94 protein-coding genes and 1 pseudogene (1 of these 95 running past the window's edge) are annotated in these 115343 nt (G+C 33.5%); 48 read left to right on the top strand and 47 right to left on the bottom strand.

Features of this window, described 5'->3' with window-relative positions; translation table 11 throughout:
* Together BZARG_RS14150 and hflX are read right to left on the bottom strand one after the other, a co-directional pair.
* Positions 1-2250: the 5' portion of a transglycosylase domain-containing protein gene (locus BZARG_RS14150; RefSeq protein ID WP_050807318.1), read on the bottom strand. Its footprint begins 6 nt before the window's first position; the window shows 2250 of its 2256 coding nt (coding positions 1-2250); it begins with the start codon at positions 2248-2250; the stop codon falls past the left edge of the window.
* A 63-nt stretch (positions 2251-2313) separates the two neighbouring features.
* Positions 2314-3525: a GTPase HflX gene (gene hflX / locus BZARG_RS14145; protein WP_008639619.1), complete on the bottom strand. Its 1212-nt coding sequence runs from the start codon at positions 3523-3525 to the stop codon at positions 2314-2316.
* Positions 3526-3599: 74 nt separating this feature from the next.
* On the opposite strand from hflX, the gene BZARG_RS14140 reads away from it, so the two are divergent.
* Complete coding sequence (locus BZARG_RS14140) at positions 3600-4565, top strand: endonuclease/exonuclease/phosphatase family protein (RefSeq protein ID WP_008639521.1); 966 nt, start codon at positions 3600-3602, stop codon at positions 4563-4565.
* 10 nt (positions 4566-4575) lie between these two features.
* Here BZARG_RS14140 and BZARG_RS14135 read toward each other — a convergent pair whose 3' ends face one another.
* The 3 genes from BZARG_RS14135 to BZARG_RS14125 form a co-directional block, all read right to left on the bottom strand.
* Complete coding sequence (locus BZARG_RS14135; RefSeq protein WP_008639722.1) at positions 4576-4947, bottom strand: hypothetical protein; 372 nt, start codon at positions 4945-4947, stop codon at positions 4576-4578.
* Positions 4948-5022: 75 nt separating this feature from the next.
* Positions 5023-6468, bottom strand: coding sequence for a DUF5689 domain-containing protein (locus tag BZARG_RS14130; protein WP_008639585.1), 1446 nt, complete (start codon positions 6466-6468; stop codon positions 5023-5025).
* Positions 6469-6494: 26 nt separating this feature from the next.
* Positions 6495-9242: a TonB-dependent receptor plug domain-containing protein gene (locus BZARG_RS14125; RefSeq protein ID WP_008639504.1), complete on the bottom strand. Its 2748-nt coding sequence runs from the start codon at positions 9240-9242 to the stop codon at positions 6495-6497.
* A gap of 127 nt (positions 9243-9369) precedes the next feature.
* Here BZARG_RS14125 and BZARG_RS14120 point away from each other — a divergent pair, with 127 nt between their 5' ends.
* A complete protein-coding gene (locus tag BZARG_RS14120) occupies positions 9370-10425 on the top strand; it encodes an endonuclease/exonuclease/phosphatase family protein (protein WP_040288898.1) in 1056 nt (351 codons plus the stop codon).
* An 85-nt stretch (positions 10426-10510) separates the two neighbouring features.
* Here BZARG_RS14120 and BZARG_RS14115 read toward each other — a convergent pair whose 3' ends face one another.
* The 10 genes from BZARG_RS14115 to uvrC all read right to left on the bottom strand — a co-directional run bounded on the left by BZARG_RS14115 (position 10511) and on the right by uvrC (position 25335).
* On the bottom strand, positions 10511-10948 hold the full coding sequence (locus BZARG_RS14115; protein WP_008639587.1) for a hypothetical protein: 438 nt from the start codon (positions 10946-10948) through the stop codon (positions 10511-10513).
* Between the two features lie 103 nt (positions 10949-11051).
* Positions 11052-13655: a TonB-dependent receptor gene (locus BZARG_RS14110; protein WP_008639729.1), complete on the bottom strand. Its 2604-nt coding sequence runs from the start codon at positions 13653-13655 to the stop codon at positions 11052-11054.
* 166 nt (positions 13656-13821) lie between these two features.
* Positions 13822-15462: a glucose-6-phosphate isomerase gene (pgi, locus tag BZARG_RS14105; protein ID WP_008639719.1), complete on the bottom strand. Its 1641-nt coding sequence runs from the start codon at positions 15460-15462 to the stop codon at positions 13822-13824.
* A gap of 4 nt (positions 15463-15466) precedes the next feature.
* Positions 15467-16780, bottom strand: coding sequence for a M23 family metallopeptidase (locus tag BZARG_RS14100; protein ID WP_237702606.1), 1314 nt, complete (start codon positions 16778-16780; stop codon positions 15467-15469).
* Positions 16738-17655 (bottom strand): tryptophan 2,3-dioxygenase family protein, encoded by a 918-nt coding sequence (locus BZARG_RS14095; RefSeq protein ID WP_008639452.1) that lies wholly within the window; start codon positions 17653-17655, stop codon positions 16738-16740. The genes BZARG_RS14100 and BZARG_RS14095 overlap by 43 nt, the downstream gene beginning before the upstream one ends.
* 8 nt (positions 17656-17663) lie before the next feature.
* Positions 17664-18446, bottom strand: coding sequence for a DUF3108 domain-containing protein (locus BZARG_RS14090; RefSeq protein WP_008639679.1), 783 nt, complete (start codon positions 18444-18446; stop codon positions 17664-17666).
* A gap of 140 nt (positions 18447-18586) precedes the next feature.
* Positions 18587-19750: a 4-hydroxyphenylpyruvate dioxygenase gene (gene hppD, locus BZARG_RS14085; protein WP_008639724.1), complete on the bottom strand. Its 1164-nt coding sequence runs from the start codon at positions 19748-19750 to the stop codon at positions 18587-18589.
* A gap of 132 nt (positions 19751-19882) precedes the next feature.
* Positions 19883-21043: a homogentisate 1,2-dioxygenase gene (locus BZARG_RS14080; protein ID WP_008639535.1), complete on the bottom strand. Its 1161-nt coding sequence runs from the start codon at positions 21041-21043 to the stop codon at positions 19883-19885.
* A 270-nt stretch (positions 21044-21313) separates the two neighbouring features.
* On the bottom strand, positions 21314-23506 hold the full coding sequence (locus BZARG_RS14075; protein ID WP_008639716.1) for a patatin-like phospholipase family protein: 2193 nt from the start codon (positions 23504-23506) through the stop codon (positions 21314-21316).
* A 35-nt stretch (positions 23507-23541) separates the two neighbouring features.
* Complete coding sequence (gene uvrC / locus BZARG_RS14070; RefSeq protein WP_008639667.1) at positions 23542-25335, bottom strand: excinuclease ABC subunit UvrC; 1794 nt, start codon at positions 25333-25335, stop codon at positions 23542-23544.
* A gap of 134 nt (positions 25336-25469) precedes the next feature.
* Between uvrC and BZARG_RS14065 the strand changes: the two genes are divergently transcribed.
* Genes BZARG_RS14065 through BZARG_RS14050 form a run of 4 tightly spaced genes read left to right on the top strand, consistent with a single transcriptional unit; the run spans position 25470 to position 28318 of the window.
* Entirely contained in the window at positions 25470-25889 is a 420-nt protein-coding gene (locus BZARG_RS14065) for an ATP-dependent zinc protease family protein (RefSeq protein WP_008639721.1), read from the top strand.
* A gap of 2 nt (positions 25890-25891) precedes the next feature.
* On the top strand, positions 25892-26767 hold the full coding sequence (gene rimK / locus BZARG_RS14060; RefSeq protein ID WP_008639425.1) for a 30S ribosomal protein S6--L-glutamate ligase: 876 nt from the start codon (positions 25892-25894) through the stop codon (positions 26765-26767).
* A 2-nt stretch (positions 26768-26769) separates the two neighbouring features.
* Entirely contained in the window at positions 26770-27738 is a 969-nt protein-coding gene (locus BZARG_RS14055; protein WP_008639499.1) for a succinylglutamate desuccinylase/aspartoacylase family protein, read from the top strand.
* 16 nt (positions 27739-27754) lie between these two features.
* On the top strand, positions 27755-28318 hold the full coding sequence (locus BZARG_RS14050) for a 5-formyltetrahydrofolate cyclo-ligase (RefSeq protein ID WP_008639758.1): 564 nt from the start codon (positions 27755-27757) through the stop codon (positions 28316-28318).
* A 130-nt stretch (positions 28319-28448) separates the two neighbouring features.
* On the opposite strand, the gene BZARG_RS14045 is transcribed toward BZARG_RS14050, so the two are convergent.
* The 9 genes from BZARG_RS14045 to panC form a co-directional block, all read right to left on the bottom strand.
* On the bottom strand, positions 28449-29066 hold the full coding sequence (locus tag BZARG_RS14045; protein WP_008639765.1) for a lipoprotein signal peptidase: 618 nt from the start codon (positions 29064-29066) through the stop codon (positions 28449-28451).
* Positions 29067-29169: 103 nt separating this feature from the next.
* Positions 29170-29796, bottom strand: a complete 627-nt coding sequence (locus BZARG_RS14040; protein WP_008639548.1) for a DUF4097 family beta strand repeat-containing protein — start codon at positions 29794-29796, stop codon at positions 29170-29172.
* 62 nt (positions 29797-29858) lie between these two features.
* Positions 29859-30242 carry a TraR/DksA family transcriptional regulator gene (locus BZARG_RS14035; RefSeq protein ID WP_008639594.1) on the bottom strand — a complete coding sequence of 128 codons (384 nt, stop codon included), beginning with the start codon at positions 30240-30242 and terminating at the stop codon, positions 29859-29861.
* A 4-nt stretch (positions 30243-30246) separates the two neighbouring features.
* On the bottom strand, positions 30247-33648 hold the full coding sequence (gene ileS, locus BZARG_RS14030) for an isoleucine--tRNA ligase (protein ID WP_008639515.1): 3402 nt from the start codon (positions 33646-33648) through the stop codon (positions 30247-30249).
* A 313-nt stretch (positions 33649-33961) separates the two neighbouring features.
* Positions 33962-35323 (bottom strand): DNA repair protein RadA, encoded by a 1362-nt coding sequence (gene radA / locus BZARG_RS14025; protein WP_008639821.1) that lies wholly within the window; start codon positions 35321-35323, stop codon positions 33962-33964.
* 63 nt (positions 35324-35386) lie between these two features.
* Complete coding sequence (locus BZARG_RS14020) at positions 35387-36535, bottom strand: alpha/beta hydrolase (protein WP_040288895.1); 1149 nt, start codon at positions 36533-36535, stop codon at positions 35387-35389.
* Between the two features lie 73 nt (positions 36536-36608).
* A complete protein-coding gene (locus tag BZARG_RS14015; RefSeq protein WP_008639445.1) occupies positions 36609-37586 on the bottom strand; it encodes a lysylphosphatidylglycerol synthase transmembrane domain-containing protein in 978 nt (325 codons plus the stop codon).
* Between the two features lie 3 nt (positions 37587-37589).
* Positions 37590-37940: an aspartate 1-decarboxylase gene (gene panD / locus BZARG_RS14010; protein WP_008639790.1), complete on the bottom strand. Its 351-nt coding sequence runs from the start codon at positions 37938-37940 to the stop codon at positions 37590-37592.
* Between the two features lie 13 nt (positions 37941-37953).
* Positions 37954-38802, bottom strand: coding sequence for a pantoate--beta-alanine ligase (gene panC / locus BZARG_RS14005; protein ID WP_008639525.1), 849 nt, complete (start codon positions 38800-38802; stop codon positions 37954-37956).
* A gap of 108 nt (positions 38803-38910) precedes the next feature.
* Between panC and BZARG_RS14000 the strand changes: the two genes are divergently transcribed.
* From BZARG_RS14000 to BZARG_RS13970, 7 genes are all read left to right on the top strand, one after another.
* On the top strand, positions 38911-39720 hold the full coding sequence (locus BZARG_RS14000) for a glycogen/starch synthase (protein ID WP_008639720.1): 810 nt from the start codon (positions 38911-38913) through the stop codon (positions 39718-39720).
* Positions 39721-39743: 23 nt separating this feature from the next.
* Positions 39744-41375 (top strand): DUF4270 domain-containing protein, encoded by a 1632-nt coding sequence (locus BZARG_RS13995; RefSeq protein WP_008639641.1) that lies wholly within the window; start codon positions 39744-39746, stop codon positions 41373-41375.
* A gap of 5 nt (positions 41376-41380) precedes the next feature.
* Complete coding sequence (glmS, locus tag BZARG_RS13990; RefSeq protein ID WP_008639637.1) at positions 41381-43228, top strand: glutamine--fructose-6-phosphate transaminase (isomerizing); 1848 nt, start codon at positions 41381-41383, stop codon at positions 43226-43228.
* A 154-nt stretch (positions 43229-43382) separates the two neighbouring features.
* Positions 43383-46109, top strand: a complete 2727-nt coding sequence (locus BZARG_RS13985; protein WP_008639673.1) for a TonB-dependent receptor — start codon at positions 43383-43385, stop codon at positions 46107-46109.
* Positions 46110-46113: 4 nt separating this feature from the next.
* Positions 46114-47664: an SGNH/GDSL hydrolase family protein gene (locus tag BZARG_RS13980; protein WP_008639544.1), complete on the top strand. Its 1551-nt coding sequence runs from the start codon at positions 46114-46116 to the stop codon at positions 47662-47664.
* A 170-nt stretch (positions 47665-47834) separates the two neighbouring features.
* Positions 47835-49343, top strand: a complete 1509-nt coding sequence (gene atpD, locus BZARG_RS13975; RefSeq protein WP_008639518.1) for a F0F1 ATP synthase subunit beta — start codon at positions 47835-47837, stop codon at positions 49341-49343.
* A 78-nt stretch (positions 49344-49421) separates the two neighbouring features.
* Positions 49422-49715, top strand: coding sequence for a F0F1 ATP synthase subunit epsilon (locus tag BZARG_RS13970; protein WP_008639648.1), 294 nt, complete (start codon positions 49422-49424; stop codon positions 49713-49715).
* A 292-nt stretch (positions 49716-50007) separates the two neighbouring features.
* Here BZARG_RS13970 and BZARG_RS13965 read toward each other — a convergent pair whose 3' ends face one another.
* The 4 genes from BZARG_RS13965 to BZARG_RS13950 form a co-directional block, all read right to left on the bottom strand.
* Positions 50008-51819, bottom strand: coding sequence for a sodium:solute symporter family protein (locus tag BZARG_RS13965; RefSeq protein ID WP_008639654.1), 1812 nt, complete (start codon positions 51817-51819; stop codon positions 50008-50010).
* Between the two features lie 39 nt (positions 51820-51858).
* Positions 51859-52299, bottom strand: a complete 441-nt coding sequence (locus BZARG_RS13960; protein ID WP_008639814.1) for a LexA family protein — start codon at positions 52297-52299, stop codon at positions 51859-51861.
* A gap of 133 nt (positions 52300-52432) precedes the next feature.
* Entirely contained in the window at positions 52433-52639 is a 207-nt protein-coding gene (locus BZARG_RS13955) for a helix-turn-helix domain-containing protein (protein ID WP_008639728.1), read from the bottom strand.
* A gap of 2 nt (positions 52640-52641) precedes the next feature.
* Positions 52642-53148 carry a DUF2975 domain-containing protein gene (locus tag BZARG_RS13950; RefSeq protein ID WP_008639575.1) on the bottom strand — a complete coding sequence of 169 codons (507 nt, stop codon included), beginning with the start codon at positions 53146-53148 and terminating at the stop codon, positions 52642-52644.
* Between the two features lie 123 nt (positions 53149-53271).
* Here BZARG_RS13950 and BZARG_RS13945 point away from each other — a divergent pair, with 123 nt between their 5' ends.
* The 6 genes from BZARG_RS13945 (at position 53272) to BZARG_RS13920 (ending at position 59609) form a co-directional block, all read left to right on the top strand.
* Entirely contained in the window at positions 53272-53685 is a 414-nt protein-coding gene (locus BZARG_RS13945; RefSeq protein WP_040288891.1) for a putative signal transducing protein, read from the top strand.
* 282 nt (positions 53686-53967) lie between these two features.
* Entirely contained in the window at positions 53968-55785 is a 1818-nt protein-coding gene (locus BZARG_RS13940) for a TonB-dependent receptor plug domain-containing protein (RefSeq protein ID WP_008639733.1), read from the top strand.
* Positions 55786-55893: 108 nt separating this feature from the next.
* A complete protein-coding gene (locus BZARG_RS13935; RefSeq protein WP_008639589.1) occupies positions 55894-56490 on the top strand; it encodes a hypothetical protein in 597 nt (198 codons plus the stop codon).
* Between the two features lie 4 nt (positions 56491-56494).
* Positions 56495-57901, top strand: coding sequence for a flotillin family protein (locus BZARG_RS13930; RefSeq protein ID WP_008639520.1), 1407 nt, complete (start codon positions 56495-56497; stop codon positions 57899-57901).
* Between the two features lie 111 nt (positions 57902-58012).
* On the top strand, positions 58013-58876 hold the full coding sequence (locus BZARG_RS13925) for a cupin-like domain-containing protein (RefSeq protein WP_008639428.1): 864 nt from the start codon (positions 58013-58015) through the stop codon (positions 58874-58876).
* Positions 58877-59078: 202 nt separating this feature from the next.
* Positions 59079-59609, top strand: coding sequence for a DUF6646 family protein (locus BZARG_RS13920; RefSeq protein ID WP_008639570.1), 531 nt, complete (start codon positions 59079-59081; stop codon positions 59607-59609).
* A 47-nt stretch (positions 59610-59656) separates the two neighbouring features.
* Here BZARG_RS13920 and BZARG_RS13915 read toward each other — a convergent pair whose 3' ends face one another.
* The gene (locus tag BZARG_RS13915; RefSeq protein ID WP_008639480.1) at positions 59657-60130 is read right to left on the bottom strand and encodes a regulatory protein RecX; all 474 of its coding nucleotides are present in this window, start codon (positions 60128-60130) and stop codon (positions 59657-59659) included.
* A 115-nt stretch (positions 60131-60245) separates the two neighbouring features.
* Between BZARG_RS13915 and BZARG_RS13910 the strand changes: the two genes are divergently transcribed.
* Complete coding sequence (locus BZARG_RS13910) at positions 60246-64205, top strand: choice-of-anchor D domain-containing protein (protein ID WP_008639558.1); 3960 nt, start codon at positions 60246-60248, stop codon at positions 64203-64205.
* A 33-nt stretch (positions 64206-64238) separates the two neighbouring features.
* Here BZARG_RS13910 and recO read toward each other — a convergent pair whose 3' ends face one another.
* Positions 64239-64955, bottom strand: a complete 717-nt coding sequence (gene recO / locus BZARG_RS13905; RefSeq protein WP_008639769.1) for a DNA repair protein RecO — start codon at positions 64953-64955, stop codon at positions 64239-64241.
* A complete protein-coding gene (porZ, locus tag BZARG_RS13900) occupies positions 64955-67333 on the bottom strand; it encodes a type IX secretion system anionic LPS delivery protein PorZ (RefSeq protein WP_008639772.1) in 2379 nt (792 codons plus the stop codon). Before porZ ends, recO begins: the two co-directional genes overlap by 1 nt.
* An 87-nt stretch (positions 67334-67420) precedes the next feature.
* On the opposite strand from porZ, the gene BZARG_RS13895 reads away from it, so the two are divergent.
* From BZARG_RS13895 to BZARG_RS13885, 3 genes are all read left to right on the top strand, one after another.
* On the top strand, positions 67421-68845 hold the full coding sequence (locus BZARG_RS13895) for an MBOAT family O-acyltransferase (protein WP_008639516.1): 1425 nt from the start codon (positions 67421-67423) through the stop codon (positions 68843-68845).
* 50 nt (positions 68846-68895) lie between these two features.
* Complete coding sequence (locus tag BZARG_RS13890) at positions 68896-69936, top strand: alginate O-acetyltransferase AlgX-related protein (protein WP_157998031.1); 1041 nt, start codon at positions 68896-68898, stop codon at positions 69934-69936.
* Positions 69937-70115: 179 nt separating this feature from the next.
* Positions 70116-70916: a THC0290_0291 family protein gene (locus BZARG_RS13885; protein WP_008639690.1), complete on the top strand. Its 801-nt coding sequence runs from the start codon at positions 70116-70118 to the stop codon at positions 70914-70916.
* A gap of 72 nt (positions 70917-70988) precedes the next feature.
* On the opposite strand, the gene BZARG_RS13880 is transcribed toward BZARG_RS13885, so the two are convergent.
* Positions 70989-72128: a cystathionine gamma-synthase gene (locus BZARG_RS13880; RefSeq protein ID WP_008639822.1), complete on the bottom strand. Its 1140-nt coding sequence runs from the start codon at positions 72126-72128 to the stop codon at positions 70989-70991.
* 169 nt (positions 72129-72297) lie between these two features.
* On the opposite strand from BZARG_RS13880, the gene BZARG_RS13875 reads away from it, so the two are divergent.
* The gene (locus BZARG_RS13875) at positions 72298-73011 is read left to right on the top strand and encodes a DUF3298 and DUF4163 domain-containing protein (RefSeq protein WP_008639756.1); all 714 of its coding nucleotides are present in this window, start codon (positions 72298-72300) and stop codon (positions 73009-73011) included.
* 122 nt (positions 73012-73133) lie between these two features.
* The gene (locus BZARG_RS13870) at positions 73134-73487 is read left to right on the top strand and encodes an arsenate reductase family protein (RefSeq protein ID WP_040288885.1); all 354 of its coding nucleotides are present in this window, start codon (positions 73134-73136) and stop codon (positions 73485-73487) included.
* Between the two features lie 198 nt (positions 73488-73685).
* On the opposite strand, the gene BZARG_RS13865 is transcribed toward BZARG_RS13870, so the two are convergent.
* Complete coding sequence (locus BZARG_RS13865; protein WP_008639715.1) at positions 73686-74165, bottom strand: acyl-CoA thioesterase; 480 nt, start codon at positions 74163-74165, stop codon at positions 73686-73688.
* 115 nt (positions 74166-74280) lie between these two features.
* On the opposite strand from BZARG_RS13865, the gene BZARG_RS13860 reads away from it, so the two are divergent.
* The 3 genes from BZARG_RS13860 to nadD are packed head-to-tail and all read left to right on the top strand — an operon-like array spanning position 74281 to position 76339.
* Entirely contained in the window at positions 74281-75138 is an 858-nt protein-coding gene (locus tag BZARG_RS13860) for a YicC/YloC family endoribonuclease (RefSeq protein WP_040288883.1), read from the top strand.
* 22 nt (positions 75139-75160) lie between these two features.
* Complete coding sequence (gene gmk, locus BZARG_RS13855; protein ID WP_008639711.1) at positions 75161-75751, top strand: guanylate kinase; 591 nt, start codon at positions 75161-75163, stop codon at positions 75749-75751.
* A 9-nt stretch (positions 75752-75760) separates the two neighbouring features.
* On the top strand, positions 75761-76339 hold the full coding sequence (nadD, locus tag BZARG_RS13850) for a nicotinate (nicotinamide) nucleotide adenylyltransferase (protein WP_008639668.1): 579 nt from the start codon (positions 75761-75763) through the stop codon (positions 76337-76339).
* A gap of 14 nt (positions 76340-76353) precedes the next feature.
* Here the strand turns inward: nadD and BZARG_RS13845 are convergent, their stop codons facing one another.
* Complete coding sequence (locus BZARG_RS13845; RefSeq protein WP_008639742.1) at positions 76354-78153, bottom strand: hypothetical protein; 1800 nt, start codon at positions 78151-78153, stop codon at positions 76354-76356.
* 261 nt (positions 78154-78414) lie between these two features.
* Here BZARG_RS13845 and BZARG_RS13840 point away from each other — a divergent pair, with 261 nt between their 5' ends.
* From BZARG_RS13840 to BZARG_RS13810, 8 genes are all read left to right on the top strand, one after another.
* The gene (locus BZARG_RS13840) at positions 78415-79341 is read left to right on the top strand and encodes a WD40 repeat domain-containing protein (protein WP_008639545.1); all 927 of its coding nucleotides are present in this window, start codon (positions 78415-78417) and stop codon (positions 79339-79341) included.
* A 35-nt stretch (positions 79342-79376) separates the two neighbouring features.
* Positions 79377-79934, top strand: a complete 558-nt coding sequence (locus BZARG_RS13835; protein ID WP_040288924.1) for a GNAT family N-acetyltransferase — start codon at positions 79377-79379, stop codon at positions 79932-79934.
* 142 nt (positions 79935-80076) lie between these two features.
* Positions 80077-81027: a DUF2157 domain-containing protein gene (locus BZARG_RS13830; RefSeq protein WP_008639801.1), complete on the top strand. Its 951-nt coding sequence runs from the start codon at positions 80077-80079 to the stop codon at positions 81025-81027.
* A complete protein-coding gene (locus tag BZARG_RS13825; protein ID WP_008639487.1) occupies positions 81015-82091 on the top strand; it encodes a DUF4401 domain-containing protein in 1077 nt (358 codons plus the stop codon). Before BZARG_RS13830 ends, BZARG_RS13825 begins: the two co-directional genes overlap by 13 nt.
* Positions 82078-82566: a GDYXXLXY domain-containing protein gene (locus BZARG_RS13820; protein WP_008639665.1), complete on the top strand. Its 489-nt coding sequence runs from the start codon at positions 82078-82080 to the stop codon at positions 82564-82566. The genes BZARG_RS13825 and BZARG_RS13820 overlap by 14 nt, the downstream gene beginning before the upstream one ends.
* Before the next feature lie 17 nt (positions 82567-82583).
* The gene (locus BZARG_RS13815) at positions 82584-82934 is read left to right on the top strand and encodes a hypothetical protein (protein ID WP_040288882.1); all 351 of its coding nucleotides are present in this window, start codon (positions 82584-82586) and stop codon (positions 82932-82934) included.
* Positions 82935-82991: 57 nt separating this feature from the next.
* Entirely contained in the window at positions 82992-83165 is a 174-nt protein-coding gene (locus BZARG_RS15560; RefSeq protein ID WP_008639746.1) for an SDR family oxidoreductase, read from the top strand.
* Positions 83166-83225: 60 nt separating this feature from the next.
* Positions 83226-83450: a hypothetical protein gene (locus BZARG_RS13810; RefSeq protein WP_008639621.1), complete on the top strand. Its 225-nt coding sequence runs from the start codon at positions 83226-83228 to the stop codon at positions 83448-83450.
* 144 nt (positions 83451-83594) lie between these two features.
* On the opposite strand, the gene BZARG_RS13805 is transcribed toward BZARG_RS13810, so the two are convergent.
* The 9 genes from BZARG_RS13805 to BZARG_RS15905 form a co-directional block, all read right to left on the bottom strand.
* The gene (locus BZARG_RS13805; RefSeq protein ID WP_008639812.1) at positions 83595-84035 is read right to left on the bottom strand and encodes a DsrE family protein; all 441 of its coding nucleotides are present in this window, start codon (positions 84033-84035) and stop codon (positions 83595-83597) included.
* Positions 84036-84274: 239 nt separating this feature from the next.
* Positions 84275-85408: a type II secretion system F family protein gene (locus BZARG_RS13800; RefSeq protein ID WP_008639474.1), complete on the bottom strand. Its 1134-nt coding sequence runs from the start codon at positions 85406-85408 to the stop codon at positions 84275-84277.
* Positions 85408-85875 carry a PulJ/GspJ family protein gene (locus tag BZARG_RS13795; protein WP_040288881.1) on the bottom strand — a complete coding sequence of 156 codons (468 nt, stop codon included), beginning with the start codon at positions 85873-85875 and terminating at the stop codon, positions 85408-85410. Before BZARG_RS13795 ends, BZARG_RS13800 begins: the two co-directional genes overlap by 1 nt.
* Positions 85859-86194, bottom strand: coding sequence for a hypothetical protein (locus BZARG_RS13790; protein ID WP_008639605.1), 336 nt, complete (start codon positions 86192-86194; stop codon positions 85859-85861). The genes BZARG_RS13795 and BZARG_RS13790 overlap by 17 nt, the downstream gene beginning before the upstream one ends.
* A complete protein-coding gene (locus BZARG_RS13785) occupies positions 86182-87456 on the bottom strand; it encodes a hypothetical protein (RefSeq protein ID WP_008639656.1) in 1275 nt (424 codons plus the stop codon). Before BZARG_RS13785 ends, BZARG_RS13790 begins: the two co-directional genes overlap by 13 nt.
* Positions 87456-87890 carry a hypothetical protein gene (locus tag BZARG_RS13780; RefSeq protein ID WP_008639473.1) on the bottom strand — a complete coding sequence of 145 codons (435 nt, stop codon included), beginning with the start codon at positions 87888-87890 and terminating at the stop codon, positions 87456-87458. Before BZARG_RS13780 ends, BZARG_RS13785 begins: the two co-directional genes overlap by 1 nt.
* 22 nt (positions 87891-87912) lie before the next feature.
* A complete protein-coding gene (locus tag BZARG_RS13775; RefSeq protein WP_008639688.1) occupies positions 87913-88572 on the bottom strand; it encodes a hypothetical protein in 660 nt (219 codons plus the stop codon).
* Between the two features lie 3 nt (positions 88573-88575).
* Complete coding sequence (locus tag BZARG_RS13770) at positions 88576-89310, bottom strand: hypothetical protein (RefSeq protein ID WP_008639776.1); 735 nt, start codon at positions 89308-89310, stop codon at positions 88576-88578.
* Positions 89311-89777: 467 nt separating this feature from the next.
* Positions 89778-90293, bottom strand: coding sequence for a hypothetical protein (locus BZARG_RS15905; protein ID WP_008639579.1), 516 nt, complete (start codon positions 90291-90293; stop codon positions 89778-89780).
* 144 nt (positions 90294-90437) lie between these two features.
* Here BZARG_RS15905 and BZARG_RS13760 point away from each other — a divergent pair, with 144 nt between their 5' ends.
* The gene (locus BZARG_RS13760; RefSeq protein WP_040288878.1) at positions 90438-90767 is read left to right on the top strand and encodes a helix-turn-helix domain-containing protein; all 330 of its coding nucleotides are present in this window, start codon (positions 90438-90440) and stop codon (positions 90765-90767) included.
* Between the two features lie 200 nt (positions 90768-90967).
* Here the strand turns inward: BZARG_RS13760 and BZARG_RS13750 are convergent, their stop codons facing one another.
* From BZARG_RS13750 to BZARG_RS13740, 3 genes are read right to left on the bottom strand one after another with little or no spacing between them, the layout of a single operon-like run.
* Entirely contained in the window at positions 90968-91777 is an 810-nt protein-coding gene (locus BZARG_RS13750) for a toxin-antitoxin system YwqK family antitoxin (protein WP_123766984.1), read from the bottom strand.
* Complete coding sequence (locus BZARG_RS13745) at positions 91764-95342, bottom strand: DUF6443 domain-containing protein (RefSeq protein WP_008639450.1); 3579 nt, start codon at positions 95340-95342, stop codon at positions 91764-91766. The genes BZARG_RS13750 and BZARG_RS13745 overlap by 14 nt, the downstream gene beginning before the upstream one ends.
* 6 nt (positions 95343-95348) lie before the next feature.
* Positions 95349-98201, bottom strand: coding sequence for a hypothetical protein (locus tag BZARG_RS13740; protein WP_008639640.1), 2853 nt, complete (start codon positions 98199-98201; stop codon positions 95349-95351).
* Between the two features lie 253 nt (positions 98202-98454).
* Here BZARG_RS13740 and BZARG_RS13735 point away from each other — a divergent pair, with 253 nt between their 5' ends.
* The 10 genes from BZARG_RS13735 to BZARG_RS13690 all read left to right on the top strand — a co-directional run bounded on the left by BZARG_RS13735 (position 98455) and on the right by BZARG_RS13690 (position 114141).
* Positions 98455-99120: a response regulator gene (locus BZARG_RS13735; RefSeq protein WP_008639807.1), complete on the top strand. Its 666-nt coding sequence runs from the start codon at positions 98455-98457 to the stop codon at positions 99118-99120.
* Between the two features lie 34 nt (positions 99121-99154).
* Entirely contained in the window at positions 99155-99565 is a 411-nt protein-coding gene (locus BZARG_RS13730) for a prepilin-type N-terminal cleavage/methylation domain-containing protein (RefSeq protein ID WP_008639761.1), read from the top strand.
* Positions 99566-99605: 40 nt separating this feature from the next.
* Complete coding sequence (locus tag BZARG_RS15710) at positions 99606-100046, top strand: hypothetical protein (RefSeq protein WP_050807317.1); 441 nt, start codon at positions 99606-99608, stop codon at positions 100044-100046.
* A gap of 1 nt (position 100047) precedes the next feature.
* Positions 100048-101454, top strand: coding sequence for a GspE/PulE family protein (locus tag BZARG_RS13720; protein ID WP_123766982.1), 1407 nt, complete (start codon positions 100048-100050; stop codon positions 101452-101454).
* A 78-nt stretch (positions 101455-101532) separates the two neighbouring features.
* Complete coding sequence (locus BZARG_RS13715; protein WP_008639638.1) at positions 101533-103710, top strand: type II secretion system protein GspD; 2178 nt, start codon at positions 101533-101535, stop codon at positions 103708-103710.
* Positions 103710-104912, top strand: coding sequence for a hypothetical protein (locus BZARG_RS13710; protein ID WP_008639658.1), 1203 nt, complete (start codon positions 103710-103712; stop codon positions 104910-104912). Before BZARG_RS13715 ends, BZARG_RS13710 begins: the two co-directional genes overlap by 1 nt.
* On the top strand, positions 104909-105421 hold the full coding sequence (locus BZARG_RS13705) for a hypothetical protein (protein ID WP_040288873.1): 513 nt from the start codon (positions 104909-104911) through the stop codon (positions 105419-105421). The genes BZARG_RS13710 and BZARG_RS13705 overlap by 4 nt, the downstream gene beginning before the upstream one ends.
* A gap of 406 nt (positions 105422-105827) precedes the next feature.
* Positions 105828-109286: an RHS repeat protein gene (locus BZARG_RS13700; RefSeq protein WP_008639522.1), complete on the top strand. Its 3459-nt coding sequence runs from the start codon at positions 105828-105830 to the stop codon at positions 109284-109286.
* Positions 109287-109292: 6 nt separating this feature from the next.
* Positions 109293-113387 carry a DUF6443 domain-containing protein gene (locus BZARG_RS13695; RefSeq protein WP_008639478.1) on the top strand — a complete coding sequence of 1365 codons (4095 nt, stop codon included), beginning with the start codon at positions 109293-109295 and terminating at the stop codon, positions 113385-113387.
* Positions 113388-113415: 28 nt separating this feature from the next.
* On the top strand, positions 113416-114141 hold the full coding sequence (locus tag BZARG_RS13690) for a hypothetical protein (protein WP_008639468.1): 726 nt from the start codon (positions 113416-113418) through the stop codon (positions 114139-114141).
* Between the two features lie 44 nt (positions 114142-114185).
* Here BZARG_RS13690 and BZARG_RS13685 read toward each other — a convergent pair whose 3' ends face one another.
* Positions 114186-114500: a helix-turn-helix domain-containing protein gene (locus BZARG_RS13685; RefSeq protein ID WP_237702605.1), complete on the bottom strand. Its 315-nt coding sequence runs from the start codon at positions 114498-114500 to the stop codon at positions 114186-114188.
* A 174-nt stretch (positions 114501-114674) separates the two neighbouring features.
* Here BZARG_RS13685 and BZARG_RS13680 point away from each other — a divergent pair.
* A pseudogene (locus BZARG_RS13680) lies at positions 114675-115343 on the top strand (hypothetical protein); the annotation flags it as partial.

Here is a 115343-nt window from a genome sequence, read left to right as displayed (position 1 = left end):
ACCTTTAAATTTTTTACTCTTTTTCTTACTTTTAAAAAGTTTTTTGAAGAAGCCATCTTCTTTTTCTAGCTTGCAATCCAAATCATCCAAAACATCAGCACTCGGTTTTTCAAAATGACTTTTAGTAATTTCATTAAATGTAGAATCACTATTTAACTTCTGATAAAATCTGGCGAACATTGGTAGGGCTGAATTGGCACCTTGCCCTAAAGCCGTAGTTTTAAACCCAATACCAAAATTATCATTTCCAACCCAAGTTATGGTTACCAGGCGTGGCGTAATTCCCACAAACCAACCATCTTTATTATCTTGCGTTGTTCCTGTTTTTCCAGCTATTTCATTGCTCAAATTATAAGTACTTCGTAAACGTGAAGCTGTTCCATTATCAACTGTTGCTTTCATCATTTCCAGTAAAACTTGTCGCGTATAATCGCTATAGGCTTGTTTTTCTAATATTTCAGGTTCAAAAGAAACGATTTCTTGGCCATTTCTATCGGTTATCTTCGTAATCATATAGGGTTTTACACCATAACTATTGTTCACAAAACTCGCATAAGCACCAATTAACTCTTTTAAACTTATTTCCGCAACACCCAAAGCCAAGGATGGTTGATTTGGCAACTTTTTAGTGATGCCCATTTTCTCTGCTTGCTTTTTTACATTAGAAATCCCGACATCATTTAAAACTTTTACAGCAATGGTATTTACGGAGTTGCTTAATGCCATTTCTAAATTATAATTGATATCCGTTTTTTCGTTAGGATCCTGTCCCGCATTGGTTGGCGTCCAGTTTTTATAATTGGTATAGGTTACAGCATCAATAGAGTAATATTTACACGGTTTCATACCGTTTTCTATAGCCGCAGTATATACAAAAGGCTTAAAAGTTGAACCTACTTGGCGCTCACTTTGTGATACATGATCGTATTTAAAATAGCGATAATCAATGCCACCAATATAACTTTGAATGGCACCAGATTTTGGATCGATGGACAACATACCTGTATTTAAAAGTTTCAGATAATGCTGCAAACTATCCTTAACGGATAACAATTGCGTGCTATCGCCTTTCCAAGTAAATACATCCATATCGCGTTTAACGGATAACGAGTCTTCAATAGCAGCTTCAGGAACACCAGCTTTTTTTAAGCGTTTATATTCCGGTAAAGCCATCATAGCTTTTTTAATCAGTTTTTTATTAGAAATCCATGGGGCATTTTTTCCATGAGATGCTTCATAAGCTTCCTGAAGTTTGGTGAGATGCTCCGCCATAGCTTCTTCAGCCATTGTTTGCATTTTGGCATCTAGTGTGGTATGAACTATTAAACCATCTTTATACAAATCGTAAGTATCACCATTCGGTTTTTTATAGGCTTTTAGTATTGTTTGTAACTGATCTTTTACTTGTGCCCTGAAATATGGCGCTAAACCTAGATCGTGATTAAAGGAATAGTAGTTTAAAACGAGAGAATCTTTTTTATAAGTTTCACACTTCGTCTCATCTAAATAGTCATATTTAACCATTTGATTAAGTACGACGTTTCTACGCTTTCGACTATTACTAATTGACAATCGCGGGTTGTAATAATTATTCGCTTTTAGCGTGCCAACCAATGTAGCGGCTTCTGGAACGGTCAATTTTCTTGCCGTTTTATTAAAAAATTTTTGAGCAGCACTTTCAATTCCATAGGTATTATCTGGAAATGGAACAGTATTAAAATAAAGCGTTAAAATTTCTTGTTTGGAATAAACGTCTTCAATTCGTTTAGCAACAATAGACTCTTTAAACTTATTAATAAGCATGCCAAATGCTGCATAATTTTTTCGACCATATAAATTTTTCGCCAATTGTAACGTGATAGTGCTTCCACCACCAGCGGATTTATCACGAAGCAAAATACTTTTAAAAAATACGCGCATTAAACTTACATTATCCACACCGTCATGCTCGTAAAAACGAACATCTTCGGTTGCAACCAAAGCATCTATTAAATGTTTTGGGAGATCCTCATAATCTAAAGGTTGCCTGTCATAGATATAATATTTACCAATTAACTTTTCGTTTTTGTCTAAAACCTGTGTAGCCTCGGCTTGTTTTAAAGCACCTAATTCAGCATGTGTTGGCACGCTTCCAAACACTCCGAAATATATACCAGCATACAAAAAAACGAAAAATGAAATGATTACCGCTATCAGTATCAAGGACCATTTCACCCAAGTTTTTTTAAAAAATACACGTAATTTATCCATGGTTTATAGAAATGTAGGATTCTTCTTTTTATGTAAATTGATTAGAAAAAAACGGGTTTAGGACTATTCCTCCTCCTCGTAATCTGGATATAAGAAATTATTATAGGGAAAACGGGTGACATGAATTTCACGTACCTCATCATAAATACGTTTTTTAAACTCTTCCATATTCTGCTTGTTTAAAGCTGATATAAATAGGGCATTATCACCAACGCGATTCATCCATGTTTTTCTCCATTCTTCTAAAGAATAATGCAACTCGGTACGTTCCACTTCTAAATCCGTTTCATCATACGGTTCTGCTTTATATGCATCAATTTTATTGAAAACCATAATAGTTGGCTTATCACCACTATCAATTTCACCTAAAATTTTATTTACAGAATTAATCTGTTCTTCAAAATTATGATGAGAAATATCAACAACGTGAAGTAATAGATCGGCTTCGCGCACTTCGTCCAATGTACTTTTAAAACTATCAACCAATTGCGTTGGCAGCTTTCTAATAAATCCAACGGTATCGGTAAGTAAAAACGGTAAATTTTGAATTACCACTTTACGGACTGTAGTATCTAATGTGGCAAACAACTTATCTTCGGCAAAAACATCACTTTTGCTAATGGTATTCATCAGTGTAGATTTCCCAACGTTAGTATAACCAACTAAAGCGACACGCACCATTTTACCACGATTACCACGTTGCACGCCCATTTGCTTATCAATGACCTTAATTTTGTCTTTTAACAAGGAAATTCTATCGCGTACAATACGTCTATCTGTTTCTATTTCAGTTTCACCAGGACCACGCATTCCAATCCCACCACGTTGACGCTCTAAATGCGTCCACATTCCTTTAAGTCGCGGTAATAGGTATTCACACTGCGCCAGCTCCACTTGCGTTCTAGCATAGCTTGTTTGAGCGCGTTGGGCAAAAATATCGAGAATTAAATTCGTTCTATCCAGAACTTTACATTCCAGTATTTTACTAATATTACGTTCTTGGGCAGCAGAAAGTTCATCATCAAAAATAGCGGTTCCAATATCATTATCTTCAATAAACTGGCGGACTTCTTCCATTTTACCCGTTCCAATGAAGGTTTTCGGGTTTGGAATATCCATTTTTTGAGTGAAGCGTTTTATTACTTCCCCACCAGCGGTAAACGTTAAAAACTCTAACTCGTCTAAATATTCTTTAGATTGTTCTTCTCCTTGATTTTTGGTAACTACACCAATTAAGACGGCACGTTCGTGCGAAATATCAACTTTTTCTATCATAAGCATTAAAAGTACAAAGTTAAACAATTGAAAGCAGTTTAATTTGCATATTTTTAACGCGAATACTGAAAATAATGACTGAAGCACCCCAAAACCCAATTTCTCCGGATATTTACACCGTAGCTTTTTACAATACCGAAAATTTGTTTGATATTTACAACGATCGCTCTAAAAACGATCGGGATTATTTACCTAATTCGGATAAGCATTGGACCAAGAAACGCTACTATAATAAGCTACAAAAAATAGGATTATCTATTTCAAAAATTGGTGAAGCCGAAACCGATAATCCTCCGAGTATTATTGGCTTAGCCGAAGTTGAAAACGGAAAAGTTATTCGCGACTTACTGAATACAGCTAACTTGAAGGATATTCCTTATGACTTTGTTCACTTTAACTCTAAAGACGAACGCGGTATGGATGTGGCATTATTGTACAATAAAAAGGATTTTACAGTGACACATTCTGAAATTTTCTCGATAATTTTTGATAGACCTGAAGGTGGCGACGATTTTACACGCGATATTTTATTAGTTACCGGAACTCTTAATGGCGAGACTATTTCGATACTTGTAAACCATTGGGCGTCCAGACGTGAGGGCACGAGACTTTCCGAGGCCAAACGGATGCAGTCTTCAACAAAAGTCGGTACTATTATACAAAGCTTAAAACAAGCGCAACCAGAGGCTAAAATAATAGTTATGGGCGATTTTAACGATGACCCTAATTGCAATAGCATTACACAATTGGTGGAGAACAATAATTTGTTCAACCCTATGAATACCTTGCGGTCTTTTAACCGAGGTAGTTTGGTGCATCATTTAAAATGGCACTTATTTGATCAGATTATGATAACCACTAATTTTTTCAAACCAGATGACACGCATTTAGAGTTTGAAGAAGCTAATATTTTTGATCCTGAATTTTTAAAAGAATACAAAGGAAAATATAAAGGAACACCTTTTAGAACCTATGCTGGCGAAAAACATAAAGGAGGTTATAGCGACCATTTTCCGGTTTACATTACCTTGACGAAATAAGAAAACTGACTTAAACGGCCTGCCAGAGTATTATTGATAGTACAAAGCATGCAACTGGAAGCAAGTAAAGCATATAAGCAGGGTATTTTTGAGATTTCTTACTAAGCATTTTGGCATTTAATACCTTACGCTTTCTTCCTGCATATTGTATCCAGTTTTTAAAAAATATAAAAATGGATGCCATAGCAAATAGGATCCATACTTTGTCTTGAGACAACGTATTTAAATTCATCTGATTAAAAAATCCTGCAAAAAACATTCCCAATAACAATAAAATTAAACATTGTAAAATGGAAATATAGATTGTTGCAAACTGATTTGCTTTTTTTACTTTGAGATTTTTATAGTGTTTAAACACGATAAAAAAAAGAGAATCAAACATAGATATTTTTGGAATAAAATTAAAGAACTGTCACTACAAAATTAGCTGATTTTATGATATAATAAATAGGTAAAACTAGTTAACTAAAATTTTTAAATCATCTATCATATACGAACCAGCTAGACCTGCAAGCGTGCCGGAACCATTAGCTTTAAAAGCTATGTATAAAGTTCCGCTAATATATGCAGAAATATCGATAAGCCCAGAATCTGCAAATATATAAAAATCATCAGATTCATTTGCCAAACTTGCCGAAACCGGATTCCAAGTCGCTCTTAAAACGTCCGTGCCATCAAAATCTGTAGACACAAAAACCTCTAGAGCGTTTTCTGGAGAATCTTGAGTTAAATGGTGTTGCGCTGATTTAAAGTTTAAATAAACATTACTATATCCAGTCAAATTAATACCAGGCGATACCAACCAGCCAATATTTGATGGTTGTACGGACCCAAATGGACTAAACTCCGTATATCCATTTCCGAGCAAGAATTTTTCACGCCATACACGAGATCCTGCTTCAGGAAAATTAATCCATCCTGGAAAGGTAAGATCAGTATTGTCCGTGGCAGCATCAAAATCTTCTTTATAGATTGCAGTAAAATCAGCAATATCTAAAAGTGAACATCTAGGGTTGTTCATATCAACATCTTCAAGAGAGTTTACAGCTAACACAATTGTACCACCATCAAATGTTTTGTTTACCACGGCAGAAATTGAACCATTCTTAATGGGTAGTAATTCGTTTTTAAAATTAGAAAAAGAACTAGTTTCAAGAAGCAATTCACTATATAAAAATCCGCTACAGTCCTGTAACATTCTTTTTGTGTCAAAATCTTCCATAGGATCAAAATAGCGCTTACCTGCTAAATCATCAGCGAACTCGACATCTTCCACTTGCACATAAACACCTACTAACCTTGCTCCAATTTGAGATAGTGGAACTTTTAAAGGAATAATATCTTCTGTTACTGGCGACCTGAAAATATGTGTACTTGTGCGTGTCTCATTTAATTTTGTGATTTTCCCACCAAAACGATCGTTTTCTACGCCACCACCAATAGTGGTAACACCGCTTGCAACCCGCTCTTCCCCAATAAATAACCCTTGTAAACTTACATAAACCTCACGACCAAAGTTAAATTGGTTGTACAAATCTACTTGATTTATTGCAACTTTAATAGCTATAGTAGGGTTGGTTGGGCTATCTTGAATAAAGAATTCTTTAAAAAAATTACCTGTTTTATCAGAACTTGACACATACCCTTTTATATAAATATTTTCATCAGGGCTAAAAGGAATTGCATCAGTCGTATCACCGTCACCATTGGGATCAGAGCTATACATGTTTTTCGCTTCTGCCATAGTAATATATGTTCCGTTAGTTAACAACTTGTTTAACCGTGCGTTTTCTTCATCTCCTAAACTAATAGGAATAACATAATCGTCGTCTTGCACACATGATACCAAAACCAAACTAGCTACGCTTATTAATAATAGGCCTAAAAATTTATTTGTTTTCATAATCAAAAATATTTTAAAATAATTTTCTAGAATCTAAAGTTTAGATTCACAAAATAAGAAGCGCCACGACCGTACCAATATTTGGGTCCAAACTTACGTTTAGGTGTCCGATTATCAGATAAAAGCTCGGTGTAATTAGCATTTCTACCTTGTTCAAAACCACCTGTTTTGTATAATTCATCTAACAAGTTATTTATGCTTACAAAAACACCAATGTAGTAATTGCCTATTTTCCAAGACTTACCTCCAGTTAAATTTACCGTAAAATACGCATCAAATTCTTCTTGCTTTAACAACTCTGACGCTACCTCTTGGTCGTAATTATTAATAGGCAAGCCATCATTAGCTAGGTAAAAGTTTTCTGTTCTTAAAAGCGGGCTAACATCTACATAAGTATTTGAAAAATAGTTAACCGTTGCACCAAACCACCAATAATCTGGATCGCGGTACTCAAAGCCAAAGGAGTATGCTTGTTGTGGTCCACCTGCAACTTTATAGCCTTTTAGGTTAGCTGTATATGTTGGCGATCTATTAAAACTTGAAGATGTTAAATACAAATCTGGGTTATTATCATATGTAAATTGACCTACAGCTGCAACTCCTTTTAATTTAATAGTTGGTATTACTTGCGCTTCAATACCTAGTTCGGCACCTATTTGTTTTTTATCGACACCTTGCGAAATTTCCTGGACAAATGCGGATGTATCATTAAACTCTTCACCAATGTTTGTAATACCATCTGCGTAGTAAAATGAAATTTCATTAGCATCTGCAATTTTAGAATAATATCCTGTTAATTTAGCTTTAACATTTGAAGACCTAAAAATATAACTGACATCAATAGACGTGATTTTTTCTACTAAAATATTTTCTACAACACTATTATTATCTCTAGAGTTTGAAAACGAGTTTCTTATAGAAGGCGCTTTAGCTATATATCCGGCATTTATATCTAATATATGTTTACCAGTAATTTTGTAAGTGAATCCACCTTTACCGCCGAAACCTGTAAAGTTTAGTTTCTCGCTTTTCCCGTATGATAAATCACCAGCAAAGTAATCATGTTCCCATAGTCCCTCGCGTTGATAAGATGTACTTGCAAAACTTCCTGATAAATAAAAATTGAATTTACTATAATTGAATTGTGCTTGCGCATATCCTGAAATAATATTAGCAAACATATTATAGTTATAACGAAACTTATCACCTTCGACAATTACACGGTCTGGGTTTTGAGAATCATATTGAAACCCGTCAAACGAATCCACATTTAAAACGCCGGTACCACCTAATAAATCAATTATATTACCAAAATTTTCTGATTTTAAAGACCTATAATTAATAGCGGCATTCAAAATAATACGCTCATTGATCTCCGTACTAAAAATAGCGTTTGCCGTTAATTGCTTATCATCTGCACGATCTTCATATAGTACATATGCATTTGTTTGATCTTGAGATGATCTTGTTATGTTTGCATCTAAAATACGTTTCCAATTCATTTGACCATCATTAATAAAATTTTGTTGCGCTAGATAAGCATCTGCATAATTTGGTCCCTTAACATCAGCTAAAAAATAACTCGGTAGGTCTTGATAATAAGCTGGACTTGGATTTCCGCCACCACCGTAATCTAAACGACTATTTCCTATTTTACCAAATTGGTAACCGATATTAGTGTTTAAGGTCGTTTTACTATTTACATCCCAATAATGGTTTAACATTAAAATCGGTTCCTCAATTTCTTTGACTCGTGAATTTTTCTTTTCACCTTCCAAATCCCCCCAATACTCGTTGTATTTAATACCTTTTAAGTCGTAAACTTCCTGTGTATTAGGCGATGATTTTCCACGACGGTTTGGGGTATAAATTGCTGTAAAATTCAAGCTATGTTTCTCATTAAGTTTGTTTTCTACTGAAGTAAAAAATGAATTAGAATCATATAATGTTGCTTCTTGATACCCTTCATCTCCCCAACGTCTTCCAGCCATTACCGCATAGGACCAGCCACCTTTTATTAAACCAGAAGCATAACTGGCCATAGCACGATTGGTATAACTTCTATTGGCTGCCGAGTAGGTGAAACGACCTCCTTTTCGATATTGAGACGCCCGTGTGTTTATATTCGTAGCACCTATAATTCCGCCAAAATTATAGGGTGAAGGTGTTAATCCTGATGTTAACTCTTGATTCCGAAGCATATCATTTAAACCACCCCAATTACTCCATTGTGGCCGACCATCATAAATTTTGTTCATTTCAATACCATTAATTAAAACCATAGCATTTTCAGAACCTAAACCTCTTACTTTAAAGAATGATGAACTGAACTCGAATGCCGCGGTACGCTGAAACACGTCTTTGGAGGCTTGCAATAATCCTGAAACATTATCCATTCCGCCAATATCATCGTCCAACTCATCATCGGTTAAGTTAATGGTAAATAAATCGGCAGTATTATCTTTCTGCAAAGTCATATCTGTAATATTTACAGTTTGCCCTTCATTGATAACAATTGGATACCTTTTAAATAGGTAGTCATTTTTAGATATTCTTAAAATCTGATTTCCTAAAGGCAAATCTGAAATAAACTCAAACAGCCCCAAATCATCCGTTAAGGTTGTCAAACTAGTTCCTTCTATAGTAACTGCTACTTTAGGAATTGGATTAAAAGAAATACCTTCTGTAACACTTCCTTTTACAATAGTTTGTTGCGCAAAAACTGTAACAGTCGATAAAAATCCTAACAATATAATAATTGAACTGTTTTTCATAATTCAAAAAAATTGAGAATTAGCGTGTAATATTTATTAAATTGCCATGTAATTTACATTATTTATAATGAAAACTTCATTTAATTATAAAATTCATAATTAAAAATAAACATAATTCTTTGACTACATGAAACATTTTAAAATTTATATAATCATGATCATTGCGTGTTTTACTATCAGCGCAAAAGCACAGGATGGCAAAAAATTTAAAATTCATACAGTGGCATTTTATAATTTAGAAAACTTATTTGACACGATTAATGACCCATCAAAAAATGACGAAGCCAGTCCCATGATGGAAATGAGCGTCAGTCATAGAGGCAATGCTTATTTAAAGAAAGTGCAGAACTTGGCGCGTGTATTGGCGGATATTGGTACGGACTTAATTCCAAACTCACCAGTTATAATCGGTGTTGCAGAAGTAGAAAATAAAGAGGTTTTAAAAGACGTAATAAATGACCCCGAACTTATAGCTAAAGATTATGGTATTGTGCATTACGAGTCGCCAGATCGTCGCGGTATTGATGTCGGGTTAATATACCAGAAGAAATTCTTTACGCCGATTAGTACTAGTAGTCATGAGTTACTAATTTTTGATAATGCTTCACATAAACGTGTTTATACTAGAGATCAGCTTTTAGTAAGCGGAAAATTAGAAGAAGACCTAATTCACATATTGGTAAATCATTGGCCATCTAGGCGCGGCGGCGAAGCTAAAAGTCGACCGAATCGTATTGCAGCCGCTAAGTTAAGCAAGAAAATTATAGACTCTTTACAAACTATAGATCCCTATGCTAAAATTATTATGATGGGCGATTTTAATGACAATCCTACTAACATCAGTTTAAAGGAGATTTTAAAAACCGAAAAAGATAAAGAAAATGTTAATCTTAAAGGTATTTATAATCCGATGGAAAACTTTCATCGCAATGGGCTAGGCTCGAATGCTTACCGAGATAGTTGGAGTTTATTTGATCAGATAATGCTAACGAAGCCATTTTTAGAAAAAGACTACTCATCCTTCCGTTTTTATCAAGCTGGAATTTTTAATAAAAGTTATTTAGTAACTAAAAAAGGACGCTACAAGGGCTACCCTTTCCGTAGTTTTGCCGACGGTGGTTTTAGTGATGGTTTTAGTGACCACTTCCCCACATATATCTACTTAATAAAAGAAGTAAAATAACAGGTAGATTATCATCATAAAAAAAACGCCTTTTAATTACGAGAGTAATTAAAAGGCGCTTTTTTTATGTGTCAGTCACTTAATATTACATCCAAACACTCCATGGAATTTTGGCTAAAATTAATATTAGTGCTATTGAATAGAAAATTGCAATCATTCTAAGTTTAGCTTTAGATGTCAATTTCTTTTTATGTTTAGAATAACCAATAGTAATTAATGCAACTGCAATAATCATAGTTAATGGATGCTCTACGATATTAGACCGTAAGGTACTATCTTTCATAATTGCGCCCATTCCCATATCGCCAATTAACGAAATATAAGGTCCTACAAAATATAGCACAATACCTAAAAGCAACTGAATATGCGATACAATTAAAGTAAATAATGAAATTCTAAAATCTTTAGCTGAATATTCCTTTCCCGCAACGGCTTTAATAATGGCATTAAAAGTAGCTAAAACCAGTATTAAGAGCACCAAATATGCCCAGTAGGAATGTAAAATGTTTACGGTATTATACATGTTTATTATATTTTATAGTTAGTGATACAAATGTAACAAATTAAGCGCATAAAAAAACCGCTTCGGTTAAGAAGCGGTTTTAAGAATATTATTCCAATATTAATTAGAAGATATATTTAACTGATGCGTTAAAAGTCATACCATTTGACTTAACAACACCAAAGTTATCTGTGAATTGAATTCTTTCTTGATCAAATAAGTTATAAACGTTTCCAACCAACGTTAAACGCTGACCACCAAACTCAAAGTTATAAGATAAACCTAAATCTGTCATAGAATAAGGACGTAGCGTACCAACATTTTCTGTTTGTACATCATTTCCGTCATTCATAAAAATACGTTCGTAATAGTTTATATTACCATAAAGTGACAAACCATCCGTTACTTTAGCTCTTGCACCAAAACCAGCAGTAAATTGTGGAGCATTAGTGATTTTAATACCATCTCTGTTTGTTCCTGAAGTTTCAGAAATCAAGTTACCTGTACGATCATCATAAACTGATACATCAGATGTTCCATCATACTCCCAAGAACCACCAGAAAGATATCCAGTTAAGCTAAGAATATTAGAAAGGCGGTACTCCATATCTAACTCAACACCTCTATGGATTTGACGTACTCCTCTATCAAAAATATTAATTTCAATATCATCTGTATCATCATTAGGTGTACCATTATCAAGTCTATCAAAACCAAGAATTACACGGTTATCCCAATCAGTATAGTAGAAGTTAAAGTCAGCTCTGAAATTTTCAACTTTAAATTTATATCCTAGTTCAATACTTGTAATTTCTTCGTTATCCACTTCTGGACTTAAAATTTGGTTTGAACCTCTAATATCTTTAAAGATATTATCTAAAAATGGTTGTCTTGAATAGAAACCCGCATTTAAATAAATACGACTTGTTGCCGGATCAATAGCATAAGAAACACCACCTTTTAGGTTATAACCCATTTTATTTAACTTTTCAGATTTACCTAAACCTTCGCCACCGCCATTGTCAAAACGACCATCTCTTTGGTAAGATTGGTTTGAAACAGCTCCTTGGAAAAATACAGAGAAATTATCATTAGCATATTCAATTTGGCCAAAAGCACCTTGATAGTTAATGTTTTCTGAATAGTCATAAGCCATTCTTTGATCTTTATCAGCATAGTTAAATAAAGACGCCCATGGTTTTGCATCAAACGTTTCCGTTATAATACCACCATCTGGACGGTCATTAGCCCAACCTGAAAGACCATAAAAATCTGTTGCTTGACGGAAGTGATCACCTCTATATAAACGAATATCAGCACCCACGTTAAAACTTAAGTTATCCGTTAAATCATGACTAAAGTTTGTAACTAAACCATACCATGAGTGATTGTTAACTGATGAACGACGGATGTAACTTGAGTTACTCTCACCGCTTTCATTACCAATACCATTGTTATCAGCTAATGCTTGTTGTTCTATTGCAAAATAGTCCATTTGACCATCTGCTGTTCTTAATCTACCACGACCACGATCACCAGTTCCGCCACCGCGTCCCCATGATGCATAAGCAACTGTTGACAATTCTGATTTTTCAGAAAGTTCCCAGTCCCAGTTTAAGTTAAATACTGGCTTATGGTAATAGTTTGTTCTTTCAGACTGAATTTTCTCTGAATATTGATTTCCATTTAAACCTTCAGTATAACCCCAGTGTTGGTTAAATTTAGGAGTCTCTTTCAAAGTTTCTTCACTTTGAGACCATCTCTGACCGTGCTGTTGTGGCGCACCGGTAAGTAAAACATTAAATGTGTGATTTTCATTTGGCTTATATCCAGCAGACAAAAAGTATGTTTGACCTGAACCAAATGTACCTTGAGCCCATTTTCTATGTGCTTGCCAGTGGTCCAATAATACTGAAAAAGACCACCCGTTTTCATTTAAACCTGTATCATAAGAAACAGTTCCTTTAAAGTAACTATCATTACCACCCATAAAACGAGCAAAACCACCTTTAGTTCTATCCGTAGATTTCATGATTAAGTTCATAGTACCACCTACTGAAGAAATAGCTAACTTAGATGAACCTAAACCTCGTTGCACTTGCACGCCGTTAGCAACATCTGCAATACCAGCCCAGTTAGACCAATATACTTTACCATCTTCCATACCATTTACTGGCTGACCATTTAACAACACAGCAATGTTTGTTTGATCGAAACCACGTAGGAATAATTGTGAATCACCAAAACCTGATTGTCCTGAAACATAAACAGATGGTGTGTTTTTAATAATTTCAGAAACCTCTACGTTACCGACGGCACGTTCTTGAATTTCTGATCTTTTAATTGTAGAAACGGCAATTGGTGTAGCTCTATCTTCAGCTAAATCAATAACTCCGGATCCTACAATAACCACTTCTTCTAATGTGTTATCGCTATTCAAAGCGATTTGACCTAAATCTCTAGTACCCGTAATCGTGTAGGTTTTAGCTTCGTATCCAACATAAGAAACTACTAATATAGTATTTACACTTCTTGTTGTAATAGTAAATTTACCATCAAAGTCTGAAGATACACCGTTAGTAGTACCTTTTTCAATGATGTTTGCACCTGGCAACGGCGCGTTCATTTCGGCATCCATTATAGTACCCGTTACAGTACTTTGGGCCATTGTAATTCCAGTAAACAAAAACGCTACTGCTAAAAATAATAATCTTGTAATTTTTTTCATTGCATTAAAAAGATTGGTTTCTAAGTTTCAGACAAAATTAAGTTATTAAAGCAAATTAACATTAACTAAAGGTTAACATTTTCTCTCTCCCTAAAGATATAGAATATTTTAAACTATCATAATGATTAAAAATAAAACTATTAACAGTCTTTTCAACAATTTTAATTTACTTTTTCAAATAAAACTTCAAAATATTGGCAGTTGAAGGGTCATAATTACTAAAAGTGTTATTTTTTATATCTTGAAGAATATTTTGCGACAACTCTTTACCAAGCTCGACTCCAAATTGATCGTAACTAAAAATATTCCAAATAACACCTTGGATAAAAATTTTATGCTCATAAAGTGCAATTAGCTTTCCTAGACTTTCTGGTGTAAGCTTTTTAATGAAGATGGTGTTTGTTGGTTTATTTCCTTCAAACACTTTAAATGGTAACACCGTTTTAATTTCCTCTACAGTTTTGCCCTTTAGCTTGAGCTCTTCGATGACCTCTTTCTTGCTTTTTCCGTTAAGTAAAGCCTCAGTCTGTGCTATAAAGTTAGAAATTAAGTTGTCCTGATGATCCTGGTTTCCGTGCAATGACTCGCCAAACCCAATAAAATCAGCTGGTATTAATTTAGTACCTTGATGAAGTAATTGAAAAAAAGCGTGTTGCGCATTTGTACCAGGTCTACCCCAAATTATGCTTCCTGTTTGGTAGTTTACGGGCTCTCCATTTCTATCTGTAGATTTTCCATTACTTTCCATGACAGCCTGCTGTAAGTAGGTTGTAAATCTATCAAAGTATTGTGTGTAAGGAATAACAGCTTCACTTTCCGCTTCGAAAAAATTATTATACCAAACACTTATTAACGCTAAAATAACAGGTATGTTTTTATCGAAATCCGCTGTTTTAAAATGAATATCCATTTTATGAGCACCCTTTAAGAGCTTTTCAAAATTATCATAACCAATGGATAAGCTTATTGATAATCCAACAGCGCTCCATAAAGAAAATCTGCCACCAACCCAATCCCACATAGGAAATACTCGATCTGGCAAAATTCCGAATTTTTCCGCGATTTTCCCATGTGCAGAAACTGCAACAAAATGTTTAGAAACAGCTTCTTCTGAAGCATGGCTTAAAAACCATTTCTTTATGGTATAAGCATTGGAAAGTGTTTCTTGGGTTGTAAATGTTTTAGAAACGATTATAAAAAGTGTCGTTTCCGGGTTTATTTTTTTAATAACTTCATGAATATGATCCCCGTCCACATTACTAACAAAGTGTGTGTTTATATGGTTTTTATAGTACTTTAAGGATTCTACTACCATGTTTGGCCCTAAATCCGAACCGCCAATACCAATATTAACCACATCCGTAAAGGCCTTGCCCGTAAACCCCATAAGCTTTCCGGTTAAGACTTGGTTTGTAAAGGTTTTGATGTTTCTTTTAACTTGAGCTATTTCGGGAATAATGTTTTCACCATTTACCAAAATAGTTTCCGTTTCGGGTGCCCGTAACGCAGCGTGTAATACAGCCCTGTTTTCAGTTTCATTGATAATATTACCGGAAAACTGGCTGGCAATTGCTTCTTTTAGATTGACTTGTTCTGCTAATTTTAACAGTAAGGCTAATGTTTCTTCTGTAATTCTGTTTTTTGAAAAATCGATATAAAAATCTTCCCACTCAATTAAAAACATGTTAGCTCGATTTGCATCTTTAGCAAACAAATCGGTCATTTTTACATTTTGTATTCTTGAAAAATGCTCAAGAAGATCTTGCCATGCTTTTGTGGTTGTCGGATTAATTTTAGGTAATGACATGATTTTAGTCTAATTGCGTAATTAAATCTTCTGGCGAACCTTCTAAAATTATCGCCTCCTGAACATTAATTGAATCTAATTTTGATTTCAACGGCTTGATAAATTCTAAAAACTCCGTTCTTAAACTATCTGAAATAGGTTCCGCTTCTGGTAGTTTTTGTTTGAAAGGGTCTACTTGTACACCATTTTTCCAAAAACGATAACATACATGAGGCCCAGATGTATTCCCGGTCATACCAACCCAACCAATAACATCGCCTTGCTTAACGAATTGCCCTGCCTTAACATTCTGACTTTTCATGTGTAAGTATTGGGTTTCGTACGCAGAGTTATGTCTTATTTTTACATAATTCCCATTACCACGTGTATAAGCGGACTTGGTAACTGTTCCGTTTGCAGTTGCACGGATAGGTGTGCCAATATTAGCGGCAAAATCCGTTCCTTTATGTGGTCTAATTTTATTACCGTAAAGCGCAATACGCCTTCTTAGATTATAACGAGATGAAATACGCTTATATTCTACAGGAGCTTTTAAAAAGGCGCGACGTAGATTTTTAGCTTCGTCATTAAAATAATCACTTAACCTTTTAATGGAATCCGTTTCAAATTCGAATGCATAGAACGGCTCACTTTTATGCTCAAAATAAGCGGCTTTAATTTTATCAATTCCAGCATAAATGGTATCGTCAATATATTTATCTGTGTAAACAACTTTAAAGTGATCGCCCTTTTGAAGTCTAGTAAAATCAATCGTCCACGCATAAATATCTGACATTTTGTAAGCTAAAAGCAAACTCTTCCCACCATCTGCCAACGTTTGTGAAATATTACTTGTAATAACGCCTAAAAATTCCTTTTCAACGTACGTAATTGGCTTTCTGCTGGTAAACGCATGAATAGAATCTTGAAAATTCAGAACGACATATTCTTCACGATTGGGCTGATAAATAAATGAAAGTGCTTGTTGTAAAGAGTCCTTAGAACATAAAACAGTATATGGTTTTCCTATCTGAAGTTTTCGGATATCATAACTTTCCTTGGTTTGTTCCGCAATATGAAAAATTTTAGGATAGCCAACATTATAACGTTCCATAATAAGGCCAAAACTATCTCCATTGCGGATTGTATCGCGTTTTACAACGTAATCATTTAGGTTAAAACCAAATTCCTTAAGCTCTTCTGGCTCAATAACCGCAGCAAATTCGTCTTCTTCAAAAACTTCTTCTGGCTCCTTATCCTTGCAACTTACTAATGTTATTAATAAGGCAAAAGCCATTATATATTCTCTCCCCAATCTGCTAATTCTTGTTTGCTCCATAACTCTGGAAAAAATATTCGTCTTTGATATTTTGGATGCATATACTTTACCCATTCACTTCCTCCTGTTGCTTCTTTTGTTTTACCGCCAATATTTAAATAGTGATTAGCCGTATTATAATGTGCCATAACCCATTTAATATTAACTGTATAGTCATAATGACGCATGGCATTTACTAAATCTTCATTTTCCCTAACAGCTTCCGGCAATTCTTTAAACTTGGTCCAAAGGTTACTTGTGTTGTAGAATTTCGCAAATCTAATGAATTCCTCTTTGTATCTTTCTTCAAAAACTGTTAATAAATAGGTTTTCTTACCAGTTTTATAGTCTTTTCCAGCTGCCTGCCAATATAAATGTTCGAAAGCATGTTCGAAAGGTGTATCTCTATCAATAGTTTCTCGGAAGCGATTATCTATTAAATTGATCAGTTCGGTTGATGAAATTTCAATTTTGCGATATTGCGCACTTTGAAAACCACTTGCGGGTGTTAAAGTAAGTCGGAATTTATTGTACTGCTCCACATCCATGCCACCTCGCATAATTTCGAATGAAGATGTTAGCATATCAAAATAACGACTAATACGCATTAGCTTGGTTGAAAAGAAATCGGCCGTCAATTTTTCAGCTGTAGCCACTTGATCAATTTCCCACAGTATCATTTTAAACAATAGCTCGTTTATTTGATGATACATAATAAACACCATTTCGTCGGGTAAAACCGTGCGTTGCGTTTGCAAATCTAAAAGGGCATCCGTTTGAACGTAATCCCAATAATTAATTGGTTTACTATATAATAATCCTTTTAAGTGTACGTCTAAATCTTGACCAATATTATCAAATTTTTCTTTGAGTTGCTTGGTTATTTCGTCATTCATACTATTAATTAATTTTGTATAACAATTTGAAATGGGTGTTTTAAGCCTTTAAAAGCATCTAAATCTGCTCGTAAAGATCCTACTGCTAAATTGGCTTGTATACGTAAAGGTATTCTATTTTTATCATTCGAAACCCATAACGTTAGGCTTTCCTCTTCTTTAAATACACGCCCAGCCATAACATAAGGTCTGAATTTTAAGGTATGAACCTTACCAAAACTGGTAGTTAAAACCTCGGTGCCCAGATACTTTAATTTAAAGCCGTAGTTTTCTTCGTCGAAAAACATATCAACTTTAACTTCATCATTTACTTTTAGATTATCAATATCCAAATTATTACGCAAATAATAAAATGTTGAAACCATATCCTGAATATTTGGCTTCGTGTCAAAGGACTTTTTACTGTCGTGTTTTATGTTGTGAACATAGGCTTTGTTTTTATCTTGATCAAATTCTATTTCAATATTTTTGGTATGACCGCCTTCATTAATATTTCTAATGAATTTATAGGGTACATTTAAATTTTTATCAAAATAGCTCTCATACTGATCTTCCACTTTAAAAAACCAACTTACTGCACCTGTTGTCCATCCTTTTCCAACTACATGATATACGGGCTTACCTTTATAATAAGAGTCATTAACAGATAATGTTGCTTCACCAGCTTTCATCCATCCACTGTAACTCATTTTAAAGCGAAACCACTCTCCCGTCCCATATGCAGTTTCAATTTGTGAAAATGCTTGATTTATAGAAATAAAGGCTACTATGATTAATATTATTTTTTTCATAAGCTTGATTCTAATTTTATATTACAACTTAACGCTGTCCTGTGCATTAGATTACAATTTCCATTCCAAAAATAGAAAACAAAAAACTCTATCGGTTATTTAAGATAGAGTTTTTATGCTTTTTATAAGATATTTTACGATTACAAAGTTCCTCTTAGGGCTTGTTCACGCTCAATAGACTGAAAAAGTGCTTTAAAGTTTCCAGCTCCGAAACCTTTAGCTCCCATACGTTGAATAATTTCAAAGAACAAGGTTGGTCTGTCTTCCACTGGTTTGGTGAAAATTTGTAATAAATAACCTTCTTCATCGGCGTCAATCATGATTCCTAAAGCCATTAACTTTTCAATATCTTCCTGTAATTCGTGACTAAATTCTTCTAATCTGCCAGGAACTGCCCTATAATACTCTTCTGGAGGTGTAGATAAGAATTCAATTCCACGAGCACGCATATCTGATACGGTTGAAATAATATCATCGGTTGCTACGGCAATATGTTGCACGCCTGGACTTTCATAAAAATCTAAATACTCTTCAATTTGCGATTTTTTTGCGCCTTCTGCAGGTTCGTTAATTGGGAATTTAATACGGCCATTTCCGTTACTCATCACCTTACTCATTAAAGCGGAATACTCGGTGTGGATTTGCTTATCGTCAAAAGACAAGAAGTTAACGAAGCCCATAACATCTTCATACCATTTTACCCAAGTGTTCATTTCGTTCCAACCCACGTTTCCAACCATGTGATCGATAAATTTTAAACCTGTTGGCTCTGGATTATAATCCGATTTCCACGCCACAAAACCTGGCATAAACGTCCCTTTGTAGTTTTTACGCTCTACAAACATGTGTACAGTTTCACCGTAAGTATAAATTCCAGCACGTACAATTTCGCCATGCTCGTCTTTATCAACAGTTGGCTCCATATATGATTTGGCGCCTCGTTTAGTTGTTTCTTCGTAAGCACTTCTGGCGTCATCCACCCAAAGAGCAATTACTTTTACACCATCACCATGCTTTACAATATGATCGTTAATTGGGGACTTACTGTTTAAAGGCGTTGTTAAAACTAAACGAATTTTATCTTGCTTTAATACATAGCTTACTTGATCTCTCGAACCGGTTTCTAATCCTCGATAAGCATAGGATTGAAATCCAAAAGCTGTTTTATAATAATGGGCTGCTTGCTTGGCGTTTCCTACGTAAAACTCAACATAGTCTGTACCTAATAAAGGCAAAAAGTCCTGTGCGCCTTCAAATATTTTCTCTAATCCGTATTCTACTGATTTAATCTCTTTTTTACTCATAATGTTTTTAATTGTTGATTCATTAAGTGGTTAAATTAATAACGACTGTATTTTATTTTAGCCCTGACTGAAACGGCATCTATTTTTGAGGTACGAAAAAAGATACAGCGGAAGGCAGGTAGCTTCTTATTATTAGTGTTCCAACCATGATTTATAATAATCTTCGTCGGCTATTTTCATAGCTTCTTCGGTTACTTTTAATGGTTTAAATGTATCTACCATGACTGCTAATTCTTCTGTTTTTGTCTTTCCAATACTCCTTTCGGTAGCTCCTGGGTGTGGCCCGTGTGGAATTCCAGCGGGATGCAAGGAAATATGTCCAGCATCAATATCGTTTCTACTCATAAAATCGCCATCCACGTAATACAACACCTCATCACTATCTATATTACTGTGATTATAAGGCGCTGGAATAGAATCTGGATGATAATCGTATAAACGTGGCACGAAGCTACAAACTACAAAAGCTGCCGTTTCAAACGTTTGATGAACTGGAGGTGGCTGATGAATACGCCCTGTAATAGGCTCAAAATCGTGAATTGAAAAAGCATACGGGTAATTAAAACCGTCGTAACCAACCACATCAAAAGGATGTGAAGCATAAACCATTTCAAAAATATCGTCTTGCTTTTTAACCTTTATTAAAAAATTTCCTGTTTCGTTATGGGTTTCTAATTCTTGTGGTTGCCTTAAGTCGCGCTCACAAAATGGCGAATGCTCCAATAGTTGTCCAAACCAGTTTCTATAACGTTTTGGTGTGTAAATTGGATGCTTGGATTCCACGATAAACAAACGATTATCCTCTGTGTCGAAATCTATTTTATAAATAATACCACGAGGAACGACTAAATAATCGCCGTATTTAAAATCCAAATTACCAAGCATGGTGCGGAGTTTTCCAGTTCCTTTATGAATAAAAATCAACTCATCTGCATCGGTGTTTTTATAAAAATAATCACTTGTTGATTGTTTAGGAGCAGCTAAAATTATAGCGCAATCACTATTTATTAAAACGGTTTTCCGACTTTCTAAATAATCATTTTCTGGTTTTACTTGAAATCCACGAAATCTATACGATTGAATGCTATTTTCTTTAGCAATTTTTGGCGCAACGCTGTATTGGTTTCTTATTTCCTTTACTTGAGTTGGCCGTTGTTCGTGATAAGAGTTTGTAGACATTCCATCAAAACCAACAGTACCAAAAAGCTGCTCATAATATAAACTGCCATCTGATTTTCTAAATTGTGTGTGACGTTTAGGCGGAATTTTCCCTAATTTATGATAAAAAGGCATGATTCTTTATTTTTAAATTGGATGTTTTAGTCTGCCAATACCTTTAGCTGTATTTGCAATGAACACCACGTTATAAACTAGATAAATATACTGAAATTAATATGAATTCCCCGATAATCATGGGACTAGAAATTATAACATGTAAGCGTACTACTCTGGTTTTCTTTTGATAAGAAACTGAAGATGGGTTAATAAATCGATCCAGAAATGTGTCATAGTTGACAAATATGGAGAAAAAAACATGAATTTCCTATAGATATTTTATTAGTTCTAAAACCAGAAGCCTAGATTAAAATACCAAATGCTTTTTTTAACTTCGGGAGACCAGCTGTATTTGGCTTCAATAGGACCAATAAATGTTTCTATGGAATAACCAAGTGCATAGCCCGTATAATTTGGTGAGGTAAACCATTCTCCAGAATCAAAAATGTTATCAGCCACATTAGCGAAATTACCAGATGCTATAATATGTTGTTTTTTAAACAATTCATAATCTAGAGTTACCGTTGTTTTAACGAAGCTATTTCCTGGAATTGACAAATAATCATAACCATAAAAAGAAGTAAAATTATTAATTAGATTATGGCCATATCCACCCAATACAAATTCTAAATAAGGTGAAGGATCTTCTCCTATTTTAAATCCACCTTGCATCGTAATATTAGTAGAAAATTTACCAAGACTTTTAGCATAACCCATTGTAGCTTTCCCAATTGAAAATTCTGAAAAATTATCATTATAGTCCGATGAATATAAATATAAATGAAAATCTCCATCAAAGAAAAATCCTTCATTTGGGAAATACTTATTATCGTAAGTATCTAATTTTAGTTTACCATAAACACTTAAATAGTCACTATTATCAAAGGTAGTTTCTTCAGTACTAGAACTCGTTAAAATAGTTTCAGAAATAGCTTTAAACCGCTTATGCTCGGCACCCAAGGCTAATGAGAAATCATTACCTAATAAAGTTTGCACGTAAAACTGATTGGTAAAATCTGAAACCTCGATATCCAATTTATTTACATTGATTGTCATTAAATCATCATCAGATAATAAGGAAGATGCTAGAACATTTTTTTTAAATTGATTATAGCGTGAGGTTAAACCCACACTCCAATAAAAACCTTTATCTATATAGTAATCAAAATTATATCGAATATTATCACCTAAAACAAAATCTAAAGAAGCCACATCATCGTTTAGCAACAAACGTTTTCGCGTTAAATTAAGCAAAACACCTGTTTTATATAAATCGTCATAATGCAAACCTACCTTGAAAAAGGTTCGTGTTTGCGTTTCTATGACGTTAACATCTAAATCGTACTCCTCTTCATTTCCTGTAGCTACCAATTGATGCATAACAGAATCAAAGTTATTAGTAGCTGCCAAATTATTAACACCTTCAATAAACGTGTTATATTCAATTTTTTTATCTGGTTTAATCTTCAATTTACCTAGAACAAAAGCGCGCGAATACTTTTCAATTCCCTTTATATTTATATTGTTTATACGAATACTATCACTTACATTTATTGGCGTAAACACTTTGGGTTTAACAATTTGCTGTCTTACAATACGCTCTAAAATTTCGGATTCTTTTTGTGCCGCCAAAACACCATTTGAAATAATTTTAGCACCTTCACCAAAAGAGACCACTGTATAGTCAGTAATATCAGGTTTTATGTAAACATCCGTTTTTTTAGACTTCCATATCATATCATTAATAGTTCGATAATTATTAATTTGAAGAATAATATCCGGCGCAGACTTCAAAGCTTCTCGCGTTGCTAAGCCATCTTGAACATCCACCCCAATAATAATATCCATGCCTTTTGCCTTCAGCTCGTCTATCGGATAATTATTTACCACACCACCATCAATTAAAATTTGATCATCAATAACAACTGGCTGAAATAGCGATGGAAATGCACCGCTAGCCAATGTAGATTGTGCCAAACTACCTTTATCTAAAATCACAGCTTTACCCGTTTCTACATCAGTGGCAACACAAAAAAATGGGATAGGTAGTTTACTGAAATCGTCCACATCACTTACGTGCAAAGTTAGTTTGGACAGCAAGCTTAACGTGTTTTGACCTCTAGATAAAGCTGAAGGTAATTTAAGTTTAAATTTATCGAAAGGTAAAATAACGGCATATCTTTCCGCATTATCACGCTCGTAAAATGTTTTGGCTGCACGTGGTAAATTGTCATTTACGATTTTATCAAAATCAACATCTCGAAAAATAGTATCAATCTGTTTTCCTGAATATCCTGCCGCATATAACGAACCAATAATGGCGCCCATACTAGTTCCTGCCACATAATCTATACGAATACCCAAACTGTCAATAACTTTGAGCACACCAATATGTGCCAAACCTTTAGCGCCACCACCACTTAAAACCAAACCGACTTTCACATCCATTTCAGAATCTTGGGTTTGTGAAAACCCAGTCATGAAGACAAAAAAACAAAAAACTAATATACGGTACTTCATAACTTGTGATAATAATTAAAAACTTTACTTGCTCGAGAAACCCCAACTACAGCTTCTAATTCTTGTTTGGTTGCTTCGGAAATACGTTTTGTACTTTTAAAATGCTTTAGTAAATCTACAATTGTTTTTTCGCCTATGCCTGGAATAGTTTCCAACTCCGTATTTAACGCCGTTTTACTACGTTTATTTCGGTGGTGTTCCAATCCAAAACGATGGGCTTCATTTCGTAATTGTTGAATTATTTTAAGTGTTTCACTTTTTTTATCTAAATATAAGGGAATTGGATCGTCTGGATAGAATAATTCCTCTAAACGTTTTGCAATTCCGATGATTGCAATTTTTCCTCGCAAATTTAAAGCGTCCAAACTTTTTAGTGATGATGATAATTGCCCTTTTCCTCCATCAATAATTACAAGCTGCGGCAAAGGCTGATCTTCATCCAATAAACGCTTGTAACGTCTGTAAACCACCTCTTCCATAGAAGCAAAATCATCGGGACCTACTACTGATTTTATATTGAAATGTCTATAATCTTTCTTACTAGGTTTTCCATTTTTAAAGACCACACAAGCTGCCACTGGATGCGTTCCTTGAATATTAGAGTTATCAAAACACTCAATGTGCCGCGGCTCTTTTGGCAGACGTAAATCAGTTTTCATTTGTGCCATGATCCTATTTACATGTCGGTCTGGATCTGTAATTTTCGCTTGCTTAAAGCGTTCCATTCTATAATATTTCGCATTGCGCAAAGACAGATCTAATATATGCTTTTTATCCCCCAATTGCGGAATGGTGATTTTTAAATCTTCTCCCAAATCGACTTCAAACGGAACATAGAGTTCTTTAGAATTAGAATTAAAACGTTGGCGAATTTCTGTAATGGCTAATTCCAACAATTCTTTATCGGGTTCATCCAATTTCTTTTTAATTTCTAATGTGTGCGAACGGATAATAGAGCCATAAGAAATTTGCAGAAAATTAATATAACCATATTCCTCATCGCTCATAATTGTAAACACATCTACATTGCTAATTTTCGGATTAACAATGGTGGATTTTGCTTGGTAATTTTCAAGCACATCAATTTTTTCTTTAATTTTTTGAGCTTCTTCAAACTGCATATTTGCAGCGAGCGCTTTCATTTGAGCTTTAAATTGAATCAAGGACGTTTTAAAATTACCTTTAAGAATTTCTTTAATTGCCATAATATTCTCCTGATATGCCACTTCACTCTCGAGACCTTCACAAGGCCCCTTGCAATTACCTAAATGATACTCTAAACAAACTTTATATTTACCGGTGTCTATTTTCTCTTCTGATAAGTCGTAATTACAAGTTCGTAATAGAAAAAGTCCACGAATTAGATCCAGTAACGTGGATACCGTTTTCATGCTTGTGTAGGGTCCAAAATACTCCGAGCCATCTTTTATAACGCGCCTAGTAGAAAATACGCGAGGAAATCGTTCTTTTTTAATACAAATCCAAGGGTAGGTTTTATCATCCTTTAATAACACATTATAACGTGGCCTATACTTTTTAATTAGATTGTTTTCAAGTAATAAAGCATCGGTTTCCGTGTTTACAACAATGTGTTTTATACTCACTATTTTTTTAACAAGTACGCGTGTCTTGCCACTATCATGAGTTTTTGTGAAATAGGAGCTAACTCGTTTTTTTAAATTTTTTGCTTTACCTACATATAAAATCTTACCTTCGCTATCATAATATTGATAAACACCAGGCTCATTTGGCAAGGTTTTTAATTGTATTTCTAAAGCAGTTTCTGGCATATCATCAAAGATACTTATTTCTAAAATTTTAAGTATATATTTAGTTGAACAAAAACCTGTTAATTTTTATAGTTAAATTGTTTCAAAAAAATAACTGATTAACTAACTTGCGCCACTTTTTTAAAAACTAGAACATGAAAAAACAACTCATAGGTAGGGTTGATAAAATAGACTTCCCTAAACTTAATTTATTTGAAATTGACGCTAAGATAGACTCGGGTGCATATACTTCTGCGATTCATTGTTCAGAAATAACGGAAGAAAACAGTACTTTACGCTGCAAGTTTTACAGCAAAGGACACCCTAATTTTAGTGGCAAGGAGGTTGTATTTTCGGAATACTCTCGAACGAATGTTAAAAGCAGTAATGGCTTTAAGGAAAACCGATTTAAAATAAAGTCTGAAGTCATATTCTTTGGCAAAACATATAAGATTAATCTAACTTTAAGCACACGTGATGATATGCGATTTCCCGTATTGATTGGCAGACAATTTTTAGCTAAAAAATTTCTAGTCGATGTGGACGTGCAAAACCTATCATTTAATAAAAAATAATTATGAACATAGTAATTCTATCCAGAAACCCCCATTTATATTCAACCAAACGTTTAGTTGAAGAAGCAGAAAAACGCAATCATAAAGTTGAAGTTATCGATCCGTTAAAATGCGACATCATCATAGAAAAAGAAAAACCTACCATTTATTATAAAGACCGTTATTTGGATTATGTAGATGCTGTTATTCCAAGAATTGGCGCATCTATTACTTTTTACGGCTGTGCGGTTGTAAGACAGTTTGAAATGATGGGTGCATTCTCAATCGTTTCTTCTGGCTCTATTTTACGATCTCGCGACAAACTAAAAAGCTTACAACTTTTAAGTAAAGCTGGAGTTGGTATGCCCAAAACAGTTTTCACCAATTATTCACGTGACGCAAAAGAAGTTCTTGCCCATGTTGGAGGTGCACCGGTAATTATTAAATTACTAGAAGGCACACAAGGTTTGGGTGTAGTTTTAGCAGAAACTAAAAACGCTGCCGAATCAGTTTTAGAAGCTTTTAATGGTTTAGAGGCGCGCGTAATTGTTCAAGAGTTTATTAAAGAAGCTAAAGGGGCCGATTTAAGGGCTTTAGTAGTGGACGGACAAGTGGTTGGTGCCATGAAACGCCAAGGTAAAGAAGGCGAATTTCGTTCTAATTTACATAGAGGAGGAACGGCAAACATTATCAAATTAAGCGAGGATGAACTTCGTTTAGCTATGGAATCTGCACGGGCTTTAAAATTACCTGTTTGCGGTGTAGACATGCTGCAATCATCTAGGGGTCCTTTATTATTAGAAGTAAATTCTACGCCAGGTCTTGAAGGTATTGAAGACGCTACAGGAAAAAATATTGCGAAATCTATTATTTCTTTTATTGAGCGAAATAGAAAATAAATATGTCGCAAAAAATCATCACTATTCTAGGAGAAAATATTGAGCCAGGCAAAAGCTATGAGCTTGATTTTGATGTTGCCAAATTACACACGGCCTCATCTATTGACGTTCCTATTATTATAGAACGCTCTAAAAAACCTGGACCAACTGTATTATTTACAGCGGGTATCCATGGCGATGAAGTGAATGGTGTTGAAATAGTCCGACAACTCATTGCCAAAGGTATCAATAAGCCTAAAAGCGGAACTGTAATCTGCATTCCTGTTATTAATATTTTTGGTTTTATAAACTTAAGTCGCGAGTTTCCGGATGGTCGCGATTTAAACCGGGTCTTTCCAGGCCTAAAAAACGGATCGCTTGCCAGTCGCGTTGCTTATAAATTGGTGAATGATGTACTTACTGAAGTAGATTTTGTCATAGATTTTCACACCGGTGGCTCCGGTCGATTTAATGCACCGCAAGTACGTATTGCTAAAAACAGTTCCAAGCTAGATGCTTTAGCAAAAACTTTTGGTGCACCATTTGTACTGTATGCCTCAAACCTAAAGAAATCCTTTAGAAGCACAGCTTATAAGGCGCATATTCCTATGTTGCTGTATGAAGGTGGAAAGTCCAATCATATTGATGATAATGTTACTAATACTGGTGTTAATGGAGCCAAACGTGTGTTGCATGGATTGGGTATGTTAAACTCTAAATTTAAGGTGAGTAAACCTAAAAAAGAATCTGTTTTTATTACAGCTAGTAAATGGCAACGCGCTAATTTTTCCGGTATGTTCAAAGCTTCGGTTGCCATAAGCACCAAAGTTGAAAATGATGATATTATTGGCAATATCACCGATCCTTACGGAAAGTTCAACCACTTTGTACGCGCCAATAGTTCGGGATATATTATTAATGTGAATGAATCGCCAATTGTTTATCAAGGTGATGCCTTGTTTCATATTACCTCGAAATTAAAAAACCAATAGTTATTTAGATTGTTGTATGACCAAGCAAGAATTACGGAAAATTTACAAGCAAAATCGACAGGAGCTTTCCAACGAGACGCTAGACGAATTAAGCCTGCAAATTGCTAATAAACTTTTAGAATTACCTATTTGGGATTCTTTATACTACCATATATTTCTCTCAATAACTGAACATAAAGAAATTAATACGGATTACATTTTAAGTATTCTCTCTGGGAAAGATAAGCACATCATTGTTTCCAAAACTGATTTTGAAACGAGAAGCATGGCTAATTTTTTGTTAACAGACGCCACAGTTATCAAGAAAAACGCCTATAATATTCCAGAACCAGTTGATGGCATTCCCATAGACAATAGTTTAATAGATGTGGTATTTATTCCCTTATTAGCTTTTGATAAGCTAGGGCATCGTGTTGGATACGGTAAAGGATTTTACGATACGTTTTTAAGTAAATGCAAACCTGAAACTATAAAAATAGGGTTGTCCTTTTTTGAAGCTGAAAACGAAATAAAAGGTATTTTTGATACAGATATCCCTTTAAATTATTGCGTTACTCCTAATAAAACGTATACATTTTAATTATCTAAACGTTTACATTTCTCTTTTTCAATAATAAATTAAATAGGATTAGTCTCGTTTTTTTACAAGAATCAGATTCCTAATTCACTATAATATTTTTGCTTTAAAATTTCACCAAAAACAATAAGAGTTAATCTGCAAACGCTCTTTTATTAAATACTATAAGTAAACCAAAACCTGTACTGATAGCCATATCGGCAATATTAAAAACAGGATCGAAAAAAGTGAAGTATGTCCCGCCATAAAATGGTAACCATTCTGGTAAATAGCCTTTCCATAATGGAAAATAGAGCATATCTACCACTTTTCCATGTAACAAACCATCATAACCTCCAGAAGCTGGCATAAAACTCGCTACCTGACCGAAGCTGTCATCAAATAGAACGCCATAAAAAACCGAATCGATGATATTCCCTAAAGCACCAGCAAAAATAAGTGCAACTGCCCATATTAGTATTTGCGAATTTTGCTTTCTAGTAGCATCATATAACCAATAACCAATCCCAAAAATTGCTACAATTCTAAAAACAGTGAGTGCTATTTTTGCCGTTCTGTCGGAAATAAAACTAACAAAATCGCTAATCTTGGTTCCCCAGGCCATGCCATCATTTTCTATAAAGTAAATTTTAAACCAATTAAAAACGGTAACATCTTCGCCTAGAATAAAATGGGTTTTTATATATATTTTACTCACCTGATCAACCAGTAAAATAAGTATTATAAAAAGAATGGATTTTTTTAAAGACATAGTGTTTCGATAAAATAGGACTGTTTTTTAGTAATTCAAATGTATTATTTCTATAAAATTAAAATACATTTTACATTAAAAATAAAAAGCAAAAGTAAGCATATTATCGGGTTCTTTTTACGCTAATATTTCCGTTTATAGAATTGAGCGTTATTTGGTTTCTACCTAATGGTATATTTGCTTTTTCTATCGTGCCGTTTTTAGTGTGAACATCTAATAAGCCCGCTAGTGTTTCTAATGATATATTACCATGCAAGGTATCTACCTGCAGATTTCCTTGGAATTTTTTTGCTAAAAAATGACCATTTAATAATTCGGCAGTTAGAAATTTATAGCTGCCATTTGCAAAAACTGATGCAATATCACTACTTATCAAGACATTTAAGTTCTCTGGAATTTCCAGAGTCAATTCGATCGATATTTTTTTATGAGCAGCTAATTTATCATCAGGTTTTATAAACATAGGTTGATAGGCGCTTCCTATAAATAGCGTATCATTGGAAATGTTTGTTTGTAAAACAATTTGTTCATTATTTTCGCCTTCAACCCGTAAATCCATAGAAATTGTTTGAATACGTTTTGTAGTAATTTTAATTTTAAACATCGTATTACCAGCAACATCAATCGTTGATATGCTTGAAACATCTAAAATTCGTTGCATACTTTTTTGAGCATAAATAGATGCCGAAAGTAGAAATAATAATAATAATAGTGTTACTGACGTTTTCATAAAAACAAAAACGCTCCAATGTAAAATTGAAGCGTTAATTTATTATTTAAAAATCTAAAATTTTATTGTTGCATATTTTTAGCTTCAATACTTAAAGTAGCATGAGGAACAAGCTTTAAACGCTCTTTAGCAATCAATTTACCTGTAACACGGCAAACGCCATAGGTTTTGCTTTCTATACGGATTAACGCATTTTTCAAATCGCGAATAAATTTTTCTTGACGAATTGCCAATTGCGAATTCGCTTCCTTGCTCATGGTTTCGCTTCCTTCTTCAAATGCTTTAAACGTTGGCGATGTATCATCGGTTCCGTTGTTTGAATTGTTCATATAAGCACTTTTAATAAGCTCTAAATCATGCTTTGCTTTTTCTATTTTTTCTTGAATAAGCACTTTAAATTCAGCTAAATCTTTATCTGAGTACCTAACATTGATATCTTCTCCCATGTTTCTAATATTTTTTAATGGACAGTTTAGTAATAATTGCATCAAACGCAATCTCTATACCATCTTCTATTTCATCTTTTATCTCCAACGCTTCGGTAAGCGTTTCGGCTTTAATATACGCTAGATTTTCATCTATAGCTTCCATAATTTCGGGATGCTTTTGAAGTGTGACACTTATTCTATCCGTGACTTCAAAACCAGAATCTTTACGTAGGTTTTGAATACGATTTACGAGCTCGCGAGCAATACCTTCATTACGTAATGCTTCAGAAATCGTAACATCTAAAGCAACAGTTAGCAAACCTTCATTTGCTACCAGCCAACCTTCAATATCTTGCGATGTGATTTCTACATCCGCGCGATCTAAAGTAATCTTTTTCCCGTTAATCTCAACATCAATTTCACCATTTTGCTCGATTTCTTTAATATGTGAAGCATCAAATCCTTGAATAGTATTTGCAATTAGCTTCATATCCTTTCCAAAACGTGGCCCAAGCGTTTTAAAGTTTGGTTTTATTTGCTTCACTAATATTTCAGAAGCATCTTCTAAAACCTCAATTTCTTTAATATTTACTTCATATTTAATAAGATCGGCAACGGCTAAAATCTCCTCTTTCTGCTGATTACTATCTACAGGAATCATAATTTTCTGTAATGGCTGACGTACTTTAATTTTTTCTTTAGCACGTAAGGATAAAACAAGTGATGAAATTGTTTGAGCCGCTTCCATTTTTCGCTCTAAAGATTTATCAACAAAACTGGCATCGAACACAGGAAAATTTGCTAAATGCACACTTTCAAAAGCTTCCTTTTTAGTTACTGCATTTAAATCCATATACAATCTATCCATAAAGAAAGGTGCAATGGGTGCTGCCAACTTGGAAATAGTAATCATACAGGTATAAAGCGTTTGGTAAGCCGAAATTTTATCGGTTTGATAATCCCCTTTCCAAAAACGTCTTCTACTTAAGCGGACATACCAGTTACTAACAAAATCTTGTGTGAAATCGGAAATAGCACGAGCTGCTCTTGTCGGTTCATACTCTTCGTAAAACGTATCTACTTTTTGAATCAACGTATGCAATTCCGAAAGAATCCAACGGTCTAATTCCGGTCGGTTTTCTAAAGGAACTTCAGCTTCTTCGTAAGTAAAATTATCTAAATTGGTATATAGACTAAAAAATGAATACGTATTGTAAAGTGTTCCGAAGAATTTACGCTTCACCTCTTCTATGCCTTCTAAATCGAACTTTAAGTTATCCCATGGATTTGCATTGGCAATCATGTACCAACGTGTCGCATCAGCGCCATAAGTTGATAAAGTTTCAAACGGATCGGCAGCATTGCCTAAACGTTTGGACATTTTCTGACCGTTTTTGTCTAGAACAAGTCCGTTGGATACAACGTTTTTATAAGCCACATCATCAAAAATCATGGTGGCAATAGCATGAAGTGTATAAAACCAACCTCTTGTTTGGTCGACACCTTCCGCAATAAAGTCAGCTTTTCTCCAAACAGTGTCTACTTTTTCCTTGTTTTCAAATGGATAGTGCCATTGTGCATAAGGCATAGAACCAGAATCGAACCAAACATCTATTAAATCAGCTTCGCGATTCATTGGTTTTCCTGATGGTGAAACCAGAACGATTTCATCCACTATATTTTTATGTAAATCGATTTTCGCATAGTTTTCATCGGAGTTATTACCGATTTCGAACTCTTCAAAAATATCTTTTTCAAGCACACCAGCTTCAACAGCTTTCGCCATTTCGCCTTTTAATTCTTCAACAGAACCGATACAGATTTCTTCCATCCCATCTTCCGTACGCCAGATTGGTAATGGAATCCCCCAATAACGAGAGCGTGATAAGTTCCAATCATTTGCATTGGCTAACCAGTTTCCAAAACGACCTGTTCCTGTCGATTTTGGCTTCCAATTGATCGTTTCATTCAGCTCATACATTCTGTCCTTAACATCGGTAACTTTAATAAACCAAGAATCTAATGGATAATATAGAATTGGTTTATCCGTACGCCAACAGTTTGGATAGCTGTGTTTATATTTTTCAACCTTAAAGGCTTTGTTTTCTTCCTTTAATTTAATGGCTAATTCCACGTCAATAGAACGCTCTGGTGCTTCACCATCTGGATAATATTCGTTTTTAACGTATTTACCAGCAAATTCTCCCATTTCTGGGCGAAATTTTCCTTGTAAATTAACCAAAGGTACTAAATTACCATTTTCGTCTTTTACCAACATTGGTGGAATTGGCGGCGTGGCCTGTTTAGCAACCAGCGCATCATCAGCTCCAAAAGTTGGTGCTGTATGAACAATTCCGGTACCATCTTCTGTGGTTACGAAATCGCCAGAAATAATTCTAAACGCGTTTTCAGGATTATCATTTGGCAATGCATAGGGCAATAATTGCTCATACGTAATGCCTACTAAATCCGTTCCTTTAAATTCTTTAACAACGAAATATGGAATTTTTTTATCTCCAGATTTGTAGTCTAATAATTCTGGTTTGGTGTCAACACGTTTGAATTTACCATCAAATTGATTATTGACTAATAGTTTTGCCAACACTACATTTATAGGCTCAAATGTGTATTGGTTATAAGTTTCTACTAATACATAGTCAATTTTTGGACCAACCGTTAAGGCTGTATTGCTTGGTAAGGTCCAAGGCGTCGTAGTCCAAGCAAGAAAGTATATATCACCTTCATTTTGTAAGAAATCTGGAAGTGATTTTTCATTTGCTTTAAACTGTGCAACCGCCGTGGTATCCGTAACATCTTGATACGTTCCTGGTTGGTTTAACTCATGGGAACTTAAACCTGTACCCGCTTTTGGCGAATATGGCTGAATAGTGTAACCTTTATAAATTAAGCTTTTATTGTAAATTTCCTTTAGTAACCACCAAACGGATTCCATGTATTTCGGATCGTAAGTAACATACGGATTATCCATATCCACCCAGTAGCCCATTTTTTCGGTAAGATCATTCCAAACGTCTGTATAACGCATAACTGCTTTACGGCAAGCTGCGTTGTAGTCCTCCACTGAAATGGTTTTACCAATATCTTCTTTGGTAATACCTAATTCCTTTTCAACACCCAATTCTATAGGTAAACCGTGTGTATCCCATCCAGCTTTACGCTTTACTTGATAGCCTTTCATGGTTTTATAACGTGGAAAAATATCTTTAATAGCACGTGCTAAAACGTGGTGTACACCTGGCAAACCGTTTGCGGACGGCGGGCCCTCAAAAAACACGAAAGGTTTTGCGCCTTCTCGCGAGGTGATACTTTTTTCAAATACGTTATTTTGTTTCCAATAATCAAGGATGTCACTTGCTACTTGTGGCAAGTCAAGTCCTTTGTATACAGTGAATTTATTACTCATAATATCATTCATTCGTTTCGACCCGCGAAATTAATGATTTTTAGATAAATACCTGTTGAATTTAAAGCGAAATAGAGAAGAAAATGATTAAAGTGCGATTATTGGAAAGATGAGTGCTCTAACGACAAACAACTTTAGACAATAAAACGGATGATTGAAGGCGGAATTGAAATAATAATATTTTGGAGAAAGAATTAAGACCGCTGCGCTTTTAGAACCAAGACTAAAAACCTGTAATATTGAAAACACAGATTTTAAAACAAACATACATTACATGAGGTCGCGAATTGCGACATCAAAGACTCATTGTAGATTAAACAATAAAATCAACCAAATCCTCAATTTTAGAAATCAGCTGAATTTTTATTTTCGTGTTTTTTAAAGAAATCTTATTGTATTTCGAAACAAAGATAGTTGAGAACCCGAGTTTTTCAGCTTCCACAATTCGTTGTTCTACGCGTTGAACAGGGCGAATTTCACCAGACAAACCAACTTCGGCTGCAAAGCAGTAATCTTTAGGCAAGGCTTCATCTTCATTAGATGATAAAATAGCGGCAACGACTGCCAAGTCCATAGCGGGATCGTCTACTGTTATGCCACCTGTAATATTTAAAAACACATCTTTAGCACCCAGACGAAAACCAGCACGTTTTTCTAAAACGGCTAATAACATGTTTAAGCGCTTGGCGTTAAAACCAGTGGCACTACGTTGTGGTGTTCCATAAACGGCGGTACTTACCAAAGCTTGAACTTCTATTAAAAGTGGACGCATACCTTCCAAAGTTGCAGCGATAGCATTACCTGATAATTCTTCGTCCTTTTGAGTAATCAATATTTCCGAAGGATTGGAAACTTCACGCAATCCAGAACCTTGCATTTCGTAAATCCCTAGTTCGTTGGTAGAACCAAACCGGTTTTTGTTGGCGCGCAAAATTCTGAAAACGTGATTCCGATCGCCTTCAAATTGCAAAACCGTATCCACCATATGTTCTAAAATTTTTGGTCCAGCAATATTACCATCTTTAGTAATGTGTCCGATTAAAATAACAGGCGTCGCTGTTTCTTTGGCGAATTTAATAAGTTCTGTTGTACATTCTTTTATTTGAGAAATACTTCCCGAAGAAGATTCGATATAATCGCTATGCAGAGTTTGAATAGAATCGACTACCACAATATCCGGCTCCAACTCTTCAATTTGCTTAAAAATATTTTGGGTTTTGGTTTCAGTTAAAATGTAGCAATTATTACTGCTTGGATTAATCCGTTCAGCACGCATTTTTATTTGTTTCTGGCTTTCTTCACCTGAAATATATAATGTTTTATATGGTAATTTCAACGCAATTTGTAGTAATAGCGTACTTTTCCCTATTCCTGGTTCTCCTCCCAAAAGCGTTAAAGATCCTGGAACGATTCCGCCACCCAAAACACGATTAAATTCCGCATCCTCGGTTTGCATACGAGCTTCTTGTGATACATCAATTTCATTAATCAACAATGGTCTGGATACACGTTTCGTGCTGGTAGAAGAAGGTGTTTTCCAATCGCTTTTTTCGGGTTTCTGAAGCACTTCTTCCGAAATAGTATTCCATTCTTTACATGATGTACATTGTCCTTGCCACTTGCTGTATTGCGAGCCACAATTCTGACAAAAAAAAGTTGTTTTTAATTTAGCCATGTTCTTCTCCTAACCTCTCCAAAGGAGATAAAATAATTATTTTTATTTAATTTACTTCTGTAATTAATAACCGAAATCGGCTTTTATAGCATCGGCACGACGTAACACCTCTTCTTTAGTAATTCCGCCAAATTCCTCCAAAACAAAAGCATTTTGATACGCTTTCATTGCTTTTTTAGGCGAACCTGTTTCTTCATAAAAACGAGCTATATAATAGTTCCCTAAAAGTGTATCTGGATATTGCTTACGCGCAATTTTTCCTAATTCTTCCAAATATTCAAATTTTTCAGATTTATTAATTGCGGCTTCAATTGCATTAAAATCGTTTATCAAAATGGGTTTATCAATATCAAACAAGGTTTTAATTGTTTCATATTTTTCCGATAAATATATTACTGGCGAACCTTCTAATTTTAAAATCGTATCCGTATATTCAGTTTTACTAATGGCTTGAAAAACAAAGAAAATATCTTCTAACGCATTTGGAATAGCATGTGCTGGTAGAGCGTAATGAGATGCTTTATCAAACATATCAAATTTGAATAATAAATTGTTGCTCTCTATCCCTGAAATCTTGGCATTTAAAGAAACGGCTTCTGATTTTAATCTATCAATATCATTTTCTGAAGTTGCTAAATAATAAAATATATAACTTTCTAATTTTGGTAATTTATCAACTAAATATCTTTGCATGTCTGGCGCTAAATCTGGACTAACAGCCACATAAGCTTGAAATAACGGCTTTTCTTTCAAAAGAAAATAATTAATAAAATTTGCAGTTCGATCATGACCTACGATAGCGCGAAAGTTAACCGTTCTATATGTTTTATTAATGTAGGGCAACAATTCCATACTTAAAAACTCATAAAAAGTAGCACCCGTATCCATTGGCAAGGAGTTTTGCTCCGAATAATACACATCTGCTGAACGACTTCCTACCTGGTTTATGCCAACCACAATACTTTCTGGCATATCTTCCCAATATGAATAGTAATCGACATTTCCGGCAACAACTTCAAACATATAATCGCCATCCAAGACAACAATTACAGGGTAAGACTTATCAGTATTCGTATCATAACCACGTGGCAATTGTATCTTTATTTCACGCGTTTCGCCTAATTTAGCCGATTCTAACGGGTGATAAATTACTTGTGAATATAGGATAGAAGCACTAAAAAACAGAACAAATAATAGGGCGGTTTTTTTCATTTTAATACTATAAATTATTTCTGGCAAGTTATGAAATTAAGCCTAAAGTTTAATAATAAAATGCAACAATGCTTTACTTAGAAATGATTTGTGAAGATTGCTTATTTCTATTAAATATAGGTAAGTAAACTAATGATAATCCACCAACAACAATAACAAGCAATGTTTGAGAAGTCCAAATAATCCAACCAAATCCAATACTTGGCGCTTCGGCAATAGCGAAGATAGAAAAGGCGGCATAAATAGCTACAGGATACGATCCAATACCTCCATTAGTGGCCGCAATACTAAAAGTTGCAGATATAAACCCAATTAAAACGGCGCCAAACGGAATACCATTTAAAGCATCTACAGCGAAAGTTGTTGTATAAAACATAAGCACATACATGGCCCAAATAAAAACAGTGTGGAATAAGAACGCCCATTTCTTCTTCATTTTAAAAATGGAAAAGGCACCTTCCGCTAATCCTCTTAAAAAATTTTTAATTTTTAATGCGAAACCATTAGTGCTTTTTCGAATATAAAAAATAATTACCGCTAAAAGCGATAAAGCTATTCCTAGATAAATTAAAAGATTTATAGGATTAAAGCGCTCCAGGAAAAAGGAGGAAATAAAATCGAACTGCAACACCAATGTAATAGCTATAATACTCATAAGCATTATAAAATCGGCAAAGCGCTCCGCAACAATGGAGCCAAAACCTTTTTCGAAAGGGACGCCCTCATAAGTTGTTAAAATGGATGCTCGCGCCACTTCACCAGCTCGTGGAATGGTATAATTAATAAGATATGCCGAAAAAACGGCCATCAGACTATTTCCTAATCTTACTTTATAACCCATTGGTTCCAATTGAAACAACCAACGGTAGGCGCGCGATACATGACTTAAAAATCCGAAAAACGTTCCTAGAATTACATAGAAATAATTAGCGTTTTTAAAATAGTCCAACAACTCTGCTAATGGCACTTTAGATAAAGAATAGCCTATTAAAAAAACTCCCAACAGAATTGGGAGTATAATTTTAAGATATTTCTTTACTGTTTTGTTCACTATTTATTGCAAAAGGTTATTGTCCTCGTTAGGAAAGACCAAAGATGGCTTAAAAACTTTCGCTTCTTCAAAATCCATAGTTGCATAAGTGATTAATATTAAAATATCGCCAGGCGATACTTTTCTTGCAGCCGCACCATTTAAGGTGATTTCGCCACTATTTCGTGGCCCAGGAATACAATAGGTTTCTAAACGTTCGCCATTATTGTTATTCACGATTTGTACTTTTTCACCTTGAATAATATTGGCAGCCTCCATCAAATCTTCATCAATAGTAATACTACCAATGTAGTGAAGTTCTGCACCCGTGCATTTTACGCGGTGAATTTTCGATTTAACAACTTGAATTTGCATATGGTAAAGATAATTAATTTAACGCGATATTATCTATTAGTCTAATATCATCTGCATAGACCGCTATAAAAGCTCTATACGTTTTGGTTTCTGATTTGCGGTTTACGGTTTTCAAAGTGTCTTCATCAGCGATGATAAAATATTCTAATTTTAATAAGTCGTGATTTCTAAACTCTTTTTCAACCCATTCTGTTACTGTTTTAGCACTTTTTGTGCCAAACTGTTTTTTGGCATCTTTTAGTGTTTTATAAATAAATGGCGCAGCTTCTTTATAATCCGATTTTAACCGTTCATTTCGGGAACTTAAGGCTAAACCATTTTCTTCTCTATGAATTGGACAGCCGTGAACAGTTAGCGGAAGTTTATGTTTTTCCACTAGTTTTTTAATAATAGCTAATTGCTGAAAATCCTTTTGTCCAAAATAAGCATGATCGGGCAATACGATTTCAAATAAACGCTTAACAATGGTTCCTACGCCATCAAAATGTCCTTGACGAAAACGTCCTTCCATTTCAAATTCCAAACCGTCAAAATTAAACTGTTCAGATTTGGCATTATCGCCGTATAAATCTGACACTTCCGGTGCGTAAATCACCAAATTACCAGAAAGCGTCTCTAAAAGTTCAGTATCTCGCTCTAAAGTTCGTGGATAATTTTTTAAATCGGTAGCATTATCAAACTGAGTTGGATTGACAAAAATACTCACTACAACATAATCATTATGCTGAAGCGCTTCCTTCACCAAAGACAGATGTCCTTGGTGTAACGCACCCATTGTTGGTACAAAACCAATGCTAAACCGCTTGTTTTTTAAGGGCTTCAGATAGTTTTGAATTTGCTTCTTTTCTGTAAAAATGTTCACCTATTGTTCTTTTAACGCGTGCAAACTTAATATTTTACAAGCAATCTGCATAAAATTTTGTACTTTTGCGTGTTTTTTATTTCGAATTTTCAAAACCTATTTAACATTATGAAAGATAAGAGGATATTATATGTCTCATCTGAAGTTGTTCCGTATTTACCAGAAACAGAAATTTCATCCATGTCATTTGAAACACCTAGAATGGTGAATCAATTGGGTGGACAAATTCGAATTTTCATGCCACGATACGGCAACATTAATGAGCGCAGACACCAATTGCACGAGGTTATTAGGCTATCTGGAATCAATTTAGTTATTAATGATTTGGATATGCCACTCATTATTAAAGTTGCTTCTATACCAAAAGAACGCATTCAAGTTTATTTTATAGACAATGACGAATACTTTAAACGTAAAGCTACACTAACAGACGAGGATGGAAATTTATTCCCAGATAATGACGAACGCGCTATTTTCTTTGCAAAAGGTGTGATTGAAACTGTTAAAAAATTAAACTGGGCGCCAGATATTATCCATGTCCACGGGTGGCTAGCAGCTCTATTACCGCTTTATTTGAAAGAATTTTATAAAGATGAGCCATTATTCAACGAAAGTAAAATAGTTACCTCTGTATACAATCAAAGCTTTGAAGGCACGTTAAATGAAGACATGTTAAACAAAATAAAATTTGATAACATTGACGAAGACGCGATTAAAATATTGGAAAAACCAACATATAACAACATGATGAAGGTTGCCATCAATTATTCGGATGCCTTAATTATTGGTTCAGAAGATCTTCCAGAAGATTTAACAAAACATTTAAAAGATTCTAAAAAACCTGTTTTAGATTACAAGGCCAAAGATGAGTTTAGTGAAGCGTACGCAGATTTTTACAATAATCAGGTATTGAGCTAAATTTTTGGAGTTAAATAATAACTATGAAAAAAACAATGAAACTTTATAATTCCTTAGCATTAGTAGGCTGTTTACTATTAACAGTTGTTGCCTGCGAAAAAGATTTCTCATCGATAGAAAGTGAAATAGAAGGGATAAAAAACTTTACAACAGACGGTAAAGTTTTCTCTGCTGTTATGTACGACCAAAAGCTGGAGCCAGTTCAAACCAATGCTTTATCATCCAATTTACTCGGAATTTACAATGATAAAATTTATGGGAAAACTACAGCAAGTGTTGTTATACAAGCTATACCTACTATTTTCGACTTCAATTTTGGTGACGACCCACGTGTGGAATCCGTTTACCTAACTATTCCTTATTACTCGAAAGTGGATGCCACGGATACCGACGGGAACAAAACATATAAACTAGATTCTACCTACGGTTCTAATCAAAACATTAAACTTAGTATTTACCAAAACACCTATTTTTTACGTGATTTTGATCCCGGTAGTAATAATGTTGATTCACAGAAATTCTATTCGAATTCTAATCAGACTATAAATTTCGATAATTATCTTGGAGAATTACTTTTTGATGAACCTGCATTCAAGCCAAGCAATTTAGGCATACCTGTAGAAGAAATTAATGAAGAAACCGGCCTTTTAGAAGAAGTGAGAAGAATGACACCTAGTCTTCATGTCGAATTAGAAAATAATAATGAATTTTGGGATAATTTATTTTTCTTTGGAACCGCCAATCCAGGATCCCAGCCGCAGTTAAGTAACGTTAATAATTTTAAAAATTATTTTAGAGGTTTATATTTTAAGGCTGCAGATGCTAGTACAGAAGGAAACATGACCATGTTAGACTTCTCTAAAGGAACCATCCTTATCAATTACAGTTCGAAAACTGGTACCGAAGATGATGGCAATGGAAACCCTGTTGATATACGTGATGATAGAAAAATTACTTTAGCCCTTTCTGGAAATCGGGTTAATATCTTTGAAAACTCTAATGATGTTGAAACATTAATTAATAATGCTACGTCCAATACCGATTTGGTAGACGGTGATAATAAAGTATTTTTAAAAGGAGGTGAAGGTAGTTTTGCAATAATTGATTTATTTACAGGAAACATGCAAGATGATACCGGTAATACTATTTCAACTATAGACTATATTAAAAGTAAAAAAGGAAAATGGCTTATTAATGAAGCCAGTTTAACTGTTTTTGTAGATCAAAGTGAAGTCAATAATTCAGGTCAAGAACCAGAACGCGTGGTACTTTATGATTTAAAAAATAACACACCAATCATAGATTACTTTTTAGATCCTATAGCAAATACTACAAATCCATTATTGTCCAAAACCAATTACGCCAACAGATTAAAGCGTGATGATAATGATAAAGGACTATATTATAAATTCCGATTAACGGAACATATAAACAATATTATATTACGTGACTCTACTAACTTACAATTAGGTATTTACGTAACTACCAATATTAATGTAACTGCTAATGCAGGTTTGCTTAATGTATTAGATAAAAAAGTACCAAATGGTGCTGTTTTATCACCAAGAGGAACCGTTTTACACGGTAGTAATCCTAGTGTACCAAACACTAAAAAGATGAAATTTGAAATTTTTTATACAGAACCTAATAATTAAAAAGTATGTGTGGTATAGTAGGATATATAGGCCATCGTGAAGCCTACCCAATTGTAATACAAGGTCTTCAACGTTTAGAATACCGAGGTTATGACAGTGCTGGAGTTGCTATTTATGATGGTGTTGATTTAAAAGTATGCAAGACTAAAGGGAAAGTAGCCGATTTAGAAGCACGTGTTGCACAGGATATTACCACTAATGGTAATATTGCTATTGGACATACACGTTGGGCTACACACGGTGTACCTAATGATATTAATGCACATCCGCACCTCTCCAATTCTGGTGATTTAGTAATAATTCATAACGGAATTATTGAAAACTACGACTCCCTTCGCAAAGAATTAACCACTAGAGGCTACACCTTTGAATCAGATACGGATACAGAAGTTTTAATTAACCTAATCGAAGACGTTAAATTAAATGAAAACGTTAAGCTAGGAAAAGCAGTTCAAATTGCTTTAAACCAAGTTATTGGTGCTTATGCTATTGCCGTTTTTGATAAAAACAAGCCAGACGAAATTGTAATTGCACGTTTAGGAAGTCCGCTTGCAGTTGGTATTGGTGATAATGAATTTTTTATAGCAAGTGATGCATCTCCATTTATTGAGTACACCAAAAATGCGGTGTATTTAGAAGATGAAGAAATGGCTGTAATCCGATTAGGGAAACCTATGAAAGTTAGAAAAATAAAAGATGATTCATTAGTAGTGCCTTATGTTCAGGAATTACAAATGAATTTAGAGCAGATTGAAAAAGGTGGTTACCCACATTTCATGCTCAAAGAGATATTTGAACAACCAAGTGCAATTAAAGATACCTACAGAGGTCGATTATTAGCCAAGGAAGGTATTATTCGCATGGCTGGAATTGATGATAATATTGAACGATTTCTTAATGCCAAACGCATTATTATTGTGGCTTGTGGAACTTCATGGCATGCTGGTTTAGTAGCCGAATATATTTTCGAAGATTTAGCTCGTATCCCTGTAGAAGTGGAGTATGCTTCGGAATTCAGATACCGAAACCCAATTATTTCCGATAAAGATGTCGTTATAGCTATTTCGCAATCTGGTGAAACTGCAGATACTTTAGCTGCTATTAAGTTAGCCAAATCTCGAGGTGCCTTTGTTTTTGGAGTTTGTAATGTTGTAGGCTCGTCCATTGCACGCGAAACTCATGCAGGTGCTTATACCCATGCTGGCCCAGAGATTGGGGTTGCTTCAACCAAAGCATTTACGACTCAAATTACAGTTCTTACGTTGATTGCCTTGAAATTGGCTAAAAACAATGGATCTATGTCCAATTCAGATTTTCACCATCATCTTCAAGAATTAGAATTAATTCCAGAAAAAGTAGAAAAAGCTTTACAGTCCGATCCGCATATTCAAGCTGTTGCTGAAATATATAAAAATGCTAAAAACTGTTTATATTTAGGAAGAGGTTACAACTTCCCAGTAGCTTTAGAAGGTGCTTTAAAACTTAAAGAAATTTCTTATATCCACGCAGAAGGTTATCCGGCCGCCGAAATGAAACACGGTCCTATTGCTTTAATTGATGAACAAATGCCTGTAATTGTTATTGCTACTAAAAAAGGCCATTACGAAAAGGTAGTGAGTAATATAGAAGAGATTAAAGCTAGAAAAGGAAAAATTATTGGTATAGTCACCGAAGGCGACACCAACGTGAAACAATTAGCGGATCACGTAATTGAAGTTCCTGAAACACTAGAATCACTTTCTCCTTTGCTAACAACTATTCCTTTACAGTTGTTATCTTATCATATAGCTGTTATGCTGGGAAGAAATGTGGATCAACCGCGCAATTTAGCGAAGTCCGTTACCGTAGAATAGGATTACATTAATCAACTATATTTTTATAGAGAATTCCATAGTGCATGTTGCGCTATGGAATTTTTTATTATGCACGCATAATTTTTTGAAATTTTTTATTAAGTTTTGTTATATTTCTCTATATTGCTGATATAATAACTAACTCTAACAAAAAATGAAATCAATTCTTTCAATTTTATTGTTGTTTTTCGGTGCAATAACCTTTGCTCAAACAACAATTTCAGGAACAGTTGTGGATGGAAATGAACAACCTATTCCGGGCGCAAACGTCATTGTAATAGGCACATCAGTAGGATCAATCACTGATTTTGATGGTGCATTTTCACTTACAATTCCCCGAAATCCACCGTTTACAATTCAAGCTAGTAGTATTGGTTTTGAATCGGCTTCACTTGAAGTAACTTCCAGCAATAAAACTATTAAACTAGTCCTTTCGGAAGGAACAGCATTAGACGAAGTAATTATTTCTGCATCTAGAACACCTGAACGTATTTTTGAATCGCCAGTAACGGTTGAACGTTTCGGTTTAAAAGAAATAAAAAACACGGCCTCTGCAGATTTTTACGATGGTCTTGAAAACTTAAAAGGTGTAGATGTTAATACCAACAGTTTAACATTCAAATCTATAAACACAAGAGGATTCGCTTCCTTCTCTAACACGCGATTTATGCAGTTAGTAGATGGTATGGACAATTCGACGCCTGCATTAAACTTCCCAATCGGGAATTTAGTAGGAATGACAGAAACGGATGTATTAAGCGTTGAATTATTACCTGGAGCTGCATCAGCATTGTATGGTGCAAATGCTTTTAACGGTATTTTATTTATGCGTAGTAAAAGTCCTTTTGATCATGAGGGAATTAGTGGTTATGTAAAACAAGGGATCACCTCTCAAGATGCAGGTGGCGATAACAGTTATACAGATGTAGGTATCCGTATGGCTCATAAGTTTTCAGATAAATTTGCAGCAAAAGTAAACTTTGGCTGGTTAAAAGGTACGGATTGGGTTGCTAGCAACTATAATGGGAAGCCTGGAGGAGGAGCTACAAGAGCTTCAGTAGATTACGATGGATATAACGTTTATGGAGATGAAGTTTCCACAAACATTAGAGCCGCTTCTGGTGGTTTAGGAATTATTCCAAATGTTGATGTGAGTAGAACTGGATATTTAGAACGTGAATTAACAGATTATAATGCAGAAAGCGTTAAAGCTGACTGGGGATTATATTTCCGTCCATGGGCAAACGATTTTGAAATTGCTTATGTAGGTAAAGTTGGTACAGGAACAACTATTTATCAAGGATCTAACCGATATAACATTGACAACTTTACCCAACAACAACACAAAATAGAATTGAAAAATGATAATTTCTTTTTAAGAGGTTATGTCGTTGCTGATAAAGCTGGTGATTCTTATGATATGGTTTTCACAGGTATCAACATTAATAGATCTTGGAAAAGTGACAAGGATTGGTTTGGAGATTATATCGGTACATTTGCTGGTGCAACTTTAGGTGGTGCATCAGAAGCTGACGCACATACTGCTGCAAGAGCTGTTGCCGATACGGGCCGTTTATTACCGGGATCAGAAGGCTTCAAAAATGCTTATGATAAAGTAATTGCGAATCCTGATCTAACCCAAGGATCTCAATTCAAAGATGCTTCACAGTATTATCATGCGGATGCGAACTACAATTTTAGTCATGTAATTGACTTTGCAGAAATTCAAGTAGGTGCTTCATACAGACAATACGACTTAAATTCTTTTGGAACTATCTATACGGATTATGATGGGCATATCAAATACTCTGAATTCGGTATCTATACACAAATCCAAAAGCAATTAGAATTAAACGAAGCTGTACAGTTAAAGTTAACAGGTTCGCTTAGATATGACAAATCAGAATTATTTGATGGTTTCTTATCTCCAAGAATTTCTGCCGGTTTTACTGTTAATGAAAACCACAACATTAGAGGATCTTTTCAAACAGGATTTAGAAACCCAACTACCCAAGATTTATATATTGGTTTAGATGCTGGTCGTGCTGTTTTAGTAGGTTCAGCTGAATCTAATTTAGATCGTGATATTAGAACATATGAAGTTAGTGCTAGTGGTCAATTACTAGGCCAAGGTTCCACATCTGTAATTTCTGGACGTGCTGCTTATGAAAACTCATTTACACTTAACTCCGTTGAAAATGGCGCACCAGTTGCTTCAGATGTAGATATCGTTAAGCCAGAGCAAGTAACTTCCATGGAAATTGGATACCGTGGAAAATTAAATCGTTTAATTGTAGACGCCAGTGTTTATTATAATTCCTATTCAGATTTCATTTCAAACGAAACCGTAGTTGTTCCATTATATGGCCAAGTTGGTGATAACGCTTTATCATTATTAGCATTACAAAATGGTGATTTTAATGCATACCAGACTTATACAAACTCGGATGCCAAAATTGAATCATATGGTGCTGCTATTGGTTTATCTACTAAAGTATTTGGAAACTATGATTTAGGTGCAAACTATACTTTTACTAAACAAGAATTTGATCAAGCTAGTAACCCGGATTTCAGAACGAGTTTTAATACACCAGAGCATAAAGTAAAGATGTCTTTTGGTAATACGAATGTTGTAAAGAATCTTGGGTTTAATTTAGCCTGGAGATGGAGTGATTCTTACTTCTGGCAAGCAACATTTGGAGATGGCGACATCCCAGCCTACCATACTGTAGATGCACAAATTAGCTATACAATTCCAAAAATCAAATCGGTTATTAAAATAGGTGCTACCAATGTATTAGGTGACGAGTACTACTCGGCTATCGGTACAGGTTACATAGGTTCTATGTATTATGCTTCAATAGTAATTAACAACTTATAAGATTATGAAAAAGACAACAAGAAATATAAAATATATTTGCCTACTGGCTGCATCCATTTCCTTATCTGCTTGTAGTAGCGATGATGATGGTTCATCAAATGTAGAAACACCAAAACCTGCGTTAGTAGCTGGCGATGCTGATTTTACAAAATACATTGCAGTAGGTGCTTCCTTTTCTGCAGGTTTTACAGATAATGCGCTGTTTATAGCTGGGCAAAATAATTCATTCCCAAATATGCTATCGCAAAAATTTGCTTTAGTAGGTGGTGGTTCTTTTACACAACCATTAATGAATGACAACTATGGCGGAATGCTTTTAGGTGGAACTCGTATTTTAGAACCACGACTAGTTACAACTGGTGGAGCTCCACAACCATTAGAATCTGTTATCGGACCTGTAACGGTTACCACTAATTTAATGGTGAACAATCCAGCAGGACCTTTTAATAATTTTGGTATACCTGGCTTAAAAAGTTTTCACTTGGGGGCTCCGGGCTATGGAAATGTGTCTAATTTACCCAATGCCAACCCATATTTTGCCCGAATGACGGGTGCTACTCCTAATGCGTCTGTAATGCAGTTAGCTGCTGGACAAGCGCCAACATTTTTCACACTTTCAGAAATCGGCGGAAATGATGTATTAAGTTTTGCTATTGGAGGTGGATATGATGCTAAAAATAATGTAAATGCTGTTTCACAAGAAGGAAATACGTCGCCAGGAACTTATGGACCTAATGATATAACAGACTCTAATGTTTTTGCCGCTTCATTTAGCGCAACTGTAGATGCTTTAACTGCTAATGGCGCTAAAGGTGTCGTTGCAAATGTACCTTACATTACAACTTTAGCACATTTCACTACTGTCCCTTACAATCCAGTTCCTTTAGATGCTGGCACGGCAACCGCCTTAAATCAAGGTTATGCAGCTTATAATGGAGGCCTTCAACAAGCATTAGCCGCTTTAAGCGCATCTGGCCTCTTTACTGCTGAAGAAGCTACTACAAGAACAATTAACTTTTCAGAAGGGGAAGGAAATGCTTTAGTTATTATTGATGAAGATCTAACCGATTTAGGCGCAATTAATCCTGCTTTCGCTGGGATCCCTCAATACAGACAAGCAACAGCAGAAGATTTATTTGTTTTACCGTTGAGTTCTTTAATTCCTCAAGGCTATGGAACTCAAATTCCTTTAGAAGACAAATGGGTGTTAACACCAGAAGAGCAATTATTAGTTAAAACTGCTACAGATGCTTATAACGCTACTATTCTATCAATAGCTGCAAACAAAGGTTTAGCGGTTGTTGATTTTAAAGCAATTTTAGAACAAGCATCTACCACTGGTTATCCATCTGGAAATAATGTTTACACAACTGATTTAGTTACTGGTGGTTTAATAAGTTTAGATGGTATTCATTTAACGGCTAGAGGATATGCTATTATGGCAAACGAAATGATGAAAGCTATTGATGTTACCTACGGAAGTAACTTTGAAGCATCTGGCAGCCTAATAGATACGGGTTCTTTGCCCACCAATTACTCACCTTTATTACAGTAAAAATACATTAAATATCGATTTCAAAAACGCTCTCATTATGGGGGCGTTTTTTATGAAAAAAAAAGCCGCTATTTTTCATATGGTTTTTAATTTAAAACCCATATCTTTGCAGCGCGAAAACAGTAGGTGTTTTCATTGAATTCAATTGCATAATATTAAACATATAAGTAATGTCAAAAGTTACAGGTAAAGTTGCACAAATTGTAGGTCCAGTTATCGATGTTGCATTCGAAGCGGGTGCTGAACTTCCAAAGATTTACGATTCTTTAGAAATTAAGAAAGCTGATGGATCTCTATTAGTATTAGAAGTACAATCTCACATTGGAGAAGATACGGTTCGAACTATTGCGATGGACTCATCGGATGGGTTAAGTAGAGGAACAGAAGTTGTTGCAACTGGTGCACCAATTCAAATGCCTATTGGTGAAGATGTTTACGGACGTCTTTTTAACGTAATTGGCGATGCTATTGATGGTATTGGTAATATACCAAAAGCTGGCGATGCCGGCTTACCAATCCACAGACAAGCGCCTAAATTTGAAGATTTATCAACGTCGACTGAAGTTTTATTTACTGGTATTAAAGTAATCGATTTAATCGAGCCTTACGCTAAAGGTGGTAAAATTGGATTATTTGGTGGTGCTGGTGTAGGTAAAACAGTGTTAATTCAGGAGTTGATTAACAATATAGCCAAAGGTCACGGTGGTCTTTCTGTTTTTGCAGGTGTTGGTGAAAGAACACGTGAAGGAAACGATTTACTTCGTGAAATGTTAGAATCAGGAATTATCCGTTATGGTGATGATTTCATGGAATCTATGGAAAATGGCGGATGGGATTTAACGAAAGTTGATAAATCTGCTATGAAAGAATCGAAAGCTACTTTCGTATTCGGACAAATGAATGAGCCTCCTGGAGCACGCGCGCGTGTTGCTTTATCTGGCTTAACTATTGCAGAATATTTCCGTGATGGTGCTGGTGAAGCTCAAGGAAAAGATGTTCTTTTCTTCGTAGATAACATTTTCCGTTTTACTCAAGCGGGTTCTGAAGTATCTGCATTACTTGGACGTATGCCATCGGCGGTAGGTTACCAACCGACATTAGCAACGGAAATGGGTGCGATGCAAGAACGAATTACATCAACAAAAAGAGGTTCTATTACTTCGGTTCAAGCCGTATATGTACCTGCGGATGATTTAACGGATCCTGCTCCTGCTACAACGTTTGCGCATTTAGATGCTACCACCGTTTTATCTCGTAAAATTGCAGAATTAGGTATTTATCCTGCTGTAGATCCATTGGATTCTACATCTAGAATTTTAGCTGCAGATATTTTAGGTGATGAGCATTATGATTGTGCTACTCGTGTAAAAGAGTTATTACAACGTTATAAAGAATTACAAGATATTATTGCCATTTTAGGAATGGAAGAATTATCTGAAGAAGATAAATTAGCAGTGAATAGAGCAAGACGTGTACAACGTTTCTTATCACAACCTTTCCACGTAGCTGAACAATTTACAGGTCTTAAAGGTGTTTTAGTTGATATTAAAGAAACTATTAAAGGTTTTAACATGATTATGGATGGTGAATTAGATCACATTCCAGAAGCAGCCTTTAACCTAAAAGGAACTATTGAAGAAGCAATTGAAGCTGGTGATAAAATGCTTGCTGAAGCGTAATCAAGTTTAGAGTTCAGAGTTAAGAGTTCAAAATTGCACTCTTAACTCTTTGCTCATAACTCATAACTAAAAAGAGATATGTATTTAGAAATTGTATCGCCAGAGGCAACATTATTTAGTTCGGAAGTAGATTCTGTAACTGTACCTGGGGTTCATGGTGAATTCGAAATGTTGAAAAACCACGCTCCTATTGTATCGGTTTTAAAAGAAGGCACTATTAAAATTAACACGCATTCTCAAAGTCATTTGGTTTTTGATGAGTTACACGGATCTGTTACTCCCCATAATGATGACAAAAATGTGTTAACCATTAAAATCAATTCTGGAACATTAGAAATGAAAGATAATAAAGTGATTATTTTAGCTGACTAAACGCTAATTAATTACCAACTTATACAAAAAGACCTTACTAATTAGTAAGGTCTTTTTGCATTTAAAGAATATAGATCGCACTCAAAGCTATCGGGACTTGTAAAGAGTAGAGAATAGCCCAAACCACTAAAAAACATCAAGTTTTTAACTCATTTAAGTTTTAGAATATTTATATATATGAACAATATTGAATATTGTATTCTAATTGAAACATTTAACTTAAACTTCTTTCATTGCATTACAAATTCAGTCTTTTCTTTTGATTCTAAAAGAGCGTAGCGTTCTAAATTATTTATAACACATTCACGCGAATCTTCTTCCAAAGTTTCACAAGAATAACACCAAAAATAACCGAAGCACCTGATAGCAATAAAGCGTGGAAATAATCGCCATATATAAAGTATCCCGTAGCAAACATGAGGCTGTAAATTAAGCCGCAACCCACCAACATGGCTAAAACACCAGATGGTACACTCCAACCCTCTTTGGCATCAACGAGTTCTAAATTCTCACCACGTGCCTCGTTAACAACTTTATCCCATCCTGGGCCTCCCGGTTGAATTTTCTTATAAAACTTTTGTAAAACGTCCTTACTCTCGGCTTGCGTTAAAAAAGTAACACTTACCCAAACAATCGTAGTGACTAAAACAATCATAGGAAACTTTGCCCATCCTGGCATTAACGATTCATCTCCAAATAGATACGGACCTAATTCAGTAAAATTTAAAATAACCGATACAATTCCTGAAACAAACATAGCAGATATTTCACTCCACGCATTAATACGCCACCAAAACCAACGAAGAATAAATATCAGTCCCGTTCCAGCTCCAAACATTAATATGATATCGAATAACTGTAAAGCATTCGTTAGTACCAATGCTAATAATGCGCTACAAACCATCAATACAACTGTTGCAATTCTACCAACTGCAACTAATTGTTTTTCAGAAGCATTTTTATTGATTTGTTGTTTATAATAATCATTTACAATATAGGAAGCTCCCCAGTTTAAATGCGTTGAAATAGTACTCATATAAGCCGCTACAAGCGATGCTAAAACTAATCCCAACAATCCACTTGGTAACTTCGTCAACATAGCAGAATAGGCTAAGTCGTGCCCTAGTTTATCTTCAGCAACTAACGGAAAGGCTTCTTGAATGCTCGCAATATCTGGAAACACCACCAAGGATGCTAAAGCCACGATAATCCAAGGCCAAGGACGTAAAGCGTAATGCATAATATTAAAAAAGAAAGTGGCGCCAATAGCATGATTTTCATTTTTTGCTGCTAACATACGTTGGGCAATATAACCACCACCGCCAGGTTCGGCTCCTGGATACCAAGAACTCCACCACTGAACTGCCAATGGAATAATTAATAAGGTAATAACTGCTTCGGCATTAGTGAAATCTGGTAAGATATTTAATTTATCGGCAACGTTTTCATGGGCTAACATAGCTTCCAAACCACCAACTTCTGGCAAACCCACTAAATAATAAGCGGCACCCAAAGCGCCTGCCATTGCGGTAAAGAATAAAATGAAATCTGTGTAAACAACGCCTTTAAAACCTCCCAAAGCACTAAATATAACGGTAATCGTTCCTGCGTATATCACGGTTTCCCAGGGTTGCAAACCCAACATAATGGCACCAATTTTAATGGCAGCCAAGGTAACGGCCGACATAGCCAAAATGTTGAAAATAATTCCTAAATAAATAGCCCGGAATCCTCGCAAAAAACGCGCTGGTTTACCACCATAACGCAATTCATAAAACTCAATATCGGTATTGACTTCAGATTTTCGCCATAATTTAGCATAAACAAACACAGTTAGTAACCCCGTAAGCAAAAATGCCCACCAAACCCAGTTACCGGAAACACCATTGGTTCTAACAATATCCGTTACTAAATTTGGGGTATCTGTAGAAAAAGTTGTTGCTACCATGGAAACTCCTAACAACCACCACGGCATATTTCGACCGGAAAGAAAATACTCGGAAGCACTTTTACCTGATTGCTTGGATACATAAATCCCTATAAAGAGTGTAATTAAAAAAAAGACAATGATTAATGAGACATCTAATACGGATAATTCTACCATAGATAGTTGAAGGTTTTACTTTAGAATCGTTCTAATAAATTAAACTTTTTTAATCACATTGGTAACGATGCCCCAAATAACAAATTGATTATCCTCGGTAATTTTTATCGGTTGATACATAGTGTTTTCTGGTTGTAACCAAACACCATCTTTTTCAACACGCAAGCGTTTAACCGTAAATTCTCCGTCTAAAAAACACACGGCAATACGATTGTTTACAGGCTCCAAGCTTCTATCAATAACCAATAAATCATTATCATCTAATCCGGCATCAATCATACTTTGTCCAGAAACACGTGCGTAAAATGTGGTTTTTTTGTTCTTAACCAACATAGAATCTAAAGACAAGCGCTCCTCATGAAAATCTTCAACTGGCGCCGGGAATCCTGCTGAAATACCAGTATCTAAAAATACAGCACCGGAATCACTTGTTAAATCTGGTGTAAAAAATGTTAAGTTTTTGGCGGTTTGAAGTATCATAATTATGCGATATTATACGTTTATTTATTGTATTACCCATAAATGAACGTATTCCAACGTCAAGTAATAGCTCCGCATAAAGATAACAGAAATTGTGTCTAATTAGAGTTTCTATGACAAGGAATTAAAAAAACTACTCAGGAACATATTCCAAAATATCCCCCGGCTGGCACTCTAATATTTTACAAATGGCTTCGAGCGTTGAAAACCGAATAGCACGTGCCTTTCCTGTTTTTAAAATGGATAAATTGGCTGTCGTAATTCCAATACGTTCCGCCAATTCATAACTTTTCATATTTCGCTTCTCCAACTGCACATCTAAATTTATAAGTATGCCCATAATTATATTGTTAATTCACTATCGTGTTTGGCGTGTTTGGCAATTTTGAAGGATTCACTTAATACCATAAAAAAGAAACCTAAACACATGAGTAATAAATAAGGACTAAAACCTAAATTTAAGAACATCTTACTGCTAAAAATTAATTTAACAACAAACATTAAGGCCGTACTGAATACGCTCAAAACAATTAATAGCTTACCTATTAAATTATAGGTTTTTATTACATAATCATCAAAAGGCTTCCGCTTTTGAAAAAAGCGTAATGTTTTTCGGAATAGAAATATAGCATATATAAAACCACAAGCAATGGCGTAAATCAGTAAAAATATTAACTGTTTTTGCCAGAAAGGTGATTCTGAACTGAAAATATCTGATTCAACAATTCCTAATATGGAACTATCAAAAAACATATAAATAATCCATCCAAATCCAAAAATCAGACTAGGAATACAGCTTACAATCCAAATAAAATCGATTACTGTTTTTAATACAATTAGTTTTCTCATGATTATTAAATTATCGTTTAGCGATAACAAATATATAAAAATTATCGTAAAACAATAATTTATTTAGTGATTTTAATTTTTAAACATTCATTTCAACCAATTACTTCCCTATTTTTGATTCCTATGCAAGACACATTTACAACTATAGCAGTATTTCAATATACTTCAGAAGCAGAAATTATAAAAGGGCGTTTGGAAGCGGAAGGTATTTCGGTTTTCTTATTGGATAATCATACCATTAACACCAACCCCATTGTCAGTAATGCAATTGGTGGTGTGAAATTAAAAGTATTAAGCGGGCAAGAAAAAGAAGCCAAGGAAATTTTAAATTCTATTTCTACCTATTCTATGGATAACGTAGCTCAAGTTATTAAATGTCCCAATTGTCATAAAACCCAAATAGAATTATTTTCAACCATTAAAGATTTTAAATCGTTTATGACTTTTTTAGGAGATTTTATATTGGGAAAATCACCATTTCATACACGTTATAACTACCGCTGCGAAGCTTGCCAAACAGAGTTTCCCACAGAATAGAGCAACATATGGCAATCATCCAATTAAGAAACATTGAAAATACTATTCTTACCTTTTAAAGTATTATAAGCTCTTGTAGGTTTCGCTTAAAAAATTTATTGGAAACGCTACAAATTTCAATTAAAAGCTAGAAAAAATGATTCTAGAATTTTCCTTTTTAAATTTAATTGGTTGTTTTAATAAATCATCAAGTGGACTATGTATTATTTTAAAAATGGACTATTAAAGTGATACCTAAAGTCACGACTTTTGCCATCTTTTAAAACATGAATTAATATTATTATGAAGTTAACATCCTTTTTTATCTTACTTATAGTTTTTTCTTTTAGAGCAACCGCTCAAGAACCACCAAAGCAACAAGATTTAGATTCCGTTGTCATCACCTCTAGCCGAATAGATTTACCCTTTAAAGAAAACGCTAGGACTATAACCGTTATAACGAGTGCCGACATTAAAAAAAGTGCTACAACCAATGTTGCCGATTTACTACAGCAAGTAGCTGGTGTAGATGTCCGCCGTCGCGGTGCCGATGGCACACAGGCGGATTTATATATTCGCGGTGGAAGTTTTGATCAAACCTTATTACTTATTGATGGGATGAAAATGGAAGATGCCCAAACCGGACATCATAACTTAAACATGGCTTTACCCTTGGAAGTTATTGAGCGTATTGAAGTTATAAAAGGCCCAGCTGCAAGGATTTTTGGTCAAAATGCTTTTACAGGAGCCATAAATATTGTGACTAAAAAGCACATTGACAATTCAGTTTCGATTGGTGTTCAAGGTGGATCTTTTGGACAAAAAAATGCCGATATTACGATTGGAAGCAACTTGGAGAACTCATCTCATATTATTCATGTATCTCGTAATTTATCAGATGGCTACCGTTATAATACCGATTATGATAATCAGAGCTATTTTGTAAAAAGTATTTTCAATAAAACAAAGTTACCTATTTCACTTATTGCCAATTATCAAGAGCGGAAATTTGGTGCCAATGGTTTTTATGCGTCACCAGCTGCTAAAGATCAATATGAAGAAACACAGACAAGCTTAATAGGATTGTCAACAGAAATAAAAACGGATAAACTCACTTTAAAGCCACGTATTTATTGGAGACGAAACCAAGACATGTATTTATATAACCGTGATAATCCGTCAGGGTACAGAAATTTGCATCAGACCAATAAAATCGGTGCGGAAGTAAATGCTTCTTTTCAATCTGGACTGGGAATTACTGGTTTTGGTATCGATTTATCACAAACTTATATTTCGAGTAATAACTTGGGAAGTCATAAACGTTTTACCACCAATTTATTTTTAGAACATCGTTTCTCTTTATTAAACGATGCGCTTTCCATAACACCAGGTCTGGCTGTTAGCTATTTTTCAGACTTCAAATTTCATGCTTTTCCAGGCGTAGATGTTGGCTATAAAATCTCTAGTAACTTTCAACTTTATGGAAATATAGGTTATACCTACCGTGTTCCGACCTATACGGATTTGTATTATGTAAGTCCTTCGGAAATAGGAAATGAAAATCTAGACCCTGAAGAAGCGATTTCAGAAGAATTAGGCTTTAAACTCAATAGCAAAGGCTTTCGCTTTTCAGCTGCTTTTTTCAACAGAGACTCTAAAAAATTAATTGATTTTGTTAAAAATGTTGAAACCGACCCTTGGGAAGCCAATAACATGGCCGAATTGAACACGATGGGATTTGAAGCAAATACAGAATACAATTTTTTTATGGCTAATGCCAATCAAAGTATCGGTTTAGGTTACACTTATTTAAATGAAGATTTAAAAGATATATCTACTAATTTTTCGCGTTATTCTATAAACTCATTAAAGCATCAGTTTGTAGCCACACTTAGAACGCAGTTTCTTGAAAATCTATCACAATCCATAGTATACCGTTATGCTGAACGTACTGTTGGATCTAGCTACAATGTATATGACGCTAGTATAAATTATGAATTGAAAGCTTTCGAGTTTTCAGTAACTGCCAATAATATTTTTGACACAGATTACACGGAAACCAACTTGGTTCCTGCTCCAAAAAGCAGCATTTTATTTGGATTAAAATACAATTTCAAATAGAATTTGTAACAAGACTCAATTTGATGCTCATTTAATAATAAACCCTTTAATGCATTGTAATAATGACTTAAAGGGTTTATATTTCCACATTATAATCTATATCGTTTTATGATTCAGTGGTTTTCAGCATTAGAAGTATTCCCTAAATTTTATTGGGCCATAGCCCTAATTGGTTCAATTTTCTTTCTGTTCGTTATCATCATGACCTTTGTAGGTGCGGATTCTGGTGACGATTTTGAAAATGTCGATGCTAGTATTGAAGCGGATACGGGAATTGAATTTCAATTTATCACCTTTAAAAACCTCATCGGGTTTTTTACTCTTTTTGGCTGGAGTGGAATAGCTTGTTTAGATGCCGGTTTCTCCAAGCCTATAACCGTTATTATTTCCATAATAAGCGGCTTTTGCATGATGGCCATAATGGCTGCTATGTTTTATTACATAAAAAAGTTAACATCTAGCGGCACATTAATTTACAAAAATGCTATTGGTGCCGTTGGCGAAGTATATTTACCTATTGGACCAAATCGTTCAAAAATGGGCAAAGTAAGTGTTACCATTCAAGGATCACTTCGCGAATTAGATGCTTTAACAGATTCTATTACCGAGCTTGAGTCGCGTTCAATCATTATCGTTTTAAACGTTACAAATAATGGCATACTAATAGTCGATACACATAAAAATAATCAAAATAAAAAACTCTAAACACATGACATTTCTATTAACCCAAGAATTTAATTTAGGATTCCCTATTGCCATAGTTGCAGCCATTCTATTTGTTTTCATAATGTTTATCGTACTCGTTAGGCGTTATAAGCGCTGCCCTTCCGATAGGATATTAGTGGTTTATGGTAAAGTAAGCGGTGGTGCATCAGCAAAATGTATTCATGGTGGTGCGGCATTTATTATTCCCGTAATTCAGGATTATGAATTCTTGGATTTAACACCTATGTCTATTGAAGTGAATTTGGTTAACGCCTTATCTAAACAAAACATTCGTGTAAATGTCCCATCGCGCTTTACAATTGGCGTATCTACCGAACCGGCCATTATGCAAAATGCTGCTGAACGTCTTTTAGGCATGGACTTACCAGATATTCAAGAATTAGCAAAAGAAATTATTTTTGGTCAATTGCGTTTAGTGGTTGCCTCTATGGACATTGAAGAAATTAATAATGATCGTGATAAATTCCTAACCAACATTTCACAAAGTGTAGAAATGGAGTTGAAAAAAGTGGGTTTAAAGCTTATAAACGTTAACATTACAGATATTGTTGATGAGTCTGGGTATATTGAAGCTTTAGGAAAAGAAGCTGCTGCTCATGCTATAAATGCCGCAAGAAAATCGGTGGCCGAAAAAACTAGAGATGGTTCTATTGGTGAAGCCAATGCGGTACAAGATGAACGCTCTCAAGTTGCTGCTGCCAATGCACAAGCGGTTGAAGGTGAAAATACCGCCAAAATTGCCGTTGCTAATTCCGATTCCTTACGTCGTCAACGTGAAGCTGAAGCCGAACGTGTAGCCATTGCATCAGAAAAAGTACAAAGCGCTAATGCATTAGAAGAGTCTTATGCTGCCGAACAAATAGCAGAAACTGCCAGAGCAGAACGTGAGCGCTCATCTCAAATGGCCGATATTATTGTACCTGCAGAAATTGATAAAAAGAAAGTTGAAATTGATGCCGAAGCCCAAGCTGAAAGAACGCGAAGACATGCCAAAGGTGAAGCTGATGCTATCCTATTCAAGGCACAAGCAGAAGCGCAGGGTTTATATGAAGTTTTAACTAAACAAGCAGCTGGTTTAGATCAGATTGTAAAAGCAGCTGGCAATAATCCAAAAGACGCTGTTTTATTGTTAATTGCTGATAAATTACCAGAGTTGGTGAAAATGCAGTCCGAAGCAATTAAAAACATTAAAATAGATAAAGTAACCGTTTGGGAAAATGGCAGTGGTACAGATGGTAAAACATCTACCGCTAACTTTCTAGCCGGCATGTACAAATCTGTCCCGCCCTTGCAGGAAATGTTTAACATGGCCGGCATGGAATTACCTGAATATTTAAAAGGGAAGGATTTAGCGGAGGATGCAAAAGAAGTAAAAAACGATACGGATTAAAAATAAACTTTTAACTTTTTCATTTCAACAGTCTTAAACGCGCAAATTCTAGAATTTCAGGTTTGTGTTTCATTCCAATTCCTTAACTTTAGCGTTCTAAAGTTTTGAGCATTGACATGGAACCTACAAACAATTCCGCGCGTTAAAACAATTACAAAAGCGGATTTTTTAAAGCATTATTTCAAGCCGCAAAAACCCGTGGTTATCGAGCAATTCATTGAAGACTGGCCGGCGTATACCAAATGGAATTTAGATTATATCAAATCTGTTGCAGGGGATAAAACGGTGCCACTTTACGATGACAGGCCTGTAAACTATAAAGATGGTTTTAACGAGCCACACGCCACCATGAAAATGCGTGAATATATTGATCTGCTTAAAAAAGAACCTACGAAATACCGCATTTTTCTATGGAATATTTTGAAAGAAGTACCTCAACTCCAGAAAGATTTTAAATTTCCGGATTTTGGCTTAAAATTAATGAAGGGGTTGCCCATGCTGTTTTTTGGTGGTAAAGATTCGTATACCTTCATGCATTATGATATTGATTTGGCCAATATTTTTCACTTTCATTTCCATGGAGAAAAAGAAATAACACTATTCGATCAAAATCAAAACAATCATTTATATAAAATTCCTCATGCGTTAATTGCCCGAGAAGATATAGATTTTTCTAACCCCGATTTTGAAAAATGGCCTGCTTTAAAAAATGCTCAAGGCTATAAAACAAAACTATATCATGGTGAAATTTTATATATGCCCGAAGGCTATTGGCATTATATGAAATATATAACGCCAGGATTTTCTATGAGTTTACGTGCTATTGCAAGAAATCCTAAAAATTTAGGAAAGGCTATTTATAATATTACCATTATGCGAAATTTTGACAACGTGATGCGCAAGATTAAAGGTCAAAAATGGATTGACTGGAAAAATAATCAAGCACGCATACGTACAGATAAAAGAATAAAGTAAACCTTAATACAATTTATAGTGTTTGTTTACATTTGCCCCATAGGCTTTTATCATTGGTCCATATAAATTTCAGCTATTAGATACATAAAATTATAATTAATAGAACAAACTCACCATACGTTGATTTATTTTAAACTATTAACAGTCACCCTTTCGCAAATTTATTAATATCTTTGCAGCCTAATTTTAAATATTGATTACAATGAAAAAACTATTGGTTATTGCAGCTATATTAACGGTTTCATTTGCAAATGCTCAAGCATTCTCTGGAAGTGGTGACCAAAAATTTCAGGTAGGCGCTAATCTTCAATCGAACGCTACGGGTCTTAACTTAAGTTATGATTATGGTTTAGGTGAAAACATATCCGTCGGTATAAGCTCTAGCTATGCTTTGGGAATTTCTAACCAATTACAAAACGGTGTAAAAGATGAATTTGGAATTAAACGTATAGACAAAGCCGGTTTTGACGACCGTTTTGATCTTAAAGCACGTTTTAATGCCAATATTGGTAACGTTTTAAAAATAGATGAAAAATTTGACATATACCCAGGGTTGAGTTTTAGTATGAAAAACTTTGGTGGACATGTTGGTGCACGTTATTTCTTTACGTCAGGCTTTGGGGTTTATACAGAAGCGCAATTCCCAATTGCCACTTATAAAAATAACCTAACTCCAGCTCAAAAACTAAACAATCAGTTCTCTGTAAATTTAGGAGCTACTTTTAATTTATAGTTTATATAATTTATTAAAGCCTTTTATTTTAAAATAAAAGGCTTTTTTTATGGAATTAATTCTGCCGCTTTATCATAAACCAAATGACTTTCCCATCCACGATAAAGCAAATAATCAATTAATTTTTTACGCTTTTTCCATTTATCAGTTTCAGAAATATATTTTAGCCTCTTTTCGGCTAATGCTTGAAACGTCTCAAAATAATCAACTTCTGAAATTTCCTTCATCGCCAAATCGATATTATACTTACTAATATCACGCTTTTTCAATTCTAATTTCAGTCGCTGGCGCCCCCATTTTTTAATATTAAATTTCCCACGAACATAAGTTTGAGAGAAGCGCGTTTCATTTAAAAAATCGTGCTTTAGCAAATGAACAATGACCACGTCAATAGCATCCGGAATCATTCCCATTTTATAAAGCTTGTCATTAACTTCTTTATGGCAGCGCTCTTGATACGCACAATAGTTTTCTAAAGTACGTTTCGCTTCTTCAACAGTGTAAGTTTTAACATGGTTCATGGCCGACAAGGTAACAACAATTAATCTAAAATTAAAAACCGTAAAGTACTGTATTTCAATGCGTTTTAGATTATATTTGAATCCCCAGCTCTCTTATAACCGTAAAAACTCCATTATGAGACACCAATACGTACCAATATTTATTACTCTTTTATGCTCGCTTTTGGGGTTTGGACAGGGTTTGGAAAATTTTGATAATTCAAATGCTACTGCTTCTTATGCAGATAATAACTTTCTCGGAAATAATGGGGTTTCATGGAATTATATAGAGTCTAGAGATGAGAATGGAGATGCCAACAGTTCTGGAATTAATGGAAATGCATTAATGTTAAGATCTATTGCAGATTTTAGTAAAATAACATCAAGTCCAGTAGCTGGTGGTATTGGAGATTTTTCAGTTAAGCTATATAAGGGATTTACAGGTGGAGGCAACCGGCAAGTTGAACTCTTTGTCAATGGAGTTTATCAAGGTGCCTCAATCCCTTTTGATGATTATAATGAACATATATTTTCTGTAACTGGAATAGATTTGGGTGGGAATGTAACTATTGAATTAAGAAACATTACAAATAGTCAAGTTATTGTTGATGATATTGAATGGTCTTCCTATACGGGCTTACCAAATCCAGAGTTACAGCTAGTAGATAATATAGGCAGCAATCAGAGCTGTGGTTATTTTATAGATTTTGGTTCACAACCTTTTACTAGTAATACTGATTTAACTTTTGATATTAAAAATATTGGAATTGTAAATTTAGATATCAGTTCCATTACTATCACTGGCGACTACTCCATTGTTTCGCCTACTACGCCCATAACAATTACTTCCGGCACCTCCCAAATGGTTACCGTAGGATTTAATCCTTCTACAGTTGGAACAAAAAATGGGCTTTTAACTATTAATAATAACGACAGTAATGAAGGCTCATGTATTGTAAACATTACTGGTTTTAGTTTCGTGCCTACTCCTGAAATAGATATTGAACGCAGTACGTTTAGTTCTATTCCAAATGGTTCTCTTCCCAACATTGGTTATAGCACTGTTTTTGCTTCAACAGTAATAGGTGATTTTACCGCGCCTAGAACTTTTCATGTAAGTAGTGAAGGTTCTGCTAATTTAGATTTAACGAGTATCACATCTTCTAACCCAGGAGAATTTTTAATTTCTTTGAATCCAGCTCCGCAAACTTTAACAGCAGGTGATAAAGTCGATTTTGAAATAACTTTTGCGCCTTCAGGAATTGGATTAAGAACTACAATAATAACTATATTAAGCAACGATACTGACGAGAACCCTTACATATTTAACATTCAAGGTGTTGGCACCTGTTCATCCGGAGCACTTACCTCCTTACCAAACAATGCACCAGTGGGAACCATAGTTAATATCACTTCAACCACTACTAATTTTGGAGGCTCCACATTTGTTTCCGTAAATAGTATTTCTGCAAGTGTAACTGTACTTTCCAGTAATGAATTGGAAGTTACTATTCCTGCAGGAGCTACAACTGGAAGTATAGAAGTTAAAGATGATCTAGGTTGCTTAAGTTCTAATTATTTTACGGTAATTGATCAACTAATTTCAGATTGTGAAGGTAGTTCTGGAAGTATTCCTACAGACTTATTTATTAGCGAAATAACGGATCATGGCACCGGCTCTCACACTTATGTTGAAATATTTAATGGTACAGGTTCAGCAGTGAGCTTAGCTGATTATCAAATTAGATTACATAATAATGGTGCTACAAGTCCCACACATACTATTCCGTTAATAGGAAGTATTGCCAATAACCGCGTCTTTGTATTAGCTTTTGGAGCTTTAGAGGCCAGTAATCCGCACGGAATCTATACCGCAGACCAAACGGATAACGCAACTGGTATTAATAATAATGACCACATTAGGTTATTCAATTCCACTACGAATACCTGGATAGATCTTTGGGGAGACATATCTGGAGATGTTTTCGCTATTGCATCCAAAAGCTATAACTATCGCAGAAAAAATTCTGGAATTATAGCGCCAAGTACCACTTGGAGTGAGACCGATTGGACGAGTTTTACGCCTGTAAATTATGACGATGTTGGAAATTTCGATTTTTCAATAGGTACACCTCCAGTAATAACTATTCAACCTAACATATCGTCAAATAATTGCGACCTCAGTGCATCTATTAGTGTATCGGCAACTGAAGGGTTTCCTAATGGAAACGTTTTATCCTACCAATGGTATGTATCAGCACCAGGCACTTTAGATTGGACTACTATTTCTAATGGTGCAACTTATACAGGCGCCAACAGCCATACTCTAAATGTTTTAAACACGTTAAATCTAGATAATTACCAATATTATTGCCAAGTAAGAGAGGATTCTGCAAGATGTTATACAGCAAGTGAAACCGTGAGACTTAAAGTTGAGCAAGCTATATGGACAGGTTCCGGCTGGTCCACAACACCAACTATAGATAAAATAGCAATATTAGATGCTAATTACGATACAAGTAATGGTACCAATGGTCAAATCAGTTTTGATGCTTGTAGATTAATTGTAAACTCCGGTTCCACATTAATAATTAATAGTAGTGATTATGTTAATGTGAATTTTAATATCACAAATAACGGTGATATAACCATTGAAAACTCTGGAAGTTTAATTCAAGTGAACGACTTTGACACCAATACAGGTAACATAACCATGAAACGGAGTACAAATATTAGACGTTTAGATTACGTGTACTGGTCGGCACCTCTTCAAGGCTATTCTATAAACGATATTTACGGTGCTGGCACACCAACTCATAAAATTTATCGTTGGAACACAACCATTACAAATCCTGAAGGTAGTCAAGGAAACTGGGTTGCAGCCTCCGGAGAAGCTATGCAACCGGGCGAAGGCTATATTGTTAGAGGTCCAGATTCGTATTCTGCAACAAATACGAATATCACAGCAACTTTTAATAATGGGAAACCATTTAACGGATTTATTACTCGTAATGTTTCGAGAGGTAACCTTCCAGGAGTTGATGACAACTGGAATTTAGTTGGCAATCCATATCCTTCGGCTATAAATGTTGTTGATTTTTTAACCAACCCTACGAATAGTGCTGTTTTAGATGGTTTTGTAAATATTTGGACACATGGCACATTACCTTCAAAGGCGATTCCAGATCCTTTTTATGATAATTTTGGATCTAATTACACCACTAACGACTATATAACTCATAACGGAACAGGAACTACATCGGGACCTTCTGTATTTAATGGGAAAATTGCCGCTGGTCAAAGCTTTATGGTAAATATGGTGAATGGTCCTGCAGTTACGCAGCCAATAGAGTTTAGAAATAATATGCGAAATATAACTCACAATAATTCGCAATTCTATAAAACTAAACAACCAGATGAAAAGCATAGAATTTGGTTAGATTTGGTTTCTCAAAACACAGAAACAACACGAATTTTAATTGGTTATATTCTCAATGCTACGTTTGAACGTGATCGTGTTTTTGATGCTATTACGGATAATTCAAACTTTTATTCATTAATCGTTAATGAAAATTTTGTTATACAAGGACGCCCATTACCATTCACGGATACGGATGTAATTCATTTAGGTGTAAAAATCACTTCACAAGGAAATCACATCATTGCTATTGCAGCTATCGACGGGTTATTTGAAACTGGAAACCAAACGATTTACTTGAAAGATAATTTGTTAAGCATAGTCCATAGCATAAGTAATTCACCTTATAACTTCACTTCTGAAAAAGGTGAATTCAATAACCGTTTTGAAATTGTATTTAGAAATAACGCTCTCTCCTTAAATAACTCGACATTCAATACTAACAACTTAACTATTATTGAAATAAACAATGATATCATGAAATTTAGTCTTGACGCTAAAACTGCAACTATAAAATCCGTTGAAATAATTGATATGTTAGGTCGTACGCTGTATAAGCTTAAAGGTTCATCTAATACGGAAACTTACAATTTATCAAACTTACGTAGCGCCGCATTTATGGCGAAAGTGACGTTATCTAACAATCAAATATTGGTAAAAAAAGCTGTGAAGAAGTAGACACTTATATGTATAAGACTAATTAACGGTTTATTATTTAAATACTTCATTAAATATTTCCAGAGATCTGGGCTTTCTGAAATATCCAAGATGCAACTCAAAATACTGCATCAACATATTTAAGAAAGCTTGTCGCTGATTTGCATTTAATTTAACACTGTTTAATGCGTCAAAATTTATGATCAACAACTGCTTTAAAATACTATTGTTTTCTTGAGAAATCGAGTAAATATGCTGAGCGCTAGGCTCAAAGTATCCTGTTTGTAAATTAAAAACACCTACTTCAATTTGTTTTGTGTCAGGATAAAAACCTAAATGTTTGGTGAGTTTTAAAAGAAACAACAAATGAAAATTGGCGTAATTGGTTTCCGAATCTAACCATTGTAACGCCGTTTCTAAATAATCAAAAAGCAATGTATTTTGTTCCTCTTCTTTTAAAACGTTGGCTAATACTTCTGAAAGAAATAGCACAATGCTACTTTTTATAACATTTGTGTGAAGTGTACTATAAACAAAACTCGATTTTACTTCTTTTATATAATGAAGTGATTGATTGGGTTTGTAGGTTTCAACAATTTCTAATTGAGAAAGCATTTGGTAATAAGCAATTGTTCCCGACCGCTTACTTTTAAATGCACCACGTATTAAATAACTAGATAAACCGCGGTGTTGTGTATAGCAACTAACAATTAAATCATTATCGCGATACTTAATTTTTGATAGCACAATGGCTTTTACAGATGTAGACATTATCGGACAATCATTACCTTTAGCACTTTGGTTTCAAAGGTATCTAAATCTGAAAGCATAATAAGGTAAACGCCTGTTCTTACTACATTATTTGATAAATTCGTTCCATTCCAATACGCCACGCCACCATCTATTTCCAAGTTGTAACCTTTATACCTGTTGTTTGTTCTAGACTGCCCTTCTGCCACTAAATTCCCTTCAATATCTGTAATTTTGATATTCACATTTTCTGAAATATCTTTTATTTTTACTTTTTCTTCGGTAATATTAAAAGAAGGTCGCACAGGATTAGGATATACATAGGCATTGGCTAATGACTGTTTGGTTTCCGAACTCCCGGAACCGAAGGAGACCATTCCTTCACGTGTAGCAAAATAAACATCTCCGTTTATTTCATTAATCGCAATATCAACAACGTCATTGTTTGGTAAGGGTGAATTATCTTTAGTAAAGTGATGAATAGTTTTCTGCCCATCGGCAGATAAGTAAAACACTCCAGAACCAATAGCTGAAATCCATTTATTATTTGCACCGTCGACTTCAATATCGGAAATAAATTGTTGATACAATAATTCTTTTGGCACACCTTCATCTAAAATTATAATAGACTGCACCTCTAGGTTACTTTCAGTAAAAAAACTTGCTGCATTATATAGCACTCGCAATCCTTTATTAGTACCGATCCAAACCTGACTATTTTTATCGATGGCAAGAGCTGATACATAAGTTGAAGGCATATTCTGACTTTCATCTGCAATGTTTTTAAAAGTGCCATTCCCAATTATATTCAAGCCTATAATTCCAGCACCGTAAGAACCAAAAAACACATTTCCTGACCCATCAAAAACAATATCCGCAAAACCTAAATTATTTAATGGAGCACTGATAATTCCCGTTAAATCATAAGATGTCCATTGCCCGTCTTTAAACCTATTTAAAGGATTGTTAACTCTTCCATTTGTAACCCAAAGGGCCCCTTGACTGTCAAAACGCGAGGCAAGCGTTAGATGAAAATCATTAACAAAAGGCATGATTGTACTATTATCTTTATTATAAATATCTATGATTTCTCCATTTTGGACATTAATTAATCCAGAATAGTAGGATCCAACATAAACTTGACTTGGATTAAATGGATTAATAGACATATGGGATAAAAACCTTGGATTATCTACTACTGCGGCGATAGAATCATAAGGCTTATTTACCCATTGTTCGTTAACAAAATGACTTAACCCCGAATAGGCGAAATCCCCAACCCACTCATAAAAGACAGAATAGCCGCCAAATGTACACCAAAGGTAATTGTTTTTAATTTCTACTGAAAAAACCCTATTCATTAATGGCCCGTCTGGATGGATTTCATTAAAATTTGAAGAATCACTTAAACTCGTTTCTAGAATTCCAAACCCAGGTTTTCCTTGATTATTTATGTTTTTAGTGCCAATATAAACTTGATCATTTTCGAATATAGTGGCACAAGAAAAAATCGTCGAAAAATCACTAACTTGGTTTATAACGGATAGTTCATTTAATGCATCATCGTAAACGAATACATTATTTCTTGTAGTAACTAATAATTTATTATTAATAGTGACCATTTCAGTGGGCAATACTGAATAGGTGAATAAATTAGAAGATGTATCGTCTGTATTTATATCGTAGAGAACTCCGTTCGACCGAATTGTATAAAGTTTGTTACTAACATTTTGAATAAATTTAAAATTCCCATTTAAAATTTTATCCCATTCTTGATAATTAATCAAGTTAGAACTAGAAAGCAATGCTTTTCTTATACCCGTATTATTAAAATCACAGGCTGCATAGATATAACCATTATAAACCGTGGTTTGTTTAACTTTAACTTGGGCTCCGTCATCACCAATAAAAAAAGTGTCGCCAAATTCTAAATTTCGGATATCATAAACAGATATCCCATAATCGGTTGAAATATAAACTAAATCACCAATTAAATTAAAATGGTTAATCCGCTTGATATTTGGAGGAATACTGGGTTTATTTTTAATATCTACAATACTTAAAATCTCATCATCATCTTCAAAAACAATTTCCAAGAGACCGTTAACGTATCCAATAAGCAGTAGTTCATATGTTTCACTATAATAAATAGTCGATATAAGTTCACCTGCCAAACCATTTACTGTTGTAATTTCCTTGATTTCTTTGGTAAGAATATCATAACTAAAAACTGCATTATCTGATGCTGCAAAAATTTTAGTCTCCCCTCTTGAAACGCTCTGAATATTTAAAAAAGAAAAGTGCCCTTTCCAATTTGACGAATAATCTTGACTTAAAACTATGTTAAACACTAAAAGTAGTGCTAATGTTAGAAATAGCTTGTTTTGGATTTTCTTCATTAATACTAGCTATTTTTTAAGCCTATAGTTTAAACCAAAAATACTATAATTTATTGTATTTTTGGTTTTATTAATTAGGCTTATTTAATGTTATTTAGCAGTCCAATATTCTTATTCCTATTTCTTCCTGTTGTTCTGCTTACCTATTTTTTAACACCAAAAAAACTCAAAAACTACACGTTGTTGTTGTTTAGCCTTGTGTTTTATACTTGGGGCGAAAAAGAATTAGTTCTCTTAATACTACTATCGGCAATTGTAGATTACACCAGCGGAATTCTTATAAGTTATGGAAAAAGAAGGCTAGGCTTAATCTTTTCTATAGGTTTTAATATTTCTATTCTTTTATATTTTAAATATGCCAATTTTATTTCTGAAAACTTAATTCAAGTATTAGAATATTTAAACCTGAGTTCTGAATCTGCTTTAGAATTATCAAATATAGCCTTACCCATAGGTATTAGTTTTTATACGTTTCAAACCATGTCTTATACTATTGATGTATATAGAGGCCATGTAAAAGCTTCCAAAAACTTTATCGATTTCGCCACATATGTTACACTATTCCCACAACTAATTGCGGGTCCAATTGTAAGGTATGCTAATATTGAAAAAGAATTAAAAGATAGAAAGGTAACCGTCACCCTTTTTTATGAAGGGGTGCAACGTTTTATTATAGGGCTCTCAAAAAAAATGATTATTGCCAATAATTGTGCTTTATTAGCAGATGGTGTCTTTAATTTACCCGCATCTGAGTCTTCAGCAGTTATAGCTTGGCTAGGTATTATGGCATATAGTTTTCAAATATATTTTGACTTTTCGGGCTATTCTGACATGGCCATTGGATTAGGAAAAATGTTTGGCTTTAATTTTCCAGAAAATTTTAATTACCCATATATATCAAAATCGATGCGAGAGTTCTGGAGGCGTTGGCACATAACACTTTCAACTTGGTTTAGAGATTATTTATACATCTCCATTGGCGGAAACAGAAAAGGGAAATGGCGAACATACATAAACTTAATAATCGTGTTTTTTATTACAGGATTATGGCATGGCGCAAGCTGGACTTTTGTGTTTTGGGGACTTTTTCACGGCGCTTTTCTAATTCTAGAGCGTGTACTTGAGCTTAAAGGCCTAAAAATATCATCCTTAATATCTCATATTTATGTTATACTAATTATAAATATTTCTTGGGTATTTTTTAGAAGCGATACCATGATTGACGCATTTAATTATATAACAACGATGTTTAACTTTACACTTACGACTAATTTTGACTTTTTAAGTTTTTACTTAACTTATGAAGTTGTGTTTGCACTAATTGTTGCAGCTATTTTATCTACGCCCATTTATAAAAATATAGCCACATATATTCAAAATTTAAATATAACATCGATTAACTACAAAGTACTATCTTCTATTAAATTAATAGGACTCTTTATTCTATTCTTTATTTGTTTCATTTACATTGCAACGGACTCTTATAATCCATTTATCTACTTTAGATTTTAATGAAAAATAGAAAAAACATAGAGCAATTACTAGTTATAATCATTTTTTTAATGATGATAATAGCTCCTAATGTGGTTATGATTTCCAATTTAGAAACTACAAAAAAGGATGAAAATAAGGGATTTCAAAACACATTTTTACATAACATAACTAAACCTATAGCATTCCTAAAACAATTTAAAAATAATTACGCAGAGAGTTTTGGTTTAAAAACAACTCTAGTAAATAGTTATATTGACTTTAAGTATCAAGCTTTAAGAGAAACCCCCATGCCAAATAAAGTAGTTAAAGGTCAAAATGGTTGGTATTTTTTAGGTAACAGTTACAACAATATTTTAAATAATGCTTTTGGTTACAATTATTTTAGCACAAGTGAACTAAAAGAAATTGCTAATAATCTGAACGAGGTTAAAAACTATTTAAAGGAACAAAATATTACATTTTATTTAGTAATTCCCCCTAATAAAAACAGTGTTTATAAAGAACAATTACCCTTTCAACTAAAGGAGCAAATGTCAAATTTAGACGTACTAAAAGACTATTTAAAAAATCATATCAATTTCGAAGTCATCGATTTAACCAAAGTATTAAAAGCTAAAAAAAATAAAAACCAATTATTCTTTAAAACTGATTCACATTGGAACGATTTTGGCGCTTTTATTGGCTACACTGAAACTTTAAGGTACATAAACCAGGACTTTATAGTTCCCAACGTAAAGCTAACTGATTATAAAATAGAAATTAAATCTGTGAGACAAGGGGATATTATTAAAATGATCAATCTTGACATAGAGGAATCGACTGTGACCTTAACAAAAAAAATAGCGTCAGAGATAACATTTAAAAATATAGACCAAAATTATTTTCAGATGGTAAATCCAGATAAAAAGCTAAAAGTTTTTATGCATCATGATTCATTTTCCTACGCTTGGATGCCTTATTTTAATGAGAGCTTTGGTGAAATTCACTATCTAAAAAGTTATGCGTTAAGTAAAAAATTAATAGAACAGGAAACACCAAACATTGTTATTTTTGAGATTATTGAACGTAATATTGATATTCTTCTCAACAATAAATTTCTTATAAAATAAATATATAAATGTCAATTCCGTTCATTATATCATCAAATAAACATTTATGAATTCAATTATCATGTTAAAAAAAATTATCTATCTGCTTTTTTAAATATCATTCATAAATTAATTTAGTTAATCACGTCAATTTTATATATTTATTTATAAATTGCTCTATAAACTGCGGAAGCTCAACTATGCACAAAATAAAACAATTTTCTGTCATTTTACTCCTTATTTTAGGCGCAAAGTGTGGTTTTGCACAATTAGGGTTTTCACACGAAATCGGGGCTATTGCTGGACCAGTACAATTTAGATCGGATTTTGGTGTGCGCAATGATGGTGGAACCAACTTTGGCAATAGTGGCTTTGGAGTCGGAATCGTACATTATATAAACTTTGCATACCGAGCGGATTGCAATTGCTATTCTACAGACACTTATTTTAACGATCACTTCAAAATTAGAAGTGAAATATCTTTCAACAAAACAAAATTGGAACATCATGGGCCGTGGGCCGAAGGCAACAAGGAAGATGCCAAGAAGCTTCGTGCACATACCGGAGAAGCAAATAATTTTGATATTGGTGTGCAGCTAGAATATTTCCCGTTAAGTATCCGAGATTTTCAAGGTTTTGCTTATCGTTTAGCCCCTTTTGTTAGTCTTGGTGCTCATTACACCGCTTATAATCCAAAAGCTTTTACTTCTTATGTGGATCCTGTGTCTGGCATGGCAGACAATAATATTCTAAACGCAAATAACTTTTGGTCTTCTTGGGAGCCTGGCTCTATTGACCCTTCCTCTGGAAGTGCTTTTTCCTTGGTTACTAGTGTTGGTGTAAGATATAAATTAACAGAGTTATCTGATTTAATGTTAGATTTACGATTACAAACCTATTTCAGCGATTGGGTAGATGGTTTAAATCATCAATTAGAATCCAATAAAAATAATGATTATTTGATCTGGTTGAATTTTGGTTATATTTATTATTTAGATTAAAAATCTACCGTCTTATAATGTATTAATAAACAAGACTTTAAAGTCTTGTTTATTAATATTCTACATTCCGCACTAACCTATAGCTTGTTCTAAATCGGCAATCAAATCTTCGATATCTTCAATACCTACACTTAATCGAATTAAGGAGTCCACTACACCAGTTTTTTCGCGTTCTTCTTTAGGAATGCTAGCATGCGTCATACTCGCTGGGTGTCCTGCAAGCGATTCCACACCACCTAAAGATTCTGCTAAAGTGAATACTTTTAAATTCTCCACTATTCTAATTGATTCTTCGTAGTTATTGCCTTTGGTTGTAAAAGAAATCATTCCGCCAAAATCGGTCATTTGAGATTTGGCTATATCGTGATTTGGATGATCCTTAAATCCAGGCCAATACACCCTTTCAATTTTAGGATGTTTAGCCAAATACTTCGCTATATCCCGACCATTTTCACAATGGCGCTGCATTCTAATATGTAAGGTTTTAATACCCCTTAAAACCAGAAAACTATCCTGCGGTCCGCAAACAGCACCACTCGCATTTTGAATAAAGTACAATCTATCAGCAAGTTCTTTGTCCTTTAATGCTAAAACACCCAAAACCACATCACTATGTCCTCCGAGATATTTGGTAGCCGAATGCATTACTATATCAGCACCTAAATCTAAGGGTTGTTGTAAATAAGGTGTAGCAAACGTATTATCTACCGCTAATAACAAGTTGTACTTTTTAGCCAAAACAGCACATCCTTTAATATCAATAATATTCATCATTGGGTTGGTAGGTGTTTCAACCCAAAGTAATTTGGTGTTTTTATTGACAAATTTTTCAATATTGTCAGTATTTTCCATATCTACAAAATGAAACTTAATCCCGAGTTTTTCAAAAACAGCTGTAAACAAACGGTAAGAACCTCCGTATAAATCGCTTGTTGAAATAACTTCATCACCTGATTTTAATAATTTAATAACCGCATCAATAGCTGCTAATCCTGATCCAAAAGCCAATCCATAATTACCATTTTCTATACTTGCCACCGCGTTTTCCAAAGCACTTCGTGTTGGATTCTTGCTACGTGAATATTCAAATCCTTTATGCCCTCCAGGTGTATCTTGAGCGTATGTTGTTGTTTGGTAAATGGGTGACATTACTGCTCCATAAGCCGGATCGGGTTTTTGCCCTCCATGAATTGTTTTTGTATTAAATTTCATATTATTTTTATAACTGTCATTTTAAAAATCCTTGTTCGACCAGACACTAGAAGTCTTAAAATAAAAACTTTAGGACCTTATTGTATAATCTTTTCATAAAGTTAAGGTTTAATTCGGTGTATTCAAATGCAATAATTACCTTTATTACTTAATTAACGGATCCTGATTTATGCAACGCAAATTCTTACTTTTATCTCTAATTTTTCTTGTTTTCTCTTGTGAAGAAGAAGAGAAAAAACTCACGTTTTTAGAGAAATCTATAACAACAGAACACAATAAAATTGTTGAAATTAATATTCCCGAGGCCCAGGGAAATGAAGCCGTTGCCACCAAAATAAATAAAGCATTACAGGCGATAGTAATTACTAGTTTGAATTTTGAACCCGAAGCGTCTACCAAAAGCTTATCAATTTTAGAAAGTATTGATAATTTCAATACTGAATATAAAAACTTTAACACCGATTTCCCGGAAAGCCCGATGCAATGGGAGGCTCAAATTGATGGTGAAATCATGTATCAGTCGGAAGCCGTAATTTCTGTGGCGCTTACAAGCTATTTAAACACTGGTGGTGCACATGGGAATTTAATTATATCATTCTTAAATTTTGATGCCTTAACAGGTCAATTATTGAAAAATGAAGATTTAGTCAACGATATCAAGACATTTAAAACCATTGCCAGAGATTACTTTAACGATCAAATAGCTGGTAAAGAAGCTGATTATTTTGAGCCTGACAACTTTATACTTCCTCAAAATATAGGTTTTAATAATATAGGCGTCGTCTTGTTATACAACAATTATGAAATTGCACCTTATGCAACTGGTTTAACAGAGTTTACCATTCCCTTTAACGATTTAGTTCCTTACCTAAATTTCATGTAAATATTTTTTAGAGTTAGTATTTATTTCTTTTATGATAAGAAGCCACTTTTTGGAATCCTCCTTTCTCGCGCAAATTGGTTTACTTTGTAACACTATTTTATTAAACAGTTATATTTTAATTCATGAATAAAGTTTATTATCTAAAAAGTTGTAGTACCTGTATGCGCATAATTAAGGAGATTGATTGGCCAGCTGATTTTGAGTTTCAAGATATAAAGAAGGACCCCATAGATGCTACACAAATTGAAGAAATGCATAGGCTTTCAGGCAGTTATGAAGCATTTTTCAGTAAACGCGCTAAACTTTATAAAGAAATGGATTTGAAAAATGCAGGTTTAGAAGAACCTCATTTCAAACACTATCTTTTAGATCATTATACCTTTTTAAGCCGACCAGTTATAATTTTTAACGATCAGATATTTATAGGAAATTCCAAAAAAAACATAGAAAATCTTAAAGCCGCTTTGAGTGAATAGCACCAGTATTTACGCGCCTATAGCCGTTTTCATGGTTCAGGTGCTTTATGGATTTACTTCACGTTTACAAATGATGTAATTGCTGGTGGTTATATTAAACCCTCCGGGTATATTGTTATTCGCGTTTTAGTGCAACCTTACTATTTTTAGCCTCTAAGCTTATTTACCGGTATTTATCTGGGGACTAAAAATCCGAAATTAAAGACTTAAATGCACAGGTTTTTTACTCCCAACGCGCGTATCTTCTTTAGTAATTTGTTTAAAGTTTTCTGACTTCGGAAATGTCTCCGCCATCTCTAATAATTCCGTCGGTAAACCAACAAGCTTGCGCGTTTTTAAATCCATCCAAGCGCCAAGCATTTCACAGTGGGCAATGTTTTCGCCTTTATGGTTGTAAAAATTATGATCAAATTTAAAAAATGAACCATCTTCGCTTAAACCAGAAACCTCTAAGCTTACCGTTAAAGGTTTTCCCATAAACACTTCCTTAAAGTAATACATATGCTCATAGAAAACGACGGGCCCAATGTTATAATGAGCCAGCTCCTTCATAGAAAATCCTTTTTCCATTAAAAAAGCCATCCGTGTATGACTCATAAAATTGGTATAAGCACTATTAGCTAAATGTCTATTGGCATCCACATCGCTCCAACGAATTTCGAATTGTTTGGTATACATATTACTGAAATTTAAGTCACAAAACTACATAAATCTATTTGCTGCACATAATATTCTCTTACAGTTTTCTAAACCTCTAGTTTTAATTATCTTTGTGCAACTTTATTTTATAATTATGATCCATTCAATGACTGGTTATGGGAAATCTGTTTTGCAGTTACCAACCAAAAAAGTAACGATTGAAGTAAAATCGTTAAATAGTAAAAACCTCGATTTGAATGCAAGAATGCCTTCAATTTACAGAGAAAAAGAATTGAGTTTACGCAAACTAATTGGTAATCAATTAGAGCGCGGTAAAATAGATTTCTCTATTTATGTTGAAATGACGGGCGAAGAAACCAGTACGCAAATTAATAAACGAGCTGTAAAACAATACATTAAACAACTTAAAGAGATTGTAGATGGCGATGAAACTGAACTATTAAAAATGGCAGTTCGTTTTCCTGACGCTTTAAATACCGAACGTGAAGAAATTGATGAAAACGAATGGGAAATCATTTTGACTGAAGTGAAAACAGCTTTAAAAAATATTGATATCTATCGTTTAGATGAAGGTAAAGTTCTTGAAGCTGATTTTAGAGATCGTGTTCAAAACATAACATCCATTTTGGAAGAAATTATTGCTATGGATCCTGAACGTATTGCGGGTGTTCGTGAGCGTTTACAAAAAGGTGTAGAAGAGCTTAAAGAAAAGGTTGACGAAAATAGATTTGAGCAAGAATTAGTTTTCTACATTGAAAAATTTGATATCACTGAAGAAAAAGTTCGACTTAAAAACCATTTGGATTATTTTATCCAAGCATTAGATTCGGACGACTCTAATGGTAAGAAACTCGCTTTTATAGGTCAGGAAATGGGTCGTGAGATCAATACCATTGGTTCTAAAAGTAACTTTGCACCCATGCAGAAACTGGTAGTTCAAATGAAAGATGAGCTTGAAAAAATAAAAGAACAACTATTAAACGTTTTATAAACGTCTTACAAAAACAACCATATTGACACTACCAAACAATAAGACCAAAGGAAAACTAATTGTATTCTCAGCGCCCTCAGGATCGGGAAAGACTACAATTGTACGCCATCTTTTAAGACTAGATACGTTAGATTTAGAATTTTCTATTTCGGCAACCTCACGCGAAAAACGCGGTGATGAAATAGATTCAAAAGATTACTACTTTTTATCTGCTCAAGAGTTTAAAAACAAAATTAAAAACGATGAATTCCTTGAATGGGAAGAAGTATATCGGGATAATTTTTATGGCACCTTAAAAACAGAAGTGGAACGCATTTGGGCACAGGGAAAACACGTTATTTTTGATATTGATGTATCGGGTGGTTTACGCATAAAACGTAAATTCCCAGAAGAAACGATTTCCATTTTTGTTAAACCACCAAGTATAGACGAACTTAAAATCCGTTTAAAAAAGCGCAAAACAGAAAGCGACGATAAAATTAATATGCGTATTGCAAAAGCATCGGCAGAATTAGCTACTGCGCCACTTTTTGATGTTATTATTGAAAATGACAACTTGGAAAAAGCACTTGCCGAAGCAGAAAATTTAGTATCTAACTTTTTAGAATCGTAAATACCTACCATGAAAATAGGCTTATATTTTGGAACTTTTAACCCTATTCATATTGGGCATCTTATTATTGCCAACCAACTTGCAGAAGAAAGTGATATCGATCAAATTTGGTTGGTTGTCACGCCACAAAGCCCGTTTAAAAAGAAGCAATCCTTGCTAGACAATTACCAACGTTTGGATATGGTGTATTTGGCTACTGAAGACTATGAAAAACTAGAGCCTTGCGATATCGAGTTTTCTTTGCCACAACCTAATTATACGGTTAATACGCTTGCCCATTTACAAGAAAAGCATCCGACTCATGAGTTTTCTCTAATTATGGGTGAAGACAATTTAAAGAGTTTTCATAAGTGGAAAAACTACCAAGTTATTCTGGATAATCACGATATATATGTTTACCCAAGAATTTCTGAAGGTAAAGTTGAAACGCAATTTGATGGCCACAAACGTATTCATCATATAAATGCACCTATTATGGAATTGTCTTCTACTTTTATTAGAAAATCCATAAAAAAAGGTAGAAATGTAAAACCGATGCTATCCGCACCGGTTTGGAAATATATTGATGAAATGGGCTTTTATGAATAAAAAAGCCCATTAATTTATAACACAGGAATTTTAATTGTGTTTATAGTCGCTTCATAAACTTTAATATCTGAATGAATTGTGGCATTTTCAGGATTTAGCGTTTCTTCAAATAAATTTTTATAGTAAGTAATACCACCTAATAAATTATTTTTAAACGCATGCCATTTTTTGATGTGCTTGGCGGTTAAATCATCCGTAAAACTTGCTATATCGTTCTGTAAATATTCCACATACATTTTCAATTCCTTTACAAACATATTCGGTCTGTAAGCATTAGAAAGTACAGAAGCTCCCCCATAAATATGCTGAATCATTTCAGATAAAGAAACTTCTCTATCAAAATACGCTAAATTAGGTCCAGGACAAATAACAACACCTTGCTGTTGCCCTTTTATTGAAATATCATTTTCAAGATAAGATGCATTTGCTAAACCAACGCAAAGACAGGCTTTTTCAGTGATTTTATTTTTGGACATTTTATAACGAGAAGATGTCATTGATTCTTTTTTAGCATCTAGTTCTTCCAGTTTAACATCCTGATATTTTTTAGACGCTGTACAAATTCCTTCAGGCCCAAACTCCTTACTCAAGGCTAAAAACTTTTTCGGACAAGAACTTCCTGCTTTATTATTATCAATACGGTTTTGTTTATAAAACTCATTTGAAGTGCCTTTTATAGCATTAAAAGGTACACCCAATGGAGAAATACCACTTAAATACAAATCGGACTCCTTGGCGTCTGCCAAAAGCTTCCGCGTGTCATTATCTACAGAGGTCGCTTCTGGAACTAATAAAAAAGGCGTACCCCAACCAACGGAATCTACCTGATAGTTATCTATTAGAAAATCGTGTTCAGCCGCTGTTCCAACGCCACCTTGAACCGTAATTTTAATATCCAATGGTTGATCCGGGACAAACACATCTTTATCCGTTAAAGCTTTTATATAAACAGCATGGGTATCTTGAATTAATTCTGATTTTTTAGTTTTAAATTCCTCTAAAATTGGGCCTAATAAATGACCCTCAGTGGCAAAAGCATGGCCACCACAATTTAAACCCGATTCAATGCGATACTCTGAAATCCACAGTCCTTTTTTAGCTAAAAATTTCCCTTGAATAATGGCCGAACGGAAATCACTCACCTTTAGAATAATTCGCTTCTTTAATCGACTATTAGTATCAGGAAAGAAATCCTTGAAATTCTCGAAATAACTATATAATCTTGGGTTCATTCCTGCTGAAAGTACAACAGACGACTCCAAATTACTATTTGCAAATCCACGTAGCGACGCATGAGCATCATTATATTCAATTGGTAATTGTTCAGATTTAATAAAATTGTCTTTGTCTATTTTGGTCATGATATTCACATCAATTTCACCAGCTGACAAATGCGCATCTACATATTTTTTAATCGTTTCTTTAAAAAGCATACCTTCTTCCAACATAGTAGAAAGCTTAACTTTAATAGTAGACTTATTAGGAAGCATGCTTATAAAATTCTCTAAAGCCGATTTACTTTCTGATACTTCGTCCTTGAATTTTACAAACTTATTTTTAACAATGGTATCAACTAAATTCAAATAAGCGGTGATACGTTTAGCGCGATAATCGTCAACTTTTTTGGAAATCTCCTGATATGGCAAACTAAATTTCTCACTGTAAAAAGCATTCATTTTTTCTAAAAGCTCATCGTCAATAATGGAAATAACCGACGAAATACCGTACTGAGCAACCCGAATAGGACTATCTATGGTATAGGCTAAACCCATTACAGGAATATGAAAGCTATGTGTATGTTGGGGTAAAGTCATGATGTATTTTATAAAATAATTAAGTGTCAAATGTGATAAAACACTAGCGTTTAAAAGCTGATAATTATCATACGTTTTTGCTTTATATTCCGTTAATTTTGGAAGTTCGTACCTTTACTAAAAGTTTATAATCATCTAAAATTTATATTGAATCAATTAGGCCGAGTAGATATTTAGACATACAAGAAAAGCAGGTTACTTAATAAGGTAACTGCTGTTTTTGTTGCCATAACAACACTACTATAAAAAACTTCTGTATACATGAAAATCGAAGTAAAAAAAATAGCGCAGCTCACAGGGCATAATGAACCCATATACACTTTAGAGAAAGGAACTCAGGAACATCTTATTTTTTCTGGCAGTGGCGATAGAATAGTTGCTCAATGGAATTTGAAAACATTACAATTTGATAAGATTATAGGGCGTTTTCCGGCCGTTTTATATTCTATTTGCCATATTCCCGAAAAACAATTATTATTGGCAGGAACATCCAATGGCCATGTTCATATATTAGATTTAAAAAAGAATGAAGAAATAAAAGTCTTAAAAAACCATACGGCTCAAGTTTTTGATATTAGATATTCTATTGAAGCTAATTGCATTTATACCGCTGGTGGCGACGGTAATTTAACCATTTATTCACTCGATACCTTGGCATTAATTAGGATTGAAAAACTATGTGATGAAAAAGTACGACATATTGATTTTAATTATAACACTTCCGAAATAGCGATTGCTTCGGGAGATGGCAAGATTCGGATTTTTGATCTAAAAACAATGCTACAAAAAAAGGTTTTTATTGGACATCAACGTTCATCAAATGTTGTCCGTTTCAGTCCGGATGGAAAACACCTTTTAACTGGCGGCAGAGATGGTCACCTGAATGTTTGGCAAGTTGGAGAATATGAAATAATAAAATCAATTCCCGCTCATGAATGGGCAATTTACGATATTGCATATAGCCCAAACACGAATATATTTGCTACGGCCAGTCGTGATAAATCATTAAAAATATGGGATTCGAAAACATTTCTACCATTAGACACAATTGACAAAGAAAAATATGACGGACATTCATTTTCTGTGAATAAATTAATTTGGAATACCTACAATAATTATTTAATTTCTACAGGAGATGATAGAATGATCATGATTTGGGAAATAAATTCAAGAAATCTTCGGGTTTAAATACAGCGTTTAATAAAAAATACTCTTTAACAAACATGATAATCAGGCAAGCCAGACCAGAAGATTTCAAAGCAATTGCAACGTATATGCTATTAGCAATGAACGACATTGTTTATCAGTTTATTGGCGAAGATTCTCCCGAAAAAGCAACCCAGTTTTTAGAGAATTTAATCCAGAAAAAAGGAAATCAATATTCGTATGAAAATTGTTGGGTAGCAGAAAATGATGGTGAAATTATTGCAGCCGCTACTATTTATGATGGTGCTAAATTAGAAGAACTCCGCACACCCGTTGTAACAACTATTAAAACGATGTTTAATAGATATTTTAATTCTGAAGATGAAACCCAACCTGGCGAATTCTATATTGATTGTGTTGGCGTAAATCCAAACCAGCAAGGTCAAGGTGTCGGCTCTAAATTATTTCAGTTTTTAATTGATGAATATGTTTATAATAGAAAAAAAACCTTGGGCTTGCTTGTGGATAAAGACAATCCAAATGCCAAACGACTCTATTTAAATTTAGGCTTTAAAGTAGTTGGTGAAAAAAAATTAACAGGAAAAACATTAGAGCACCTTCAATTTAAAAAATAAAAAGCTATCAAAAACAATATTAATTTTCTTTTAAACCAATTTTCTATCAGTCCGAAGAATCCATTTTAATTTATTAGATTAGTTCTAATCTATCTACAAGAATAAATTTTCAAAAGGGGTAGAAAGAATTAAAAAAAACTGCATGGCAAAAATTAACAGGGAGGATATTCATATAATTAGCCGGCATAGCAATTGGCTGGAAATCAGTATAAAAAATACCCTAAATCAAGATGTTTACAATGATAAAGATGCTTGGTATAAATTTTTAAAACTATTTTTTATTAGTTTAGGTGTTGGCTTTACAACTGCTGGAATCATTTTCTTCTTTGCTTATAACTGGGCAGACCTTCATAAATTCATTAAAATAGGATTAATTGAAGCACTCATCATTATCATTATAGGAACTATATTAGTCTCCAAATTTCAACCACTTATTAAAAACATTCTACTAACTGGCGCTTCCGTAATAGTGGGTGTTTTATTCGCTGTTTTTGGTCAAATTTATCAAACAGGAGCCAATGCTTACGACTTTTTTCTAGGCTGGACTCTATTTATAGCTCTATGGGTTTTAGTTTCAAATTTCGCTCCTTTATGGCTTGTATTTATAACTTTAATTAATACCACCCTTATTTTATATGCCGAACAAGTCGCGCAAAATTGGTCCAATTTATTCCTGTTCACTCTGCTGTTTGGAATTAATACAATATTATTAATTCTGGCATTAGCCGGTAAAAAATTTTCGTCGGAAATAAAAATACCAAAGTGGTTTACAAACACATTATCAATAGCTTCCATTACTTTCTGCACCATTGGGATTTGTTTAGGAATTTTTGATGATTATCAAGCTGATTTTTACCTCTTAATTATTCCAGCATCCTTATTATATGGTTTAGGTATTTGGTATGGTCTGAAAATAAAGAGTGGCTTTTATCTCTCCATAATTCCGTTTAGTATTATTATTATAACATCAGCTTTGCTCCTGCGTTTATCCGATGATTTTGGTATGCTTTTACTTATCTGTTTATTTATAATTGTAAGTGTCACCTCCGTTATTGCTAACTTATTTAAACTTCAAAAAAAATGGATAAACTAGAGAATAAAAAAGCATTATTATACCATATTTCTGAAGTTGAAGGTGATAGATTCTTTTATGAAGAGGACGCCATTTTAATGGAATACAAGAAACAAGATCAAAACAAATCTAGTTTAGCCATCAAAATACTCACCATTTTTGGCGGTTTTTCAGCTATGCTTGCTTTTCTTGGATTTCTCCTAATTTCAGGGCTATATGATTCGGAAATTGGAATGTTAATTTTTGGAATTATTTTTATAGTTTCCGCTCTTATTCTTGATAAAATTTTTAATAAACTTATTATTGATACGTTTTGTGTTTCACTATTTATAATCGGTTTGGTACTGCTCTGTATTGGCTTGTTTGAAATGCGTTTGAACGAAAACACAGTTGCATTAATCATTTGTGCCATCTCCTTTAGTTCACTGTTTTTGACACAAAATTATATTTTGTCATTTTTAGCAATTCTAATCTTTAATGGAAGCTTATTAAGCCTAATTTTAATTAATGATTATTACAATTTAATTCATCTTTATATTGCAATTAACACGGTTTTGGTGACTTTTGTCTTTTTAAACGAAGCGAAAATAATAGCATCACATAAATATTTATCCAAAATATATAACCCCATTCGTATTGGATCTGTTTTCGCTTTATTATTCGGACTCATAGCTATTGGTAAAAGTTACTTAATACCTATTTCCCCTAATCAGCTTTGGATTTCATCCATAATCATGATTTTAGCTATTATATATATCGTATATTCTGTTATTGAAATAATCAACGTTACAGCTTTTAAGACTAAACTACTCATCTACACTTTAAGTGCTTTAATTATGTTGCTAACGCTATTTTCACCAGCAACTTCGGGAGCCATTGTTATTGTTTTATTGAGTTTTTTGGTTAATTATAAAACGGGATTCGTTATTGGAATCATTTCATTTATCTATTTTATCTCACAATATTATTATGATTTGACTTTCACACTTTTAATAAAATCAATAATTTTAATGGCTTCTGGAGTCGTTTTTCTTTTATTTTATATATTGATCACTAAAAAATTAAGCAGCCATGAAAAAGTTTAAGTGGACTATTATCTTGGCTAACCTTATCGTTTTGCTTCTGCTATTTAATAATTCAGTAGCGCAAAAAGAATCTTTAATTTCTGATGGCAAATTGATTCTATTGGATTTAGCACCTGTTGATCCACGGTCATTAATGCAAGGCGACTATATGACCTTACGTTATGAAATTTCGGAAAACGCAAATTATGACAGCATTGCTAAAAGAGGGTTTTGTGTTGTGAAATTAAAAGAAAATGGTGTTGCCAAAAAAGTTAGATTTCAAGCTGGTAAAACCCCGCTCAATGAAGATGAGTACCTAATAGTATACTCATCCAATTCTGGCTGGAATATAAATATTGGTGCCGAATCGTACTTCTTCCAAGAAGGTGATGCAGAAAAGTATGAGGCCGCTAAATACGGTGGAATTAAAGTAGATGAAGACGGAAATAGTTTGTTAATTGGTCTTTATGATGCCAAACTAGAACTAATAGATTAAATTTGAAATCAATTTTTATGAAAAATAGCAAAACAAATATATTCGTCCTTTTAGTTTGCTTCGGTATGGTTCTGTCTTGCGCAAACGTTAAAACAAATAAATATTCAACAAAATATAACAAGTTATCATGCAAAAACTTAATACAAGGTAAATTAGTAAACTTCACTGGCTTAGATGGCTGTGGATGGATGATTGAACTAACAAATGGCATGAAATTAGACCCTATAAATATTAATAACTTTAATATCCCTATGCTTGAAGGCAAAAGCGTCCAGTTTTATTATACTGAAATAAAAAACAGAGTTGGTATATGCATGGCAGGAAAAATAGTAGAAATTACCTGTATGAAAGAAACTTTAAAAAAATAATGTATTTTAAAAAAGCAGTAAGCTTTTCAATTTGAGCGCGCTTATCCAAACCACGGGATGACAAGAAAAGCAATGTCAGAAGAAGTATTAGCTACTATGGCTAAAAAAGTTCCTTTACAAAAACTTGGAACGCCAGAAGACATTGCAAACGTTTACGCGTTCCTAGCTTCAGATCAAGCAAGATATATTTCAGGAGCAACAATTAGTGTTGATGGTGGGATTACATTATAATAAAAGCTATGTGCGGGCAACTCGCGAGTTGTCCGTATATTGCATATATAAATTATAAATATGAAAATAGACTTATTATCTTGCGACGCCCAAAGACCTGATAAAAGAGCGATAGCCAATTGTATTGCAGAGATTTCATCTAACATGAATGAATCGCTCTCCCACGAACTCACAGACATACTATTAGAGGGAGACCCTGTTGATATTGAAGTGGAAGACAAAAACTCTGGCTCCGCTTTAAGAGCTTTGCGAAAGCTAGGTATTGATTATAAAATTATAGAATAATTTAGTAAGAATTACCAAAGTATAAAGTTGGACGATTATTATATAAAAGTAAATCGCTTGCATCTTAATGATACAAGCGATTAATATTGCTATAAATAAGTATTTACAATACACGTTTATTTTCTAAAAGGCATGCTATCTAAATTACAATGTAATCGTTTTGAATCCATTTTCTTGTAAACCAAAGAAGTAAACAAAGCCGTCCGGCGTAAATTTAATAGAACCGTTATAATCTGTTTTTTTCAACTCAAAATGATTCATTGCAGCTTCACAAACCACAAGACGGATTCCAGCTTTTTCACTAGTATCAATAAAAGACTTCAGACCTTCATCTGTAGCCAGATCCTTAACTACGGGACCAATTAAAACAACTTCAAAATCCATTTTCGGATTATTACTCTTAAGTTCTTGTCCCGTCATAACAGCTGCTTGAAAGTAGCGGACATTTGAAACAAGTATCGCATATTTTCCGTCTTTTTTTATGGAATTTTCAATATCCGAAACACTTAATGATTGTGCGGTAACTGGATTATACAAAACAGATCCTACAAAAACGAAAAGGATCATTAAAAACTGATTTTTCATACTTTCTTTTTTTAAAACTATTTAATTATTAGGAATAAGTGGCATACACCACTTGTGCAAAGATAGACTATCAACTAGCCTGTGACTGTAACCTATGTTACTGTAGGTAATAAAACTAGAAAAAAAAGTTTTCAGTTGGAACCAGTTTTGAAGTAACTAAAATGGTACATATTGACAACAGACCTCTTATTTTTTCAATTCAATTTGAAGACACCAAATTTAAATAAATTAATTTAAATCTAACCCATAACACTACTCAGCTTAAACATAGGCAAATACATTGAAATTAGAATAACACCAACAAGTACACCGACAATCAATATAATAATAGGTTCCATAATTGTTGATAGTAATTTAGACCGCTGCCGCACCTGCGTATTATAAATGATATTTAGACGCTCAAAAATAAATTCATTCTGATTCGTTTCTTCGGCAACCTTGACCAAAGCAATCATTTTATCGTCAAAAAATTTATGTTGTTTTAGACTCTCACTCAAAGACTGTCCTTTTAAAATATTTTGTTCCACAGCTTCCAAAGCCGTTTGCAAAGGATAAAAGTCAATCATCTGTTTCACCAATTGAATACTATTTACAACTGGAACTTTGGAGGCCGTTAATAAAGATATCGCTTGGGTAAATTGAGACAAATAAACCGTTCTTATAAAATCACCTATAAAAGGTAATTTTAAGACTAAAAGATCTTTCCGCTTTTTAAACCATAGCTTTTTATTGAAAAATGTTCTCGAGAAAACGAGAGCTATTATTAGAATTATAAATAGCCAACCAAAACTTTTCATAAATTCTGATACATAAATTATGAATTTAGTAATAGCCGGTAACTCTACTTTTTGTTGTTCAAAAATATCCTGAAACATCGGAACTACATATTGCAACATAAAAATAACGACTAATAATGCGGTGCTTAAAATAATAATAGGATAGGTTAACGCGCTAACAAGATTTCTTCGCTGTTCATTTTTTCTGGCGTAAAAAGCCCCCAGCTGTTCTGTAACTTGAATAAGGGTTCCAGTTTCCTCCCCTATTTTAAGTGAATAATATTCATAATCGGTGAATTCTTTATGAGCTTTAGTCGCTTCAGACAAACTGGATCCAGATATAATAGCCCTCGAAATAAAAGCGACTTTCTCCTGTACCAACTTCTTCTTGATCGCATTTTCAATAAGCTCTAAAGCGTCTTTAAGGGTGATTCCTGCTTTTAAAAGAACACTTAATTCTGTATAAAAATCCTCTTTAATCTTATTTGAAAAAGAATTACCGAAAAGGGTTATTTCCTTTTGTAAAAAAGAGACTTTATTAGAATTCTCTTTTTTAATTTCTTTTTGAGGCGACATGTTTTCTAACTGAAATCCCATTAGTTCATATAAGCGTTAGCATCATTATTTTTAAATATAAACAATTGCTGATTTTGAAATGTTTTTTCAGTTTCTAATTTAATGGCATCAATCTGTCCATGTTCCATAAATTCACCATCAAAATAAAATTGTTTTTGTTGTATTGGAACAGGAAAGGTATCTATTCCTTTTATGATATAATTATCCGAAAACTGATACATTACTGAGTCTATGGCTGTCGAAAATTTCAACTCATTTTCGAGACTGCTATATTCAATTTTAGAATACCTATTGAAATCTAACCATAAAGAGGTTTCTAATTTTTTAAATTTAGTCGTATTGGTATAATTTTGCTGAATGCTTATCATGTGCTTTTGAACAAGGTTTAATACAGAAAATGCCAAACCGATGACAATACTACTCAATATAAGCACCACAATCATCTCACTTAAAGTAAATGCCTTTATTTTACTATTTAGCTTCTTCATGCAGCATACTTATTGTTTTATTAGTTTTAGAATTTACTGCTTCGAACTCTACATATTGCTTATTGTTTTCTGAAAATCTAATAATTGTGATACTCCAATCTTTATAAGTTTCATAATATGGCAGTTCTAATTTTTCGTGTAGTTTAAAATACTGTAGTTCATTTAAATGAGCTTCAATTGCTCTTGTATTATTTTTAATAGTATTTGAAAATAAATTATTTAAAATCATGCTTGCCAACATAAAAATTATCACAATAAGGACTGTAGCAACTAATGTTTCCATTAATGTCGATGCCTTAATCTTTCTTAATATAACCATTTTAAAACACTTTTTTTAGAGTTATTAAATGGTAAACCCACATATTTTTCAGGCAGTTCACTAACCTTTATCTTTCCGTTGTATATATGATTTTGATATATGGATCCAAATTGTCTGGCTATAAAATTATTTGTATAAACCGTGCCAAAAACAGTTCCTTTCAATTCTAAATTCTGATTACAATAAACTTCACCTATAATTTTGGATTTCTCTTTTAGTTCCACTTGCACATCGTGGTTATTGGGTTTTGAAACGCCTAAATACAAAACCAATCCTTTTATAATGGTATCATCATCTATAATAATTCTATTATTTTCAATTAGATTTAAATTAGTTGGTTTTTCAGCAACGTTTCCCGTTAAAGCTAATGCTGAAGGATATTCCAACAGAACATTGTTACCAACTAATATATTTTTGGATGCAATGGCCTGAAAGTTTCCTTTTACATTATTCTTAATTTCTATTTCTGGCGCAATAAGAACAATATCTTTAAGAGTGCATGAGGCATTTATAATAATTTTTGCTTTTGACTGTACAATAATATTTCCTGTCAACTGGATAGCATTTAATACTATGGTTTCATTAGAGAAAATAACCTGCACTGGTTTTAAAAAAGAGTTTTTATAAGACCCATCAACTTTTAAATTGATAAATTGATTTTGCTCTATTTTAGAAATAAGATTTTCAATTTCTTTTATTTGGGTCTTAGTTTCAGAGAAAATTTTGGGTAATCGGGTTGAGGTTTTAGTAGGTCCATAAATGAGCTGAGAACCATAATAAGAATGCCCAGATATGTTACCATTTTTAACACCTCGTTTTGGTAAATAAGCAACACCTTCAATTTTGGTATTACCCACAAGAACTAGTGGTTTGTTATTGTCTTGAACATATAAAACTGTTCTATTATTTTTAGATTGCGCTGCTCCAATTAAGGCAGTTCTTTTAAAGATATTCTTTTTAATTTTCGAGATTGTAGTCACTTTCTCAAAAACGCCCCAAAATTCGCGATGCACATTTAAAGTTTTGAAATCTTCGCCGTTTAAATTGATAGAAGTAGTATCATTTAGTGGCACGATGTTATTTAGGGCGTGACTAATTCCACTATCGGTGTTTTTAGCAGTTTCAATGATAAAATCGGTTTGGATGTTAAACCGTTTATGGGTTTGAATAAATAAAATAAAAGCTGTAAGAAGCAACGCAATAACAACTGTAATAAAGAGTGTTAATTGTAAAGCGCCCGCTTTTAGCTTAAACCAAAACATTAATGACGTTTTATGGTTTGTGTCGTGTTTTTATAACGAACACTAATTTCTTTATCATTTCCTCTAATAAGCTTTACGCTATCAACTTTTTGCCCTTTTTTTAACAAATACTGATTTTCATTGATATTGATAACGAATACGCTATTTGAAGAATTTTGTTTCTTAACCATCCCACTATAAGTAATTTTAGGGCTGTTATCAGTGGCGTTTGGAGTTGATTGCGTAGTATTTTTAAACGATTTTCTTTGTTTGCTTTGCAAGGTCCCCAAAAAGGGATCTCTCTCTAAATTTTGTATAGAGAAGGTATCTATTTCTACATTCGCCTTTGGAGTAAAAGAAGCAGTAAAGTCTTGAGATTTTATTTCAGGAAGACTAGGACTTAATCCATTCATAAATTTATAGCCAATGGTTCCCCATATAGCTAATACAGCCATTAATAGCACATATGTTTTTGTTTTATTCTTCAACTGTAAAACTTTGAATGGTATATGCAGTTTCGTACTCTAAATTCCGTGCTTTTACACGCCACTCATATCCTTGAGCATCCATATTTGAAATAGAAAAACTAGTTGTGTTTACTGTTTCATTTTCAATAATTTCTAGAGCATTTGCAAAATTAGGTGTGGCAATTTGTATGGTGTAATTTTCTGCATTTAAAATAGTTTCCCAAGAAAAATTAATGGTATCTGTTGTATTAAAAATAATTGAATTTGCAGGAGCCAATAAAATAATATCTTCATTAGAAATGTTAACAGCATCACTTTCTAACACGCTAAATCCCTGTGTTGCATATTTGGTATGATAATCTGAATTTTCAGCGCGAACACGCCACTCATAATTTCCGGAATTTAATGATTTTGAAAAACTCGTGGCCGTTATGATAGTATCTTCTTTTATGGCTAAAGTGTTCTGGAAATTTGGCGTTGCAATTTGAAGTTTATAACGCTCTGCATCTTCGACAAGATTCCAAGAAAACTGCACATTTGCTTCCGTTAAAACAGACGTATCTGTGGGCGCTAAAATACTAATAGTATTATTTGAAATGTTTTCCACTTCAATAATTTCAGAGCAATTAAATGCTACTAAGACTATAATAAGATAAAGTCCTTTTTTCATTATTTACAATTTATAATAATTAATTTCTTTTTTGGCACGCTTGGCTGATTTATATGTTTTTTTTGCACAGCTAGTAATGCCTTCTATTAAATTGACAATTTCTAATTGATGTTTGCTGTTTTCTTTCCAGCAAAATTGGGAAACCCGATAAGCAAACACGACACCCTCATTAAAATGAATACTTTTAACCAGTGCTTTATTATTGTATAAATTAAGCGCTATGGACTTCAGGCCGGCTGATTCTAAAAACACCTCTTCTGCTTTTAGTATATCTTGCATGGTGTTTTCATTAAAAGCTATTGAGATGCTCGTAACAATATGTGCGTTATTTTTATTAATTAAATAATTTTTAATATCAGCATTTGTGTTGTTATTTAACAAAGCTATTAGCGCTACATCATCTACCGTTTGGAGGTTCAAGAATTTAGGCTTTAACATTAAAGAATCTATATAATTAACTTGCACCTCTTTAGCTTGAAGCTTTTGTGCATTTTTAAAACGTTTTAAAGATGTCTTGTTAAACAAAATAGGCGTAGCAGACACTTTTATAGGTTTATTATAATCTGGTACTGCTAAGCTAGAATACGTTTTTTTTAGAATATAATTTTCATCTTGCCCCACACTCCCTAAAACCACTTTTTGAATGGTTGTTGTATATTGTTTCTGCTGTACAGTTAAAGATTTACAACCTGTAGATAAAATAGTTAAAAATAAAACGAATAAAGAAGTTTTTTTCATGAGCACTAGCGTTTATGTAAATATATAAATTTCATACTGTTATCAAGGGAATTAGTGATTTAAAAACAGTGTATAGTTTTCCAAAAACAAAGTTTAAATACTCTTGCTGATATTGTCTATTATACTACTCATCACGATTATAATCTTTTTAATTTTTTGAACTACCCAAACAGAACTTATGTTGTTTGGTAAAGGCTTTTAAGCACTCGTAAAAGAAGAAGAAGAAGAAGAAGAAGAAGAAGAAGAAATCTCAAGATGATCTTGCTAAACAGATGGGCATAAATGCCCCTTAATTGGACGTTATAAACGTGACGAAGTAAAGTCATCTATTGAGACTGCATTTAAAATTGCTAAAGCTTTGGAAGTATCTTTAGATTATTTAACTGGATTATCTGATTTGAAACTCAATGAAAGTGTTATAAACATTATTAATAACCTGCAAGGTTTAAACACTGAGGGCAAGTAACTTATCCTCCTATACTGACACAATGCAATGGATTATTTGTTTTGCGAGACGTGAAGATTAAAAACATTGTTTGCCTGTTGTGTTCTTCTCCGATTACTCCAGACTTTCCAATAAGTTCATTAGTACGCTGTAATATATTAGGCTTTTTTAAAAATGTCTCTGCGACTCGCAGTTCTGTTCCTGTGAGTTCTTTAAAATAGGGTTGGTGTTGTTTCTCGTATTGTTCAATCAATAAAAACCGGTAGTTCTCTAATTCTTTGGTAAGTTCCTGTAATGTTATACGTGCTACGCTTGTTCCTATTTCTAAACGTTCTGCAATCTTTCGAGTAAATTTTTCTATTTGATTATCATTATATAAATCAATATTGTGCCTTAAAATATTATGTTCTTTTGGTTTCTGTATGCTTATTGTTACTCGCAGACTTTCTAATTTATTCGCCTTGATTCCGCCTAAAATTTGGATTTCTAAATTCTTGGTAGTGTACTCGTAGCTGTTTGGGTTTGATGTATCTAACATTTTTTAAAAATATTTTATTCCTACATATATGTAGAAAAACTATAATATCTTGATGAAACAACCAAACATATCTTAATTTTATCCTACAAATATTGTTTGTATATTTGACCTTTATTAGATAATACTATATTAAAACATACATTTATGACCTTTGGTGAACGTTTAACGATTGTTAGAAAAAGACGTAAGATGTCCCAAGCTGATGTTGGTAAAATCATCAACATTAATGGCGATGCTTATGGAAGATATGAGCGTGATGAAGTAAAGCCAACTATTGAGATGGCTACCAAAATTGCTAACGCTTTAACAGTTAGTTTGGATTTCCTTTTTGGTAATACAGATTTAGAGCTTGATACTGATACTTTAAAACGCGTTGAAGATATTTCTAAATTATCTAATGAAAACAAAAAGCACATCTATATTTTATTAGATGCGCTTATTCGTGATTTTAAAACTAAAAAAGCTTATTCTTAAAAAGTTATGAAGCCTATTTTAATAATACTATTTCTAATTATTGCTTTTTGGTCAGTATTTACAACTTTTAGAGCCATTTATTTTATATTAACAAAACAGTTCAATGGCTCAAAAACAACCTGGATACTTATTGTGATGATAGGATTTATTGGTCCTATTCTTTGGGTCACTAAAGGAAAAAAACTGCTAGAAAAATAAGGTCATTTTTTTTTAAGCTTGATTTTATTAATAATATCTTTAAATAATCCTTCATATTTAAGGAAAGAATTTTCTTTCTCATTTAATGCAAGACCTGTTATTATATAGGTTCTTTTATTATTAAAAACCCACGTAGTAATTCCTCCAATATTTACGCCTTGAGAACTTCCAGTATAAACTTTCTCAAAGTATTTATTACCCTCAAAAACGTATTCCCGCTTTTTAAGCACTTTATAATTATCTAGACTTGATTTTAAAACATCATCATTCTTCTTCAAGTAAGTTTCAATTTCACTTGTATTGATAGGTAATTCATACGTAATCGTTAAATTAGGACAGAAAGAAATATCTTTTTCACATTCTTTCTTTAAAGCTAGTAAAACAGGGTTTTGAATATCTTTAATTATTGTCCATTTTTTAGGTGTTTCTACTTGTAAAACATCATCTATTTTTTTTGAGCGGTACTCAAAATCGCTAGTATCCAAATTGTAAACCAAACTATCGTTGTAAAAATGTTTTACTGATTTTATCTTACCAAAAGAATCGTAGTATTTCCATAGACCATTTTTCTTTCCTTTGATTTTAACACCAGATTCTTCTACTGCTTGATTTTTATGGAACTTAAAATAAACTCCGTGTTCTATTCCTTCTTCTAATTCTGCTCTCAATTTGATATTACCATTAGTATAATGATCTTCTTTTATATCACAATTTTTATTTAGATTGTTCAATTTGTCTTGTTTTGATTCATATTTACAAGAGATTATAGTTATAACAACTACAAATAAAATATATTTTTTAATCATTGACATTTATTCCAATTTTTAAGTTCACATTAAGTCCTAATCCTAAAGTTGCACCTGCTCCAATATTTACACCGTAAAAATTATCTTGCTTTCCTGTTTTTGCATCAGAAGAAGGACCATTGGGCACATTCATACTACTAGTGTTACTTCCTCCAGACCTCGATTTCGTTTTTGTTAATGGCGCTACAAAGTAAAGACCTCCATCAACAGTTGCGTCTCCTTCTGAACGATATGTTGCTGATATGTCTCCACCTACCACAGGATAACCAACCACATCTGCTGTTGCTCCAATACTATGAGAAAATTTGGCATCTCCATTTTTACCTATATGGTCTCCTGTATACGAATCCGGACTTAAAGGGTCTGTTAAATCTGCTTGACCAGAAACTAATTCAAAATTTATAGCATTTACATCTACATCTACTCCTACAGCTCCTGCTTTGATATTAAATCCAGCCTGAAGCCCAAGTGTAGCATCTCCTGAAGCTTCTAAAACAGGTTCTATTTTATCTAATCCTAAAAAGCTAATGACTTTATTTGAAGCAGATTCAAAAGCTCTAGCAATACCATCCCCAATTCCTGATACGGGATTCCATCCTCCACAACAATCATTTGCCAATGGTGCCATACCATCTGGATCAACAAAATAAATTGGATTATTAAAAGCATAGTTGTATGGACTATGTCTACGCATTTTTTCTGCCAATGGATCTAAGTTCATCCATCTTCCTAAAGCAGGGTCATAATTCCTCGCAGATACATCATACCAACCTAATCCTAATTCATCCTGATACTCCTTTCCTCCAAACTTTCTTTTAAGTGCAATATTCGTAGAAGATTTAAAACCATTATACCCTTTATGTTTCAGTCCAAAAGGATAATAATTATTTTCTTCTACAATTTCTAATACTTTAGTAGAGACTGAACCAGTATTTTTATAACTCAATCTGATGTTCCCCAAGTGGTCTTTGTATTGGTAAATATAATCAAAATTTCCTAAATTATTTGGTTCCACATAACCTTCTGAATGACTAAAGAATTTTAATTCCTCATCATTAGCTTTTTCTTCATAGATAAAGTTCCCTGCATATTTTGTTCTTGTTGGCTCATTATTATCAAGCACCAGCTTTTCCAGTTTATTACCTGTAGCATCATATATGTATGTTATGCCATTTTCAGAATCTTTTAAGCCATTATTGTTAAAATCAAAATAAATATAAGTAGGGAGGTTTAAATGATTATAATTAATTTGATAAATATCTTTATTTCTATCTTTTATCATATTGCCATTTCCGTCATACACATAATCAATGGTTTGCGCAGTAGTTCTTTCACTAAAACCATATTGCTTGTTACCTAGCTCTGTAACACCTGTTAATTGGTTTCCTTTATAACTATAGGTTAATGCATCCATTTGCAATAATTTATTACCTAAATCATCAGACCCACTGCGACTCAATTCTATTATATTTCCGTTTTTATCATAATCCACCCCTTTTAGATTATAGAGTCCGTCGCGATTATTAGCTTGAGTATTTTCTTCTAAATAGGCTCCAGACTTAATTCTATTAAGAGCATCGTAACCATAAGCATATGCTCTTTTTAGCTCCGTCTCTACTCTTGAATGACTCCCATTAGGAATAGTTGTTATACTTTTTGTTTTCCATACCGTTTCACTTATATTGCCATTAAACAATTTTTGAGCACCATAATCTGATGTGTTATAATTTATTCCAAAACCAAATAAATCGGCGCCAAGTGCGTCAACATCATTAATCTGTTTAAGCCAGCCTCTTATATTGTAAGTATAATTAACAACCTGCAAAGGAGCCGCCTCAACACCTCCCACATTTTTTGCAATCAACTGTCCCAACTCATCATACGCATTTTTAGTTATTAATTCCTCTGGCGTATTATTAATTTTTTGTTTTTCAGTTAACAATCTTCCTGCATGGTCATAGCTAAACTTATTGATGGTTATAATGGTAGGCTGATTCGTTTTTTTATGTGTGTTTTTGGTTTCTAGAACATTCCCAACAAAATCGTAAGCTACAATAATGGCGTCCAAAGTATTTAAGTAATTATTAATACTTACAGCATAAATTGGTCTAGCCTTATCATCAAAATAACTAGCGGTGGTTATCCATTTTTCAGTCCCCAAAACCCTAACTCTGTTTCCAGTAGGTAATGTTTTGGTGTTTGTAACTGTCTGAACTGTCTTACCATTTATGATGACCGAGTTGGGGTTATTAAACTCACCTCCTGAACTCGCTCCTGTAATATCCGAAGGATATGTATCGTAATAACTAATAGTATAGATTTCAATATTATCTTTCGGAACAATATTATTGGAATGATTAAGTACGACGCCGTCTATAGTTTTTTGCGCTCGAACTTCATGATTATTTGCACCTTGCGCAGTTATTATTTCTTGCAATTTCTTTCGGCCACTATTTTGTTCAGACCCAGGAGGAACAAAATGGTATTTACCTGTATAAACAACTCTTCCATGAACATCATATTTTGTAAAGAGCCAATCATTTTGAATCCTTAAATTAGCGTCTTGGGTTAAAACGGGTCTATCTAATGTATCATAAACAATGAATTCCCAACCTTTTCCTGGTATTTTCTTTTCTATAAGGCGGTTCCTGTGGTCGTAATGATAAACATAGCATAGTTCATCTAATACTGTAGAAGATATTGCTCCCGAATTTGTAATTTGACTAGAAGCTTCTGGAGGCATAACATAGGTTAAATTCCCGAAGTCATCATAAACATAATAAGTATCATGCAGCTTATTCTTATCATAAGTTCGTTTTAAAATAACTTGACCTTGTTTGTTTTTAAATTCTTCTGTGGTGTGATCCTTTTCATGCTGCTGATTAAGCTTCCAGTTTTCATCTTTTGTAATCGTCTTATAAAGCTGACCTGCTGGATAATAATCTTGAAAAGCCAATTGGGTTTTTTCTGTATTATTACTGGGGTGCGTTACTGAAAACTGCCTAACATTGTTGGGGTTTCCTGAAACAAAGGCATTAGTTTGATACACAAATTTTATTGTATTGCTCGAGTTTACGGCCCAGTCTTTTCCTGGTGATGCTTGTTCCAATACTCTATTAAGTGGAGAGGCTTCAAATACTGTTTCGCTGTAAGGATTGGGAGAGGACATATTTAAATCTTCAGGAAACGTATTTACATAATAGGCTTCTAAATTAGTAAAAAACTGATTATTTTGGGCCTCATAGTTTAAAGAAGAATTACTTCTTGCCATAGGCAGGTAGTTTTTTACTTGGCGTCCAAGATTATCATAAACTATGGGCGTTATTATATCTTCTTTACCTCCTCCTGCTTGTTTTACGATGCTTTGTTTTGGCCGGCCAAGACCACTGTAATAAGTAACACCTGTTATGACGTCCTTGGGATCCAAATTTGTCGTTGTCCCCGCTTTATGTTTTCCATTTACAGTCTCTACTTTATAAGTGATATTTTTAATGTAATTCTCTGAATTGGTCTGTGCTAAAACAAGGTTAGGCAATAAAATTAACACAATTGTATATAGTAAGTTTCTCATCTTCAATTAGTGTTTAAAGTTATACGTGTTCGTACTCAATATATTTTTGCCGTTGTCCTTAACCTGTTTTAATCGATTAAATTCGTCATACTCATAGTAAATTGTGTAATCCTTTGGGTCCGACACACTGGTTACACCCACTAAAGGGTCATAGGTAAATGTGGTAATCTTTGATTTTAAAAGCTTTGGGCATTCACTTGGACTTTTAAGTTTTTTAAGCGCTGACCTCAAAGTCTCTTCTGTAATAGCGTTGGTATCAGCATTTGATGCGGAAACAATTGCATTATAAATTGGAATTGGAATATCAGCGAAAGTAGCATTCTCTATTTTAGCTACGGGATATTGGCCTTGATAGCCCCAGATGTAAACAGTAGAAGCGCCATCAGCCATGGAAACTTCTTTAACATTACCCCATTCATCATAGTCATGAAATATAACACGGTTCTCTAAATCTTCTGTTCCTTTGGATACCTTAATAGCGTCCTCTATAATAAGATTATTACCCCAATCACGGTAGTTTATGTATTTGCTACCTAAAATTTTATTCTCCTTATAGTTTTTAATTTGAATAGGTGTCAAAATATTGGAAGCTAACAATTTGTTTTTAATACTTTGATTCGCAACGATTCCCATATCATAGGCATAGAACATTTCGGTTTTCAAATCTTTACTCGAACTGGTTTTGAAGACCCTCTTACTAATTTGAAAATTAGTATTATGCTCATAATCTGTAATTTGTATAACTTCTGGTCCATGGATCGTTTTCTTAATTGGCAAATAAGAAAAAGATGTACTGTGACTTGTTTTTATAATATCCTTATAGGATCTCATTTCATCATCTCTTTCTCCTCCAGGCGACAAACTCGTAAGGCTACCATACGACACTAAAGAATATTCATTGATTTCCTGTGTTTGCTTACTTGGAGTAAACTTTTTTTGATACATCAGATAAGGGAAATCGTAAATCCAACTATACACATACTCCTCTGTCCACTGTGCTCTATGGTTTAAATCTTTCACAATAACTTGCGCCTTATTCAATCCTCTTCTATTCTCATCACTACCAAATCTGTCATGAAAGATAAACACCCTACTACATGTAGGTGAAAAGCTCACTTTTGGAATACTTTTCCCTATTGGAGGTCCATAAGTGTTACCGCCACCACTAAAAGAGTAGTCCTTCTCAAAATATATTTTACCATCTGTATCCAAATCATAGGTTCTTTTTATAAAAACACCACTGATAACATTCGGTTTGCCACTAACCCAGGCACCCCCAGGAACATAGTATTCAAACAACGTTTTCCCACCTGTTGGATAAATAATTTCCTTCAAAATTCCGTTTTGAATGACGTTAGGATTAATTTTTCTATTATCATTTATTAACCCATTATTTAAATAACCTGAAGAAACGCTGTTTCCGGAATTAAAGAAATCCTTATCGACGAATCCACCATTGGAAAGTGCCCCGTTATAATAGCCATTAATATCCCTAGCATGTGAGTCTGCGGATGGAATTGTACCAGTGTCATAGTTAAATTGGTGTTTTTTCTCAACCACATTGGCTGAATTTTTATATACCAACTCTTTGAGCTTGAATTTATCACTACCTGTATAATTCTCGTAATTAAAATAAATTTTACTGATCACTTTTCCCGTAATAGCAGATGATAAAACGATGTAATCAAGCCTTTTTTTCACATCTTTATTAGCTATGGTCTCATAATAAAAGTTAACTATCTCCTTCCTACCAATAATTTGGGATATCAACTTCGTATCCATTACACTCCACTGTTCATATTCCATAAATTCGAAATTCCGCTGTGAGCAGAAGTTATCTTCAGGAATACGTGGGTTGTAGGTTATATTATAAAGTGGGAAGGCATAAAAATTTAATTTTTTAATTTTTTCTGACATGATATTTCCAGAGTAGTTGAATTTATATATCCTAGATTGATCTGTATTCAAAATTTCATTCAATAAAAACCCTGTTTTTCCACTAGTACCGCCTCCAGGTATATTATGCATATTAGCCGCATCATAAGTTGTGAAGGAATTAGATACGGTGGTATTATAATAGTTTTGGAGGTTATTGTTCCCGAAATTATAAATTATCCCGGTATTATTTATTACGTGAAATTCGTTTTTTATCTTTTTGTAAGATGTTTTTAAAGTTGTCGCTTTGTTCTCATAGCGTACTGAATGATTTGTGTCAAATGTGAAATTAGCATTTAGTCCTGGTGCATTAATTGAATAATTGTCTGCATGATAATCTTTACTTCTCCCGTTAACCTGATTTATCGTGGAGAGATATTGAGGGTTGACATCGGAAAAATTAGGATTTCTGGATGATACACCAGTCGGGATAATATCAATCATCGCTAAATTATTGTTATTAAGCCATCCATTTGGAGCATCATCAGGAAGCTCATTGATACTTCGATATACCTGCCCTCCAGCATTTAAATTCCATTTTAGCCCAACAACCCCTGAATTATCTCCAACTTTGATTCCCGAAGCGTCATATTTAAGAGTTATAGGTATATTAACTCCTTTATCGCTTAGCGTGAAAAGTTCTATTGAAATGTCAGGGTAACCCAAAGCTTCATTCAACTGTACATTTCCATGAATTTTGAATTTTGAAGGCTCTACTTCACCCGATGTTACACTAGGTAAAAAGTTTTTAACGTAATAGTTACCACCTGCACCTGGAAGACCTCCTCCCCCTGGGAGACCTCCTCCTCCTGGGAGACCTGCTCCTGGTATTCCACCTTTTTGTCCAGGAAGGCCGCCGGGTTGAGCATACAAACTTGAATACCCAATTAAAATAATCACGAAGAATGGCACCCATTTTTTCATAATAGTGTTTTTAAGTTCTTTATTAAAAAGAATAATAGCTTTAAGCGCCGCAATATAGATTTGTTAAAATGTTTAACTAAAAATCTTGCCTTACTTCTAGTAAGGTTTTTAGATATAGATTTTATCGGAAACCCTTAAAAATATTAACAAGTTAATTCGTACATTTGAAATCTTGACATGTAAAACATTAGACTACTCTACTTTAATTTAAAATAAACGAAATAGGTTATATAATGATTTTGAATCTTTCTTTATGAAAAAAATTCTAAACTTATTATTGATAGATGACCATCCCATTACTATTGACGGTTACAAGAATATTCTCGAAACTCTACATGCAACAAAAGAAATATATGATTATAATACTGACGAATCATATTGTTGTGAGACAGCCTTCAAACTAATAGAAAATAAAACGTATGATTTGGTCCTTTTGGATATTAGTCTACCTCCTTCAAAAGATGGAATGTTTAAATCTGGAGAAGATTTAGGTCAATTTATTTTAAAGAGACATCCAAAAACTAAAATTTTAGTAATTACTAGCTTTAATGATCCCATTCTACTTAACAATATTTTACATTTCATTAGCCCAAAAGGTTTTTTATATAAGGGAGATATAAACGTAAGATTGCTATCGGAAGCCATAATAAATGTTCTAAATGGTAACACCTATTATAGCACATTAATTTTAAATTTGATTCAAAAAAACCTGTCAAGTAGAATATTTTTAGATGTTATGGATAAGCAAATCCTTTATCAATTGTCAAAAGGAGTTAAGACTGTAGATTTAAAAAAGACTATTCCTCTGTCACAAGCTGGAATTGAAAAGCGTAAAAGGATTTTAAAAGACACCTTTAATACAAAAAGTCTTGATGACTCTGCTTTAATAAGAGCTGTAATCGAAAAAGGATATCTATAATATCTCCGTAAATTACTTGTTAAATAATCAATAGATGCATGATAAAATAAAACAAAGAATACCTGCCTATAATCTCCAAGAGATACTCGTGGTATTGGTAATTATAGGGATTCTATTATTACTTGCTTTACCAAATTTAATGCCATTAATAAGCAAAGCAAAAAGCACAGAAGCACAATTACAGTTGAGCCATATCTATAATTCACAAACAACGTATAGATATATGTATTCCAAATATTCCAATGAGTTAAGTGAGATTGATTTTGAAGCGCCAAAAACGGTAAATGAAAATGGTAGAGCTAATTATAGCTATGAGATTTTAAGTGCTACAAATAATAGTTTTATAGCTAGGGCGACTGCAATTACAGATTTTAATGGTAATGGTGTATTCAATGTCTGGGAAATCAATGAAAATGGCGCTCCTAAACAAATTGTAAAAGATTAATGTGATCGTTTTAAAAATAACATTAACAACAGCTCTAATTATGGTACTAATCCAAGATATTAAGGATAGACAAGTCTATTGGTTTCTATTCCCAATAATTGGTTTATGTTCAGGAGTTTTGCTTTACCAAAATATGCTTCCTGCTTTATTCTACATAACCATTTTCATCAACTTTATTTTTATTGCAATATTAGTAGCTGTAGTCTTTTTGTATTCTAAAATAAAACTTAAAACCTCAATATCAAATACATTTGGACTTGGAGATGGACTTCTATTTTTAGTTTTAGCTTTCAGTTTTTCTAGTATATCCTTCTTGATACTGTTTGTTTTTGGACTAATATTTTCATTAACACTACATCTTTTATTAAAGAGGAAATTAAAGCAAATAACAGTACCATTAGCCGGTTATTTAAGTTTATTTTTTGCAGTAACCTATATATCATACTGGCTCGGAATTTTGAAATCTATTTACATCATTTAATTTGAAAGACAACTATAGCATATCCACAAACTTGATACAACTTATTTCGAGCGAACAAGCATATCATTATCGCGTGATTCCTGTTGAGACCGAAAATGGTATACTCACTCTGAAATCAGATCAAGTTACGGATGTTCTAAAGCAGGAACTACAAGTTGTTTTAAATAAAAACATAAAACTAATAGAGGATACTTCAGAGAATATTCAGCAATATTTAAGTGTTAACTTTAGGCAACGCAATCAAAATCAAACCGAAGATTTACACTTTAGTACTGATTTTTTAGAGAAACTATTATTTACAGCTAAAGACATTGGCAGTAGTGATATTCATTTTGAGCCGTATGAACATAAGTGCCGCGTACGCTTTCGTTTGGACGGAAAACTTAAAGAGCAGTTTATTATTTCTCTGCAGGAGTACCCTATTATTGTTAATAAATTGAAAATAAAAGCCGGTTTAGATATTTCTGAAAAACGACTTCCTCAAGATGGCCGTATTACTATAAAGACTAATAATAACGAATTTGATATACGTGTATCTTCTTTACCAACACTTCACGGTGAGAAATTGGTTTTACGTATTTTAAGTAAAGACGCCAATCATATTAATTTAAATGATTTAGGTTTTACTGAATCGGAATTAAAAACTTATAAAGAAACCATAAAAAAACCTAATGGTATTATTTTAATATCAGGACCAACAGGATCTGGAAAAACTACCACGCTATATGCTACTTTAAAGTTGTTGAATGATGATGAAACCAACATTCTTACAATTGAAGATCCTATTGAGTATACATTAGAAGGTGTTAATCAAGTACAATTAAAAGAAAACATAGGATTAGATTTCGCAAGTACATTAAGAACTTTTTTACGTCAGGATCCAGATATTATCATGGTTGGTGAGATTAGAGACGCCAAGACTGCTAATATGGCTATTCGCGCTGCTTTAACAGGTCATTTAGTATTATCTACAATTCATACAAATTCTGCTTGGGCTACAATTTCTAGATTAATAGATATGGGCATTCCATCTTTTCTAATTGCCAGCACATTAAACGTGAGTGTAGCACAACGTTTGGTTAGAAAACTTTGTGATGCTTGCAAAGAAGAATCTGATGTTTCAAAAGAACTGTTCCCTTCTAATTTTAAAATACCGGAGGGCTTAAAAACACATTTTACAGCTGTTGGATGTAACACGTGTTTCCATACGGGATACCAAGGAAGGAAAGCAATCTATGAAATCATACCTATTACAAAAACACTGATTAATAATATTAAACAAAACGATTTGGAAATTGACAATTACATTGCTGAAAATGGTATTTCAACCTTAAAAAGAAATGCTGTTAAAATGCTAGAAGAAGGGCTTACTTCCGTAGACGAAGTTTATGCCTTACTTTCAGATTAAGACATAAAATTTTTTAAATAATCATTTAAAAGCTTTCCGTTCCTAACCTCTCATTGTACAGGTTTACGAGTAATTATTATGAAAAAAACACTTTACATACTAATCTTATTAAGTTTCTGCTACTCTTTTGCACAAAAAGAGGATCAGCGGATTCTGAATATCAAAAATCAATTAATAGCTTTATCAACTGAAACCGCTGGACTTACCGAAAATGTAAAAACCGAAATTCAAGTCAATAATGTATCATTAGCTAATTTTCTATTAGCCGTTTCAGATGTTCATAAAGTGAACATTAATGTAGCTCCAGACTTAAACCAACTTATTAAAAATAACTTTACAAATGTTACTGTTACCGATTTATTGGTTTTTTTATGTAAAGAGTATAGTTTAACTATTGACTTTACTGGTAATATTTTATCTGTTAAACCATTTGTAGAAGAACCCGAACAGATAGAAGAAAAAATTATTCCTATTTCGTATATGCCAAAGAATAATTCCATTTCTATTGATGTTAAAAATGATAAATTATACGATGTATTCAAACGCATTATGGATCAATCAGGTAAAAACCTAGTGTTCTCTCCTGGACTAGAAAACAAGCCTTTAACAGCATATATCCAGCAAACACCATTTGATGTAGCAATGAGCAAGTTAGCCTACGCTAATAATCTGTATTTTGAAAAAACAAAGGATAATTTTTATCTTTTTGAAAGCGACCTAAATCCTGATGTTGCAACTAATGCAAATCAGAATAATCAACAAAACGCGATAAGACCTACCAGAAGACGAAACTCAAATATCTATTTCAAAGTTTTAGACCCTATTAATAAGCTTATTGAAGTTGATTTTCAAAACGCGTCTATAGCCGACATAATTGGCGATATTGGAACCGAACTAAATATAGATGTTTTCACAGCATCCCCTTTAGATGGTGCAGGAACAGCAACTTTTAAAGCAAAAAGCATCAATTTTGATAAATTGTTAGTTAAAATTTTTGAGGCGCAAGCTATTACAGATAATACTAAAAACTCTCAAACAGAACAAAGATCAGATCAAAACCTTTCCTCTCCAAACAATACCATCTTTACATTTAAAAAAGAAGATGATATTTATTTTTTTGGAACGGAACAGCAATTAAGTGTTAGAAAATTGGAAATTATCTCCATGAGACATCGTTCAGTTTCACTGCTAGGAGATGCTTCAAATAGCTTTGGAAAAACAGGTGGTAGTAATGTTGGAGGTAATAATTTCAATAATTCTGGAAATGATAATTATAATAGTAATTCATTTAACCAATTTGATAATATAAACTCTAGCAACCAAAACACATCAAACTATCAAAGTTCCTCAAATAATGATTCAGAAGAGAAACGTACATTATTAGATATCGTTCCTATTGAGCTTATTCAGGAACTGGATATAAAGGTAGATTACGAACTAAATTCCTTTTATGTAAATGGAGCGAGTACTAATATTGAACGTCTGAAAGATTTTTTAAATACTATTGATAAGCCTGTACCAGTAATATTAATTGAGGTAATGTTTATAGAGGTAAATAAAAATATGAGCCTTGAAGCTGGAGTTAGCTGGGGAATTGCTGATGCGCCTACAACAACTAAAGGCGATATTTATCCTACTACAGATTTAAGTCTTGGCGCCAAAACAATTAATAACATATTATCAGGATTTAGTTCGTTTAGCGGCTTTAATCTTGGAAAAGTGGTTCCAAACTTTTTTGCAAGCATAAAACTAGCAGAAAAAAATGGAAATTTAAAGATTCGTTCCACACCAAAATTAGCAACCTTAAACGGGCATAAAGCTATGTTTTCTAACGGTCAAACATCCTATTATGCCGTTACACAACGAAACATTTATGGAACAAACAACCCACAAACATCAGAAATTACCAACTATTTTCCAATTGAAGCACAATTAGGATTAATTATAAGACCTTCTGTTTCAGGCGATGGACAAGTATTATTAGACATTAACGTCATTCAATCCGCCTTTGGCGCTCGTATTGCAGCCGGTGCACCTCCAAATATCAATTCTAGAACTTTCAGTTCAATCATTCGTATGGAAGATCAGGACATAGCAATATTGGGAGGTTTAGAAGAGCAATCGGAAAATAAATCTAGTACAGGGGTTCCGCTCTTAGCAAGAATACCTATAATAAAATGGTTGTTTAGTAAACAAACCCGCGAAGGATTTAAATCTAAGTTAACGGTTTTAATTAAACCAACAGTCATCTATTAATGTTTGATAAATTAAAACACTATTTTTTATTTGGTAACACCTACTATGGTGTGGAACATACGGTCGTTGAAAATAACGAAACTATCCTCGTTATTTCGCTAAAGAAAAAAAAGAACAATCTTAATCTCGTTTCAAAAGAACATTTAGATTCATTTGAAAATTTAACAAATTATATTCCCAAAAAATCTGGTATTACGGTAGTAATTAATAATGACAAGGTTCTCTCTAAAAAAATACCATTTTCAAATGATGAAGATTCCAAAATTATACAGAATGCCTATCCCAATATTAATATTAAGGAATTTTATTTTAATATTATACGTCAAAAAAGTGCTTGTTTTATAGCTATTTGTCGCAAAGAATACATAGATAATCTTATAAAAGTTTACCTAAATAAAAACGTTTATGTCGTAAATGTATCCTTCGGAAATCATGCCTTATTAAATGTAAAAGACTATATCGATTCCGATGAAATTTATACATCTAATGCTTTGATTAAAAAAGATAAAAATGAGATTAAAGATATAATCAAACAAACAATTGAAAGAACACATAATTATAACATTAATGGATTGAATGTTTCTAGCGCATTTTTGTTATCATTTGCCGCAACATTAAACTTGGTACTGTTACAAAAAGGAAATGAACATTCAAATTTTGAATCCAAATACAACATCTTAATAGATAATTATCAACAGAAAAGATTTTTTAGTCAGTTTTTAAAGATTGGATTATTATTTATTTTGACCATATTATTTTTTAATTTCTTTATTTTCAATCACTACTTCAATAGGGTTACAGAATTAAAACAAACATCACAAATTAATCAGTCCTCAAAGCAAAAGTTAATAATATTAAAGGAAGATTTAGATAAAAAAGAAAAAATTATCAACGATATTTTAAAGACTGAGTCTTCGAAAAGCTCATTCTACGCAAATGCCATTATGACTAGCTTACCAGAATCGATTCGTATTTCTGAATTTAATTTCCAACCATTAACTAAACGTATTAATCCTGACAAACCTATAGAGTCCGAACTAAACAGAATAGTATTAAATGGTGTAAGCGCAACAATGGTAGATATTCCAATTTGGATTTCTAAATTAGAGGAAATAGAATGGATTGAGGAAATAGTCATAACTGAATTCGGTGAATCAAATAAGTCTCTAACTGAATTTAGTCTTAATATTATTATAAAATGACATCAAGAAACAAAAATATCACTTTAATAATTGGATTCATTATACTTCTTTTTGTTTGCTTTAAAATGGCTATTTCAAAATCAATTGATTTAGTACATGAACACAATTCTCTTAAAATTCAAGAATTACTTTTCAATAATACACCTAAAGAGCTTTCACTATTAAAACAAAAACATAAATATTACGATTCTTTATTTAATAAATACCAACTAAATGGATCATCCATTCAAAATAATTTGCTAAAATCTATTAATGCAACTGCTGAAGAAAATAATATTAAAATTATTAGCTTTTTAGAGCCTCATATAGCGTTGCAAAATGACTTAACCATTAAGACCTATAAATTTGTAATTGAAGGCGATTATAACCACATAATACAGCTAATACATCAGTTAGAACAAAAGAGTAAATATGGTGAAATTATTAATCTTCACTTTGAGAAAAAGAAGAACTTTAGAACAGGTAATTCTTTTTTAGAGGCCAGCGTTTTATTGAGAAGTTTTGGGTAAAATCAAAATAATTCTCTTACAGGTTAAGCAATTTCTGGTACCAAAAAAATCACTTTAAATAGTCTAGATAAAAAGATTATACATCAAGATTCTTCTGAAATTTAAACTCAGGTAATACATGTTGTTAAATTTTATAGAAAAATGATCAATCAGTTTTCAGATTCATCATTTTCTCCAAATCGTACGAAATCTAGTAGTTTTCATTGGATCCACGTAATACTTTTTAATATTAAAATAACCAGAAATTTTCAACTTCATTTATGGTAAGACCATAAAATTCGTAATGTTATACCGTAAAATTTGATGATTATTTATTTTTTTTGTTAAAAAAACATCTAAAATTAAGAATTTATTAACACATTTGGGGAATATATAAATTGTTTCAATTATTAAAAACAAACTTTAAATGAATAAAATAGTTTTATGTTTACTGTTATCATTTGGATTAATAAGTTACTCCCAAGTAATAAATACCCAACTTCCAAATATAAGTCCTCCTTCCCCTGAATCTTATGGATTAGGGTCCTACGGTAACTTACCAATTGGCCTGTCTACTGGAGCTATTAACAAACAACTGCCGATAGTTTCTTTTAAAACAAACAATATTGAAGTACCTGTTTATTTGGCATATGTCAGCAATGGATTAAAAGTGGACGAATTAGAATCTATTGTAGGATTAGGTTGGCGTTTAAATGCTGGAGGAATTATAACCAGAGTTGTTAGAGATAAGCCAGATGATGAAAACTATGGCTCTAGCCCTGGCATACCAAAAAAGATGCTCGATGAAATTCATAGAAAGTCACCTGAATCTCAAGAATATTTTTATCTAAAACAGCAAGATCAAAGCGATTCTGAAGATGATATTTTCTATATTAATGTAAATGGAATTAATGGTAAATTCCATATAAAAAACAATAATGAAGTACAATTAGTCAATAACCACGAAATTAAGATAGACTTTGATATAACTGATTCCTATAACTTTATTATGACAGATTCGAATGGGGTAAAATACTATTTTGAAGAATCTCAAGTAACTAATTCTCGAGTTTCCGGAGGTGGATACAGTCCCATGCAAACGTATTATTCCGCATGGTATTTAACAAAAATTGTTCATCCTTTCGGGGATGAAGTGTATTTTAAGTATTCTAGCAATAATAAATTATTTGTTGCAAGTATGTCTCAATACATGGAAAAGTCATATCCACACTATCAAACTTTTCCTAACGGTGTTGCATATACACAAAATCCTTACGTATCTAATATTTATAGTCACCACATGAATACAACAGACAAGTACGTAAGTCGTATTTATAGCAATAATCCTATATGGGGTTCATTGGAGTTCGAATATATAGGTAAATTTCTATCACTAATAACACAAAAAGATAGAGAGAAGAATGTAATTGATGAAATTACATTTAATAATTATTTAAATTCAAATAACCGAACTTTTTTAAAAGAAATAAAATATAAAGATTCTACAAAAAAATACTCCTTCAATTATATCAACGAAGCTAATTTTCCCAGTAGGTTATCCTTTAGTCAGGATAATTGGGGTTATTATAATGGACAAAACAACTCGAATCTTATACCGTCCGGCTTAAAAGGTTATTCTTTAGAGGGTTACAACTATAATGGATCAAACAGAGATCCTTTTGAAGATTTTGCCAAAACAGGGTTGCTGGAATATATATATTATCCTACAAAAGGATTTACGAAGATTGAGTATGAATCTAATGATTATAATACTACTGAAGTAGTTTCTCCCAATCCAACAAGTGAAAATTTACATTTAAATCTAGAAGAAGATGATTTTGGCACCACTACTCATTCTGTTATAATATCTCCATCTATTAGTCAGCAAATAGATTTCTTCGGGAGCTCTAGTTTTAATAGGTCTGCTTGCAGCAATCAATTCGATTTAGGTTTTCGCCACAATGCTGTAGTTAGAATGTACTGTATTGAAGATGATCAATTTGTTAATTTTTTTAAAAATCAGACTAATGTTAGTTCAAGTGTACAGCTTCCCGCAGGTACTCCTCAATCTTTTTATGCATTAGTGCGTGCTAACAAGACCTACAGAGTTGATTTATCTTCAAGTAGACTCTGTACAAGGGCAGGTGTTTATCTTAGTTATATCAAAGATGCACCCGAGACCATATCTCATAATGTTATAACTGGTGGAGTAAGAGTAAAAAAAACAAGTAATTATAAATCAGACGATAATTTAAACCCTATTATAAAGCGATATTATTATAGTAAAATAAATAAATTAGATATTTCATCTGGAAATAAAGGGGCTGATCCATTTTTCATTAGTAAAGGATATAAGTTAGTCGATTCTCCTTTTACTTATGGTACAACTATAAATGTTACTTCATCAAGCTTGATTAACCTTTTTGATACGGGAAATAACAGTGTTTTTTATAAATACGTGTCCATCTCTCATGGAGGCGATAATTTTGAAAATGGTGGAGAAGAAATTAAATTTAATACAGATAGAGATTATTTTGGCGAAACTATTAATTATTCAATTCCCTTGACTCCAGGTTTAGATGACAACAGAGCTGCTACTTTGACAAATTTTGGATTTAAAAACGGTTTAGAGTTAAAAAGGAAAATATTTGATGCAAATCTAAATTTGCAATCAGAGAAAGAAACTATTTATGAAACCATCCCTTTAACGGAGTCTGTACAATACAACTTCAGAGTTGAAGTCCCATATCATGATTTAGCAAACAGTTCTAATAATTTATATAACTGTTCCCAAGAAGCAACCGAGTACAGCTATAATTCAACTGAATGTTCAACAAATCACACACATGCTTCAGTTAATTTAGATGGTTTTTATTGCATAGCAAAAAACGCAAATAATGTTCCTTCGCAAAGTATTAATCACTCTTGTTATCAACTACCTGTTCATACAATTTTAACTCACAACTTTCATAACCAAAATGTAACTATTACAAAATACAAAAACTTATCATATCATATATACCCTAAAACAATATTAGAAAAAACATATTTTGATAACGGATTCGTTTCTAATACTAGTGCGATTGAGATTAGGGATGAATATCCTTTTTTAAACAGCATAAGTAAACAAACTAATAGTAAAGGAGAACTATTAGAAAGAAAATTTTATTACTCTTTAGATTTTCCAACGGATCCTATTATGTCGGAATTAGTTAATCAGAATCGCATATCTGAACCTGTCCTTATGGTATCTGTTAAAACAGATGAGAATAATATCATTTTATCAGAGGAGAAACTTCGCAAAAATTTTAAACATCAAAATAGTTTAGTTTTAATAGAAAATGTAGAAAGCGCCAAAGTAAATGACGATTTTAAAAATATTTTTACATATCATAAACATGATGGCTATGGCAATCCGCTGGAAATAAGCAAAACAGACGACGAATACAATGTACATATAGTATATATCTGGGGTTATAATCAAACACTACCTATTGCCAAAATTGAAAATGCAACTTATACAGAAATACAAAGCTATGTTAGCAATTTACGCACCTTATCTAATAATGATATGGATACGTCAGAAGATGTAATTAATTCGGATGGTAGTATAGACTATCAAGGAGACGAAGGGCTCCTACGAGAAGCATTAAATGACTTGAGAACAATAGATTGCTCTAGCCCTCCTCCTGATTCAGAAGCCAGTTGCCTAAAGGACGCGCTAATCACGACTTACACTTATAATCCTTTAGTTGGTGTTACTAGCGTTACAGATCCAAGAGGTAATGTTATTTATTATAAATACGATGAATTCAATCGTTTAAAATATATCAAAGACAGGTTTGGTAATATTTTAAACAAGAAAGATTATAACTATAAAAACTAAACAGACATGAACAAATTCCTATTCACTATAGCAGTCGTATTAGTGTCAAATTTAGTGCTTGCACAAAGCGAAACAGAAAATCACGTTCAAACGACCATTTATAATGTTCCAGAAACCAATGAGCATAATTTAGTAAACATTTTCGCAGATGACAAAACAGAAACCATTACTTATTACGATGGATTAGGAAATCCAAAACAAAGCATCGTAAAACAAGCAGGAGGAGGTAAAGAGGATATTATAATACCCATAGTTTATGATAATTTTGGACGCCAAGTAAAAAACCACCTGCCTATGGCAAGAACTAATTCTTCTTTAAACTATGAGGCCCAAAATAATCAGTTTTTTACTAATTTAGAAGCCTATTATGTAAATACGTTTCCTGAAGATTTAAATATGTCCTCTCCCAATCCTTACGGCGAAACAGTATTTGAAGCCTCTCCACTTAATAGAGTATTGGAGCAAGCATCACCAGGAAAAGACTGGGCCGTAAACTCGGGCAACACCATAAAATTTGTGTATCAAACTAATACATTTGATTCAGGAAACCCCAACAATGCTATCAAGGATAATGTTAAGAAGTTTTCAGTAAAGCACCCCGGCAATAATACAGAAAAAACCCAATTAGTTTTTCAAGATTATTATCCAGCAGGTCAGCTTTATAAGACGATTACAAAAGATGAAAACTGGAAGCTTAATCAGCAGCATAAAAAGGATCACACCACAGAAGAATTTAAAAACAAACAAGGTCAAGTTATTTTAAAACGTTCTTATAATGAGAATAAACTGCATGATACCTATTATGTCTACGATGTCTTCGGGAATTTAACCTATGTTATACCTCCAGAAGCTTCTAGTCAAATTGCAAGTTCTGGAGCAATATCTTCCACAGTATTAGATGGACTATGCTATGTTTACCATTACGATTATAGAAATCGCCTTATAGAAAAGAAAATACCAGGTAAAGGATGGGAATTCATTGTTTATGATACATTAGACAGACCCGTTTTAACTCAAGATCCAAATCTACGTGTAAATAATAAATGGCTGTTTACCAAATACGACACTTTTGGTAGAGTAATTTATACGGGTTTACATACTTATGAGCCTTCTGGGAGTGAAGAGAACGATGGACGCAAAGAGCGTCAGAGTAGTATTAATTTGAAGTCTGAATTTAATGAAAACCGAAAAACAACCGCAACTAACATAAATAATGTAAGTTTATTTTACTCGAATACTGCGTTACCAAATAACAATATAGAAGTATTAACTATCAACTATTACGATGATTATAATATCAATCTAGATTCCGTATTTAATTATCAAAATAGTTATAATCAATCGTTATCTAATAACAATAAAACACTTTTAACCATTAGTCAAGTTAGGGTTTTGGGCACAACCTATTGGATTACTACAGCTGTATATTATGATGCCAAAGCACGACCTATTTTTACAGTTAGTAAAAACGAGTATCTCAACACTATTGACTGGAATAAAATAGAGCTAGACTTTGTAGACAAAGTTATTCAAAGTAAATCGTGCCATGAAAAAGCAGGTCATAATAATATAGTCACGCTCGATCAGTTTACTTACGACCACCAAGGGAGGTTATTAACACAGGTTCAGACCATTAATCAAGGTGATTCTGAACTTATTGTAAATAACCATTACGATGAATTGGGCCAATTAGTAACTAAAAATGTAGGAGGATTTGTAGCTAGCGAGACTACTGACTCTCAAGGCTTACAAACCATTAGTTACGATTATAATATTAGAGGTTGGTTAAAACAAATAAACAATCCAGATGCTTTAGGAGCTAATTTGTTTGGCTTTCAAATACAGTATAATGCACCATCTCATAGTTCTGGAAAAGCATTATACAACGGAAATATTTCGCAGGTTAACTGGCAAACAAAATCTGGAAATCAGTCTAAATTTTCATATATTTATGATTACGATGCCTTAAATAGAATTAAGGACGCCCAATTTGCTGGTGGTGGATGGGAAGATCGCTACAGTGTTAAAAACATAGAATATGACCGTAACGGTAATTTAACTAAATTGTTTAGAAAAGGCCATATTGTAGAGCAACCAAATAGTACAAATCCATTAAACTTTAATTTTATGGATAAGCTTATGTACACCTACCAAGCCAATAGCAATAAGTTAGAACGTGTTCATGATGGGTCGGGAAATGAAACAGGCTTTAAAGATGGAAATACATCGGGTGCTGACTATGTTTATGATGGAAATGGGAATATGATATCCGATGCTAATAAACACATTGTAAATATCAAATACAACCACTTAAGCTTACCAATTGAGGTTTCCTTTTATTCTCTAACAGGCTTAGAGAACTCCAATATTACACAAGGAACCGTTGAGTACACTTATGATGCCATTGGAAACAAGCTATCAAAAAGATACATATCATCAGGGCAATTTGCTCCTCGTACTGCACCAAAACTCACCTATTATTCAGGTAATTATATTTATGAAAAGACTAACTCTGGTGAAGAACTTAAATTCTTTAATCACCCAGAAGGGTACGCTGAACCCAATAATTCAAATGGTTTTGATTATATTTACCAATACAAAGATCATTTAGGGAATATAAGGTTGAGCTATAAGGATAGTGATAGAGATGGTACTATTTCTGATTTAGGAATCTTTAATGAAGATTTTGAAAGTGCTAGTGGATGGGATAGCCAAGGCGCCAAATACGGAGGTTCAGTAACGGCATATGATGAAACTTTCAAGTATTCCGGAGAATATTCAGCTAAAATAAGTAATCTAAATGGAGCAGAAAAATACGTGCATAGTAACTCATGGATTCCTATTAGTAATACGCAAGCTACAGAGTATACATATTCTGGTTGGGCCTACAGTAATGGTCCTAAAATACGGATACTCTTATTTATGAATGAAAACGAAGAAACCTCATATTACACCCATGTTGATGACTATAGGGATAATAGCTCAAAAAACACTTGGGTCTATTTTGAAAGAACAGTTTTGGTCCCTTCAAATATTGATAAACTAAATATTCGTATTTCAAGTTTTTATGGTACACCAGGAAGTGTTTGGTATGATGATATAAAATTAAAAAAGACTGAATCCGAAATTGTAGAAGAAAATAATTATTATCCTTTTGGTGGCTCTCACAAAGGTTACAACAATGTGATAAACGGTGTGCATCATCCTTACGGTTTTGCAGGTAAAGAAGAGAACGACGAACTTGGTTTGCAATGGATGGATTTTGGAGCAAGGAACTATGATAAATGGCTTGGTCGTTGGATGAATCTTGACCCGTTGGCAGAAGATATGACAAGACACAGTCCTTATAATTATGCATTTGATAATCCAATCTATTATATAGACCCAGATGGAATGTCGCCATTTGACAATTATAAGATATATGCAAATGGTTCTATTTTAAGGCAAAAAACCAATGATGCTACTGATACTTTTACATTTGTTGATAGTGGAGGAACTAATCATAATGTTGGCACATTTGCTAAAAATGATAATGGATTAATACAGACACCTAATATAAGTTATGCAAGTGGAGACACAAGTGTTAAGATAAGTGCCAAAGCAGGTAATGAAAGTAGGTTGAATATCTCTGGAGAAGCATTAGCTTCTATGATAGGTGCTTCTGCAGATTCTGGACAAGAAATTTCTGTAGTAAGTGTTAGTAATTCTGATGGGTCATCACCAAGTCCAAGCACTTCACACGTTAATGGTAAAAATGCTGATATCAGATATGCAGGTAATAATGGAACACGAAATCCAATTGACTACGAGGACAGTAAAGCAAATTTTGATAAAATCGACCAAACTGCATCGTCAAGTATGAATGCTTCATTGAAAAAATTTGGTTACAAGGATATTAGGTCATCTACTCTAATTGCGCCAACAAAAGAGATACCTATGGTAGATGGAACAAAGAGGGTTAATAATAAAAGTTATAATGTGTCAGGAACGAAACATTTGAAAAGCCACTATAATCACCAGCATTTACAAGGTTATAGACCAAATGTTACAACAAGAGATTTGGCTGTGCCTGTATCAACATTAACAGCCCAAGGAATATAAATGTAAATTTGATTATAAAATGAAAAATATGAGATTTATTGTTTTATCGGTTTTTGCTCTTATTGTTGTAGGCTGTAATGAGCAAAAATCCAAAGACATACAAAAAAAAGAAACTATCAATAATGAGTCCGAAATAGCAGCAAAGGCTGATGAAGATATTGTTGATGTTAAACAAGAGGGATTTTTGTACGTAAATATTAAGGAACTCTACAATAGTCAGAAAAGACTTGTTTTGCTAAATGAACAAAAAGATACTTTAGCTTTTTTTAAAGGGAAAAATGTATCTTTTAATAATGACAAGTACGATATAATTAATGAAGAACATCTTTACAAGGAAAAATTAAAAGTAAATACTTACTACCCTGAATATGGATTATTCATTTTAGATTGCGATGGTAGCAAAAATGGTTATTACGAAGTTAAAGTAAATAATATTGATTGTTATATAAGAATTGAAGGCAATCAAGGTTTATTGAAATTTAAGACACCTGAAAAACACTTAATGGAATCTTATCCTTATTTATATGGAAATAATAATACGCCTTTAAGAAAAGAGCCTAATAATGAATCTGAAATAATAGAAGGCTACAGTAACTACTTATATATCCCTATTGAAATAAAAGGAGATTGGTTAAAGGTTAGAGATGATAAGGATTGTTATATCGGAGAAGAACCATCAAAGGAAGATATTATTGGTTGGGTTAGATGGAGAAAAGATAGAGAAATAATTATAGATATTAGGCATAGTTGCTAAAGCTATGTAATAAAAAAACCACTTCTAACGAGGTGGTTTTTTTATTACATAGCACTAATTTTGGAAGCTTTTATAAAATGGTCAACCGTAGTTAAAAGACACTCTTTGTCTCTATCTTCAAGGTTGGAAATATCCTGAAATCTCTGCAACATTTTTGGGTCTTTAAACAAATCTGCATTATCGTTCTCATCAAGTAAGTAACCAACGGTCGTATCTAAAATCTTCGCCAATTTTTTAGCAGCTTCGATAGAAGGTGTCATCTCATCACGTTCGTACTTGCCAATCGTGGTGTGAGACGTACTAAAAATATTGGCTAACTCTTTTTGAGATAGGTTTTTTGCTTTTCTACACTCTGTCAATTTTTTACCAAATGAACTCATAGATATATATTATTATGTGTCGATACACGTATTATCAAAGGTTTTGGCAAATATATAAACATTAAAGTAGTTATAAAAACATAAAAATACTGTCTAAATAAATATTATTGTGTTTCTTTGTGTATTATAATGTGTTTTAAAAACTTTTTAACAATGTTAGATACAAGCAATCCAAACAACTACAATTACACCACCAAGTATTTAGAAATCCACGTTCTGGGTGGAATAAAACTCAACAAATTAGAGAGTTTACGAATTACTTTATCAATCCAAAAATCCAAAGAGCATAATATTTTAAGGCACTCGATAGATTTATACAACGATAATCAAGTAGAGAAGTTTGTTAGAAAAATAGCAGAACGATTGGAGATTGGAACAAGCGTAGCAAGACGAACATTACAGGAACTCACTCACGAACTGGAGAACCATCGCTTTTTGTTATTGGAAAAAGAAGCAGAATTGCACAAACCATATTTTAAAGAACTATCAGCAAGTGAAGAAAAGGAAGCTATCAAACTTGGGAAACGAAAAGACTTACTAAAGGAAACCAACAGACTTATAGGGATAAGCGGAGTTATTGGCGAAGAAAATAATAGACAAACAATGTACCTAATCTTTACGTCAAAGAAAACTAACAATCCTTTGCATTGTATCAGCTTGGCAAGTTCCGGAGTTGGTAAAACACATTTGCAATCCAAAGTATCAGAACTCATACCACAAGAAGATAAAATAGAAATTACAGTATTATCTGCCAACGCTTTTTATTACTTCAATCGCACAGAACTGCAACACAAGTTAATATTGATTGAGGATTTAGATGGT

Source organism: Bizionia argentinensis JUB59, assembly GCF_000224335.1.
GTDB classification, from domain to species: Bacteria; Bacteroidota; Bacteroidia; order Flavobacteriales; family Flavobacteriaceae; genus Algorimicrobium; species Algorimicrobium argentinense.
This window is presented reverse-complemented; position numbering and strand designations above follow the sequence as displayed.

What these genes read in the sequence shown, in the direction of transcription:
- hflX (WP_008639619.1), bottom strand. Translation starts at nt 3,525, where the DNA reads ATGATAGAAAAAGTTGATATTTCGCACGAACGTGCCGTCTTAATTGGT.
- BZARG_RS14140 (WP_008639521.1), top strand. Translation starts at nt 3,600, where the DNA reads ATGACTGAAGCACCCCAAAACCCAATTTCTCCGGATATTTACACCGTA.
- BZARG_RS14135 (WP_008639722.1), bottom strand. Translation starts at nt 4,947, where the DNA reads ATGTTTGATTCTCTTTTTTTTATCGTGTTTAAACACTATAAAAATCTC.
- BZARG_RS14130 (WP_008639585.1), bottom strand. Translation starts at nt 6,468, where the DNA reads ATGAAAACAAATAAATTTTTAGGCCTATTATTAATAAGCGTAGCTAGT.
- BZARG_RS14125 (WP_008639504.1), bottom strand. Translation starts at nt 9,242, where the DNA reads ATGAAAAACAGTTCAATTATTATATTGTTAGGATTTTTATCGACTGTT.
- BZARG_RS14120 (WP_040288898.1), top strand. Translation starts at nt 9,370, where the DNA reads ATGAAACATTTTAAAATTTATATAATCATGATCATTGCGTGTTTTACT.
- BZARG_RS14115 (WP_008639587.1), bottom strand. Translation starts at nt 10,948, where the DNA reads ATGTATAATACCGTAAACATTTTACATTCCTACTGGGCATATTTGGTG.
- BZARG_RS14110 (WP_008639729.1), bottom strand. Translation starts at nt 13,655, where the DNA reads ATGAAAAAAATTACAAGATTATTATTTTTAGCAGTAGCGTTTTTGTTT.
- pgi (WP_008639719.1), bottom strand. Translation starts at nt 15,462, where the DNA reads ATGTCATTACCTAAAATTAATCCGACAACCACAAAAGCATGGCAAGAT.
- BZARG_RS14100 (WP_237702606.1), bottom strand. Translation starts at nt 16,780, where the DNA reads ATGGAGCAAACAAGAATTAGCAGATTGGGGAGAGAATATATAATGGCT.
- BZARG_RS14095 (WP_008639452.1), bottom strand. Translation starts at nt 17,655, where the DNA reads ATGAATGACGAAATAACCAAGCAACTCAAAGAAAAATTTGATAATATT.
- BZARG_RS14090 (WP_008639679.1), bottom strand. Translation starts at nt 18,446, where the DNA reads ATGAAAAAAATAATATTAATCATAGTAGCCTTTATTTCTATAAATCAA.
- hppD (WP_008639724.1), bottom strand. Translation starts at nt 19,750, where the DNA reads ATGAGTAAAAAAGAGATTAAATCAGTAGAATACGGATTAGAGAAAATA.
- BZARG_RS14080 (WP_008639535.1), bottom strand. Translation starts at nt 21,043, where the DNA reads ATGCCTTTTTATCATAAATTAGGGAAAATTCCGCCTAAACGTCACACA.
- BZARG_RS14075 (WP_008639716.1), bottom strand. Translation starts at nt 23,506, where the DNA reads ATGACTGGGTTTTCACAAACCCAAGATTCTGAAATGGATGTGAAAGTC.
- uvrC (WP_008639667.1), bottom strand. Translation starts at nt 25,335, where the DNA reads ATGCCAGAAACTGCTTTAGAAATACAATTAAAAACCTTGCCAAATGAG.
- BZARG_RS14065 (WP_008639721.1), top strand. Translation starts at nt 25,470, where the DNA reads ATGAAAAAACAACTCATAGGTAGGGTTGATAAAATAGACTTCCCTAAA.
- rimK (WP_008639425.1), top strand. Translation starts at nt 25,892, where the DNA reads ATGAACATAGTAATTCTATCCAGAAACCCCCATTTATATTCAACCAAA.
- BZARG_RS14055 (WP_008639499.1), top strand. Translation starts at nt 26,770, where the DNA reads ATGTCGCAAAAAATCATCACTATTCTAGGAGAAAATATTGAGCCAGGC.
- BZARG_RS14050 (WP_008639758.1), top strand. Translation starts at nt 27,755, where the DNA reads ATGACCAAGCAAGAATTACGGAAAATTTACAAGCAAAATCGACAGGAG.
- BZARG_RS14045 (WP_008639765.1), bottom strand. Translation starts at nt 29,066, where the DNA reads ATGTCTTTAAAAAAATCCATTCTTTTTATAATACTTATTTTACTGGTT.
- BZARG_RS14040 (WP_008639548.1), bottom strand. Translation starts at nt 29,796, where the DNA reads ATGAAAACGTCAGTAACACTATTATTATTATTATTTCTACTTTCGGCA.
- BZARG_RS14035 (WP_008639594.1), bottom strand. Translation starts at nt 30,242, where the DNA reads ATGGGAGAAGATATCAATGTTAGGTACTCAGATAAAGATTTAGCTGAA.
- ileS (WP_008639515.1), bottom strand. Translation starts at nt 33,648, where the DNA reads ATGAGTAATAAATTCACTGTATACAAAGGACTTGACTTGCCACAAGTA.
- radA (WP_008639821.1), bottom strand. Translation starts at nt 35,323, where the DNA reads ATGGCTAAATTAAAAACAACTTTTTTTTGTCAGAATTGTGGCTCGCAA.
- BZARG_RS14020 (WP_040288895.1), bottom strand. Translation starts at nt 36,535, where the DNA reads ATGAAAAAAACCGCCCTATTATTTGTTCTGTTTTTTAGTGCTTCTATC.
- panD (WP_008639790.1), bottom strand. Translation starts at nt 37,940, where the DNA reads ATGCAAATTCAAGTTGTTAAATCGAAAATTCACCGCGTAAAATGCACG.
- BZARG_RS14000 (WP_008639720.1), top strand. Translation starts at nt 38,911, where the DNA reads ATGAAAGATAAGAGGATATTATATGTCTCATCTGAAGTTGTTCCGTAT.
- BZARG_RS13995 (WP_008639641.1), top strand. Translation starts at nt 39,744, where the DNA reads ATGAAAAAAACAATGAAACTTTATAATTCCTTAGCATTAGTAGGCTGT.
- glmS (WP_008639637.1), top strand. Translation starts at nt 41,381, where the DNA reads ATGTGTGGTATAGTAGGATATATAGGCCATCGTGAAGCCTACCCAATT.
- BZARG_RS13985 (WP_008639673.1), top strand. Translation starts at nt 43,383, where the DNA reads ATGAAATCAATTCTTTCAATTTTATTGTTGTTTTTCGGTGCAATAACC.
- BZARG_RS13980 (WP_008639544.1), top strand. Translation starts at nt 46,114, where the DNA reads ATGAAAAAGACAACAAGAAATATAAAATATATTTGCCTACTGGCTGCA.
- atpD (WP_008639518.1), top strand. Translation starts at nt 47,835, where the DNA reads ATGTCAAAAGTTACAGGTAAAGTTGCACAAATTGTAGGTCCAGTTATC.
- BZARG_RS13970 (WP_008639648.1), top strand. Translation starts at nt 49,422, where the DNA reads ATGTATTTAGAAATTGTATCGCCAGAGGCAACATTATTTAGTTCGGAA.
- BZARG_RS13965 (WP_008639654.1), bottom strand. Translation starts at nt 51,819, where the DNA reads ATGGTAGAATTATCCGTATTAGATGTCTCATTAATCATTGTCTTTTTT.
- BZARG_RS13960 (WP_008639814.1), bottom strand. Translation starts at nt 52,299, where the DNA reads ATGATACTTCAAACCGCCAAAAACTTAACATTTTTTACACCAGATTTA.
- BZARG_RS13955 (WP_008639728.1), bottom strand. Translation starts at nt 52,639, where the DNA reads ATGGGCATACTTATAAATTTAGATGTGCAGTTGGAGAAGCGAAATATG.
- BZARG_RS13950 (WP_008639575.1), bottom strand. Translation starts at nt 53,148, where the DNA reads ATGAGAAAACTAATTGTATTAAAAACAGTAATCGATTTTATTTGGATT.
- BZARG_RS13945 (WP_040288891.1), top strand. Translation starts at nt 53,272, where the DNA reads ATGCAAGACACATTTACAACTATAGCAGTATTTCAATATACTTCAGAA.
- BZARG_RS13940 (WP_008639733.1), top strand. Translation starts at nt 53,968, where the DNA reads ATGAAGTTAACATCCTTTTTTATCTTACTTATAGTTTTTTCTTTTAGA.
- BZARG_RS13935 (WP_008639589.1), top strand. Translation starts at nt 55,894, where the DNA reads ATGATTCAGTGGTTTTCAGCATTAGAAGTATTCCCTAAATTTTATTGG.
- BZARG_RS13930 (WP_008639520.1), top strand. Translation starts at nt 56,495, where the DNA reads ATGACATTTCTATTAACCCAAGAATTTAATTTAGGATTCCCTATTGCC.
- BZARG_RS13920 (WP_008639570.1), top strand. Translation starts at nt 59,079, where the DNA reads ATGAAAAAACTATTGGTTATTGCAGCTATATTAACGGTTTCATTTGCA.
- BZARG_RS13915 (WP_008639480.1), bottom strand. Translation starts at nt 60,130, where the DNA reads ATGAACCATGTTAAAACTTACACTGTTGAAGAAGCGAAACGTACTTTA.
- BZARG_RS13910 (WP_008639558.1), top strand. Translation starts at nt 60,246, where the DNA reads ATGAGACACCAATACGTACCAATATTTATTACTCTTTTATGCTCGCTT.
- recO (WP_008639769.1), bottom strand. Translation starts at nt 64,955, where the DNA reads ATGTCTACATCTGTAAAAGCCATTGTGCTATCAAAAATTAAGTATCGC.
- porZ (WP_008639772.1), bottom strand. Translation starts at nt 67,333, where the DNA reads ATGAAGAAAATCCAAAACAAGCTATTTCTAACATTAGCACTACTTTTA.
- BZARG_RS13895 (WP_008639516.1), top strand. Translation starts at nt 67,421, where the DNA reads ATGTTATTTAGCAGTCCAATATTCTTATTCCTATTTCTTCCTGTTGTT.
- BZARG_RS13890 (WP_157998031.1), top strand. Translation starts at nt 68,896, where the DNA reads ATGATGATAATAGCTCCTAATGTGGTTATGATTTCCAATTTAGAAACT.
- BZARG_RS13885 (WP_008639690.1), top strand. Translation starts at nt 70,116, where the DNA reads ATGCACAAAATAAAACAATTTTCTGTCATTTTACTCCTTATTTTAGGC.
- BZARG_RS13880 (WP_008639822.1), bottom strand. Translation starts at nt 72,128, where the DNA reads ATGAAATTTAATACAAAAACAATTCATGGAGGGCAAAAACCCGATCCG.
- BZARG_RS13875 (WP_008639756.1), top strand. Translation starts at nt 72,298, where the DNA reads ATGCAACGCAAATTCTTACTTTTATCTCTAATTTTTCTTGTTTTCTCT.
- BZARG_RS13870 (WP_040288885.1), top strand. Translation starts at nt 73,134, where the DNA reads ATGAATAAAGTTTATTATCTAAAAAGTTGTAGTACCTGTATGCGCATA.
- BZARG_RS13865 (WP_008639715.1), bottom strand. Translation starts at nt 74,165, where the DNA reads ATGTATACCAAACAATTCGAAATTCGTTGGAGCGATGTGGATGCCAAT.
- BZARG_RS13860 (WP_040288883.1), top strand. Translation starts at nt 74,281, where the DNA reads ATGATCCATTCAATGACTGGTTATGGGAAATCTGTTTTGCAGTTACCA.
- nadD (WP_008639668.1), top strand. Translation starts at nt 75,761, where the DNA reads ATGAAAATAGGCTTATATTTTGGAACTTTTAACCCTATTCATATTGGG.
- BZARG_RS13845 (WP_008639742.1), bottom strand. Translation starts at nt 78,153, where the DNA reads ATGACTTTACCCCAACATACACATAGCTTTCATATTCCTGTAATGGGT.
- BZARG_RS13840 (WP_008639545.1), top strand. Translation starts at nt 78,415, where the DNA reads ATGAAAATCGAAGTAAAAAAAATAGCGCAGCTCACAGGGCATAATGAA.
- BZARG_RS13835 (WP_040288924.1), top strand. Translation starts at nt 79,377, where the DNA reads ATGATAATCAGGCAAGCCAGACCAGAAGATTTCAAAGCAATTGCAACG.
- BZARG_RS13830 (WP_008639801.1), top strand. Translation starts at nt 80,077, where the DNA reads ATGGCAAAAATTAACAGGGAGGATATTCATATAATTAGCCGGCATAGC.
- BZARG_RS13825 (WP_008639487.1), top strand. Translation starts at nt 81,015, where the DNA reads ATGGATAAACTAGAGAATAAAAAAGCATTATTATACCATATTTCTGAA.
- BZARG_RS13820 (WP_008639665.1), top strand. Translation starts at nt 82,078, where the DNA reads ATGAAAAAGTTTAAGTGGACTATTATCTTGGCTAACCTTATCGTTTTG.
- BZARG_RS13815 (WP_040288882.1), top strand. Translation starts at nt 82,584, where the DNA reads ATGAAAAATAGCAAAACAAATATATTCGTCCTTTTAGTTTGCTTCGGT.
- BZARG_RS15560 (WP_008639746.1), top strand. Translation starts at nt 82,992, where the DNA reads ATGACAAGAAAAGCAATGTCAGAAGAAGTATTAGCTACTATGGCTAAA.
- BZARG_RS13810 (WP_008639621.1), top strand. Translation starts at nt 83,226, where the DNA reads ATGAAAATAGACTTATTATCTTGCGACGCCCAAAGACCTGATAAAAGA.
- BZARG_RS13805 (WP_008639812.1), bottom strand. Translation starts at nt 84,035, where the DNA reads ATGAAAAATCAGTTTTTAATGATCCTTTTCGTTTTTGTAGGATCTGTT.
- BZARG_RS13800 (WP_008639474.1), bottom strand. Translation starts at nt 85,408, where the DNA reads ATGGGATTTCAGTTAGAAAACATGTCGCCTCAAAAAGAAATTAAAAAA.
- BZARG_RS13795 (WP_040288881.1), bottom strand. Translation starts at nt 85,875, where the DNA reads ATGAAGAAGCTAAATAGTAAAATAAAGGCATTTACTTTAAGTGAGATG.
- BZARG_RS13790 (WP_008639605.1), bottom strand. Translation starts at nt 86,194, where the DNA reads ATGGTTATATTAAGAAAGATTAAGGCATCGACATTAATGGAAACATTA.
- BZARG_RS13785 (WP_008639656.1), bottom strand. Translation starts at nt 87,456, where the DNA reads ATGTTTTGGTTTAAGCTAAAAGCGGGCGCTTTACAATTAACACTCTTT.
- BZARG_RS13780 (WP_008639473.1), bottom strand. Translation starts at nt 87,890, where the DNA reads ATGGCTGTATTAGCTATATGGGGAACCATTGGCTATAAATTTATGAAT.
- BZARG_RS13775 (WP_008639688.1), bottom strand. Translation starts at nt 88,572, where the DNA reads ATGAAAAAAGGACTTTATCTTATTATAGTCTTAGTAGCATTTAATTGC.
- BZARG_RS13770 (WP_008639776.1), bottom strand. Translation starts at nt 89,310, where the DNA reads ATGAAAAAAACTTCTTTATTCGTTTTATTTTTAACTATTTTATCTACA.
- BZARG_RS15905 (WP_008639579.1), bottom strand. Translation starts at nt 90,293, where the DNA reads ATGTTAGATACATCAAACCCAAACAGCTACGAGTACACTACCAAGAAT.
- BZARG_RS13760 (WP_040288878.1), top strand. Translation starts at nt 90,438, where the DNA reads ATGACCTTTGGTGAACGTTTAACGATTGTTAGAAAAAGACGTAAGATG.
- BZARG_RS13750 (WP_123766984.1), bottom strand. Translation starts at nt 91,777, where the DNA reads ATGTCAATGATTAAAAAATATATTTTATTTGTAGTTGTTATAACTATA.
- BZARG_RS13745 (WP_008639450.1), bottom strand. Translation starts at nt 95,342, where the DNA reads ATGAGAAACTTACTATATACAATTGTGTTAATTTTATTGCCTAACCTT.
- BZARG_RS13740 (WP_008639640.1), bottom strand. Translation starts at nt 98,201, where the DNA reads ATGAAAAAATGGGTGCCATTCTTCGTGATTATTTTAATTGGGTATTCA.
- BZARG_RS13735 (WP_008639807.1), top strand. Translation starts at nt 98,455, where the DNA reads ATGAAAAAAATTCTAAACTTATTATTGATAGATGACCATCCCATTACT.
- BZARG_RS13730 (WP_008639761.1), top strand. Translation starts at nt 99,155, where the DNA reads ATGCATGATAAAATAAAACAAAGAATACCTGCCTATAATCTCCAAGAG.
- BZARG_RS15710 (WP_050807317.1), top strand. Translation starts at nt 99,606, where the DNA reads ATGGTACTAATCCAAGATATTAAGGATAGACAAGTCTATTGGTTTCTA.
- BZARG_RS13715 (WP_008639638.1), top strand. Translation starts at nt 101,533, where the DNA reads ATGAAAAAAACACTTTACATACTAATCTTATTAAGTTTCTGCTACTCT.
- BZARG_RS13710 (WP_008639658.1), top strand. Translation starts at nt 103,710, where the DNA reads ATGTTTGATAAATTAAAACACTATTTTTTATTTGGTAACACCTACTAT.
- BZARG_RS13705 (WP_040288873.1), top strand. Translation starts at nt 104,909, where the DNA reads ATGACATCAAGAAACAAAAATATCACTTTAATAATTGGATTCATTATA.
- BZARG_RS13700 (WP_008639522.1), top strand. Translation starts at nt 105,828, where the DNA reads ATGAATAAAATAGTTTTATGTTTACTGTTATCATTTGGATTAATAAGT.
- BZARG_RS13695 (WP_008639478.1), top strand. Translation starts at nt 109,293, where the DNA reads ATGAACAAATTCCTATTCACTATAGCAGTCGTATTAGTGTCAAATTTA.
- BZARG_RS13690 (WP_008639468.1), top strand. Translation starts at nt 113,416, where the DNA reads ATGAGATTTATTGTTTTATCGGTTTTTGCTCTTATTGTTGTAGGCTGT.